This window comes from Paraburkholderia sp. BR10954, assembly GCF_040965775.1.
GTDB lineage: Bacteria > Pseudomonadota > Gammaproteobacteria > Burkholderiales > Burkholderiaceae > Paraburkholderia > Paraburkholderia youngii.
The window spans coordinates 1-111,575 of the sequence record NZ_JBFRCK010000004.1 but is presented as its reverse complement, the minus strand read 5'-3'; the positions used below and the strand labels follow the sequence as shown (position 1 = coordinate 111,575).

Below are 111,575 nucleotides of genomic sequence, written 5' to 3'. Positions count from 1 at the left end.
GGTGATCTTCAGCGCGCATGGCGTGTCGAAGGCCGTGCGTTCGGAGGCAGAGTCACGCGGGCTGCGGGTATACGACGCGACCTGTCCGCTCGTGACCAAGGTACATATCGAAGTTGCCAAGATGCGCCAGGACGGTTTCGACATCGTGATGATCGGCCACAAGGGCCACCCGGAAGTGGAAGGCACGATGGGTCAAGCGGCCGAGGGCATGCATCTGGTCGAGGACATCGAAGACGTGCAGGCGCTGCAGCTCGCCGATCCCGAGCGGATCGCGTTCGTCACCCAAACCACGCTGTCGGTCGACGACGCCGCCGAAATCATCGGCGCGCTGAAGGCCAAGTATCCGTCCATCCGTGAGCCGAAGAAGCAGGACATCTGCTACGCCACGCAGAATCGCCAGGACGCCGTGAAGTTCATGGCGCCGAAGTGCGACGTCGTGATCGTCGTCGGCAGTCCGAATAGCTCGAATTCGAACCGCTTGCGCGAGCTCGCCGAGAAGCTCGGCGTACCGGCCTACATGGTCGATTCGCCCGATCAGATCGATCCGGTCTGGGTGGAGGGCAAGCGCCGCATCGGTGTGACCGCCGGTGCGTCGGCGCCCGAGGTGCTCGCCCAGGCAGTGATCGCGCGTCTGCGTGAACTGGGTGTGCGCAACGTGCGTGCGCTAGAAGGCATCGAGGAAAACATCGCGTTTCCGCTGCCGCGCGGGCTCGGTCTGCCAGCCTGACAATCCGTTAGCATCGCTGAAAGGAAAGCGCGCCTTCGGGCGCGCTTTTTTTATGGCGCGAGTCTGTGGGGGCACTGAGATAATTAGGTGCCGGATCGAATGAATTCGCACGTTTCAGTGCTCTCGCGCACAAATTTATTTTGGAATTGTGATCGGGTGTTTTATTGATTTTCGAGCGATGCGCCCCCGTTTTAGCCTAGGCAAAGAGCTTAAGACGAATTAATCATGCACTGAATTGGTGCTCTTGCCGCGCGTGGGATAAAAGGACATATCCGACGCAAGCCCCGGCCTAGCCGGCATTCACGCCGAGGGACCGCAACACTTGATGCCATCGGGTTCGGCGACGGTGCAACTGATGCACGCAAACGGATCGCAACCGGGTTGCTCTTTTCCGCGGATTTTGCTTTCAATATCAGGTTGCAATGCAGGAAAACCCCACCGGTTCAACAATATTGCCACCCGCATAATTGGAGTTACAATGCGCGCGTTCTCAAGGCCTTGAGGTCCTGGACAGTGGATTTTGCAAGGCGCAGGAGACCTTACTTGATGCGAGTCAAATTTGCTTACGCCGTGTCCATCGCGGCCGCGGTTGCGATGCTGACCGCGTGCGGCAAGAAACAGGATGGCGAAGCGGGAGCGGGCGCATCGGCGGCTTCGTCCGCTGCGCTCGCCGCCGCGAGCGAAGCGACTATCGTAAAGATTGGTCACGCGGCCCCGTTGACGGGCGGCATCGCGCACCTGGGCAAGGACAACGAAAATGGGGCGCGCCTCGCGGTCGAGGAAATCAATGCGCAGGGTCTGACGATCGACGGTCGCAAGATCCAGCTGCAACTCGACGCGCAGGACGATGCGGCGGACCCGAAAGCGGGCACCGCCGTCGCGCAGAAGCTGGTGGACGATCACGTGGTCGCGGTGATCGGGCACCTGAACTCCGGGGTCTCGATTCCGGCGTCGAAGATCTATAGCGACGCGAGCATCGTGCAAATCTCGCCGTCGTCGACCAATCCGGCCTACACGCAGCAGGGGTTCAAGACGACTTATCGAGTGGTCGCGACCGACGCGCAGCAGGGTCCGGCGCTCGCCAATTACGCGACGAAGGCGCTGGGCGCCAAACGCATCGCGATCGTGGACGATGCGACCGCCTACGGCAAAGGTCTCGCGGACGAATTCGCGAAGACGGCCGAGGCGAGCGGCGCGAAGATCGTCGCGCGGGAGGCGACGAACGACAAGGCCACGGATTTCCGGGCCATTCTCACGAAGATCAAGAGTGTTCAGCCGGACGCGATTATGTTCGGCGGCATGGACGCGACGGGCGGGCCGTTTACGAAGCAGGCGGCGGCGCTCGGTATCAGGGCAAAAATCCTTGGCGGCGACGGTGTGTGTACCGACAAGGTAGGTGAGCTGGCGGGTACCGCCGTGCAAAACCTGGTCTGTTCGGAAGCGGGACTCGCGCTTTCGAAAATGACCAATGGAGCGGACTTCGAAAAGAAGTACGAGGACCGCTTCCACACGCCGGTGCAGATTTACGCGCCGTTCACGTATGACGCTGTGTACGTGATCGTCGATGCAATGAAGCGCGCTAATTCGATCGAGGCGCCCAAGGTGCTGGCTGCGATGCCTTCGACCGATTACAACGGGGTAATCGGCCACATCGCGTTCGACGACAAGGGTGATTTGAAAGAGGGCGCCATTACACTTTACGACTTCAAGGACGGCAAGAAAGCAGTGCTCGACGTCGTAAAGATGTGATGACGGGAAGTTCGGCCTGACGGCACCGACACCATCCAACGGTGCCGTTTTTGCATCCGCCCAAGGGGAGCTCGCGACCGCATCACGGTCGTCAGGGCAAGCCGGCAGCGGATAACCCTTACCGGTCTTTTACATCAGTACCCGCAGTGCCGTTGAGATTCGTAGTGCATCACCGCCCACCGGCAGATGAAAAACGCGAATCCAGTCGCACGGGCTAAGGAGCAATAAATGGATATCTTCATCCAGCAGATCCTGAATGGACTGGTGCTTGGCAGTGTCTACGCCATCATCGCACTGGGCTATACGATGGTTTACGGCATTCTGGGCATCATCAACTTCGCTCACGGCGATGTGTTGATGGTGGGCGCGATGGTTGCGCTTTCCGCCATAGGTGTGCTGCAGAACCACTTCCCCGGCCTCGGCAACGTGCTGACGCTGGTGATCGCGCTGCTCATCGCGGCGGCGGTCTGCGCGGTGGTCGGCTACACGATCGAGCGCGTGGCCTACCGGCCGTTGCGCCGCGCACCGCGTCTCGCGCCGCTGATCACCGCGATCGGTGTGTCGATTCTGCTGCAGACGCTCGCGATGATGATCTGGTCGCGCAATCCGCTGCCGTTCCCGCAGCTGTTGCCCACTGACCCGATCAACGTGATCAAGGCCACCGACACGACGCCCGGCGCCGTGATCTCGATGACCGAGATCGTGATCATCGTGGTGGCGTTCATCGTGATGGGCGGCCTGCTGCTGCTCGTGCATAAGACCAGGCTCGGCCGCGCGATGCGCGCGATCGCCGAGAATCCGAACGTCGCGAGCCTGATGGGTGTGAGCCCGAACTTCGTGATTTCGGCGACCTTCATGATCGGCTCGGCGCTCGCGGCGCTCGCCGGCGTGATGATCGCGTCCGAATACGGCAACGCGCACTTCTACATGGGCTTCATCCCTGGCCTGAAGGCCTTTACCGCGGCGGTGCTCGGCGGTATCGGCAATCTCGGCGGCGCGATGGTCGGCGGCGTGCTGCTCGGCCTGATCGAGCAGTTGGGCGCCGGCTATATCGGCAACCTCACGGGCGGCGTGTTCGGTAGTAACTACCAGGACGTGTTCGCGTTCATCGTGCTGATCGTCGTGCTCGTGTTCCGTCCGTCGGGTCTGCTCGGCGAACGTGTCGCGGATCGCGCCTGATCCCGGGCCACAAGGAGTCAACAATCATGACCTCAATTCAACCGATCGAGCCGTCCACAACGCTCATCCCCGAAAAGAACCGCACGAAGACGCTGACCATCGGCATCCTTACGACGATCTTCGTGATCGCCGCGCCGATGATCATCGGCGCGGCGGGCGGCAACTACTGGGTCCGCGTGCTCGACTTCGCGATGCTGTACGTGATGCTCGCGCTGGGCCTGAACGTGGTGGTGGGCTTTGCCGGCCTGCTGGACTTGGGCTACATCGCGTTCTACGCGATCGGTGCCTACACGGCCGCGCTGCTGAGCTCGCCGCACCTGTCGACGCAATTCGAGTGGATCGCGGCGCTCGCGCCGCACGGTTTGAACGTGCCGATCTGGATCATCGTGCCGATCGCGATGGCGCTGGCCGCGATGTTCGGGATTCTGCTCGGCGCGCCGACGCTGCGTCTGCGCGGCGACTACCTGGCGATCGTGACCCTCGGCTTCGGGGAAATCGTGCGGATCTTCATGAACAACCTTGACCGTCCGGTGAACATCACCAATGGTCCGAAGGGGATCACCGGGATCGCTCCGGTGCAGATCGGCGGCTTCAGCTTCGCGCAGTCGCACTCGCTGTTCGGCATGCAGTTCCCGGCGGTGTACCTGTACTACTACCTGTTCGTGCTGTGCGCGCTGTTCGTGATCTGGACGTGTACGCGTCTGCAGCATTCGCGTATCGGCCGCGCGTGGGCCGCGATCCGCGAAGATGAAATTGCCGCCAAGGCGATGGGCATCAACACCCGCAACGTGAAGCTGCTCGCGTTCGCGATGGGCGCGTCGTTCGGCGGCTTGTCGGGCGCGATGTTCGGTGCGTTCCAGGGCTTCGTGTCGCCGGAATCGTTCACGTTCTGGGAATCGGTCGTGGTGCTCGCCTGTGTGGTGCTCGGCGGCATGGGCCACATTCCCGGCGTGATTCTCGGCGCGGTGCTGCTCGCTGTGTTCCCCGAGTTCCTGCGCTCCACGATGGGTCCGCTGCAGAACATGATCTTCGGCCATGAAGTCGTCGATACCGAAGTGATCCGTCAGCTGCTGTACGGTCTGGCGATGGTCGTGATCATGCTGTATCGCTCGGAAGGCCTGTGGCCCGCGCCGAAGCACGAAGACAAGATTGCGAAGCTGGCGAAGCGTAGCGGCAAGAAGCCGGTGCGCGCATAAGGTCCGGTGGAGAAAAAGACATGAGCGATAACGTAAGCAACAACGCGGCGATCCGTCTGTCGGTGAAGGGCGTCAACAAGCGCTTCGGCGGTTTGCAGGCGCTTTCCGAGGTCGGCCTGCAGATCCGCGCGGGCGAAATCTACGGTCTGATCGGCCCGAACGGCGCCGGCAAGACGACCTTCTTCAACGTGATCACGGGTCTGTACACGCCGGATTCGGGCGAGTTCAAGCTCGACGGCGAGAACTACACGCCGACCGCGGTCTATCAGGTCGCGAAGGCGGGCATTGCGCGCACGTTCCAGAACATTCGCCTGTTCGGCGGCATGACCGCGCTCGAAAACGTGATGGTCGGCCGTCATGTGCGCACCAAACACGGTCTGCTCGGCGCGGTATTCCAGACCCCGGCCGAACGGCAGGAAGAGCGCGAGATCAAGGAGCGCGCGCTCGAACTGCTCGACTACGTCGGCATCACGCAGTACGCGGACTACACGTCGCGCAACCTGTCGTATGGCCACCAGCGTCGTCTGGAGATCGCGCGTGCGCTGGCGACCGATCCGAAGCTGCTCGCGCTCGACGAACCGGCGGCCGGCATGAACGCCACCGAGAAAGTCGAGCTGACCAAGCTGCTCGACAAGATCCGCGCGGACGGCAAGACGATTCTGCTGATCGAACACGACGTGAAGCTCGTGATGGGCCTGTGCAACCAGATGACGGTGCTCGACTACGGCAAGGTGATTGCGCAGGGCCTGCCGCAGGACGTGCAGAAGGATGCGAAGGTGATCGAAGCTTATCTGGGTGCGGGGGTCCACTGATGTCCACGACGCAAGCAATGTTGAAAATCAAGGGCCTGCAAGTCAACTACGGCGGCATCCAGGCGGTCAAGGGTGTCGACCTCGAAGTCGGGCAGGGCGAACTCGTCACGCTGATCGGCGCGAACGGCGCGGGCAAGACCACGACGATGAAGGCGATCACCGGCCTGAAGGCGTACGCGGCCGGCGACATCGAGTACATGGGCCAGTCGATCAAAGGCCTGCCCGCGCACGAGCTGCTCAAGCGCGGTCTCGCGATGGTGCCGGAGGGGCGCGGCATTTTCGCGCGCATGTCGATCGTCGAGAACATGCAGATGGGCGCGTATCTGCGCAACGATACCGACGCCATCAAGTCGGACGTCGAGCGCATGTTCGGCTTCTTCCCGCGTCTGAAGGAGCGCGCCTCGCAATACGCGGGCACGCTGTCGGGCGGCGAGCAGCAGATGCTCGCGATGGCGCGCGCGATCATCTCGCGCCCGAAACTGCTGCTGCTCGACGAACCGTCGATGGGTCTGTCGCCGATCATGGTCGAGAAGATCTTCGAAGTGGTGCGCTCGATTTCCGCCGAAGGCATGACGGTGCTGCTCGTCGAGCAGAACGCGCGGCTCGCGCTGCAGGCGGCCAATCGCGGCTACGTGATGGACTCCGGTCTTATCACGATGTCGGGCGACGCGAAGCAGATGCTCGACGATCCGAAGGTGCGGGCCGCTTACCTGGGTGAATAAGTAGCTGAAGAGTTGGACGTGTGCCGTTTTTCGCACACCTCCTTCTTGCAACGCGCCGCACGATGCAACATCGTGCGGCGCGTTTTTTCTTGCTGACCCGTGCGTGAATTATGGGAGTTTCCCGATAACCGCACTGATTTCGTCTTTGGTAAACGCACGCAGTGTTTGCGAGCGGACATTGCCGGCCGAGCCGAGCGCGAAGCCGAAGGCGAGGAAGCTCTGCTCGTCTGCCGCTTCGACCACCGAGACAATGTCGTATTCCCCCAAGGTCCAGTAGATCTGCTTCATCTCGCAGCCAAAAGTTTTCGCCATCTCCGCCGTCTGCCCGGCTCGCTGCGCTGTGTTCTTGATCGCGCGGATCCCCTGATCCGTGAATTGCAGGAGCACCACATAAGTCGCCATGAAGATTCCCCTTAGGATTCAAACGCGTTGGGACTCGGATGCATGAGCCGCCGCGGGGAGCGTCGCGAACCGCCGCGAACGTCTCATCCAGCCCGGCGTCGTCTCTTGCGTAAACGATTCTAGGCAATCCGTCTGCCCGCCATCTGCTATTTGTCCGAATTCGCCGATATGTGCGCCGCACGTGAGAGAACCATGAAAAAGGCCGCATGCGCCAACCAGCGCATGCGGCCTTCTTTAATCAGGTGTACGACGCGAATCAACCCGCCGGGGCTGCGTCCGCGTATTGGCCGAGCCGCTTGCCGAGGCTGATCACCGCATCGGCGCGATAGCCGAGCGCATCGTAGAACGCGCGCACTTCAGCCGACGCCGACGTCAATACCTGCAAGTTCAGCTTCGGACAACCAAGCTTCGTCAGCTCGCTCTCGACGTGCGCGACGAGCCGCGTGCCGATGCCATGACGTCGCAGCGATGCGTCGACCGCAAGCGAATACAGCCAGCCGCGGTGTCCGTCATAGCCGCCCATCACGGTGCCGACGATGCGGCCGTCGAGCACCGCGACGAAGAACAGCTCCGGTTGCGTCGCGAGCTTGTTCGCGATCGACAGACGCGGATTGCGCTGCGGTCGCGTCACATCGCGATATTCGGGAAACACCTGCTGCCATAGCGCGATCACCGCTTCGGTATCGCTCGCGTCGAAGCGGCGGATCGACAGCGTCGTGTTCGTCGTCATCGGTGCGCTCCGGGGCTGATTACAGCGAGTCGAGAACTGAGCGCAGCATCGCCAGCATCTGGTCGATCTCTTCGGTCGTCACGTTCAGCGCCGGCATGAAACGCAGCAGGTTCGGACGCGCGGCGTTCAGCAGCACGCCGTCGGGCTGCATTTCGCGCGCCTTTTCGACGATCTGGTTGCCGATGTCCTTGCCGAGCAGCAGCGCGCGCAGCAGACCCTCGCCGCGCTCGCCCTTGAAGCCGCGTTGCTCGGACAGCTCGAGCAGCTTCGTGCGCAGATATTCGCCGCGCGAGCGCACGCCTTCGAGGAAGCCCGGCGCCGTCAGCTGCGAGATCACCGAGTAGCCGACCGCCGTCATCAGCGGATTGCCGTTGTAGGTGCCGCCCTGGTCGCCCGCTTCGAACACGGCGATTTCCGCCTTCGACAGCAGCGCCGCGAGCGGCACGCCGCCGCCGATGCCCTTGCCGAGCGTCATGATGTCCGGCTCGATGCCCGACAGCTGATACGCGAACAGCGTGCCAGCGCGACCGCAGCCGCTTTGCACTTCATCGACGATCAGCAGAATGTTGTGCTTTTTCGTCAGCTCGCGCAGTTGCTGCATGAATTCGCGGGTTGCGGGAATCACGCCGCCTTCGCCCTGGATCGGCTCGAGCATCACCGCGACGGTCTTCGCGTTGATCAGCTTTTCCACCGACGCGATGTCGTTCAGGTCCGCCTTCGGGAACCCCGGCACCTGCGGTGCGTAGATCGTGTCCCAGCCCGGCTTGCCGCTGGCCGACATCGTCGCGAGCGTGCGGCCGTGGAAGCTGTGGTCGAACGTGATGATCTCGAACGCGCCGTCCTTGAACTTCTTGCCCCACTTGCGCGCGAGCTTGATCGCGCCTTCGTTCGCCTCGGCGCCGCTGTTCGCGAAGAACACCTTGTCGAAGCAGCTGTGCTGCGTGAGCAGACCCGCGAGCTTCGCCATCGGCTCGTTGTAGAACGCCGGCGACGGGTTGATCAGCAGCTTGGCCTGGCTGTTCAGCGCTTCGATCATGCCGTCGTTGCAGTGGCCGAGGCTGTTGACCGCCCAGCCCTGAATGAAATCCAGGTAGCGCTTGCCGTTGTTGTCGTAAATCCACGAGCCTTTACCGTGCGTAAAAACGATTTCGGGCCGGTTCGTGATGTACATCAGCGAATCGATTGGATACTCATTGAAATTCATGACGGCAGGCTCCAGGCAAAAGGGTAAGAGCAGGGTGAAGAAACGGTGACGGTTTGGCCAATAAAAACGGCGGCCGGAAAAACAGAAAAGCCACGGCATGCCGTGGCTTTCATGATTCGAACAGCTTGCGCCCAGGTTGGTGTGTGGCGCGAGTCCGTGACGAAGCCAGCGGCGTCCCTAGGGGAGCGGCCAGCGGCGACGTCGGAGTTCGGACTGGAGGCGGTTCATGCGCGAAAGAATACGATAAGAAAAGCACCGGTGTAAACCATGAATTTGCACTGGTGCTGCATCGTGGCGAAATTGCCGGCGTGCAATCAGACCGCGTTCGCAAGATCGGCCGCGCTCGTGAACGAGTCCGCGTAGAACTCGTCTTCCGGCAGCTGGTGATGCTGCGTGAAGTCGCGCAGCGCCGATTCGACCATCACCGGCGCGCCGCATGCGTACACCTGGTAGGCCGACAGATCGGGCAGATCCTCGATCACCGCGCGATGCACGAAGCCCGTGCGGCCCGTCCATGCGTCGCCCGCATCGGGCTCGGAGAGCACCGGCACGAACTTGAAATTCGGAATCTCGCGCGCCCATTGTTCGGCGAGTTCGAGCAGATAGAGGTCTTTCTTGCGGCGCGCGCCCCAGTAGAGCGTCATGGGGCGCGTGATGTTCTTGAACACCGCATGCTCGACGATCGCCTTCAGAGGCGCGAAGCCGGTGCCCGATGCGAGCAGCACGATCGGCTTGTCCGAATCTTCGCGCAGGAAGAACGTGCCGAGCGGCGCTTCGAAGCGCAGGATGTCGCGCTCCTTCATCGTGCTGAACACGTGATCGGTGAACGCACCGCCGGGCATATGGCGGATGTGCAGCTCGATCGGGCCTTCGACGTGCGGCGCATTCGCCATCGAATAGCTGCGGCGCTTGCCGTCCTTCAGGATGAATTCGAGGTACTGGCCGGCCAGATATTGCAGGCGCTCGTTCGCGGGCAGTTGCAGCTTCACGACGATCACGTCGTCGGCCTTGCGCTCGATCGCGTTCACGCGACACGGCAGCTTCTTGACCTGCACGTCGCCGACGCCGGCCACTTCGCGGATGTCGACTTCGAGATCGGAGCACGCGGTCGCGCAGCACAGGAGCGCCATGCCGCGGGTCTTTTCGTCGTTCGACAGCGCCGACGACGAGTGCGCGCGCTGTTCGACCTCGCCGCTCACGACCGTGCCCTTGCACGAACCGCACGCGCCGTTCTTGCAGCCGTACGGCAGGCCGATGCCTTGCCGCAGGGCTGCGGAGAGCACCGGTTCGTCCTGTTCTACCTGAAACTGCCGGCCGGTTTGCCGGAGCGTGACGTTAAATGCCATAAAGTGTTCGGAATCGAAAAAACGGAATCGAAATCGGACCCGCCGGATCAACCGCGCGGTACCTGTTGCGTGTGACCGCTACAATGCGCCCACCATGAAAGCGACACGAAATTTCCGCCGGCCGCGCGTGCTGATCGTAGGATGCGGCGACGTCGGCATGCGCTGCGTGCCTCTGTTGCGGCCGCGCGCGCATGTCTTCGCATTGACCAGCCACGCCGCGCGCTGCGACGAGTTGCGCGCCGCGGGCGTGACGCCGCTCGTCGGCGATCTCGACGCGCGCCGCAGCCTCAAACGGCTCGCGCGCCTCGCGCCGACGGTGCTGCATCTCGCGCCACCGCAGAAGTCCGGCGACGACGACCGGCGCACTCGCGCGCTGCTTGCGACGCTAGGTGCAGCGGGCCGCATGAACGCTAGCGCGGCGAGGCCGTCGGTCGCGCCGATCGCGCGGCTGCGCCGCGCGCGCGCTTCAGGTCTGGACGCTGAAACACCCGCTATTGTACCCGACGGGGTGTGCCAGACCGGCGCTTCGCGGGCACCGGTGCGGGTCGTTTACGCAAGCACGACGGGCGTCTACGGAGATTGCGGCGGCGCGTGGATCGACGAAACACGCGCGACGCGGCCCGCGAATGCGCGCGCCAAACGTCGCGTGTCGGCCGAGCGGCAGTTGCGGCGCGCGACCGCGCACGGCAGCGTCGCCGCGAGCATCGCGCGGATTCCGGGCATCTATGCGGCCAACCGCCTGCCGCTCGCGCGGCTCGAAAGAGGCACGCCGGCGCTCGTCGATGCCGACGACGTCTACACGAATCACATCCACGCCGACGACCTCGCCGCGATCCTCGTGCGTCTCGCCACGCATGGCCGTCCCGCGCGTGCGCTGCACGCGTCCGACGATTCGTCGCTGAAGATGGGAGAGTATTTCGACGCGGTCGCCGATGCGTTCGGGCTCGCGCGAGCGCCGCGCATCACGCGCGAGCAGGCGGAGCGGCAGATCGATCCGATGCTGCTGTCGTTCATGCGCGAGTCGCGCCGCCTTGTGAATCGGCGTCTGAAGGAGGAATTGGGAGTACGTCTGCGCTATCCGAGCGTCGACGATTTCTTGCGCGAAGCGAAGGGGAAGGGCGGCTAGATAAAGAACAGGAAACAAAATGCCGCCTCGCGAGGCCACTTGGCCCCGCAGAAATAGCACCTGCGCCGCACTGCATCAATGCACCGCGCAAAACAAGCCGCGGTCCAACCGGCATCAGGTCAGCGTCGGCAGCACTTCCAGCAACAGGAAGCACAGCATGCCGCCGATCAACGCGCCGATCAGGTTCGGATGGTACTGGTGCCGCCGCCGCATGATGACCAGCAATCCGCCGACCAGCAGCAGCGCGAAGCAGATAAACGCGATCATCGCGCGCGAAAACGCCATCGTGCCGTCGATATGCATGGCGCCCCTCCTTGAAACCTTTGTAGTCGTTTGTTTAGACGAGTATAGGGCGACATGTAAGCAACGGCATGCTGCAACGCAGCGGCCTATGTGCGGTGCACCGCAATGCGCGAGGGCTTTCTTCGGCGCATCAAGGGCTTAGGTGGCGCACGCCGCGCGCTAGTCGTTTACCCGGCCCGCAGCGCGGCGAGGCCCGCTTCGTCGAGCCATTGCCATGCGCCTGGCGCGAGCGTCGCGGGCAGCGCGAGGCCGCCGATCCGCTCGCGATGCAGCGCCTCGCAGCGGTTGCCCGAGGCCGCGATCATCCGCTTGACCTGGTGGTATTTGCCTTCGAGCACGGTGAGCGCGAGCGTGTGGGTGTCGCGCGCCTGTGCGGCGAGCGCGGCGCTCGGTTTGGTCTCGCCGTGCAGCAGTACGCCGTCGCGCAGCGCGGCGAGCTGCGCGTCATCGAGCGGATGGCGCGTGGTCGCGACGTAGAGCTTCGGCACCTTGCGTTTCGGCGACGTGAACTGATGCACGAACTTGCCGTCGTCGGAGAGCAGCAGCAGGCCCGTGGTGTCCTGATCGAGGCGGCCGACGCACTGCACGCCGCGCTCCGCGAACTGCGGCGGCAGCAGGCTGAACACGCTCAGATGATGCTGCGGATCGCGCGAGCATTCGTAGCCGACCGGCTTGTTCAGCAGCAGATACGCGTGCTCGCGATACGGCCACTCGACGCCGTCGACGCTAAAGCGCAACGCGACGCTATCAACGGCGAAATCGGCGTCGGCATCGGTGCAGATTGCGCCGTCGATGCCGACGCGGCCGTCGCCGATCAGCGCGCGGCACTGGCGGCGCGAACCGAAACCTTGAGTAAAGAGGATGCTTTCGAGATTCATGGCGAGCGAAGAATAACACCGCAAGAACCGGAGCGCCCCGCAGGCCCCAAGCGCCGACGATGAATGCCTCACGTCACATCTCGGGAGTGCATCGATGTCCACCACCACGTCTTCGTCGTCTTCGCCGTCCAACGCGCAACGGCTGCCCCGCGCCTTCCAGCGCCTCGCCTGGTCGAACCTGTGCGCGCAATCGGCCGAACAGATCAGCCTCGCCGCCGCGCCGCTCGTCGCGGTGTTCGCGCTCGGCGCGAACGCGCGCGATACCGGTCTGCTGCAAACCGCGCAGACGCTGCCGTTCCTGTTGCTGTCGATGCCGCTCGGCGTCTGGGCCGACCGCCGCTCGCGCCGCGTGCTGATGACGCTCGCCGAGAGCGTGCGGGTCTGCGCGATGCTGTGCGTGCTGCTGCTGGTGCTCACGCATGCGCTGAACCTGCCGCTGCTCGCCGCGCTCGGCTTCGTCGCGGCGACGGGCACGGTTGCCTACAACGTCGCGGCGCCTTCGCTGGTGCCGTCGATCGTGCCGCGCGAAGCCTATGCGAGCGCGAACGGCCGGCTCGAACTCGCGCGCAGCGTCGCGTATTCGGCGGGGCCGGCACTCGGCGGCGTGCTGGTCGGCTGGATCGGCGCGGGCTGGGCGTATGGCGCCGCGGCGGGATTGTCGGCGCTCGCGGTCGCGTTGCTTGCGGGATTGTGCGAGCCGCCGCGCGCGGCCGCGCCGCGGCGGCGCTTCATGCTGGAGCTGCGCGACGGCACCCGCTTCGTGCTGCGTGATCCGCTGCTGCTGCCGATCCTGCTGACCGCCGTGTTCTTCAACCTCGGCTTCTTCATCCTGCAGGCGGTCTATGTGCCGTACGCGGTGCATCGGCTCGGGCTCGACGCGTCGGCGGTCGGCGTGACGCTCGGCGCGTACGGCGTCGGCATGGTGTGCGGTGCGCTCGCGGCGCCCGCGGTCGCGCGGCGTGTGGCGTTCGGGCGTCTGCTGATCATCGGGCCGTCGTGCGGGCTGCTCGCGTCGCTCGCGATGGTCGCGACGCTCGTCGCGCCATCCTTCTGGCTCGCTCTCGCTAGTTTCTTCCTGCTCGGCGTGGGACCGATCCTGTGGGTCGTCGCCTCGACCACGCTGCGTCAGGCGATCACGCCCGAACGCATGATCGGCCGCGTGTCCGCGCTGATCAGCACGGCGACCTATGGCGCGCGGCCGGTGGGCGCGCTGCTGGGCGCTGCGCTCAGCGCGCGCTGGAGCATCGACGTGTGTCTGGTTGCGGCGGCGTTTGCGTTTCTCGTGCAGGCGTTGATCATCGTGATGTCGCCGGTGGCGCGGCTTACGGACATTCCCGAGCAGAGCGCGGCGCCAAGCGCGCGCTGAAGCCTTCCAGGCGCCCCGATGAAAATTCATTTTCATCGGGGCGCAGCATGTCGCGGATGCCGAATACCTTTATCCGACGGGCTTTGGTCGGTGAAAACCCTCAAAGTATGAAAATGAATTTTTTTCGGCGCGGGTTTCATGTAAATATGTTTTCATCAAGTCCAGCTAGCCCAACCGCGCCTGTCCGCACGCATGATCCATCACCCGTCCGCTGTGTCGAACCCCGCCGAGCAAGCCATTGCCGCGCGCATCAGCGCCGCGATCCCGACGCTCACGCCGATCCACCAGCGCATGGGCGAGTACGTGCTCGCCAATCTGTTCCGCGCGGCGACGATGCGTATCGACGAACTCGCGAGCGTGGTCGGCGCGTCGGTGGCGAGCGCGAATCGTTTTGCGCGCGCGCTCGGCTTCGACGGTTATCCGCAGTTTCGCGAGGCGCTCGTGCGTGGCTTCGAGGCGACGCTCGCGCCGGTCGAGCGGTTGCGCAGCGCGCAGGAAACGCTCGCGGCCGGTGACGACCTGATCGACGCGTCGCTCGAGCAGGCCGCCGACAATCTGCACGCAACGCGTACCTCGATCGATCGCGCGACCGCCGATGCCGCCGTCGATGCGATCATCGCCGCGCGCCGCGTATTCGTGATCGGCTTTGGCGCCAGCGCGTTTCTCGCGAGCCTGATGGAGCACGGCCTGCTGCCGTATCACGAGAACGTGCATTCGCTTGCGCTGAGCGGCGGGCCGTCGCATGCGGCGCGGCACCTCGTGCGTTCGGGCGCGGGCGATCTCGTGATCGGCATCGCGTTTCCGCGCTATGTCGAAGACACGATCGAGCTTGCGCGCCGGGCGTCCGAGCGCGGTGCGCGCGTGCTTGCGCTCACCGACGGTCCGCGCTCGCCGCTCGTGCGGTTCGCGGACCTGGCACTGTATGTCCGCACCGACCGGCGTCTCGCGTCGAATGCCGATTCGGCCGTGCTCGCGGTCATCGAGGCGTTGTGCGACGCGGTCGCGTATCGCGCGCAACGCTCGGTCAAGGCGGCCGCCGAGGTCAGCGAGTTCGTGCTGCCGTGGCTGTTGGATCCGCAGTCCGGCGCGGCCGGCGCCGTGCAGGAACCGGCGCGCGCCGCGAGCAAAGCCGCTCGCGCAAAGGCCGACGGCGGCTACGCCAAAGGCATCAAAGCAATGGATACCGAAGCAAAAGCCATCCCGGCAGTCCGCACTCCCCGAACCAACCGCATTCCACGATCCAAACGATGAACTCCAACGCAGTCATTGCCATTCACGGCGGGGCAGGGACGATCCTGCGCACGTCGATGTCGGCCAGCGCCGAAACCGAATATCACGCGGCGCTCAACGCGGTGCTGAGCGCTGGGCAGCGCGTGCTCGCCGACGGCGGAAGCGCGCTCGACGCGGTCAGTGAAGCGGTGCGGCTGCTCGAAGATTGCGCGCTCTTCAACGCGGGTCACGGGGCGGTCTATACGGCGGCCGGCACGCACGAGCTCGACGCCGCGATCATGGACGGCCGCACGCTCGACGCGGGCGCGATCTGCTGCGTGAAGCGCGTGCGCAATCCGGTTCTCGCCGCGCGCCGCGTGCTCGAGCGCAGCGACCACGTGCTGTTCACCGGCGAAGGCGCGGAAGCGTTCGCCGCCGCGCACGGGCTCGAGTTCGTCGATAACAGCTACTTCAATACCGACGCGCGCTATCGGCAATGGCAACTCGCACGCGAGCAGCAGCGTCCGATGCTCGATCACGACGCCGCGACGCTCGCGTCCGCGGCTTCAGGCAACGGCGACCCGATGCCGCACGAGCCGATCGATCCGAACCGCAAGTTCGGCACCGTCGGCGCGGTCGCGCTCGACCGTCACGGGCATCTCGCCGCCGCGACCTCGACGGGCGGCGTGACCAACAAGCAGGTGGGCCGTGTCGGCGACACGCCGCTGATCGGCGCCGGCTGCTACGCCGACGACGCGACCTGCGCGGTATCGACCACCGGCTCCGGCGAAATGTTCATGCGCATGGTCGCCGCCTACGACGTCGCCGCGCAGATGGCCTATCGCCAGGTGTCGCTCGAACAGGCCGCGCACGACGTCGTGATGAACCGCTTGCCGAAGATCGACGGACGCGGCGGACTCGTCGCCGTCGACGTGCATGGCAACGTCACGCTGCCGTTCAACACCGAAGGCATGTACCGCGGTTTCGCACGGTTGGGCGAAGCGCCGGTGACGGCGATCTATCGCTAACCGCGTTCGAATTCAAAGCAAAGGAATCACCGTGCCGACTTCCTCGCACACCGCCAGCCCGCTCATCGAAACCCTGCCGCCGCAGCGCGTGCTCGCGGTCGAGGGTCTGACGGTCGCGTTCCGCCGCGGCGACTCGACCTTCAACGCGGTGTGCAATCTGTCCTTTACGGTCGAGCGCGGCGAGACGCTCGCGATCGTCGGCGAATCGGGCTCGGGTAAGTCGGTCACGTCGCTGGCGCTGATGCGGCTGATCGAGCATGGCGGCGGGCGACTTGCCGGCGGCAGCATCGCGTTCCGGCGGCGCGACGGCAGTGTGCTCGATCTCGCGAAGACGTCTTCCGGCACGATGCGCACGGTGCGCGGCGCCGACATCGCGATGATCTTCCAGGAGCCGATGACCTCGCTCAATCCGGTCTTCACGGTCGGCGACCAGATCAGCGAGGCGATCGCGCTGCACCAGGGCAAGAGCCGCGAGGCCGCGCGCGCCGAAACCTTGCGTCTGCTCGAAATCGTGCGGATTCCGGAGGCGAGGCGCGTCGCCGCGCGCTACCCGCATCAGCTGTCGGGCGGCATGCGCCAGCGCGTGATGATCGCGATGGCATTGTCGTGCAAGCCCGCGCTCTTGATCGCCGACGAGCCGACCACCGCGCTCGACGTGACGATCCAGGCGCAGATCCTGCAACTGATCCGCGGCTTGCAGGATGAGATGAACATGGGTGTGATCTTCATCACGCACGACATGGGCGTGGTCGCCGAAGTGGCCGACCGGGTCCTCGTGATGTATCGCGGCGAGAAGGTGGAGGAAGGCGCATCGGACGCGCTGTTCGCCGCGCCGTCGCATCCGTACACGAAGGCGCTGCTCGCGGCGGTGCCTCGGCTCGGCTCGATGCACGGCACCGATCAGCCCGCGCGCTTCCCGATCCTGACCGTCGAGCAGGCCGGCGCGAACGGCGCCGATGCCGCGGTGCAGCCAGCCTCCGCCGTCGCCGAAGAAGCGCAGCCGCCGGTGCGCGACGACACGCCGCCGATTCTGCGCGTGCGCGATCTGGTCACGCGCTTTCCGGTTCGCAGCGGCCTGTTCGGCCGCATGACAGGCCGCGTGCATGCGGTCGAAAAAGTCAGCTTCGATTTGCGGCCCGGCGAGACGCTCGCGCTGGTCGGCGAGTCGGGCTGCGGCAAGTCGACCACGGGCCGCTCGCTGCTGCGGCTCGTCGAAAGTCAGAGCGGCTCGATCGAATTCGCTGGCAACGAAATCAGCTCGCTGAGCGGGCCCGCGTTGCAGGCGCTGCGCCGCGATATCCAGTTTATTTTCCAGGACCCGTTCGCGTCGTTGAATCCGCGCTTGACCGTCGGCTTCTCGATCATGGAGCCGCTGCTCGTGCACGGCGTCGCGCAGGGTGCCGAAGCGCAGGCGCGCGTCGCGTGGCTGCTCGAGAAAGTCGGCTTGCCGGCCGAGGCCGCGCGTCGCTATCCGCATGAGTTTTCGGGCGGGCAGCGTCAACGTATCGCGATTGCCCGCGCGCTCGCGTTGAATCCGAAAGTCGTGATCGCCGACGAATCGGTGTCCGCGCTCGACGTCTCGGTGCAGGCGCAGATCGTCAATCTGATGCTCGATCTGCAGCGCGAACTCGGCGTCGCATATCTGTTCATTTCGCACGACATGGCCGTGGTCGAGCGCGTCAGTCATCGCGTCGCGGTGATGTATCTCGGCCAGATCGTCGAGATCGGTCCGCGTCGCGCGGTGTTCGAGGCGCCGCAGCATCCGTACACGAAGAAGCTGATGAGCGCGGTGCCGGTCGCCGATCCCGCGCGCCGTCACGCGAAACGCCTGCTCGCCGCCGACGATATTCCGAGCCCGATCCGCGCGCTGCACGACGAGCCGGTGGTCGCGCCGCTCGTCGCGGTGGGACCGGATCACTTCGTCGCACAGCATCGCGTCGGCGGCGCGTATTGAGCGAAGCGCCGCATCGCGTTGAAGCGGAAAGACCTGAAGCAAAACTGCAGCACCAGCAACCGCAGCACAAACCAACTGAAGCAAAAGCCAACCACAAAGACCCTGTCACACCGTTAACTCGCAGCCTGGAGCAATCTCATGAACCTGCTGTTCCCGTCCTCTCCGTTTCGTTTGCGCGCGCTCGTCAGCGGCGGCGCGGTGGTGTTCGCGATGCTTGCGGGCAATCTGGCGCACGCCGAAACCACGGCCGTGATGGCCGTCGCGTCGACCTTCACGACGCTCGATCCGTACGACGCGAACGACACGCTGTCGCAGGCGGTCGCGAAGTCGTTCTACCAGGGGCTGTTCGGCTTCGACAAGGACATGAAGCTCGTCAACGTGCTGGCCGACAGCTATGAGGCGAGTCCCGACGCGCGCGTCTATACGATCAAGCTGCGCCATGGCGTGAAGTTCCAGGACGGCACCGACTTCAATGCGGCCGCCGTGAAAGCGAACTTCGATCGCGTGACCGATCCGGCCAACAAACTGAAGCGCTACAACATGTTCAGCCGCATCGAGAAGACGGAAGTGGTCGATCCGTCCACGGTGCGCGTCACGCTGAAGGCGCCGTTCTCGGCGTTCATCAACGTGCTCGCGCATCCGTCGGCGGTGATGATCTCGCCGGATGCACTCAAGAAGTACGGCAAGGACATCGCGTTTCATCCTGTGGGCACGGGTCCGTTCGAACTCGTGAAGTGGGACCCGGCCGGCGACCTGACCGTGAAGAAGTTCGGCGGCTACTGGAAGAAGGGCTATCCGAAGATCGATGCGATCGACTGGAAGCCGGTCGTCGACAACAACACGCGCGCCGCGCTGATGCGCACCGGCGAGGCGGACTTCGCGTTCCAGGTGCCGTTCGAGCAGGCCGCGCAACTGCAGTCGAGCCCGAAGGTCGATCTGATTGCGGCGCCGTCGATCATCGAGCGCTACATCAGCATGAACATGAACCAGAAGCCGTTCGACAACCCGAAGGTGCGTGAAGCGCTGAACTACGCGGTCAACAAGGAAGCGCTGACGAAGGTCGCGTTCGCCGGTTACGCGACGCCGGCCGACGGCGTGGTGCCAGAGGGCGTCGACTATGCGGTCAAGCTCGGACCCTGGCCGTACGATCCGGCGAAGGCGCGCGCACTGCTGAAGGAAGCGGGCTATCCGAACGGTTTCGAAACCACGCTGTGGTCCGCGTATAACTACTCGACCGCGCAGAAGGTGATCCAGTTCGTGCAGCAGCAACTCGCGCAGGTCGGCATCAAGGCGAGCGTCGAGGCGCTCGAAGCGGGGCAGCGCGTCGCCAAGGTCGAAAGCGCGCAGGACCCGGCGACCGCGCCGGTGCGCATGTACTACGCGGGCTGGTCGTCGTCGACTGGCGAGGCGGACTGGGCGATCAGCCCACTGCTCGCGGGCTACTCGATGCCGCCGAAGATGGTCAACACGTCATACTACAAGAGCGACGCGGTGGACAACGATCTGAAGCAGGCACTCGAAACCACCGACCGCGCGCAGAAGGCCGCGCTGTACGCCGACGCGCAGAAGCGCATCTGGGCCGACGCGCCGTGGATCTTCCTAGTCAAGGAGAAGGTCGTGTATGCGCGCAGCAAGCGTCTGTCGGGCGCTTACGTCGCGCCGGACGGCTCGTTCAACTTCGACGAGATCGCGATCAAGTGATGAGCGGACGAGGCGGCACACGTTTCGTCGTGGCCCGCCTCGTTTGCCGCTCATTCGCCGCTCATTTGCCGGACTGGTTTCATGCTGAACTTCCTCGTCAAACGTCTGCTAGGCCTGCTGCCGACGCTCTTCATCGTCGCCGTGCTGGTGTTCCTGTTCGTGCATCTGCTGCCGGGCGATCCGGCGCGGCTCGCCGCCGGTCCCGAAGCGGACGAAGCGACCGTCGCGCTGGTGCGCGCCGACCTCGGCCTCGACAAGCCGATGCCGCAGCAGTTCGTCCGCTTCTTCTGGCGGATGGCGCACGGCGACTTCGGTACCTCGACGCGCAGCAAGCGGCCGGTGAGCCAGGAGATCGCGGAACGCTTCTTCCCGACGCTGTGGCTGACGATCGCGAGCATGGTGTGGGCGGTCGTGATCGGCATGGCGATCGGCATCGCCTCGGCGGTGTGGCGCAACCGCTGGCCGGATCGGCTGGGCATGACGCTCGCGGTATCGGGCATTTCGTTTCCGGCGTTCGCGCTCGGCATGCTGCTGATGGAGATTTTCTCGGTGCAGCTCGGCTGGCTGCCGATCGTCGGCGACGGTTCGTGGCGCAGCTACGTGCTGCCGTCGCTGACGCTCGGCGCGGCGGTCGCGGCCGTGATGGCGCGCTTCACGCGGGCCTCGTTCGTCGAGGTGCTGCACGAGGACTTCGTGCGCACCGCGCGCGCGAAGGGCGTACCCGAGCGGCTCGTGATCATCAAGCACTGCCTGCGCAACGCGCTGATTCCCGTCGTCACGATGATGGGCCTGCAGTTCGGCTTTCTGCTGGGCGGCTCGATCGTCGTCGAAGTGGTGTTCAATTGGCCGGGCCTCGGGCGCCTGCTGATCGATGCGGTGTCGATGCGCGACTATCCGATCATCCAGGCCGAGGTGCTGTTGTTCTCGCTCGAATTCATCATCATCAACCTGATCGTCGACGTGATGTACGCGGTGATCAACCCGACCATCCGTTTCGAGTGAGGCCCGCATGAGCACCACTGCCACCGGGCCGAACGCGGCCAATCCCGCGCTCGCCGAACGCGCGATCCGCACGCCGTGGAGCGAGTTCTGGCGCAAGTTCCGCAAGCAGCATGTCGCGCTGGCCGCCGGCGTGTTCGTGCTGCTCTTGATCGTGATCGCGATCATCGCGCCGCATATCGTGCCGTACGACCCCGAGAATTTCTTCGACTACGACGCGCTGAACGCGGGGCCGTCGGCCGCGCACTGGTTCGGCGTCGATTCGCTGGGCCGCGATATTTTCAGCCGCATCCTCGTCGGTTCGCGCATTTCGCTCGAAGCGGGCTTTCTGTCCGTTGCGATCGGCGCGGTGATCGGCACGTTCTTCGGTCTGCTTGCCGGGTACTACGAGGGCTGGTGGGACCGCATCACGATGCGGGTGGCCGATGTGCTGTTCGCGTTTCCCGGCATTCTGCTCGCGATCGGCGTGGTCGCGATTCTCGGCAACGGCATGATCAATGTGATTAGCGCGGTGGCGATCTTCAGCATCCCGGCGTTCGCGCGGCTCGTGCGCGGCAATACGCTGATGCTCAAACAGCTCACCTATATCGAAGCGGCGCGCAGCATCGGCGCGTCGGACTTGACCATCATCGTGCGGCATATTCTGCCGGGCACGATTTCATCGGTCGTCGTGTATCTGACGATGCGCATCGGCACGTCGATCATCACGGCGGCGAGCCTGTCGTTCCTCGGCCTGGGCGCGCAGCCGCCGACGCCCGAGTGGGGCGCGATGCTCAACGAAGCGCGAGCCGATATGGTGACCGCGCCGCATATCGCGCTGTTTCCGAGCCTCGCTATTTTTCTGACCGTGCTCGCGTTCAACCTGCTCGGCGACGGTCTGCGCGATGCGCTCGATCCGAAGCTGGATCGGCCATGAGCACGAGTAACCATCACTCGGCTGAGCGTGCGCCGCATATCGGCACGTTGCAGGCCGGAGCGCTCGGCACGATCGCCGACGTGGACGGCGTCAGCGTCGGTCATTGCACGCTTGCCGAAGGCGCGTTTCAAACCGGCGTCACCGTGATCCGACCGCACTGTGGCGATCCGTTCGTCGACAAGGTGCCGGCCGCCGCGTCGGTGATCAATGGCTTCGGCAAGAGCGTCGGGCTCGTGCAGCTCGACGAGCTCGGCACGCTGGAGACGCCGATCGCGCTGACCAACACGTTCGGCGTCGGCACGGTCGCGCAGGCGCAGATCCGCGCGGCGATTCGCGCGAATCCGCGCATCGGCCGCGAATGGTCGACCGTCAATCCGCTCGTGTTCGAATGCAACGACGGCTACCTGAACGATATTCAGGCGCTCGCCGTGACCGAACAGCATTTCAACGAAGCGTTCGATGCCGCGAGTACCGATGTCGCGAGCGGTGCGGTCGGCGCGGGGCGCGGCATGTCGTGCTTCGATCTGAAGGGCGGCATCGGCACTGCGTCAAGGGTGGTCAGTGCGGCGGGCCGTGACTACACCGTCGGTACGCTCGTGCTGGCCAACTTCGGCCGTCTGCCGATGCTGACGATCGACGGCACGCCGCTCGGCCGCGTGCTGGCCGAACGCGCGGCTGCGGCTGAGGCGGCAAATGCTGCCAATGCTGCTGCCAGCGCAACCTCCGACAAACCCGAGCAAGGCTCGATCATCATGATCGTCGCGACCGATGCACCGCTCGACACGCGCCAATTGAAACGCCTGTCGTTGCGCGCGGGGGCCGGTCTCGCGCGCACCGGCTCGGTGTACGGTCACGGCAGCGGCGATATCGCGCTGGCGTTTTCGACCGCATATACGGTGCCGCACGGCGCGGACTTCGTCGCGCTGCCGCCGCTCGTCGCCGATCATTGTATGGACCCGCTGTTTCGCGCGTGCGCCGACAGCGTCGAACAGGCGATCGTCGATGCGTTGTGGAGCGCCGAATCCGTCATCGGTCGCAACGGCCATCGGCGGCTGTCGCTGCGCGACAGCGTGCCCGATCTTGCCCAAATGCTGAGGAATTCCGCGCGATGAAAGTCCTGATCTCCACCGACATCGAAGGCATCGCCGGCGTGTTTCATGCCGAGCAGACGCGCGCGGGCAACGGCGAATACGAAGCCGCGCGACGCTGGATGACGCTCGAAGCCAATGCCGCCATCGAAGGCGCGTTCGCGGGCGGCGCGACCGACGTGTGGGTCAACGATTCGCACGGCGGCTTTCGCAACCTGCTGCCCGATCTGCTCGATCCGCGCGCGCAGGTCGTGCTAGGCAAGCCGCGCACGCTCGGCATGATGGCCGGGCTCGAATACGGCGCGGCACTCGTCTTCATGATCGGCTATCACGCGAAGGCGCAAACCCTCGGCATCCTCGCGCACACGATCAACAGCTTCGCGTTCGCGCGCGTCGCGTTCAATGGCGTGGAGCTAGGCGAAGCGGGGCTGTACGGCGCGCTCGCTGAAGAATATGGCGCACATGTCGCGCTTTTATCGGGTGACGACGTGTTCGCCGAGGAAACCGCGCCGCGTTTTCCCAGCGCGCGTTTCGTCGTCACGAAGACCGCGACCGGTCAGGCAAGCGGCGTCACGCAGTCGCCCGCGAGCGTGCGCGAGGCGCTGCGGGCTGCCGCGCGCGACGTGGTCCGTCAGCATATCGAAGCGGGCCGCGCGCCTGCCGCGACGCGTGGGGAGCCGCGAGCAGTCGACTGCGAACTGCGCGTGCAAACGAGCGGGCTTGCCGATCTGTTCTGCCAATGGCCGACGCTCACGCGTGTCGATGGCGTGACGTTGCGTTTCAGCGCGGCGTCGGCCGAGCATGCGGTGCGGATGCTGAACTGTCTGTCGGCGATGTCGTTCATGTTGCGCTGAGCCGCGGCACGCTGAGCCGCTGACACCTTATTGCGGTGGCCTACTGTTGCTGCTGCCGGCTCAACTCGCGCGCCGCGTGATCGATTGCCTCGGCCACCGCCCCGGCGTGCGACACCGGCGCGAGGTGGCTCGACGCGACCGGCACCACCTTCGCGCCGATGCGCCCGGCGATCATTTTCTGCAGATCCGGCGACACCGCGCGGTCTTTCGTCGTCAGCACGTACCACGATGGTTTGTCTTTCCAGCCGACCTGATCGACCGGTTCGTCGAATGCGCTCGCGGCGATCGGTACCTGCGCGGCGGCGAGCACGCGGGTGACGGTCTCGGGCACGTCGGCGGCGAGGTCGGCGTGATAGCGCGCGCGGTCGAGCCACAAAAAACCGTTCGCGTCCTTGCTGATGCTCTGGCCGGCCGGCATCGGCCCGCCGGCCTTCATCACGTCCATCGCCGATTCGTGCAGTTGCGGCGCAAGCGCGGCGACATACACGAGCCCGGCGACGTTCGGCGCATTCGCGGCGACCTCGGTGATCACGACGCCGCCCCACGAATGCCCGACCAGCAGCACCGGGCCGTTCTCGCGATCGAGCACACGGCGGGTCGCGGCAACGTCGTCGGCGAGCGACGTCAGCGGGTTCTGCACCGAGCTCACGTGATAGCCCTTTTGCTGCAACTTCGCGACCACGCCGTTCCAGCTCGATCCGTCGACGAACGCGCCATGCACGAGCACGATGTTGCGCACCGGGCCGCCGAGCGCGGCGGCAGGCGGCGCGCTGGCGGTAGCGGGGGCGGCCGCCGTTTGCGCAAGCGCGGGCGTACCGACGCCCGCGAAACAGAAGCACAACACAGCGGCGCAAAGCAGACGTTTGGGCAACATGTTGAAGCTCCCCAGCTTGAAAAGTGGACTCCGGCAACATACTCGCGTGCCATCCGCGTGACAATCACAATCCGCGCGCTTAAGTGCGGCGCACAACGAACGCGGGCGGCTACGGACGCCAGAGGAATATCGGTCGGGTAAAATTATCGGTTTTGCCGGACCGGGCGCGTGCTGAGCCGCCGTGCAATCGGGCACAGCGCTGCCTTCGACAGCGTTCTACACGCAGCGGCCACACGCAGCGATCTCCACACAGCAGGGCGTAATGAATAGTGCAACGCAGCAAGAGGGCCTGAAGCGCGGGCTCAAGAATCGTCACATCCAGTTGATCGCGCTGGGTGGCGCGATCGGCACCGGACTCTTTCTCGGCTCCGCCAGCGTGCTGCAGGCCGCGGGTCCGTCGATGATCCTCGGCTACGCGATCGGCGGCGTCATCGCGTTCATGATCATGCGCCAGCTCGGCGAGATGGTCGCCCAGGAGCCGGTCGCCGGCTCGTTCAGCCACTTCGCATACAAGTACTGGGGCGATTTCCCGGGCTTCCTGTCGGGCTGGAACTACTGGGTGCTCTATGTTCTCGTCAGCATGGCCGAGCTGACCGCGGTCGGCACCTACGTGCATTTCTGGTGGCCGGGCGTGCCGACATGGCTGTCGGCGCTGGTGTGCTTCGCGATTATCAACGCGATCAATCTCGCCAACGTGAAGGCCTACGGCGAAACCGAGTTCTGGTTCGCGATCGTCAAGGTCGCGGCGGTGATCGGCATGATCGTGTTCGGCGGCTATCTGCTGATCAGCGGTCACGGCGGCCCGCAGGCGACGGTCGCGAACCTGTGGAGTCACGGCGGCTTTTTCCCGCACGGCTTTCACGGCCTGTTCATGATGCTCGCGGTGATCATGTTCTCGTTCGGCGGCTTGGAACTGATCGGCATTACGGCGGCCGAGGCGGCGGAGCCGCAGAAGAGCATTCCGAAGGCCGTGAATCAGGTGATCCTGCGGATCCTGATTTTCTATATCTGCTCGCTCGCGGTGCTGCTGTCGCTGTATCCGTGGAACGAGGTGGCGGCGGGCGGCAGCCCGTTCGTGATGATCTTTTCGCAGATGGGCTCGTCACTGACCGCCAACGTGCTGAACGTGGTCGTGCTGACCGCGGCGCTGTCGGTGTACAACAGCGGCGTCTACGCGAATAGCCGCATGCTGTACGGTCTCGCCGAACAGGGCAACGCGCCGCGCGCGCTGCTGAAGGTCGACCGGCGCGGCGTGCCGTATCTGGCGATCGGTCTGTCCGCGCTCGCGACGTTCGCATGCGTGATCATCAACTACGTGATCCCGGCCGAAGCGCTCGGTCTGCTGATGTCGCTGGTGGTCGCGGCGCTGGTGCTGAACTGGGCGCTGATCAGCCTCACGCATCTGAAGTCGCGCAAGGCGATGGTGGCCGCGGGCGAGACGCTGGTGTTCCGCTCGTTCTGGTTTCCGCTCAGCAACTGGATCTGCCTCGCGTTCATGGCGCTGATCCTCGTGATTCTGGCGCTGACGCCGGGCTTGTCGGTCTCGGTCTGGCTGGTGCCGGCATGGCTCGTGCTGATGTGGGGCGGCTACGTGATCAAGCGGCGCCGCGAGGCGACTCGCGCTAGCGTGGGGATTGCGAGCTGATCTTCACGCGGCGAAGTTCCCCACATAGGTCGCTCCCGTGTGGGCGAGCGCACAGATCGATTTTTGCGAACCGGTAATCTCTGTCCGGTCGTCCGGCACGAAGCCGGCGCGGAGAGACACCATGTTCAACGCAGGCGCGGTACGGACCAGGTCGAACTTCGGCGCGGGTGCCGCGCTCCTTCTGCTGATTGCGGTAGCCTGCCTCGCGCTGCGCATCCTGCACGTCGTCGCGAAGTTTCGTGGCAACGTGCCGGACGCATTCGGCGATTTCAATTTCTACCTGTACGCGTTCAACGTCGTGCTGCACGACCCGGCGCGCCTGTACGATCACGACGCGCTGATTGCGTTCTTGCAGGGCATCGGCGCGCGCTCGACGGGCGACGACATCTTCTACGCCTACCCGCCGCAGTTCGCGCTGGTGTTTGCGCCGCTCGCGCTGCTGACGCCGCTCGTCGCGAAAATCGTCTGGGTGAGTGCGTCGATCGTGTTGTTCGCGCTGGCTTTGTATCTCGTCGTCACGATGGCGTACCGCGGCACCGAGCGCAGCGTTAGCCTGCTGCTGGTGGCGGTCGCGCTGCTGAGCTTTCCGCTCGTCGAAGATACCTACGACGGCCAGTCCAACGAACTGCTGTTCTTCCTGCTGGTTGCGACCTTCGCGCTGATCGAGCGTCGCAAAGGCTACGCCGCTGGACTTTTTCTCGGCTTCGCGATCGCGATCAAGCTCACGCCTCTCGCCGTCGCCGGTCTGCTGATGCTGCGCCGCGAATGGCGGACGTTCGTGATGGCGAGCGTCGTTGCGATTGCCTTGACGCTGATTACCGGAGCGCGGCTCGGCTTCGACGTTCTGTGGCACTACTTCGTGTCGGACATGCCGCGACTGAACGGCATGGCACTGGCGATGAGCGGTGGCGGCGCGCCGATGAACAACACCGTGCGGGGCGCGTTGCAGACGCTATCGGCGACGCTCGGCATGCCGATGTCCGGTACGTTGCTGTCGATTGTCTCGCATGCGTTGGTGCTGACTGCTTGCCTGCTGTCCGCGTATCTGGTGTTTCGCCGCCATCGGGACAGCCGCATCGACTACGCGCTCGCCTCGATGACGATGCTCGTGGCTTATCCGATCCTCGAGCCGATCCACATGGTGCTCGCGTTGATCCCGTTGCTGATTCTGCTGGGCACCGCATTTGAAGCGCGCGACGTGCAGTTGTCGGCGCTCGGTCCGAGACTGGAGATGCTGCTGGTCGCGGTCGTCGTGGTCTTGCTGTTCTTCGCGGCGCGGTTTGTGTCGTACACGGTCGCGGCGCTGATCATTTACCTGCTCTGTGTTGCAAGGTACTTTCCACCGCCAGAAGTGGGATGGCGAGAGCGGGCTTACCAGCCTGGATGAACGATCCTGGTGTGGCGCGGCTCCTCATAAGAGCTTTGCATGAAGGTGCAATGGGAATGAGAGAACTGCTCGCGGAGCAGGATGCAAAGTTCGTGAGCCTGCGGGCGCGGAGAGCCTCCATGTTCTTGCGGGGGCTTTTCTGTTTCTTCGGAAGGCGGAGATTTTGGGCGGTCGCCCATGTACGGACTGCCTGTCGCACGGTAATTATCTGACTGCTGTCAACTCCGGCAGCGATTTCAGATAGACCAACGACACACCTATGTCCCTGTCCGTATTTGAGATGCACTCCGTGGAGCTGTTCTGCCAGCGGCCATCGGGTGCCTGTTATGTCATCTGTGACGAGTGGCGCTATAAGGCGTGCCTCGGCAAGGCCGCAGACCTTCCGAAGGCCAAGGCGGAGACCCGGGAGTTTCTTGCTATTGCCGAATTGAATTACAGGGCGTGGGAGGAGGACCGGAAGCTGGTCAGGCGCATCCAGAAGAGTGGCCGGCTGTTTTTCCATAGGGCGCGGCACCGTAACCCCGACACCGATGGATGGTGGGTTATCGTTGCTCTTCTCGAAGAGGTTCGCCGGGGCAAACTGCTTGCCATTAGAGGTCCGCGTAATGGCCTGTTTCCGTCACCCTACAGCAGCACGCCGTTAAGGAATCCCGTAGCGAGGACCGGCAGTCATCCGGACGGCGAACCCATTCGGTCCGTCGAGTATGATCCGGCCACCTGGCAAGCCCAGTTAGCCGCTGCGCGCGCAGCCAGGGCGACATCGCCACACATCGAGATACCACAGGCACTGACCAAGGCGCAGCGGTGGCAGACGCGCAAGGCGCTGATTGCGACGGGCAATGCGGCCATGTCCGGGCGCGTGCGGGCGGCGGCTGAACGGCTCGCACGCAACAATGTCGCGGTGGAGAAGGCCAGACTCTCCGATCATGTCTACGAGCCGTCCGGGCCGGTGCCCGAAGGGTGGGCGAACCGCAGCGGGGATACGGGATTTCTACGGCAGTACGGTTTGAAGCCAATAGACCTGGAAATCGAAGGCGCGAACTTCAGGGCGCAGCTATACGAACCGGATGCGGCGGTCTTCGGTGCCGATATGAATCCGACACTCGCCTTCAAGGGAACCGAAATGACGAGCCTGAGCGACTGGTCGAACAACTTAAACCAGAGCGCGGATATGACATCGCCTTACTACAGGCGAGCCGTAGATATTGGATGGAAGATGCGCCGCACACAGGCACCAATTGATATTGCCGGACACTCGCTAGGCGGCGGTCTGTGTTCTGCCGCTTCTTTGGCCAGCGGCAAGGACTGCTGGAGCTTCAACGCCGCCGGCCTGCACCCGAAGACGGTCGAACACTACGGCGGCCAGGTCACGCCATCGAACATCAATGCCTACCATGTGAATGGCGACATTCTGACCGTGGTACAGACGTGGACTCCCCTGCCCGGTGCAGTCGGAACTCCCTATCTCCTTCCCGGCAGCGGCTCGCCCGTGTCGCGGCACTTCATCACGCAGGCAATAGACGGCATCGAGCAGCAGAAGGCGGAAGACATCTCCGTACTTGAAACACTGTCATAACGAGGCTGAAAGCGATGAAAACACTCAGCCGAATCCTTATCGTGCCGGTGCTGTTACTGGCGCTATCTCCTGTGGTTCATGCAATGAAAAAATTTCCCGCCACTGATTTCTTTAGCGGCCCGCAACTCGAACTGGCGCAGGCCATCGAGCGCGGTGACATGGAGCAGGTCACGCGACTGGCACCGAAGACGGACCTGAACACGCCTGGGCGCAAGAACATGACGATGCTGTTTTTTGCGTTTCAGGAGGCGTTGCAGCGCGACCCGCATCGGCTTGCGGTTGCGTCGGAGGTGCTGAGGGCCGGGGCCGATCCCTTGCAGGCCGTACCGGATTTTGGCAGCCCCCTCGGGGTCCTGCTCAACAGCTCCCACCCGGAATTCCTGCGCGCGATGCTGGACGCGGGCGTTGATCCTAATCTGGTCTACAAGGGAGATCCATTAATTTTCTTTGTTGCAGGAGAGTCGACATCCGCCTCACTGAAGCTGCTGGTGGAGCGCGGCGCGGATTTAAACCGACGCGATTCGTTGCGCAATTCTGTGCTGTATGAAGCGCTGGCAAATCGCGCACTAGATCAGATTGACTACCTGCTGGACCATGGGGCAAACCCCAGCACCTACAACATTAACGGCGAGTCATTCCCACTAGGGATATGGGACGACATTAATACCTTCGCGCCTGATTCAGCGGCCTACAGGAAGCTGGTCAAAATCCGGGATCGCATCATCAGCATGGGCGTGAAATGGCCTCCCGAGACTCCGGAACAGATAAGAGCACGTTGGGGAGCCAATCCTCCGCGCCGGCTCGATGACAGCAAGCTTCCGCTGCCGTGAGGCAGAAACGGAAAGGGCTCTTCCAGTTCTTCATGCAGGATCGTGCGCGCCATCGCCCGGAAGCGGTGGCCGGTTATCTCCGTGCGCGCATCGGAGCCAAGCCGTCGAAGCGTGGCATTGATAGCCGCTTCACTCATCGGGCGCTTGATATCGCGTGCGCTTGGGAACCCGTAGCTTTCCGGCAAAACGGTCCTTGAAAATGCATCGCTTGTTGCTCGTTGGCGTGACGAGCAGCAGGCCGCCGCCGTACAGCTTCCGAAGTTTTTCACCCGGCTTCGTGTACGGATCGTGGCAACACGCCAAACGACCCCCTGATGGCGGCTGTAATCGCTGGTGAAACGTTGGAGACCACAGCAAACAAAAACCCCGCTCAGCGCTGGCTGTCGGGGCTTTGTGGGGAACCGTTGAAACCGGTTGAAGAGTGTTTGTTTGGTGCCCAGGGCCGGAATCGAACCGGCACGCCTTGCGGCGGGGGATTTTGAGTCCCCTGCGTCTACCAATTTCACCACCTGGGCAGATACTGCAGCGCGCATCAGAAGTTCAGCGCGCGAGGAAGACGCAGATTATGGCCGAAAATCGCTCGACGGGCAAGCCGATTGCCTTCACCCGCCACAGCGCGTTCGCAACGAGCGGTCCTCAGACCGTGCGCGAGAACCGGGGGAGTGTCTGCTCGCCGAGATAGCGGTCGAATACCATCGTGAGATTGCGTACGAGCATGCGACCGGCCATCCGCACTTCGAGCTTGCGCGTGCCGAGCGAGACCAGCCCGTCGTCCTCGAATGACCGCAGACGCGCGAGCTCCGGCGCGAACGTGTCGGCGAAGTGGATGCCGTACGCCGCTTCGAATTCGTCGAAACGCAGTTCGAGGTTGCACATCAGTTGCGTGATCACGTCGCGCCGCAGACGGTCGTCGGCGGACAGGCGGATGCCGCGCGCGATCGCGAGCCGGCTTGCGTCGATCGCGTCGGTGTAGGCGGGCAGCTCTCGCGCGTTTTGCGCGTACACGTCGCCGACCTTGCCGATCGACGAGGCGCCGAAGCCGATCAGATCGCACTCGGCCCGTGTGCTATAGCCCTGGAAATTGCGATGCAGCGTGCGCTGCGCCTGCGCGCGCGCGAGCTCGTCGGTGGGCAGCGCGAAGTGATCCATGCCGATATACACATAACCCGCCTGCGTCAGCCGTTCGACCACCCGTTGCAGCAGCGCGAGCCGCACCTCGCTCGACGGCAGCGTCGCGGCATTCATCTGCCGCTGCATCTTGAAGAGCTGCGGCATGTGCGCGTACGCGAACACCGACAGCCGGTCCGGCGCGAGTTCGAGCATCGTGTCGAGCGTGCGGCTGAAGCGCGCGACCGTTTGATGCGGCAGGCCGTAAATCAGATCGACGCCGATCGAATGAAAACCGTGCGCGCGCGCCGCCTGCATCACCGACGCGGTCATCTCGAACGGCTGGATGCGATTGATCGCCTGCTGCACGCGCGGATCGAAGTCCTGCACGCCGAGGCTCAGCCGGTTGAAGCCGAGATGGCGCAGCAGTGCGATCGTGCCGGGCGACGCCTCGCGCGGATCGACCTCGATCGAACATTCGGCTTGATCGTCGGGCAGCAGATTGAAGTGCTCGCGCGTTGCGGCCATCAATTCCGTCATCTCGTCATGCGACAAAAACGTCGGCGTGCCGCCGCCCCAATGCAGTTGCGACACGGGCCGCTGTGTATCGAAACACGCAGCCTGCAAGCCGATTTCGCGTTTGAGCCGCTCGAGGTACGGCCGCGCGTGCGCGCGGTTTTTCGTCACGACCTTGTTGCAGCCGCAGTAGAAGCACACGGTGTCGCAAAACGGAATATGGAAGTACAGCGACAGATCGGTCGACGCGGCACCCGGATCGGCGGCGGCGCGGCGATAGTCGGCCGTGTCGAACGATTCGCGGAACTGCGGCGCGGTCGGATAGGACGTATACCGGGGACCATTCGCGCTGTAGCGCGCGAGCAGGTCGGGGCGGAACAGGGTGTCGGCTACGGACATGAGCGGTATCGGACGGTGGGCGGCTCTCGCGGCGTATCGCGTGTGCATGGCCATTCGGGATTTTTCAGTTTAAATGCGCGCCTGCGGGCTCCGTTTGTGTAAAAAGGTCGCACAGACAGGCAGTGGCACAATGCGGGTCTGGCAACGCGTTGCCAAGGTTTGAGTTCAGGAAAGATGACGTGGATCAAAGGTTGAAGAGCGCACGAGTGGACGATCACGCGTGCCGTCCAGATTGCGGCGCGTGCTGTATCGCGCCGTCGATTTCGAGTCCGATTCCGGGCATGCCCAACGGCAAGCCGGCGGGCGTTCGCTGCGTGCAACTCGGCGACGATCTGCGCTGCGCGATCTTCGGGCGGCCGGAGCGGCCCGCATGCTGCTCGGGTCTGCAGCCGCAACAGGAGATGTGCGGCGCGAATCGCAGTGAAGCGCTCGCGTGGCTCAAGCAACTCGAGGTGCAAACAGATCCGGCATCGCTTCCATGATGCGCGGCACGCGATAAGCGCCATCACCCACCTCAAAGCCAACGCAAGCCGATGTCCGCAAGGGCTTCCACAGGAGATTTCGCATGACTCGACCCGCAGCGCCGGCCCGGCGCCGCTTTCTGCGCGCCGCGCTGACCGGCTGCAGCGTGCTTGGCATCACCGTGTCGCTCGCGGCTTGCGCGAGCCCGACGTTTCCGTTCATGCCGTCGCAATACACGTTCTCGCAGAAGCAGGTGCAGGAGGCCGTGCAGCGCAAATTCCCGTATCAGCGCACGGTGTCGCAGGTGTTCGACGTCGCGCTGAGCAATCCGGTGGTGGGCATGCTGCCCGATGCGAACCGCGTGCAGGTGAAGCTCGACGCCCGTTTCGCCAGCCCGTTCCTGCAAGCGCCGGTCGATGGCGTGTTCACGCTGTCGAGTGAACTTGCCTACGACGCGGCGAGCCGTTCGGTGATCCTCAAGTCGCCGAGTGTCGATAACGTCAGCGTGAACGGCCAGGCGCAGATGTACACGCAGCAGATCAACGCGGCCGCGGCGCTGCTCGCGACCCAATTGCTGACCAACTATCCGATCTACACGTTCAAGCCCGAGCAACTGCAATTTGCCGGCGTCCATTACGAACCCGGTACAATCACCATCCTTACAAACGGCATACGCGTGCAGATCGTCGAAAGATGACTCGCACGCGCGGCCACGAGGGCCGCGCGTGCGAGTCATGACCGTGCCGGCCCATTTCGTTGCGACAACCAACTGCGATAAGGGGCACGGATGGACTGGCTACTGGCTTGCAAAGCGCTGATTCTCGGCGTGATCGAGGGTTTGACGGAGTTCCTGCCGGTGTCGAGCACCGGGCATCTGATCGTCGTCGGCAGTCTCATCGATTTCTCCGACGAGCACGCGAAGACCTTCGATGTCGTGATCCAGCTCGGCGCGATTCTCGCGGTGTGCTGGGAGTTTCGCCGTCGCATTGGCAACGTGATCGTGGGTCTGCCGAACCGGCCCGAAGCGCGCCGCTTCGCGCTGAACGTCATCATCGCGACGATTCCGGCGGTCGTGCTGGGCCTGCTGTTCGAAAAGTCGATCAAGGAGGCGCTGTTCGCGCCGGTGCCGGTGGCGTTCGCGCTGGTTGCGGGCGGCGTTGTGATCCTGTGGGCGGAGGCGCGTCAACGTGCGCGCGGCGACGCGGCGGTGCGAGTGCGCAGCATCGACGATCTGAGCCCGCTCGATGCACTGAAAGTCGGCCTCGCGCAGTGCTTCGCGCTGATTCCGGGGACCTCACGCTCGGGCTCGACGATCATCGGCGGCATGCTGTTCGGCATCGAGCGCCGCGCCGCGACCGAGTTTTCCTTCTTTCTCGCGATCCCGATCATCTTCGGCGCGACCGCCTACGAGCTGTACAAGGACTGGAATCTGCTTACCACCGACGCGCTCGGCAGCTTCGCGCTCGGCTTCGCCGCTGCGTTCGTCAGTGCGTTTATTTGCATTCGCTGGCTACTGCGCTACGTCGCGTCGCACGACTTCACGGTGTTCGCGTGGTATCGGATCGGCTTCGGTTTGCTGATCCTGCTGATCGGTTATAGCGGTGGGTTGAGCTGGGCCGATTGAGGCTGGCCGTGCAACGAAAAAAGGTCCGCGAATGCGGACCTTTTTTCGTTGGCTTGCCGTTTCGTCGCGTTATGCGGCGGCGCGCTTGCGGAATACCAGGTCCCACACGCCGTGGCCGAGCCGCAGGCCGCGCCGCTCGAACTTCGTCACCGGACGATAGTCGGGCCGCGGTGCGTAGGTGTTGGCGGTGTTTTCGAGCAGCGGATCGGCGCCGAGCACTTCGAGCATCTGTTCGGCGTAGTTCTGCCAGTCGGTCGCGCAATGCAGATACGCACCCGGCTTCAGACGCGACACGAGCAGCGCGACGAACTTCGGCTGGATCAGCCGGCGTTTGTGGTGGCGCGCCTTGTGCCACGGATCGGGGAAGAAGATGTGCACGCCGTCCAGGCTGTCGGGCGCGATCATGTGCTCGAGCACTTCGACCGCGTCGTGCTGGATGATGCGGATGTTCGTCAGCGACTGCTCGCCGATCAGCTTCAGCAGCGCGCCGACGCCGGGCTCGTGGACTTCGACGCCGAGGAAGTCGTCGCCGGGACGCTGCGCGGCGATCTCCGCGGTGGTGGCGCCCATGCCGAAGCCGATCTCCAGCACGCGCGGCGCTTCGCGGCCGAACACGCCGGTCCAGTCGGGCTGCTGCGGCGTGTAGGGCACGACGAAGCGCGGGCCGAACTCATCGAGCGCGCGGCGCTGGCCGGTCGACACGCGACCCGCGCGCGTGACGAAGCTGCGGATGCGGCGGTGATGAAGCGTGTCTGCCGGCGTCGCACTGGGCGTGCCGTCGAAGTCGTTCGTCTCGTCGCGGGTGGACTGGTCTGCTGCGCTCGTGGGAGTCGGGGAGTCGTCCGGGAGACCGGAGTCGTTTGGATCGTGGATCATCGTCGATGCTGCTGCAAGGGTGAGGGCTGCGCGGCTTGCGCGCTGTGCCGGGCCGTTGCCACTACAAAAAAGCCGCCTTCAGGGAGGCGGCTCTTGCTTGCTTCCGCTGAATGCTCAGCAGGAAAGTGGAGCGGGCGATGGGAATCGAACCCACGGCTCTAGCTTGGGAAGCTAGGGTATTACCATTATACGACGCCCGCGGAGCTCGCAATTTTACAGGCTTTTGGGCGGTTTGGGCAGGGGTATGGTTCGCGCGAACAGCCCGCCCGCCTGTTCGCGTTGACGGCCAGAACAGCGCGCGTCTTCAGATGGCGTCTGCGCCTGCCGTTAACCCGAGTGCTGCCCAACACCGTGCGCTTGCACACCCGCAAGCCGGCACGCCCCCGGCGCTCCCCATCCTGTTCAAGAGACTTTCCCAAGATGCAGTGGTTTTCCAATCTGAAACTGAGCCACAGGCTTGTCGGCTCGTTGATGCTGTGCGCGTTCGTGACGGCCATCGTCGGCACGGTCGGTGTGCTGAAGGTGCGCGAAGTCGCGACAATGCAAACCGAAATGTACGACCGCGAATTCGTGCCGGTGCGCGACGACGGCACCGCCGCATGGCAGGCGGCCTCGCACTTCCGCCGCCTCTATTCGTACATCCTGAATCCGGAGCCGGCGGGTCGCGCCGATACGGTGCGCCTGAATCACGGCGGTGAAGCGGCGATCCTGGCGGCGTTCGACTACGAGCGCAAGCACGCGACCACCGACGCGCAAAAGCAATTGCTGAGCGACTTCGACGCCGCCTATCCGGCCTATATGAGCTCGGTCGCGAAGGTGATGGCGCTGGCCGACCAGGGCGATCAGACCGGCGCGCTCGCCGAGCTCAAATCGACCACCGACCCGCTGCACGTCAAGCTGCGCACATTGATGATCAAGCTGTCGGACGTGCGGGATGAGTTGGCCAGACAGCGCGTCGCGAACGGCGTCGGCATGGTTCGCTCGGTGACTTGGTGGATCGCGAGCTGCGCGCTCGTCGGCGTCGCGATTGCGATCGGCTTGGGGCTGCTGGTGACGCGGGCGGTCGTGCGGCAGATCGGCGGCGAACCGGCCGAAGTCGCCAAGGTCGTGGAGCAGATCGCGGGCGGCGACTTGAGCCAGCGCCTGCACACCGGCGCGGCCGACGAGCGCAGCATCCTGTGCGCGGTCGCGCACATGCAGGAGCGTCTCGCGTCGACGATCGGCTCGATCCGCGAAAGCGCCGAGTCGGTCAGCATCGCTTCGCAGCAGATCGCGAGCGGCAACATCGATCTGTCCGCTCGCACCGAAGAGCAGGCCGCTTCGCTCGAACAGACCGCGGCGAGCATGTCGGAGTTGACGCAGACCGTCGGCCGCAACAGCGACAACGCACGAAACGCGAGCGCGCTCGCGACTCAGGCCGCACAGGTCGTCAACACCGGCAACACGGCGGTCGAGGGCATGGTGCGCACGATCGGCGAGATCAGCGGCAGCTCGACGAAGATCTCGGAGATTACCGGCGTGATCGAAGGCATCGCGTTCCAGACCAATATTCTTGCGTTGAACGCGGCGGTCGAGGCGGCGCGCGCGGGCGAGCAGGGGCGCGGTTTCGCGGTGGTCGCGAGCGAGGTGCGTAACCTCGCGCAGCGCTCGGCCAGCGCGGCGAAGGAGATCAAGGAGATGATCACGACGTCGGTCGCGATCATCGAGGGCGGCACGCAGCAGGCGGCCGAAGTCAGCACGACGATGGCCGATATCAAGGACGCGATTCATCGCGTGTCGAATATCGTCGACGAGATCGCGACGGCCTCCGAAGAGCAGAACCGCAGCATTCACCAGGTCGGCCAGGCCGTCACGCAGATGGACGAGACCACGCAGCAGAACGCGGCCCTCGTCGAACAGGCCGCGGCGGCTGCGCAATCGCTCGAAGCGCAGGCGCGCAAGATGAAGCAGACGGTGTCGGTGTTCCGGACGGCGGAGAGCCGTGCCTTTGCGGCGGCCTTGCCGGCGCCCACTCGAGCGTCGGCGCGCGTGCGTGTCGACCAGCCGGCGTTGCCTCAGGCCGCGGCGGCTGTGCCTGCGCGCGAGCGCGTGGCGGCGGCCGAGGCAGCACAGAGTGACTGGAGCACGTTCTGATCCACGGCTCGCGACCGAGCCTGGCGATCCGGAAATGACCGCCTGAGGGCGGTCGAAGCCGCCACTACGATCAGCAGACAAGAAAACGCCGCCTCATGCAGTCGCAAGCGGCGGCGTCTCGAGCGCGATCAGCTCAGATCACAAAATAAGTCAGCTGAACCGCCGCGCGCGTGACGACCATCTGCAGCACCTGCACGATCACGAACAGCAGGATCGGCGACAGATCGATACCGCCGAATTTCGGCAGCACGCGGCGCAGCGGATTCAGAAACGGCGCCGTCAGCTGATAGAGAATCGGCATCGCCGGCGAGCGCGGATTGAGCCACGACAGCAGCGCCATCAGGATCGTCATCCAGATGACCAGATTGAGCGCCCACTTGATCGCGGTCAGCACCGCGACGATCAGCAGCGTCGGCACGAGCGTCAGCGGATCGGCGCCGGTCATCACGATCATCAGGACGACGTAGATAATCGCGGCGATCAGCGTCGCGGCCACGCTCGCCCAGTCGATCCTGCGCGTGCTCGGCAGAATGTGCCGCAGCGGCAGCACGATCCAGTTGGTCGCCTGCAGCACGGCGTTCGAGACCGGGTTGTACGGCGGCAGGCGCACGACCTGCAGCCACGCGCGTAACAGCAGCGCGGCGCCGAACAGCGTGAAAATGGTATTGAGCAGAAAACGGGCGATATCGCCAAACATCTCGGGTCCTTATGCTTCTGATAACGGCCACCGGCGGGCCGCGGGCTGCCGGCGTCGCAAGATCGGTGCGCGCCGGCGGTTTTCTGGATTTACCTGGTTAGCCAACCGGAGGTTCGACGCCATTGCGCACCGCCTGCCGGTGGTTGTCTGTCCGGCATCACACCGAAGTCCGGACCTCGCTGATCAGGATCGTGCCATTGCCGCCGTCCGTGTAGTTCGGGATATCCGCCAATAGTTGCTCGGACGCGGCATTGAACACTTCATAAAAATCGTCCGCGCTGTCGAACAGGAAGTGGCCCGCGGCCACGTAAGGAGGCGGCGTGCCGGGCGGCCCGGCGTTCAGGCCCGCGTCGACCGACCAGCCTTTCAGCGCCGGCCCGAACAGCTTCGCCGCGAGCGGCATATGGGTCGCGCAGTAGTAGTCCATGTCGAAGCGGCCATTTTCCCGGTACGGGTAGAGGATGCTGACCTTGATCATTGTGCGTTCTCGTCTGTTGATCCCGCGGCGCGGCGCGGGTCGTCGCGTGGTTCGCATCTGCTTCGCCCGGCGCGCCGGACGTCACATTATCACGGCTTACTTGACGCTTGCACCTGCTGTCGCCTGATTCAGCGAGCGGCCCAGCGATTCTTCCACAGCTTCGGAGATCGCTTCAATCGTCGCGGGCGGCGCGGTACGCCGTCGCGCGAGGTTGACCGCGCGGCGCGTCAGCAGACCGTAGAGCGCGGCATGGTCGCCGTCGAAGCTTTCGAGCAGCGCCAGCTGCTTCTCGACGACACCCGTGTCGCCACGCGATACCGGCCCCGCGAGCGCGTTCGGCAGGCCCTTGTCGCGCGCCGTTTCGATCGTGCCGGCGAGCATCGGCAGAAGCGCGCGCAGCGCATCGTCCTCGGCGAAGCCGAGCGTGCGCCACAACGCGACACATTCGGCGAGGCTGCAAAGCGCAAAGCTCGCCGCGTAGTGCGCGGCGGCGTGATACAGCATGCGGCCGCCCGGCGGAATCGACAGCGGATGGCAGCGCAGCGCGAGCGCGAGCGCGGTCAGTGTCTCCTTCAGTTCGCCGTCGGCTTCGATCGTCACCGAACAGCCGGCGATCCGCTCGAGATCGGCGAGCTCGCCGCTAAATAGATACAGCGGATGAAAGCCGCCGATCGCCGCGCCCTGATCGCGCGCCGGCGCCAGCAATTCGACCGGCGACGCGCCGCTGCAGTGCACGAGCGCCTTGCCGGGGTGGCTTGCCGCATCGCCGCCAAAGCGGAGTGTGTGCGCTGTCGTACCGATGCTGTCGTCGGGAACGGCTAAAAAAACGATATCGGCGGCGTCGACGACTTGTTGCGGGTCGTCAGAGGCCGTGCAGTGTGCGAACTGGGCTGCGAGCCGGCGCGCGGAATCGGCCGAGCGGCTCGCCACCGCGATGACCGGGTAGCCGGCGCGCGCGAACGCGAGCGCGAGACAGCGCGCAAGCCGCCCCGCGCCGATGAAGCCGACGCGCGGCAAGGAAGACTGGGACATGGTCACCTGCTCCAGACGGATCGTGTGAACGGGAAAGCAGCAGTATCTCGCATCCGCAAAGCGCGGGCGCGATCCTGCCCCTTGCGCGGCTCGACAGCTGTCGTCGGATGAGTTTGCGGGCGATATGGCGCCACCGGTCGGTCATCGGGCGGCGCGACGCCCACGGGTGTGAAAACTGCTCACAATCGTAGTGACAGGAACAGTGGTCGATGAGCCGGTTTTGACGGTCGTATTTTCGTACTTCGTTCGTAGTCAGAAAATCGGGAGGGTAGCGATGAGTATTTTTTCTTACCGAAAACACTTGCGGTTCCTGACGCACGCCCAGCGCCGGCGCTGGTGGGATCAGAAAAAGCGCCTGACGCCGCGCGTGCGGATCAGCGGCGCATACGTGCCGCCCAATGTGTCCCGCGAATTCGTGTACGTGAAGGTCGGCTAGTCGCGCGGTCTTCGCAGGTGAGAAAGTGCCCGGCTCGAGCCATTGAGCCGGGCATTTTTTATTGGGAAATTCCTCCTGTCTGTCAGGATTGAAGCGAATTTGTAATTAAAGTTTACCGATGCGCGAACTCTAGCCCCTCGCGTTCGATCAGACCTATGAGCCGCGGCCCGTCGCTCGCGGGCAACGCCTTGATTCACGGCTCCTTTGGCTGTCGCCGCGGCGGCGCGTGGGCGCGCACGTGCGGCGCCCGGCAAAACGCTTCGACTTGCCCTTGCAATTTGCAACAAATGCGAACAGTTCGGCCGGGGCTTTTTAGATACATTGTTTCCACAGCATGCGAGGCATGCGCAGTCGGCGACCTTGGCAGGCCGCGCTAGGAGAATAGAAGTGAAAAAGATCGTTCCATTCGTCGTTGCAGCCGCACTCGGCTTGGGACTTGCCGGCGCTGCTGAGGCAGGTGTTTCCGTTGGTATCGGCCTTGGGGTGCCGATCGCGCCGGCCTATCCGGTGTACGCGGCGCCGCCGCCCGTCTATTACGCGCCGCCGCCTCCGCCGGTGTATGCGCCGCCGGTTGTCGTCGCCCCGGCTCCAGTGGTGGTCGGAGGCTATTACGGCTATGGCCATCCTTATTATCGTGGCTACTACCACGGCTACCGTGGCTACTATCGCGGCTGGTACGGGCACCCGTACTATCGTCATTAAGAAGCGCGGGCGCGCGTGACGCGCGCGGGAACCTCGACGGCGTAACACCGGCTTGTGCCGGGTTACGCCGCTTCTATTTGTATCGCTGGTTTTGCTTTCCGCCGTGTTTCCTCGCAGGTGTCGCGCGCTCGCGCGAGCACCGTTCCAAAGCATGGATGAAGCTGGGAGAATGGCTGCTTCGCCACCGCTCCAGGAGAGTTTCGCCGATGCAAGCGCTTCCCGCTCCCACCTTCGATGACGTCCTCGACGCCGCCACGCGTCTCGAAGGCGTCGCGCACCGCACCCCCGTTCTGACGTCGAGCACGTTCGACGAGCGCACCGGCGCGTCGGTGTTCTTCAAGTGCGAAAACTTCCAGCGCATGGGCGCGTTCAAGTTCCGCGGCGCGTACAACGCGATTTCGCATTTCGACGCGGAGCAGCGCAAGGCCGGAGTGCTGACCTATTCGTCGGGCAATCACGCGCAGGCCATCGCGCTGTCGGCGCGACTCGCCGGCATTCACGCGACGATCGTGATGCCGCACGACGCGCCCGAGGCCAAGGTCGCCGCGACCAAAGGCTACGGCGGCGAAGTGATCACGTACGATCGCTACAAGGAAAATCGCGAGGAAATCGGCCGGCGCCTGGCCGAGGAGCGCGGCATGACGTTGATTCCGCCGTACGATCATCCGCACGTGATTGCCGGGCAGGGCACCACGGTCAAGGAGCTGATCGACGAAACCGGCCCGCTCGACATGTTATTCGTGTGCCTTGGCGGCGGCGGATTGATCAGCGGCAGCGCGTTGTCGGCTGCTGCGCTGAGTCCGGCTTGCACGGTGATCGGCATCGAGCCCGAAGCGGGCAACGACGCCCAGCAGTCGCTCGCGCGCGGCGAGATCGTGCATATCGATACCCCGCGCACGATCGCCGATGGCGCGGCCTCGACGCATCTGGGCCACTACACGTTCGCGGTCATCCGTCGGCTGGTCGCGCGAATTGAAACGGTCAGCGATGCGCAACTGATCGAGACGATGCGCTTTTTCGCGCAGCGCATGAAGATCGTCGTGGAACCGACCGGTTGCCTCGCGGCGGCGGCGGTGCTGAATGGCATCGTGCCGGTGAAGGGCAAGCGCGTCGGCGTGGTGGTGAGCGGCGGCAACGTCGATTTGCCGAAGCTCGCGCAGTACCTCGCATGAGCGACTCACGTCGAGTCGCATGAAGAAAATACGGCTCGCCGATGCGAGCCGTATTTTTGTTCGTGAAGCCGCTTCAGCTTGCCACTTGTGCAGTGCTCTGTACGATCAGGTCGTGATACCCGTTGACGATCACGCTGTACGAGAAATATGCGAACAGCAGCGCTGACAGAACGTGACACGCCCGCAGCAGACCGGCGCCCGCGCGCTTGCGTCCGTGGCTGCCGAGCCCGCAGATAAACAGCGTCCAGCACAGGCCGCCGAGAAAGAAGCCGCCGAGGAAGATCAGCGCGGTGGTCGGGCTCGTTGCGCCGGCTTTCGCGATCAGCGCGCCCCCGACCGCCGCGAACCACAGGATCGCCGAAGGCGACGACACCGCCAGCAGCACGCCGCGCAGGAAGCCGCGCCATGGCGACTGATGCGCAGTAGCGTCGCCTTCGCCGGCAACAGCGGGTGCCGTGGCCGGGAACATCGCTTCACGCGCCATCTTCCAGGTGAGAAACAGCAGGATCGCCGCGCCGCCGATCCACACGACCCAGCGGACCGATTCGAACTGCAGCAGCGCAGCCATGCCCGCGAGCGCGAGCGCCGCGTAAATGAGATCGCCGACGCACGAGCCGAGGCCGAGCCAGAAGCCCGGCCGGAAGCCGTGCGACAGCGTCAGCGAAATGATCGCGACGTTGACGAGACCGATATCGAGGCATAGCGACAAGGACAGAAAAAAGCCGTCCGACATCATTGAAAAAGCGTGCATCCGCGCGAGCGCTCCATCCGTTATTAGTTGTGTTGTCTGGCGCGCGTTTACAGACCGAGGCCCAACTCGTTCCACAAGCTGTCGATACGCTGCTTGACCGCCTCGTCCATCACGATCGGGCGGCCCCATTCGCGGTCGGTTTCGCCCGGCCACTTGTTGGTCGCGTCGAGCCCCATCTTCGAGCCGAGGCCGGCTACCGGCGACGCGAAATCGAGATAGTCGATCGGCGTGCGGTCGACGAGCACCGTGTCGCGCGTCGGGTCCACTCGCGTGGTGATCGCCCAGATCACTTCGTTCCAGTCGCGGATATTGACGTCCCCATCGACGACGACGATGAACTTCGTATACATGAACTGCCGCAGGAAGCTCCACACCCCGAACATCACCCGCTTCGCATGGCCGGGGTAGCTCTTCTTCATCTGCACGATCGCCATGCGGTAGCTGCAGCCTTCGGGCGGCAAATAAAAGTCGGTGATCTCGGTGAACTGCTTCTGCAGCAGCGGCACGAACACTTCGTTCAGCGCGACGCCGAGGACCGCGGGCTCGTCGGGCGGTTTGCCGGTGTAGGTGGAGTGATAGATCGCGTCGCGGCGCATCGTGATCCGCTCGACGGTGAAGACCGGGAACCACTCCTGTTCGTTGTAGTAGCCGGTGTGATCGCCATACGGGCCTTCGAGCGCGTGTTCGTACATGGCCGACGCACCCTTCGACGGACGCGGCGGCGCGCCGGCCGGAGCGGACGAGGGCGCGCCTTCCTGCGGATAGATGAAGCCTTCGAGCACGATCTCGGCGCGCGCGGGCACTTGCAGACCGTCGACGCCCGGCGTGATGCATTTCGCGAGCTCGGTGCGCCCGCCGCGCAGCAGGCCGGCGAACTGGTATTCGGACAGCGTGTCGGGCACCGGCGTGACCGCGCCGAGGGTCGTCGCCGGGTCCGCGCCGAGCACGACGGCCACCGGATACGGCTTGCCTGGATTTTTCAGCGCGAACTCGCGGAAATCGAGCGCGCCGCCGCGATGCGCGAGCCAGCGCATGATCAGTTTGTTACGCCCGATCAGTTGCTGGCGATAGATACCCAGGTTTTGTCGGCTCTTGTTCGGCCCTTTCGTGACGGTCAGACCCCAGGTGATCAGCGGCCCGGCGTCACCGGGCCAGCACGTCTGGATGGGCAATTTGCCGAGGTCGACGTCGTTGCCTTCCCAAACGATTTCCTGGCAGGGCGGCGCGCTGACCGTCTTCGGCGCCATGTCCCACACGGCCTTAGCTAGCGACAGCAGCTTGCCGGCGTCCTTCAGACCTTTGGGCGCTTCCGGTTCCTTCAGCGCGGAGAGTAGCCGGCCGACGTCGCGCAGCGATTCGAGCGCCGCCTGGTCGCCCGCGCCCGCTTCGGCATCGATGCCCATGCCGAGCGCGACGCGGCGCGGCGTGCCGAACAGATTGCCGAGCACCGGGAACGCGTGCCGCTCGGTGTTCTCGAACAGCAGAGCCGGACCGCCCGCGCGCAGTACACGGTCGCACAGTTCGGTCATTTCGAGATTCGGCGACACCTTTTGCGAAATTCGGCGCAATTCACCGATCGCCTCGAGGCGGCCGATGAAATCGCGCAAGTCTTTGTATTTCATCTGTGACGGGTTCAGGGCCGCATGCACGGCGCATAGGACTGAGGGCGCAGCAGGACCGACGGTGGTATCTGCGTGGCGCAAAAAAACGATTGTCGATTTTACCTGCGTTAGGCAGCGCACGTAATCAACCAAATGGTCAATCCCGAAAAGCCAGGGCCGGATCGCCTAAAACGCACATAGAACAGGGCTTCCGGCGGACTGAACACTGTTTATAATTACAAATAGTTATAGATATTGCATTCTATAGTGTTGACGATCTATAAAACCGTGCATAGAATCCGTCCACATTGGTTGCAGGGCGTTAACCTTTTTACCGTCGCCCCCGGTCCTCAGACGCAACGCGTCACCGTTTTACTTCCCTGCAGGGTAGAACGGCATTATTGAAGTCCCTCACCAGCGTCCACCAACGCTGGTTTTTCGCGTGGGAGCCAGGCCCGTACACATTGAGTATGTGTGGGCTGTTTTTGAGATGGCTCCCCGAAACGGTATTTGTTGCCGTTTTCCCGACGTCGCTGCTGCCCAACCAGAGAGCACGCGACGTCTTGACTCTGCGAGCGCGCTGTACCGCCTGATTTGACCCGGCGGGTTCGCGGATCATGCAAGATGGGAGATCTGAATGAACGCCTGGTTATCGTGGCGTCCTGATGAGCGTATTGCGCAGGTTGTGCGCGGTGCGCTGCGCCGCGGGACGCGACTGAGTCATCACCTGTTCAGCATTGTCGGCGGGATCGCCGTGGTGCTGGCTCTTGCACTGTGGCTGATGCCGACCTGGCGCGGCGTGTTGGCTGCGCGTCTGATGCCGGTCATTTCCGCCGCCGTGCAAGCGGGTCCCGCCCGCCTGCTGCAAGGCAACCCGCTGCCGGCCATCGGACCGCTCAGAAACGCCGGTGCATCCTCCGACGAATCGCTGTCGGCAAATTCTCCGACAGCGCCGAACACGCCGAGCCCCGCCGATGGGTCGAGCGACGGCAGCATGACCCTGACCTCGGCGACCACCAGCTTCGACGGCGCGTTCGACAACGCTGCCACGCAGGGCACCAGCACCGTCGCGCTCAATGGCCTCGATCCGCGCACGATGCAGGGCGTCAGCGCGCTCGCGCGTCTAATTCCGCAGCAACGCGTGTCCGCCGATGCGCGCGACGACCGTGTGCTCGTGTCGAGCCACGAGCAGGACCTGGTCGCGTCGTACCTTGCGCGGCGCTATCGCGTCGCGCAGGAACCCGTCAGCGAGCTCGTGAGGGCCGCGTTCGACACCGGCCGCGAAGTCGGCCTCGATCCGCTGCTGCTGCTCTCAGTGATGGCGATCGAATCGGGCTTCAATCCCTACGCCGAGAGCGGCGTCGGCGCACAGGGCCTGATGCAGGTTATGTCGAAGGTGCATTCGGACAAATTCCTGTATTTCGGCGGCCAGAGCGCTGCACTCGAACCGCTCGCGAACATCAAGGTCGGTGCGCTCGTGCTGAAGGATTGCATCGCGCGCGGCGGCTCGCTGCCGGGCGGCCTGCGTCTGTACGTCGGCTCGAGCACGTCGGACGACGGTGGCTACGGCGCGAAGGTGATGGCCGAGCGCGGTCGTCTGCGCGATGTCGCACGCGGCCGCAAGGTGCCGGTAAATGCGCCGCAAGCTCCGGTGCTGAGCGCGTCGACGACGCCGGCGCCAGCCGCCTCGACGAGCGGCGGCAACGGCAAGCGCGTCCAGGTGACATTGCAGGGCGGCCACGCGCTGAGCTCGGAGACTCCGGCGGCGCACTCGCAGCCGGCCGATCAGCAGGACGACGCCAGCGCCAATTCGGCAACGCGCCATGTGGCGTCGGCGTCGGAGCTGGGGGCTTGAGTTAGACGTTTGCCAGCCGCATGAATAGAAAAGGACACCCCGTCGGTGTCCTTTTTTTTCGTCTGGCAGGCCGATCGCCGCCGGCTCGGTGCCTCAGATCAATGCCGCCCGAACAGCTTCGCCAGCCGCTCGACAGCCTCTTCGAGCTTCGGATACGCGGTCGCATACGAAAGCCGGATGTAATCCCTCGGCGCGTGCGTGCCGAAGTCCATGCCCGGCACCAGCACGACGCCGGCATCGTGCAGCATCGCCTTCGTGAGCGCCGCGCTGTCGCCGGCCGCGGGATGCGCGACATCGCGGCAGTCGGCGTACACGTAGAACGCGCCGTCGGGCATTACGGGCACCGAGAAGCCGAGCGATTCAAGCGCCGGCGCGATGAAGTCGCGGCGTCGCTTGAATTCGAGGCGCCGCGCTTCGTAGATCGCGATCGTCTCCGGCTCGAAGCAGGCGAGCGCCGCGTGCTGCGCGAGCGCCGACGCGCAGATGAACAGGTTTTGCGCGAGCTTTTCGAACGCGCTGACCATCGCGGGCGGCACGACGAGCCAGCCGAGTCGCCAGCCGGTCATGTTGAAGTACTTCGAGAAGCTGTTGACAGTGACCACGTCGTCGCCGAACGACAGCGCCGACACGGGCTTCGCGTCGTAGCTGAGGCCCTGGTAAATCTCGTCGACGATCGTGAAGCCGCCGCGCGCGCGCACGGCCTTGACGATCCGCTCGAGTTCGGCCGGCTCGATCGACGTGCCGGTCGGATTCGACGGCGACGCGAGCAGCACGCCGCGGGTGCGCTCGCCCCACAGGCGTTCGACGTCGGCGGCGGTCAGCTGGAAGCGCTCTGCCGGCCCGCTCGGCACCATTACAGGCCTGCCTTCGGCGGCGATCACGAAATGGCGGTTGCACGGATAGCACGGGTCGGGCATCAGCACTTCGTCGTCGCGATCGACGAGCGCCGCGCACGCGAGCAGCAGCGCTGCCGACGCGCCCGCCGTGACCACGATCCGCGCCGGATCGACGTCGATGCCGTAGAACTCGGCGTAATGCGCGGAAATCGCGTCGCGCAGCTCGTGCACGCCGAGCGCGTTCGTGTATTGCGTGACGCCGCGGCGCAGCGCGCTCGCGGCCGCCTCGATGACCGGTTCGGGCGCGGTGAAATCCGGCTCGCCGATGCCCATGTGAATGATGTCGCGCCCGGCTCGTTCGAGCATCGCGGCCTCTTTGGCCAGTTCCATCACGTAGAAAGGCTGGATGGCATCGACGCGCGCGGCAAGCCGCACGAGAGGTTCGGTCACGGAGTTCATACGGTCAGATCCAATTCAGAAGCAGGGAACGGCGCCCACTCATCGAATGATGCGCTCATCGATGCGCACGGCGGCGTCCTTGCGGGCGCTCGCGGTGCTTCGCCCTGTGCAATGCGGCGTGGCGGGAGCCGATGCACGGCATGGCCCCGCCCGCGCAGCGCTCAGCTCTTACGAGCCGCCTGCGTTTCGGCGGCGCGCAGTTGCGCCGAGAGCTTGTCGAGCACGCCGTTCACGTACTTGTAGCCATCCGAGCCGCCGAACGTCTTGGTCAGCTCGACCGCTTCGTTGATGACCACGCGATACGGAATGTCGACGTGATTCTTCAGTTCGAACGCGGCGACCAGCAGCACCGCGCGTTCGACCGGCGACAGCTGATCGATCGGACGATCGAGGCATGGCGCGATCGCGGCGGACAATTCCTCGGAATCGCGCATCACGCCATGCAGGATTGCGTCCAGATGCTCATGGTCGGCCTTGTCGTAACCTTGCGCGCCGCGCAGTTGCGCGTCGATCTCACCGCCGGGCGAGCCCGACAGCAGCCACTGGTAAAGCCCCTGCGTGGCCAGTTCGCGGGAGCGTCGGCGTGCGCTCTTCATGCCTCTTCCTCATCGTCTTCGTCTTCATCTTCGTCGTCATCGCCGCCGAGCTGTTCGAGCGCAACCGCGAGGTTCGCCATCTCCACAGCCACGCGCGCGGCGTCGCGACCCTTCTCGGTCATGCGCGCGACGGCCTGCTCGTCGTTCTCGGTGGTCAGCACCGCGTTCGCGACCGGAATGCCGAAGTCGAGGCCGATGCGCGTGATGCCCGCGCCGCTTTCGTTCGACACGAGTTCGAAGTGGTACGTCTCGCCGCGGATCACCGCGCCGAGCGCGATCAGCGCGTCGAATTGCGCGCTTTCAGCGAGCTTTTGCAGCGCAAGCGGGATTTCCAGCGCGCCCGGCACCGTGACGAGCAGCACGTCTTCGCCGGTCACGCCGAGGCGTTCGAGTTCTTCGATGCAGGAGTCGGCGAGGCCGTTGCAGACGGGTTCGTTAAAGCGCGCCTGGACGATGCCGATGCGCAGTCCGTCGCCGTCGAGATTCGGTTGATATTGTCCGATTTCCATGTGAATTCCGTAGTGTTTGAGTGGGCGCGAGGCGCGTGAGTGGCCGGATCAGACTTGCGGGGCTTGCGTTTTGCTGCCGGGCATCGGAATGAAGCCCGTGACTTCGAGACCATAACCCGACATGCTGCCGAGCTTACGAGGGTTCGACAGCACCTGCATCTTGCCGACGCCGAGTTCGCGCAGAATCTGCGCGCCGACGCCGTAGGTCTTGAAGTCGACCGGGCGGCGCTTCAGCGCGTCCGCTTTTTCCTTCGAGTCGAACGCCTTGAAGACGTCGATCAGATGGTCTTTCGAGTCGCCGCAGTTCAGCAGCACGACCACGCCGAGATCGCGTTCCGCGATTTCTTTCATCGCCGCATCGAGCGTCCACGAGTGCGTGGATTCGCCGACTTCGAGCAGATCCAGCACCGACAGCGGCTCGTGCACGCGCACCGGCGTGTCGCGATCGGGTGACGGCGTGCCGCGCACCAGCGCGATATGCGGCTGGCCGCTCGGCTGGTCGAGATACATGACCGCGCGGAACGAACCATGCGCCGTTTGCATCGTGCGTTCGCAAATACGCTCGACGATCGATTCCGTGCGGCTGCGATAGTGGATCAGATCGGCGATCGTGCCGATCTTCAGGCCGTGCTCCTTGCCGAACTCGAGCAGGTCCGGCAGACGCGCCATCGTGCCGTCGTCCTTGATCACTTCGCAGATCACCGCGGCCGGTGTGAGGCCCGCGAGCCTCGTAAAGTCGCAGCCGGCCTCGGTATGGCCGGCGCGCACCAGCACGCCGCCCGGCTGGGCCATGATCGGGAAGATATGCCCCGGCTGCACGATGTGTTCGGCCTTTGCGTCCGGCGCGACCGCGGCGGCGATCGTGCGGGCGCGGTCGGCTGCCGAGATGCCGGTCGTCACGCCTTCGGCCGCTTCGATGCTGACGGTGAACGCGGTGCCGTACTGCGTGCCGTTGCGGTAGGTCATCAGCGGCAGGTTCAGCTGTTTGCAGCGGTCCTGGGTCAGCGTCAGGCAGATCAGGCCGCGGCCGTAGCGAGCCATGAAATTGATCGCTTCCGGAGTGACAAACTCGGCGGCGATCACGAGGTCGCCCTCGTTTTCGCGGTCTTCTTCGTCGACGAGGATCACCATCCGGCCGGCTTTCAGTTCGGCGATGATCTCTTGGGTGGAGGCGAGCGTCATGTTGGCGAGTTTTTCGGGAAAGCGCGTATTTTACGCCACGCGCGGGCCCAAGTCGCCTCCGCCAGACGACATAGGCGGTTTGGCCGATTGACGAAGAGCGGGGCGTGGTTGCCATCGCGGCCCGCTTTACGGACTGCAATAGTGCGGAACGGTACTTGCGGCGCGGCAGGCAGCTTCGTCTCACTTCCACCCGGAGACTGCAATGTCGGGGACCGTCGGCTATTGCATCACTGCAAGGCGTCACGCGCACGTCCAAAGAGCGCGGCCATGAGGCGCGGCGTCACGAGCGGGGGCTCGTCGCAGGCGCCCGTCACCACGCTGCGCGCAAGCGCGTACCGGATTCCGACCGACGCGCCGGAAGCCGACGGCACGTTCGCGTGGGACGCGACCACGCTGGTCGTGGTCGAGGTCGACGCGGGCGGCGACACCGGCATCGGCTACACATACAGCGACGCCTGCATCGTCGCACTGATTCAGGGCGCGCTCGCCGCTTGCGTCCTGAATCACGACGGCCTGGACGTCGGCGCGCATTGGCAACGGCTACAACGTCAGGTGCGCAATCTCGGCCGCGCGGGACTGGCCGCCACCGCCATTTCCGCGATCGACTGCGCGCTGTGGGACCTGAAGGCGAAGCTGCTAGGCGCGCCGCTCGTCTGCGTGCTCGGCGCGCTGCGCCCGACCGTGCCGGTCTACGGCAGCGGCGGCTTCACCACGTACACGAACCAGCGCTTGCAGCAGCAGTTCGCTGGCTGGGTCGCGCAGGACGGCTGCCGGTGGGTCAAGATGAAAATCGGCAGCGAGCCCGACAAGGACCCGGTGCGCGTCGCGGCGGCGCGCGAGGCGATCGGCGGCGCGGGCCTGTTCGTCGACGCGAACGGCGCGTTCACGCCGCAGCGGGCGCTGTACTACGCGCAACGCTTCGCCGAGCACCAGGTGAGCTGGTTCGAGGAGCCCGTGTCGTCGGACGACGAAGCGGGCCTGCGCACCGTGCGCGAGCACGTGCCGGCCGGCATGGAGATCGCCGCTGGCGAATACGGCTACACGCTCGACGATTTCCGCCACCTGCTCGCAACCGGTGCCGTCGACGTGCTGCAGGCCGACGCGAGCCGTTGCGGCGGCATCACCGGCTTTCTGCAGGCCGCCGCGCTGTGCGACGCATATCACGTGCCGCTGTCCGCCCACTGCGCGCCGGCGCTGCATCTGCACGTCGCGTGCGCGGCGCCGCGCTTGCGACATCAGGAGTGGTTCCACGACCACGCCCGGATCGAAGCGATGCTGTTCGACGGCGCGCCGCGTTTGCGCGATGGCCAGATGGAGCCGGATCTGTCGCGGCCCGGTTGCGGGCTCGAGTTCAAGCATGGCGACGCCGCGCGCTACCTCATCAAATAAAGCAGGCCAGAACAAGGAAGCGATATCGATGAGCTCTTCAGGCGTACCCGGAGTGCTGTACACGGCGGCGGCGATTGCTGCCGTCGCGACGTGGGCCGCGCGCGGCGCGCGAGGACCCGAGCCGCATCCCGAACCTCGCGGGAGCGGCCTGCGACACCGCGAGCGTCGAGCCTCCGTGACGTTCCCGGCGCGTGTGCACACGAGAAAACCCACTGACGAGGTCCAGGCACACGTCGAAGCGGCCCGCACCTTCAACCATAGCTCCGCGCTGCTCGCGCTGTCGGTGCTCGCCGACAGCGCGATGGAGCACTACCGCGGCTCGTTCGAGAATCCCGCGATGTTCGCGCCGCTCGTCAGTGCGAGCCTATCGCTCGCCGCGGGGCTGCATGGCGGCGCGGATCGTCGCGGCCAAACGCATCGCGCACGCCATGGGATCTATCTGAGCGCTGCGGCGACCGGCATCGCCGGCACGGGGTTCCATGTCTACAACGTGATGAAGCGCCCGGGCGGCTGGAGCTGGAACAACCTGTTTCACGCGGCGCCGCTCGGCGCGCCGATCGCGTTGCTGCTGTCGGGCGCGTTCGGTGCCGTCGCCGAACGGCTGCGCGACCAGCCCGCCGCCGACCCGCGACTGCTCGGCATGCCGGCCGGCCAGGCGCTCGGTCTGCTGGTCGCGGCCGGTCTCGTCGGCACCGTGGGGGAGGCCGCACTGCTGCATTTTCGCGGCGCGTTCCAGCATCGCGCGATGTACGCGCCGGTCAGCATTCCGCCCGTCACCGCGGCGCTGCTCGCGCATGCCGCGCTGGCCGCTCCGCGCGAGCGCTGGTACACGCGGCTGTGGTTGCGCATCACGGCCGCGCTCGGCTTTATCGGTGCGGGTTTTCACGCGCGCGGGATCGCGCGTCGCCAGGGCGGCTGGCGCAACTGGAGCCAGAACCTGTTCGACGGGCCGCCGCTGCCCGCGCCGCCGAGCTTTTCCGCGCTGGCGCTCGCCGGGCTCGCCGCGCTGCGTCTGCGGGAGACTGAAAAATGACCCACCAACCACGCTCGACCCGAGCCACCCGCTATCCCGGCTACGACGTGCTCGACAAACGCGCGACGCCGTCGTGGGACGCTCACACCCGCGCGGTGATCGCGGAACGCCTCTCGACACCGCTCGAGCCGCGCTTTTTCAGCGCCGTCGAATGGCTCGCGGTCACGTCGCTGTGCGCGCGCATCGTGCCGCAAGCGAACGCGCAACCGGTGGTGCCGCTCGCCGCGCTGCTCGACGCGCGCCTCGCCGGCAACAGCAATGACGGCTACCGCGACGCCCGTTTGCCGCCGATGCGCGACGCCTGGCGCATCGGCCTCGCCGCGCTCGATGCCGAATCCCGCGAGCGCGGCGGCCTGCCGTTCGCGAGCCTCGCGCAGGACGCGCAGATCGCGCTGCTCGGCGACATGCAGCGCGGCGAACTGACCAACCCCGCGTGGCGCGGCATGCCGTCGAAGCTGTTTTTCAGCGAGCGGGTGCTGCACGACATCTGCGGGCTCTACTACTCGCACCCGCATGCGTGGAGCGAGATCGGTTTCGGCGGCCCGGCGAATCCGCGCGGCTACGTGCGCATGTACCTGAACCGGCGCGATCCGTGGGAGGCGGTCGAAGCGACGCCCGACACGCACGAGCAGGCCACGAGGGAGAACCGCCGTGTCCGATGACGCGCAGCAACGGCCGCGCGGCAAGGACGGCCGCGCCCCCGACGTGTTCCAGCGCGGCGGCTGGGTGCCGATGCGCACGTACTCCGACGGCGAAGAGGTCGATTTCGCGATCGTCGGCACCGGCGCCGGCGGTGGCACGCTCGCGTGCCGGCTCGCGGAGAAAGGCTTCGGGGTCGTCGCGTTCGATGCCGGCGCGTGGTGGCGTCCGCTCGAAGAGTTCGCTTCGGACGAGGCGCATCAGGAAAAGCTGTTCTGGACCGACGAGCGCATCTGCGACGGCGACAATCCGCTGAAGCTCGGCCACAACAACAGCGGCAAGGCGGTCGGCGGCAGCACGGTCCATTTCGCGATGGTGTCGCTGCGTTTTCGGCCCGAGTGGTTCAAATCGCGCAGCGTGCTCGGCTATGGCGCCGACTGGCCGCTCGACTGGCGCGAGATGTGGCGCTACTACGGCGAGGTCGAGGACGCGCTGAAAATCTCCGGACCGGTCAACTATCCGTGGGGTCCTAAGCGGCCGCGCTATCCGTATCGCGCGCATGAGCTGAACGCGGCGGCGCTGGTGCTCGCGCGCGGCGCCGAGGCGCTCGGCATCGGCTGGTGCCCGACGCCGCTCGCCACCATCTCCGCGCCGCGCGGCCGCGCGCATCCGTGCGTGTACCGCGGCTTTTGCGTGTCCGGCTGCGCGACCAACGCGAAGCAAAGCGCGCTCGTTACGTGGATTCCGCGTGCGCTGCGTGCCGGCGCCGAAGTGCGCGATCTGGCGATGGTCGGCCGCGTCGTCACCAACGACGCGGGGCTCGCCACCGGCGTCGAATATCTGCGCGAAGGGCATTGGCGATTCCAGCGCGCGAAGCACGTGGTGGTGGCCGGCTACGCGATCGAAACGCCGCGCCTGTTGCTGATGTCGGCCAACAGCCGCTTTCCGGATGGACTCGCGAACAGCTCGGGACTCGTCGGCAAAAACCTGATGGCGCAGTCGAATCAGGCTGTCTACGGCACCTTCGACGAAGACATCCGCTGGTACAAGGGCCCGCCGTCGCTCGCGCTCACCGAGCACTGGAACTACGAAGACAAGGGCAAGGATTTTTTCGGCGGCTACTGCTACATGAGCCAGGGGCCGCTGCCGAACGGCTGGGTCGCGGTGCAGAACGGCCGTGGCTTGTGGGGTGACGCGCTCGGCGCGGAGATGCTCAAGTACAACCACCAGGCGGGGCTGAAGATCGTCGGCGAGATGCTGCCGCAGCAGCGCAACCGCGTGACGCTTGCAGACGAAAAGGACCAGTACGGGCTGCCGATCGCGCGCGTCACCTATTCATGGTGCGACAACGACAAGCGGCTCATCGCGCATTCGCTAGACTTCATGGAGCAGGCGCTCGCAGCCGCGGGGGGCAACGAGATCTGGCGCGAGACCGACGACACCTGCCATCTGAACGGCACCGCCCGCATGGGCGACGATCCGGCGACGAGCGTCGTCGATGCGGACTGCCGCAGCTGGGACATCCGCAACCTGTGGGTGTGCGACGGCTCGGTGTTTCCGACCGTCGGCGGCGTGAATCCGTCGTTGACGATCCAGGCGATCGCGTGCCGCACGGCCGACCGTATCACCGCGCTGGCCGCGCGCGGTGAGCTATAGGTTTCGCATCGTTCGCCGGATGGAGGCTTGTATGAAGCGCACCTGGACGATCATCGGGGTCGATGACGTGGCTCGCAGCTTCGGCTGGTATCAGCAACTGTTCGGTCAGCCGCCGACGTCGCCCGCTCACGACGACTTCGGACAGATCCGCGACACGGACGGCACCGTGTTGCTGTGTCTGCATCAGTGGGGCGCGCATGAACACCCAACGTTGACGAGCCGCGACAATGGTCTACCCGGCAACGGCCTGCTGCTGTTTTTCCGGGTCGATGATTTCGATTCGTGCGTCGCGCGGGCCCGATCGCTGGTCGATCGTCTCGAACAGGAGCCGCGCATCAATTCGCATACAGGCACGCTGGAATTCGCGCGGCGCGATCCGGACGGGTACTACGTGATGGTCAGCGCGCTGTCCGAGGCGTGAGGCTTTGTCGCCAGTCACACCTGCCGCGCACAACATGCTCTGCGAGCATCGAAGCTTGGCGCAGATCATGTTCGCGGCGAGAAAACGGCCTCTTTTTCAATGCGCAACATGCATGTTGCGACGCAAAATCCATAGAAGTGCCGGGGCTGCGGGTTTCACCATACCTTGAAGGTATGAAAGAGGACGGGAAAAGTATTGGACGGGCCAAATGGGCGAGGGGTATAAAAACATCCAATGAACTCACCTCTCGCCGCAGCCGCCATGACCCAAGCGACCATCGAACGTATCGAAACCCGCCTCGTCGATCTGCCGACGATCCGCCCTCACAAGCTGTCGGTCGCCACGATGTACGGGCAGACGCTGATGCTGGTCAAGGTGTACTGCAGCGACGGCATCGTCGGGCTCGGCGAAGGCACCACGATCGCCGGCATGGCCTATGGCCCGGAAAGCCCCGAGGCGATGAAGCTCGCGATCGACGCCTACTTCGCCCCGGCGATGATCGGCAAGGACGCGACGCAGATCCAAGCGCTGATGGCGCACCTCGGCAAGCTGGTCAAGGTCAATCACTTCTCGAAGAGCGCGCTCGAAACCGCGCTGCTCGACGCGCAAGGCAAGCGCCTCGGCGTGCCGGTGAGCGAGCTGCTCGGCGGCCGTCGCCGTGAGCGCCTGCCGGTTGCGTGGACGCTCGCGTCGGGAGATACCGCGAAGGACATCGCCGAAGCCGAGCACATGCTCGACGTGCGTCGCCACAAGGTCTTCAAGCTGAAGATCGGCGCGAAGGAACTGAAGACCGACATCAAACACGTCGCCGACATCAAGAAAGCGGTCGGCGAGCGCGCCGCGGTGCGTGTCGACGTGAACATGGCGTGGAGCGAGACCCAGGCCGCCTGGGCGATTCCGGCGCTGGCCGAAGCGGGCTGCGAGCTGGTCGAGCAGCCGGTTGCATCCGCCGCGGCGCTCGCGCGCCTGATGCGGCGCTTCCCGGTCGCGCTGATGGCCGACGAAGTCCTGCAAGGTCCGGACAGCGCGTTCGAGATCGCGAAGAACGGCGGCGCCGATGTGTTCGCGATCAAGATCGAACAGAGCGGCGGCCTGTTCGCCGCGCAGCGCGTGGCCACGATCGCCGATGCCGCCGGCATCGAGCTGTACGGCGGCACGATGCTCGAAGGCGCGTTCAGCACGGTCGCGTCGGCGCATCTGTTCGCGAGCTTCGCGAACCTGCAATGGGGCACCGAACTGTTCGGGCCGTTGCTGATCACCGAAGAAATTCTGACCACGCCGCTTGATTACAGCGACTTCGAACTGACCGTGCCGAATGGCCCGGGTCTCGGCATCGAACTCGACGAGGCGAAGGTCAAGCGATTCACTCGAGACGGGCTGATGAAGGTCACCCGCTAAACGGATTCGGATCAAGAGGAGTCAACGATGCTTTTCCATGTGCGAATGGACGTGAACCTGCCGGTCGACATGCCGGCCGAAGTGGCGAACGAAATCAAGACCCGCGAGAAGGCTTACTCGCAGGAACTCCAGCGTAGCGGCAAGTGGCGTCATATCTGGCGCCTCGTTGGCGAGTACGCGAATTACAGCATCTTCAATGTAGAGAGCAATGCCGAACTTCACGACATTCTGTCCGGTTTGCCTCTGTTCCCGTACATGAAGATTTCGGTGACGCCTCTGTGTCGTCACCCGTCGTCGATTCGGGACGACGACATCTGAGCCCAGGGGCCAGGCGCTGTTTGAAGGCGAGCGCATCCAAAGCCATCTTTTCCCCCTATACCAACTGGAGACAGTCATCGTGAGCGTCAAAGTATTTGAAACCAAAGAAGTGCAGGATCTGCTGAAGGCCGCTTCCAACGTCGATGCCGGTAACGGCAACGCACGTTTCCAGCAGATCGTTTTCCGTCTGCTGGGTGACCTGTTCAAGGCAATCGATGACCTCGACATCACGCCCGACGAAGTCTGGGCCGGCGTCAACTATCTGAACAAGCTCGGCCAGGACGGCGAAGCGGCGCTGCTCGCAGCTGGCCTCGGTCTCGAGAAGTACCTCGACATCCGCATGGACGCCGAGGACAAGAAGATCGGTCTCGAAGGCGGCACGCCGCGCACGATCGAAGGCCCGCTGTATGTGGCCGGCGCGCCGGTGCGCGACGGCGTGTCGAAGATCGACATCAACGCCGACGAAGACGCGGGCCCGCTCGTGATCCGCGGCACGGTCAAGGATCTGGACGGCAAGCCGGTCGCCGGCGCGCTCGTCGAGTGCTGGCACGCGAACTCGAAGGGCTTCTATTCGCACTTCGATCCGACCGGCGCACAGACCGAGTTCAACCTGCGCGGCGCGGTGAAGACCGGTGCCGACGGCAAGTACGAATTCCGCACGCTGATGCCGGTGGGCTATGGCTGCCCGCCGCACGGCGCGACGCAGCAACTGCTGAACGTGCTGGGCCGTCACGGCAACCGTCCGGCGCACGTGCACTTCTTCGTCAGCAGCGACGGTCATCGCAAGCTGACTACGCAGTTCAACATCGAAGGCGATCCGCTGATTTGGGACGACTTCGCGTATGCAACGCGCGAAGAGCTGATCCCGCCGGTCGTCGAGAAAACCGGTGGCTCGGCGCTGGGCCTGAAGGCCGATGCGTACAAGGACATCGAGTTCAACTTCACGATCACGCCGCTGGTTCAAGGTAAGGACAACCAGCTCGTCTATCGTCTGCGCGCTTCGGCCGAAGCGTGATCGCACGAGGCGGCGCCGTGGCGACACGGCCGCCGCCTTTCGTTGCCAACGGCCGGCGGTCCTGTCGGTCGAATCAATCCCCTGAAGCGTCGAGGAGTCGACGGTGTCGAGCAAACTTCGTGAGCAGGCAGCGCACGATGTCGCGTCCGTGCTGCCCGAGCGGGCCCACGATCTGGCGCGCCTGCTGATTCTGATCGACGACAGTGAACCGGTCGTCACCGTCGTCGGCAAATACAACCACGGCAAGAGCAGCCTGCTCAACGAGCTGTTGGGCCGCGATGCGTTCGCGGTGTCCGACCGGCGCGAAACGGTGCGCCTGTCCGACAGCGTGCATCAGGGCGTGCGCTGGCTCGACGCGCCGGGACTCGACGCCGACGTCGGCAGCGAAGACGACCGCGAAGCGTTGCGCGCCGCGTGGCTGAAGTCCGACATTCGCCTGTTCGTGCACGCCGCGAAAGAGGGCGAGCTCGATGCGAAGGAACTGACGCTGCTGACCGAGCTCGACGCCGATCGCGTCAGGACCGGGCGGCAGACGCTGTTCCTGCTGTCACAAGTCGACCAGCTCCCCGACGACGCCGCGTTGCGGAACATCGGCGCAGCGATCGACCGGCAGATGCCCGGCATCGCGCTGAACGCGGTGTCGTCGATGCGGCATCGCAAGGGGCTCGACGGCGGCAAGAAACTGCTGCTTGAAAAGAGCGGCATCCCCGCGCTGCATACCGCGTTGCGCGCGGAACTCGCGCGTGTGCCGGATGCGCGCGCTCACGAAACCACGCTGCTGATCGGCGAAATCCGCGACGAACTGCAACGGCTGCGCGCGGCACGGCTGACGTCGCTGGAGATTCTGCGCACCACGCAGCAGCAACAAAAGCAGGCCTTCGATCGGAGCCTCGCGGCCGTCATCGACAAAGTCAGCGGGGACATCGGCGCGATGTTGAATGCGCTCGGCACCGATCACGCGATCGTGCCCGATACCGCGAAGGACGCCTACGCGATCACCGCGGGCAAACTGGAGCGCGCGCGCATCCAGATCGCGTACTCGCGCGCGTGCATCGAGATCGATGCGATGCTGGCCGGGCACGGTGTCATCGGTCTGCCGGCGGAGCAGCACACCGCGGCGAAAAGCCTGAACTCGGTGATGATCGCGGTGATGGGCGTGTCGGTGAAGTTTCGCAAGGATCTGCGCCGCATGTTCTGCGAAGCGACGGGACGCGAACGCATGCAGCGCGAGTTCACGCACTACTACGAGTTGTCCGCCGACCGCAAGGCGCTGGCCGCGCAGATCGCCGATACGCAAGCAGCGCTCGTCGCATCGGACGGCGCGACGGCCGCGATGCGGATACTGGAGGCGCGCGCATGAAAGCCGACGCGAGCCACGAGCAACGATTCATCGCCGAGGTCGATGCATTCGACTTCATCGCCGAGGATACCGACGCGCTGCTGCATGCGCTGAACGACTGGCTCGCGAAGCTGAACGCCGATCTGCAAAACGACTGCTTGAAGTGCGACGGCTTGCACGCAAACAGCGCACTGGCCCTTCAGGCCGACACGATCAGCACGCTGCTGCGTGACAGCGTGCAAGCATCGATGCAACAGTGGTCGAGCCTCGAAGCAGTCCGAAACCTCGCCGATCATTTCGACGATCAGGCACTGCTGCTCGTGTTCGGCAAGTTCAACGCGGGCAAGAGCTCGTTCTGCAATTTCCTCGCCGAGCGCTTCGCCGCGCACGAGCGCAGCGTGCAGTATTTCCATTTGGATGGGGGCCGCGTCGTCGAGACATCGGAGCCCTTTACCGAAGGCGCGACCGAAACGACTTCGCGGCTGCAGGGCGTGCGTCTCGGCGCAAAGCTGGTGCTGCTCGACACGCCGGGATTGCATTCGGTGACGCCGGAAAACGCTGCGCTAACGCAGCGCTTCACCGATAGCGCCGACGGTGTGTTGTGGCTGACCAGCTCCACCTCGCCCGGCCAGGTGCAGGATCTCGACGAGCTCGGCCGCGAATTGCATCGGAACAAGCCGCTGCTGCCGGTCGTGACTCGTAGCGACGAGTACGAGGAAGACGAAGTCGACGGCGAACTCGTCAAGTGTCTGCGCAACAAGAGCGCGTCGCGTCGCGCGCTGCAGGAGCACGACGTCAGCGTGCGGGCGGAACACAAGCTCGTCGCGATGGGCGTCGACAAGGCGCTGCTGAAACCGCCGGTGTCGGTCTCAGCGTATGTGGCGCGCGAGGCGGGACAGACCGCGGCGGCCATGAGTGATGCGGGCTTCGAGCGGCTGTACGCCGCGTTGCTCGACATCGCCGGACCGGCGCTCGCGTATAAACGGCGCAAGCGGGTCGAGGTGCTGCTGCATCATCTGGAAGAGAATGTGCTCGGCAACCTGCGAAGCGATGTGCTGCCGTTGCTTGCCGAACTTGGCGAGTCGTCGCAGGCGGCGCTCGAGCGGCTCGAGCAACAGCAGGAGCAGCTGGCCAACGCGGTGTGGCGCGGCATCGTGCCGACGCTGCCCGCGTTGCTCGATGCGCATGCGGCGACGCGTGACGTGATCGGGCTGTGCAATGCGCTGTCGCAATCGATATTCGAGCTGTATCGGCGCGAGGCAGACAGGCTGCTGGGCGATTATCTGATCGAGCCCGACGCTTCGCTCGCACGCATCGAGCTGGCTGACGATGCCGGTTTCGACGATATCGCCGTCGAGCGTACGGGTGCAGATGGACTGGTTCGCGAAGTTGCGGGCGTCGACTATGGCCGCCTTCACGCGGCGCTCAGCCGCGCGATTCGCGAGTGCGTGCTGAATCTGTCCAACCATGCCGCGCAACGGTGCCGCGCGTCGATAGCTCGATTGACGAAGCTCGCGCGGCGTCTTGAAGCGTCGTTAGCGACGCATGAGGAAGGTTTGCTCGATCTAAAGTCGCAGGTGCGATCGGAATCTGTCTGACGCGCCGTGCAAATGCCCGGCGTCGGCGTGATCGTGAACGACCGCGGTGTCTCACCGTTCTCATCGCGCGGCATCCGATCGGGGCGCTTGACCGCCTCGACGGCGCGTGACTACTTCAACGATTGATCGCCATCGTGTGGCGCATTGAGCATTCGCTCGACATAGCGCGCAATCAGATCGATTTCCAGATTCACTTTCACGCCATCGCGCAGATGCTTGAGCGCCGTCACCTGCACGGTATGCGGAATCAGATTGATCGAAAACTCGCAGCCGTCGTCGCGATCAGCGACGGAGTTCACGGTCAGGCTCACGCCGTTGACCGTAATCGAACCCTTGTACGCGAGATAGCGGCCGATGTCGCGCGGCGCGAGAATGCGCAGCTCGTGCGATTCGCCGACCGGCGCGAAACGCGTGACGGTACCGAGCCCGTCGACGTGTCCGGACACGATATGTCCGCCGAGCCGGTCATGCGCGCGCAGCGCTTTCTCGAGATTGACCTCGCCGGTTTCGCCGAGACCGGCCGTGCGGTTCAGGCTTTCGCGCGATACGTCGACTTCGAACGAATGAGCGGTCTTCGCGACCACCGTCATGCAGGCGCCCTGGATCGTGATGCTGTCGCCGAGCTGCACGTCGGCGAGGTCGAGGCCGCCGGCTTCGACGTTCAGGCGTACGCCCGCGTCGCCGCCCGCGCCGAGCGGCTTGACTGATTCGATGCGGCCCACTGCCGCGACGATTCCTGTAAACATCGTGCTAATCCTTGATCATTTCGAAACGGTGGGGGACACGGCGTCGGTCCCGGGTACGTTTGGCTGTGCGAAGCGCGCGAGGATGCGCAGGTCGTCGCCGATCCGCTCGACCGTGTGGAAATTGAGCTTCACACGGTCTTCGAGCAGGTCGGGCGCGTCCAGATTGAACATGCTCATCGAGTCCACGCCGAGCAGGCTCGGCGCCAGATAGACGAGCAGTTCATCGACGCAGCCTTCGCGCAGCAGCGAGCCGTTCAGCTTGTAGCCGGCTTCGACGTGCAATTCGTTCACGTTGCGCTCGCCGAGCACGCTCAGCATGCGCGGCAGATCCACTTTGCCGAACGCGTTCGGCAGCGGTACGATCTCGGCGCCGCGCTCGCGCAGCGCAACCGCGCGTTCTTCGAGACGCGCATCGAGCTCGCCGCAGAAGATCAGCGTCGGCGCGCCAGCCAGGATCTGCGCGTCGAGCGGCACGTCGAGCTGGCTGTCGATCAGCACGCGGCGCGGCTGGCGCGGCGTATCGACCGCCCGCACGGTCATGCGCGGATTGTCTTCGCGCACGGTGCCGATGCCCGTCAGGATCGCCGACGCGCGCGCACGCCACGCATGACCGTCGGCGCGCGCGGCCGCGCTCGTGATCCACTGGCTCTCACCCGAAGGCAAGCCGGTGCGGCCATCGAGCGATGCCGCCACCTTCATGCGCACCCACGGACGGCCGCGCGTCATGCGCGACACGAAGCCGATGTTCAGCTCGCGCGCTTCGTTTGCGAGCAGCCCGCAGCGCACTTCGATACCGGCTTCGCGCAGCATCGCGAGACCGCGGCCGGACACCTGTGGATTGGGATCTTCCATCGCCGCGATCACGCGGCCGATCTGTGCTTCGATCAGCGCGCTGGCGCACGGCGGCGTGCGGCCGAAATGGCTGCACGGTTCGAGCGTCACGTAGGCGGTCGCGCCGCGCAGGTCGTGGCCGCGCGAGCGCGCGTCCTTCAGCGCGCGAATCTCGGCGTGATCCTGGCCGGCCGGCTGCGTGTAGCCTTCGCCGATCACCTCGCCGTTTCTGACGAGCACGCAACCGACGCGCGGATTCGGGTCGGTCGTGTACATGCCGCGCTTCGCGAGCGAGAGAGCGCGTTCCATATGGACGAAATCGGTTTGCGAGAACATCGGTGTCCGTTGTGGTGCGGTGTCTAGGTCGTGCGGGTTGCGGCTTTTGCTTGAAGTCCGGGTTCAGCCCTTCAACGCTGCGAACGCGCCGCGCGCGGCGTCGATCGTCGCGTCGATCACTGCGTCGTCGTGCGCGCTCGACACGAAGCCCGCCTCATACGCGGACGGCGCGAAGTACACGCCCGCGTCGAGCATCTTGTGGAAGAACGCATTGAAGCGCGGCACGTCGCTCTTCGTGACGTCGGCGAAGCTCGTCGGGATCGATTCGCGGAAGTAGATGCCGAACATGCCGCCGAGCGCATCGGCGGCGAACGGCACGTTTGCTTCGCGGGCGACCTGCGCGAGCCCTTGCGCGAGACGCGTGGTGCGTGCGGCGAGCGTGTCGTAGAAGCCGGGCGCCTGGATCAGCTGCAGCGTCTTCAGGCCGGCCGCAACCGCGATCGGATTGCCCGACAGCGTGCCCGCCTGATAGACGCCGCCGAGCGGCGCGAGGTGAGCCATGATCTCGCGCCGTCCGCCGAACGCCGCTGCCGGCATGCCGCCGCCGATCACCTTGCCGAGGCACGTAAGATCCGGCGTGATGCCGTAGAGCTGCTGCGCGCCGCCGAGCGCAACGCGGAAGCCGCACATCACTTCGTCGAAGATCAGCACCGAGCCGTACTCGGTGCACAGGCGCCGCAGCGCCTGCAGGAATTCGGGGGTCGCGCGCACGAGGTTCATATTGCCCGCAACCGGCTCGACGATCACCGAGGCGATCTCGTTGCCGAACGCCTTGAACGCTTCTTCGAGCTCGGCGACGTTGTTGTATTCGAGCACGGTGGTGTGCTTCGCGATATCGACCGGCACGCCCGCCGAGGTCGGATTGCCGAAGGTCAGGAGGCCCGAGCCAGCCTTTACGAGCAGGCTGTCCGCATGGCCGTGATAGCAGCCTTCGAACTTGACGATGCGGCTGCGGTTCGTGAAGCCGCGCGCGAGACGCAGCGCGCTCATCGTCGCCTCGGTGCCGCTCGACACCATGCGTACCTGTTCGATCGACGGCACCAGCTTGCAGATTTCCTCGGCGATCTGGACTTCCGACTCGGTCGGTGCGCCGAACGAGAAGCCATTCACGAGCACGCGCTGCACGGCTTCGAGCACTTCGGGATGAACGTGGCCGAGGATCATGGGACCCCACGAGCCGATGTAGTCGGTATAGCGCTGGCCGTCCGCGTCCCAGAAGTACGGGCCTTGCGCGCGCTCGATGAAGCGCGGCGTGCCGCCGACGGAACGGAAAGCCCGCACCGGCGAATTCACGCCGCCGGGGATCGTGCGTTGCGCGCGTTCGAAGAGGGTTTCGTTTCTGGACATGGCGATGGCTGGTATAGGGAGCAAGGGTTGCGCAGCGGCGCAAAGGGCCTCGGACGATTCCCGCGGACACTTCGCGCGATGCTGGGATGGATCGAGAAATTGTACCGGACTCGGGGCCGGCGGGCTGTGCGCGCGGGCGGCCGCGGCGGCGGGAATTTCAGGCCTGGCTGCCCGGAGCGGGCAGCGCCGGCGGCTTGCGCTTGCCGGTCAATTCGGCCCAGCGCTTCTCCAGCGCGCCTTCGGCGATCGGCTTGATGATCGTGCCCGAGCTTTGCGCATCCCACGTGCGCACCGAAAACGGATGCACACGCAGCTGATCGCGCGGGATGACCGGCGCGCGATGCGCATCGACGAGCCAGTCGTAGACGAAGTCGATGCACAGCCGGTAGCCGCGTTTGGTCGACGCGTCGGGGACTTCGTACGGCGCGCGCGTCACGTAGCCCGAACCGAAGATGCCCTTTGGCTCCTGCGCGACGCGATGCAGGAACACGCGATCGCCGGGCAGGATGCCGCGCGCGAAGCCGCAGCCCCATGCGTCGGTCACCGCTTCGCCGGCCGCCACCCGTTTGGCGATGTCGGGCAGCTCGGGCCACGGCCATTTTTTGGGGCTCCAGATCAGCAGAAAGGCGGTCATCGCGGGTTTGAACGGGATCGGGGGAAGGGGATGGACATGCAGGCGGCAGCTTAACCGATCGACGTTGTTTGCGCCGCGCGGCGCTGCCGCGCGCACAGTCAGCCGGTTAACCGTCGCGTACAATCTAGCCGGTCGGTTGATGGCCGTTCCCGCTTCACCCGTTCCGCTGCCGATTCCGGCGCGGCGTTCCATCCGGATTTCCCATGTCTCACGTCGTCAAACGCCGGCCCGATGGCCGGCTAATCTTGTTGCTCGGCGCGCTGGCCGCGTGCGGGCCGATTTCCATCGACATGTATCTGCCGAGCCTGCCGAGCATCGCGCAGGCCTTCGCGGTCGGCACGGGCGCCGCGCAATCGACGCTGACGAGCTTCATGTTCGGCTTTTCGATCGGCATGCTGCTGTACGGTCCGCTGTCCGATACGTATGGCCGTCGGCCGATCCTGCTCGGCGGCATCATCATGTATGCGCTCGCGAGCATCGCCTGCGCGCTATCGATCTCGATCGGCTCGCTGGTCGGCTTTCGCTTCGTGCAGGCGTTGGGCGCGGGGGCGGCGTCGGTGCTGGCTCGCGCGATCGCGCGCGACGCGCACGAGCCCGGCGATGCGGCGCGTGTACTGTCGATGATCGCGATCGTCACGGCGATCGGTCCGCTGCTCGCGCCGCTGATCGGCGGACAGTTGCTGCTGCTGGGCGGCTGGCGCGCCGTATTCGTCGCGCTGACGCTGTTCGGGGCCGTGTGCGCGGTGACCGCATTCCTGAAGGTGCCGGAGACGTGGCCGCGCGAGATGCGCGCGCAGTCGGCGCTGCTGAAGTCGTTCGGCGCGTATGGCACGCTGCTGCGCGATCCGGTCGCGTGGGGACATATGTTGTGTGGCGGCATGGCGTTCGCGTCGATGTTCGCGTACATCACGGCGACGCCGTTCGTGTACATCGAGTATTTCCACGTGTCCGCGCAGCACTATGGCTTCCTGTTCGCGCTGAATATCGTCGGCATCATGTTCGGCAATTACCTGAATACGCGGCTGGTCGGCCGGCTCGGGCCGGTGCCGATCATCTCGTTTGCGGCGAGCGTGAGCTTCGTCGCGTCGCTGTTCGTGTCCGTCGTGTCGCTGACGGGGTGGGGCGGCTTGTGGTCGATCGTGTTTGGCCTCTTCTTCGTCGTCAGCGTGGTGGGCGTGTTGTCCGCCAACTGCACGACCGATCTGATGCATCGCTATCCGGTCAACGCAGGTGCCGCGGCGGCCGTGTTCGGCGCGGTGCAGCTCGCGCTCGGCGCGTTGTCGAGCCTCGCGGTCGGACTGTGGCAGGACGGCACGCCGAAGGGCATGGGCATCGTGGTCGGCGTGGCGGGCTGCCTGTGCTTTGTCGGACGCAGGCTCGTGATGCGCTGGAACGGGACGAAGTCGCCGGTTGCGGCTGTGTAGCGTGTGCTGTTTGGGTATTGAGGTCGAGCACTGCGCGGGCGCTGTGAAAACGGCGTGAAAGCCATATGACGCTCGAGCTACACGGGCCGTCGGTATCGACCGACGCGTGAGTTCACCGGGCGCGTCTCCGGAAAACACCTGATGTTGCGCGCGCACCACCGTGCGTCGCGGTTTGCATTGCTATGATGAAGTCACTGTTCCTCGGAGCGGCAATCATGGCGATCAAAGACCTGATGAACGGCGAACGGCAATTTGCCGCATTCGCCGAAGCGCAACGGCTGGCCGACAGCGGCGCTTACTACGATTACACCGACATCGAATATGTGTTGCGCTTTGATCACGGGTTGACGGATGTATCGGCTCTGCTCGATAGCCAGCTGATGCATCGCGATCTGAATCGCCGTTGTGCGGATGCGCGCGAGAAGCTCGAGATCGCGGATGCGTGATGCGCGGGTTCGGGCCGAATGAAGCACGGCGATGAACCGCTCCGGCAATTTCACTTCCGGAGTGGTTGATGACCGATAGCACGCACGCCCCACGTTTGCCTCACACCTACAATCCCGCCGCGCTGGCGAAACCCGGCGGTCACTACAGTCATGTGGCGGTCGCGAATGGCTTCGTCTTCGTGTCCGGGCAATTGCCGATCAATGCGCAAGGCGACAAGCTCGCCGATGCGTCCTTCGACGCGCAAGCCGAACAGGTTCTGGCCAATGTGAAGGCGGCGCTCGAAAGCGTCGGCAGCAGCGTCGCGCAATTGGTGCAGGTGCGCGTGTATGTCGTCGATGTCGAACATTGGGCGAGCTTCAATCAGATCTACGCGCGCTGGGCCGGTGAGGCGAAACCGGCGCGCGCGGTCGTGCCGGTGCCGCAGTTGCATTATGGGTTCAAGATCGAGGTTGAGGCGGTGGGGGTGGTTTAGTTCGGGGTGGTGCAAGCGAGTACCTGAAGCGTCGCAGGCTTTTCTCGTTTTCACGATCAGATCCTGCCGAAGCGCGCGGCAAAGGTCGAGCATCAACCGGCGATGCCTTGGCGCAACCGTTGCCGAACGGGCGCTTGCGCATACTGCGTCGAGCAAGGGATCGGCTTGTGCATTCGAGCGAGGCTCTATCGATATTCGTCAATCTCAACCGTGCCGCCCATGGCTTCCATCATGGTGCGGATATCGTCGGGCACATCAGGCACGCGGTCGCCGCTCTCGTTGTCCCAATAACAGAAGAAACGCATCTGTGCGCCAGTGCGCTTGAGCAATTCGGGCAGGTCTAATCGGGGCAATGCCAAGCGTTCGACAAGATAGCGAAGGTGAGGCGCGAGAAGATCACTCTGAACATGCCCCTTGCTACCCACACTCCATACACAATTCGAGCGGGGTACTTGCTAGTGCACCCAGACGGTGTAGTGCGGAATTGCCCCCGAACGCTCTGCATGTCCGGTTCAACGCCAAAATAGTTTGTCCAGAATTCGGGCCGCTCCACGTCCTGATAGATAGTGAAAGAAGCATGTGCAAGTTGATGGGTCGTTACCATAACATTCCTTTAGGGTGCCCAACTGTGCATGTTGTCGATAATCACGCTGGTAAATTCCACGTCTCCATCGTCATGCCAGATCACGTTGTTGTCGCCGCGCAATTTGTTGTACTGCTTCATAGCGTGAAGAATGTCGCTGAACGTACATAGGTGTGTCGATGGTGAAGCCGCTGCCGGTGTTGACAGCAGTCAGATAAGTACCGTGCGACAGGCAGTCCGTACATGGGCGACCGCCCAAAATCTCCACGGGTTTTGACGAAACAGATAAAAGCGGCCCGCAAGAACATTGCGATTTTTCGCGCCCGTAGTGCGGTTGCTCGCGGGGACCGACCGTACCTCTCGTCTATGATCTTTCCAGTCGCTGACGGCACTCGCGCAGCGGATCATCGGGATAAGAAAAACAAAAAACCCCGTAAGTCGCTGAACTTACGGGGTTTTTCTTGAAAGACTGGCGGAGGCGGTGAGATTCGAACTCACGGAAGGATTGCTCCTTCGCCGGTTTTCAAGACCGGTGCCTTAAACCACTCGGCCACACCTCCAAACCGCGAATTGTAACCTGGAAAGACCTCGCTGCCGAGTCCAGACGACCCGGCATCACTGCGGATCTTTCAGGAACAGCGCCTGCAGATCGTTCAGGAACGCCTGCCCAAGCGGCGTCGGCGCGATCCGTTCGTGGTCGCGCGTAATCAGCTTGCGCCGTTCCGCTTCCTGCAACGCCGGTTCGATCGTCGTGATCGACAGACCCGTGCGCTCGATGAACCGATGCACCGGAAACCCTTCCACCAGGCGCAGCGCGTTCAGCATGAACTCGAACGGCAGATCGCGTGGCCCGACCTCGTGCTCTTCCTGCACGCTTGCCCCGGCCTTGGCCTGCTCGATGAACGTGGTCGGATGTTTGTAGCGCGCCTGACGCACGATGCGATTCGGAAACGACAGCTTCGTATGTGCGCCCGCGCCGATGCCGAGATAGTCGCCGAAACGCCAGTAGTTCAGATTGTGTTTGCTCTGCCGATGCGGCCGCGCATACGCGGACACCTCGTAGCGCTCATAGCCGGCTTGGGCGGAGCGTTGATGAATCCAGTCCTGCATGTCCGCGGACGCGTCGTCGTCGGGCAGCGCGGGCGGGAACTTGGCGAACAGCGTGTTCGGTTCGAGCGTCAGGTGATACAGCGACAGATGCGGCGGTGCAAACGACAACGCCGTTTCCACGTCGACCTGGCATTCGGCGAGCGTTTGCCTGGGCAGCGCGAACATCAGGTCGAGGTTGAAGTTGTCGAACGTGGTCGCGGCGACTTCGACCGCGTGGCGCGCCTGCGCCGCGTCGTGAATGCGGCCGAGCGCCTTCAGATGCGTTTCGTTGAAACTCTGGATGCCCACCGACAGCCGGTTTACGCCGCTCGCGCGAAACTGCGCGAACTTGTCGGCTTCGAACGTGCCGGGGTTCGCTTCTAGCGTGATTTCCGCGTCGGCGTCGAGCGGCAGCAGCGCGCGGATGTCCGACAGCATGCGATCGAGCCCCGCCGCCGACAGCAAACTCGGCGTGCCCCCGCCGATGAACACCGTGTGCACCTGGCGGCCCCAGATCAGTGGCAAGGCCATTTCCAGATCGGCGCGCAGCGCGTCGAGGTAGTCGTTCTCCGGGAACGTCTCACCCTTCCACTCGTGCGAATTGAAATCGCAATATGGGCACTTGCGCACGCACCACGGAAAATGCACGTACAGCGCAAGCGGCGGCAGGGACGTCAAACGGATGCCGCCTAGCGACGTGAATGCCTTGACGACACCGTTGCCGATGTCCGCCGGTGTCGATCGGATCGGAATCACGCTTCCTCCGACAAACGGGCGAGCAGTTGCCGCAGCGCGATCGCGCGATGACTGCTGGCGTTCTTGACCGCCGGCTCGAGCTCGGCGGCGCTCGCGTTAAGCGAGGGCAGATAGAAGTACGGGTCGTAACCGAAGCCATGTTCGCCGCGCGGCGCGTCGAGGATTTTGCCATGCCAGCGGCCTTCGGCGATCAGCGGTTCGGGATCGTCCGCGTGACGCACGAGGGCGAGCACGCAGTAGTAATAGCCGCGCCGATCGCTCGCGCTCCGCAGTTCTTCGACGAGTCGCGCGTTGTTCGCCGCGTCGCTTTTCTCGCCGCCGGCGAGTTGCGCGAAGCGGGCCGAGTAGACGCCCGGCGCGCCGCGCAGTGCACGCACGCAAAGGCCCGAGTCGTCGGCGAGCGCGGGCAGGCCGGTCAGCTTCGCCGCGTGACGAGCCTTGGCGAGCGCGTTTTCGACGAACGTGGGGTGCGGCTCTTCCGCTTCCGGTACATTGAGCGCGCCTTGCGGGATCAACTCGATGCCGGCCGCGCCGAGCAGCGCCGCGAATTCGCGCAGCTTGCCCGCGTTGTTCGACGCGAGCACGACTTTTTTCAACGGCATGCCCGACGTTATGCCGAGAGCATCGTTCCCGCCGCCGTCCTGACGAACCTCATTCACTGCTGCACTCCCAGCGCTTCTTTCTGCTTCGCGATCAGCCTGCTGATGCCGTCGCTCGCGAGATCGAGCAGCGCATTCATTTCTTCGCGCGAGAACGCCACGCCTTCCGCGGTGCCCTGAATTTCGACGAAGCCGCCCGCGCCCGTCATCACGACGTTCATGTCGGTGTCGCACTGCGAGTCTTCGTCGTAGTCGAGGTCGAGCACCGGCACGCCGTCGTACACGCCGACCGAAATCGCGGCGACGTAATCCGTGATCGGCGAGCTTTCGATGCGGCCTGTGGCGAGTAATCTGGCGACCGCATCATGCGCGGCGACGAACGCGCCGGTGATGCTCGCGGTGCGCGTGCCGCCGTCGGCCTGGATCACGTCGCAGTCGAGATTGATCGTGCGCGCGCCGAGCTTCTCGAGATCGAACACCGAGCGCAGCGCGCGGCCGATCAGCCGCTGAATTTCCTGCGTGCGGCCGGTCTGTTTGCCGCGCGCGGCTTCGCGGTCACTGCGCGTATGCGTGGCGCGCGGCAGCATGCCGTATTCGGCGGTGAGCCAGCCCTGGCCGCGATCGCGCAGGAACGGCGGCACGCTCTCGCTGACGCTCGCGGTGCAGATCACCTTGGTGTCGCCGAACTCGACCAGCACCGAGCCCTCCGCATGCTTCGTGTAGTGACGCGTGATGCGCACGTCGCGCAACTGGTTGGGCTGGCGGCCGCTGGGGCGTGGGGTGTCGTTGCTCATGTCGGAATGGGTCGCGTTGTGTGCGGAAAGGCCGGAAGAGGGGCGGAGGAAAAACCCTAATTTTACCGCCGATCGAATAGGGCGGTTGCCGATGCGCATGGCACACAAGGTTGCGGGTGATGAGTGCCGCTTGAGCACGCGAGGGTCATCGTAACGACGAGCGGCAAATCCGTACCGTGAAAGCAGCCGCGTGCCGAGCCGCGTCCGTGCTCGCTCACGAGCGGATGGCACCGCCAAAAATGGGATAATGCCGGTTCCCCGCCCCGCGTCTCGTACACGCCGGGCGATCCGCTTCTCAGGCCATCGTCGAACGCATGGCCACAATCGCGAGATATACGATGATCTACAGCATGACTGGCTATGCGAGCGCCACGCGCGAACTCGTGGCGGCTTCGGGCACTGGTGGCGTCAGCGTGTCGGTCGAATTGCGCACGGTGAACTCGCGCTTTCTCGACCTGAACTTCCGCATGCCGGAAGACGTGCGCGTCGTCGAACCGACGCTGCGCGAAATGCTGATGAACAAGCTGTCGCGCGGCAAGGTCGACATTCGCGTGAATCTGCAGCGCAGCGAGCAGTCGGCGAACGCGGGCGCGATCAACCGCGACGCGCTCGCGGAACTCGCGCAGCTGGAACGCACGGTGCTCGACACGTTTCCGGAAGCCGGCCGTCTGCGGACTGGCGAAATTCTGCGCTGGCCGGGCGTGCTCGCCGAAAGCGGCATCGCGCCCGAGACGTTGCGCGACACGGTGCTCGCGTGCGGCAAGCAGGCGATCGCGGACCTGATCGATGTGCGCGCTCGCGAAGGCGCGCAACTCGCGACGATGCTGCTCGGCAACGTCACCGAAATGGAAGCGATCGTCACGAAGATCACGCCGCTCGTGCCCGAGCTGATCGCGCGGCATCAGCAGAAGATCGTCGAGCGTCTGCAGGAAGCGCTCGGCATCGCCGCGCCGGATGCGGCCGTGACGATCGTGTCGCGCGAAGAGATCAACGAGCGGATTCGCCAGGAAGTGACGATGTACGGCATTCGCATCGACATTGCCGAAGAACTGTCGCGCCTCACCGCGCACCTGAACGAAACGCGTCACGTGATCGAGAAGGGCGGCAAGGTCGGCAAGCGGCTCGACTTCATGATGCAGGAGCTGAACCGCGAAGCGAACACGCTGGGTTCGAAGGCGGCGGCGAAGGAACTCGCGGATTCGTCGATGACGCTGAAACTACTGATCGAACAGATGCGCGAGCAGGTACAGAATCTCGAATAAGGCTGGAGCACTACACATCATGACCGACCATCATCCACGCGAAGCCGGCGCGCCGCGCCATCCGTACGCCGGCGCCTATCCCGGCAATCTGTTCATGGTCGTCGCGCCGTCGGGCGCGGGCAAGTCGACGCTCGTGAACGCGCTGCTCGCGGGCGACGACGCGATCCGTCTGTCGATCTCGTACACGACGCGCCCCCCGCGTCCGAAGGAGCAGGACGGCGAGCACTATCACTTCACGACCGTCGAAGACTTCATGCGGCGTCACGATGCGGGCGAGTTCCTCGAAAGCGCGGAAGTGCACGGCAACTACTACGGCACGTCGCGCGTGTGGATCGAGGAGCAGATGAAAAACGGCCATGACGTGCTGCTCGAAATCGACTGGCAAGGCGCGCAGCAGGTGAAGAAGCAATTCCACAACGCGGTGGAGATTTTCATTCTGCCGCCGTCGCTCGAAGCGCTCGAAGAGCGTCTGAAAAAGCGCGGCCAGGACGAACCGAACGTGATCACGCGACGCCTGCTCGCGGCGGGCGGCGAGATCGCGCACGCGGCGGAAGCGGAGTACGTGGTGATCAACGAAAACTTCGATCGTGCGCTGGCTGAATTGCAGTGCCTCGTCGGCGCGACGCGCTCGCGCTTCGCGTCGCAGTACGCGCGTCACACGCAGCTTTTCATGCAGCTCGGCATCCACCTGCCGCACGCGTGAGCGCGGCGTGCCGTCAGGCACATAAGGTAGAATAAGCAACATACTGAGAAGGAACCCAACATGGCCCGCATTACCGTCGAAGACTGCCTCAAACAGATCCCGAACCGTTTCGAACTCGCGCTTGCCGCGACCTATCGCGCGCGTCAGCTCGCTCAAGGCCACACGCCGAAGATCGAAAGCCGCGACAAGCCCACCGTCCTCGCGCTGCGTGAAATCGCATCGGGTCAGGTCGGCGTCGAAATGCTGAAGAAGGTGCCGGTCTAAGGCGCACGGATTTTCGTTTTCGACTTTGTCCGGTATTCGCCACACCGGATTGCTCAACGTGCAGAACTGTGTCCAACCCTGACCGCTACCGGAGGCGACCATGAGTGCTACCCCGCCCACCGCCACGGAAGCGGAACACGACACCGACGCGCCGTCGTCTGCACGCAAGTACATCGACGCGGTCCTCGAGCAATCGTTTCGTCATCTGTTCGGGCCGACCGCCACGCCGGAGCAGCCGCGCCGGCATGACGTCGTCTCCATCGCCAATCTGACGTCCGCGTTGTCCGGCTATCTGCCGCCGGAAGAAATCAAGGACATCAAGGCGGCGTTCCACTTCAGCGACGAAGCCCACCTCGGCCAGTATCGCCAGAGCGGCGAACCCTACATCACCCATCCGGTCGCCGTCGCGGAAATCTGCGCGGGCTGGAATCTCGACGCCCAGGCGATCATGGCCGCGCTGTTGCACGACGTGATGGAAGACCAGGGCGTGACCAAAGCGGAGCTCGCCGAGCGCTTCGGCGCGAAGGTCGCGGAACTGGTCGACGGGTTGTCCAAGCTGGACAAGATGGAGTTTCGCAATCGCGAGGAAGCGCAGGCGGAGAACTTCCGCAAGATGCTGCTCGCGATGGCGCGCGACGTGCGCGTGATCCTCGTGAAGCTCGCGGACCGGCTGCACAACATGCGCACGCTCGGCGCGGTGCCGCCGGAGAAACGTCGCCGCGTGGCGCGCGAAACGCTCGACATCTACGCGCCGATCGCTCACCGGCTCGGCCTGAACAATACCTATCGCGAGCTGCAGGACCTGAGCTTCGCGAATTTCAACCCGCATCGTTACGCGACGCTCGAAAAAGCCGTGAAGGCGGCGCGCGGTAATCGTCGCGAGGTGGTCGGCAAGATTCTCGAATCGGTGCAGCGTGCGATTGCCGACGCAAAGCTCGACGCCGAAGTCACCGGTCGCGAGAAAACCATCTTCAGCATTTACAAGAAGATGCGCGACAAGCAGCTGTCGTTCTCGCAGGTGCTCGACGTGTATGGTTTTCGCGTGGTCGTCGACAGCGCGCTCGAGTGCTATACCTGCATCGGCGCGCTGCATGCGCTGTTCAAGCCTGTGCCGGGCAAGTTCAAGGATTACATCGCGATCCCCAAGGTGAACGGCTATCAGTCGCTGCATACCACGCTCGTCGGCCCGTTCGGCGCGCCGATCGAGTTTCAGGTGCGCACGCGCAAGATGCACGAGATCGCCGAGGCGGGCGTTGCCGCGCATTGGCTTTACAAGAACGGCAGCGCGGACCTTAACGACGTGCAAAAGCGCGCGCACCAGTGGCTGAAGTCGCTGCTCGACATTCAGAGCGAAGCGGGCGATTCGAGCGAATTCCTCGAGCACGTGAAGATCGACCTGTTCCCGGACGCGGTCTACGTGTTCACGCCGAAGTCGAAGATCATGGCGCTGCCGCGCGGCGCCACCGCGCTCGACTTCGCGTATTCGATCCACAGCGATCTCGGCAACCAGTGCGTCGCGGTGAAGATCAACAACGAGCTGCTGCCGTTGCGAACCGAACTGAAGAGCGGCGACATCGTCGAGGTCATCACGGCGCCGTATTCGAAACCGAACCCCGCATGGCTCGGCTTTGTGCGCAGCGGCAAGGCGCGCTCGGCGATCCGTCATTATCTGAAGACGATGCGCCTGAACGAGTCGGTGCAGCTCGGCGAGCGTCTCGTCGATCAGGCGTTGAAGGCGTACGGCCTCGCGCTATCGGACGTGACGCCGGAAGCGTGGGAAAAGCTCGTGCAATGGACGGGCAACAAGAACCGTCAGGAAATTTTCGCGGACATCGGTCTTGGCCGACGGGTCGCCGCGGTGATGGCCAAGCGCATCGAAGTGCTGATGAGCGGGCGCGACGCCGACGACGACGGCTCGCGCTCCGAGTCCGGCTCGACGCCGCATGCGCCACCGGTCGTCATCACTGGTACCGAGGGCATGTCGGTGCAGCTGTCCGCGTGTTGCCGTCCGATTCCGGGCGACGACATCATGGGCTATATCGGCATCGGCCTCGGCATGGCGATCCACACCACCGACTGCCGCGTCGCGCAGCGTATCCACCGGCGCGATCCGGGGCGCTGGATCGACGTTGCGTGGGCGCCGCAGCCGGGGCGTCTGTTCGATGTCGCGGTGAAGGTGCTGGTCAAGAATACCAAGGGCGTATTCGCCCGCGTAGCGGCCGACATCACGTCGGCGGACGCGAACATCGTCCATATCGCGATGGACGAAGATCTGTCGCAGGAATCCACGATTCTGCGCTTCGTGATTCAGGTCAGCGATCGTGTGCATCTGGCCAATGTGATGCGGCGCGTGCGCACGAATCCGGACGTGATGCGCATCACGCGTGAGCGGCCGAGCGAAGAAGGGCATCACCGCCACGACGGCGGCATGCGTATCGACCGCGAGCGCGCGGATTACTGAGCGGCTTCCGGCTGGGCGTCGGCGCGGCCTGGACTGGCGGTTCACGCCAGTCTGGCATCTTTCGTGCGGCTCAGGATACAACTGAAGGCAAGTCTCACCTGAACCCGGGGGAGAACGCAGATGAACGTATCCGACCTCGCTGGCGTGGCGCTCGATTACTGGGTGGCGCGCAGCCTGCACGACTTCGTGCGCGAAATCTACTTTACCGATAGTGGCGAGACTGTTGCGATCCGCGGCAACGATCGTGGTCGTCCGTGGGACGGGCGCTTCACGCCTTGCGCGTCATGGGAAACGGCCGCCGTTGTGCTCGAGCGCGCGATCCGGCTCGATGTGCGCGAGCAGAGCGAAAAAGGCGCGTTGTGCGTCGCGGAGTTCAAGGGCGGACAGCGGGCCTCGAAGGGGAGTGGCGACTCGCTGCGCATTGCTTTGCTGCGGGCGTTCGTCGCGAGCCATTTCGGCGATACCGTCGACGACGTGCTGCGCGAGCGCCAGGCACTGACGGGCATGCGGGCGGAGACGATCAGCGAGCAGACGGTGGACGGGGTCGTCGAGGACTTGCCGCACCCGGACGGGCAGATCGGGGATATCCAGTCGCCGCCGCGTTGAGTTGGCGCACGGTGCACGGTGCACGGTGTGCCAGAAAAACAAAGGGCCTTCCGATTGGAAGGCCCTTCATAGGTGGCGCGGCTGGCAGGATTCGAACCCACGACCCCTTGGTTCGTAGCCAAGTACTCTATCCAACTGAGCTACAGCCGCACGCAAAACAGTGATGCTTGCTGCAAAAACCGGTCAAACCTGAGAGCTCCCGGCAAGGAAGCTCTCGAAAAAGGTGGCGCGGCTGGCAGGATTCGAACCCACGACCCCTTGGTTCGTAGCCAAGTACTCTATCCAACTGAGCTACAGCCGCACACAGAAACGAGATTATAGCCAACCGAATTGAAAAATGGAAGCCCATCACGGCGATTTGTGTCGCCGGCCCGATCGTGTAACCTTTTATCAGGTTGTTGCTAGCTGCTGTTAATGGACGATTATGAACAAGGCCTTTGTCAAAGAGTCGAGCGAGGACAACGACGACGATCTCGACGTCACCCAGCCCGACGTGCCCGCAGGCACCAAAAATTACATGACTCCCGCCGGTCATCGGCGTATGCGCGATGAGTTGCTGCATCTGATCGATCTCGAGCGGCCCGAGGTCGTCAAGCTCGTGTCGTGGGCGGCGTCGAACGGCGACCGCTCGGAGAATGGCGACTACATCTACGGCAAACGACGTTTGCGCGAAATTGACCGGCGCATCCGTTTCCTGACCAAGCGGCTCGATCTGGCCCAGGTCGTCGATAGCAGCCAGCAGGAAAACCTCGACCAGGTGTTCTTCGGCGCGACGGTCGACTATGCGACCGAGGACGGCGAAGAGCATAAGGTGACGATCGTCGGTGTCGACGAGGTCGACCTCGACATTGGGCACGTGAGCTGGATTTCGCCCATTGCGCGTGCGCTGCTGAAGGCCAAGGTCGGCGATACGGTCACGCTGTTCACGCCGGCCGGCCCTCAGCCGATCGACATTCTCGACGTCAAATACCCGCCACCTGATGCCGACCGCTAGGGCGCTGGTGGAGGAGCACGCAAAGTCTGGCGAAAGACCCCTTCGGCGCGAACATAAAAAAAGGCGCCGCGAACGGCGCCTTCTCTACTGCCAGTCCTTGCGCGGTGCTTAGAAGCGGTGACGCAGGCCGGCCGTCACAGCGACTTGCTTGTTGTTGCCCGAAGCGTTACCCACGCCATTGATGAAGGCGGGGACGATCGAGCCTTCGTTTGCTGCCTGATACACGCCTTGCAGGTACACGTCGGTACGCTTGGACAACGCGTATGCGGTCTGCAGGTCGACCTGGTTCCAGTGCACATGTGTGCTGGACAGGTTAGCGCGGGTGTACGTGTACGCAGCGGCAACGCTGATCGCCGGTGTCAGAGCGTAACGAGCGTTACCCTCGAAATTCTGGAACTGGGCGCTGTTGGACGGGAAGCCGATACCGCCCGAGACACCCGATGAGCCCTGGCTGATGCCGACGAGGCCATGCAGGTTCGTCTGCGAGTACACGATACCAACGGTTGCCGGGCCGAACGCGTAGTTGGCGCCTGCGCCCCATGTTTGCTGACGTTGCGCGAAGAACGTGTTGTCGCCCGATACTGCGCCACCCGAATTGAACGCTGCGGCCGCGCCGGTTGCGCCGTTGGCGTTCAGTTGCAAGTAAGCGGCTGCGACGTTCAGGCCACCCCAGTTGTACGATGCGCCCGCGCTGTATGCGCGGTTGTTCGCGAAGCCGCTAGCCTGGTTCGAAAAGCCGTACAACGCGCCGAACTTGAAGCCGCCGTAGTTCGCGCTCGTGTACTTGGCCGAGTTGTTGATACGGAACGAGTTGTTCAGGTTGTCGTTGTCGAACGGGTGGGCGAACTGGGTGCCGCCGTATTGCGTGCCGGTCAGCGCCAGCGGGCCGACGAAGTCGACCATGCTGTCATATTGACGGCCGAGCGTGACAGCGCCGAACTGGTCGCTCGACAGACCGACGAAGGCCTGCCGGCCGAACATACGGCCCTGCTGCTTGAGCGTGCCGTCGTTGATGCCGAAGCCGTTTTCCAACGTGAAGATGGCCTTCAGACCACCGCCGAGATCTTCAGCGCCACGCAGGCCCCAGCGGCTACCGTTCACCGAACCGCTCGTCATCGCAACGTTGGCGCCGTGCTGGGTAGCACTGACGCGCTGGTTATTCGTATAAGTAATCCCGGCGTCGATCAGGCCATACAGGGTGACGCTACTTTGCGCGTGCGCTGCCGTGACGAAAACGCCCGACAGGGCAGCGACCATGAGTGTCTTCTTCATTGATATAACTCCAAGAGCGAGAGAGGTATAGAACCCTAGCTTAGGAGACCTTCACGCGAGCGCTGCGAGAAGCGGAATCCGCGTGAGAAGCGCGCTGACCAGATCCGCGCCGGTTTCCGATTACGCAGAGTGTAGAGAGACACTTCCAGGAGTTGATGTTCCGATTTGCGCAATAAAGTATTACGCATCAAGAAACGATCGTGATTCGCCATTCGGGCCTTATGGATAAAGGCTTTGCGACGACTCGGCGGAATTCAGCGTCTGATTTTTCCTAAACCGCGTTGCTGATTCGCGACATCAAACGATGCGGAAAAACAACGGGAAGAAATGCGGAAAACGATTGTTGTTATTGCGGCAATACACGATTGTCAATCGTGTGAATAATCGAAATCGCATACGACCGCTATACTTTAGTTTCTGCTTTCCGAAGCAGACTTTTTCGTTGACGAAAAAGATCTCCAAACCTTTGTCAGCGCGACCTTCCAGTCGCGCTTTTTTTATGGCAGACGACCTTCGCGAACTGCTCTAGTGAGCGGGGGCGGTGCCTTCCGCGTCGCCCCAATCGCCCTGCGCGGCCACGCTCCAGTCTTCCATCACATAACGGCGCGCATCCATCGGCGAGGAGAGCAGGTTCTGCCAGTGGTCTCCATGCCACATCGGATCGAAGTCGAATGCCGTGGATGATTCCGCGGTTGGTTGATCTGGTATGACCTTTGCGTGCGAATGAGTTAGCCAGGCGAACAGACGGCGAATTTCCTGGAACATGACAACCTCCTAAGCACATCGCTACAACTCATCTGAATGATGCGAGTCGGACTGCGCAGCAACAAGTCGGACAAACACTTACGCAAAGATGGATTTTGTTACATTCGCATTGCATATTCTGGCAAATTTTTCCGTTTCCACTCTGGGCTAAAATCATTCCAAGTAAGTTTGACGAGTTAACCTATATCCATGCGATTTTAAGCATTATCTTTTTATACGCTAAACGCATATGAAAAGTTTACTTGACGGCGATTCTCGGTTCCCCGTATAACGGCAAAGCCGAATTTGATTGGCTGTTTCAAATATGGGCAACTGAATCGGGGTTGGATCGATTCAAGGGCAATGCCCGCTTTGGATAAATCACCGAGGGAAAACAGGAAATGGAAACTGGTGTCGTCAAATGGTTCAACGATGCTAAGGGTTTTGGCTTCATTACGTCGGACGCGGGTGGCGAGGATCTTTTCGCCCATTTTTCGGAGATCCGTAGCGAGGGTTTCAAGTCGTTGAAGGAAAACCAGCGGGTGTCTTTTGAAGTCAAGACCAGCCCGAAGGGCAAGCAGGCGGCCAACATTCAGCCGCTGTAAGTGCGCTGCGCCGGGCGCGCCGCCCATGCAGTCGGGAGCGAAAAACCCTCGTCGTCGCGCGAGGGTTTTTTATTTCTCTCATCGAGATCTTCGGTAACTGCACGGTTCAGCAATACGCATTATCGTCGGAAGATAAGTCAGTGAAGCGAATTGGCTACATCCGGATTAATGATTCAAGCGTCTGCGGGAACATCTGGGCAAAATTGAGGGGCCGCCGACCAGTTTCTGCCTGCGGACGGCGCTCAGTGTGGATGCGCACCGTCCAGCTGGTGCATACTTGCCGCAAATTCACGCTCCGAATCTCTTGCCCCATGTCTGAACTGCTTTCGCCGGAACCGGCGCTCGATGCACCCATCGTTTTCGTCGACCTCGAAACGACCGGCGGCTCGACGAGCGAGCACCGCATTACTGAGGTCGGCGTCGTCGAAGTGGGGCCGGCCGGCGTATCGCGCTGGAGCAGCCTCATCGATCCGCGGCAGCCCATTCCGTCGTTCATTCAGCAACTGACCGGCATCACGAACGATATGGTGCGCGGCGCACCGACGTTTGAGTCGATCGCGCCCGCGCTGTTCGAGCGCCTGAACGGCAAGCTGTTCGTCGCGCACAACGCGAGTTTCGATCGCGGATTTTTACGCAGCGAATTTCGTCGCGCGGGAATTGCGTTCGATCCGGACGTGCTTTGCACGGTGCGGCTGTCGCGCGCGCTGTTTCCCGGCGAAAAGCGCCATGGTCTCGATGCGCTCGTCGAACGTCATGCGCTGGTGCCGTCCGACCGTCACCGCGCGCTCGCCGACGCCGATCTCATCTGGCAGTTCTGGCAGCGTCTGCCGACGCTCGTACCGCTCGAAGCGCTGCGCGCGCAGATCGAGCGCACGACGCGTCGCTACCGGCTCGCCGGCGACATCACCGAAGACCTGCTCGACACCGCGCCGGCAGGCTGTGGCGTGTATGCGTTCTATGGCGAAGGAGATGCACCGCTGTATGTCGGCCGCAGCGTGCGCGTGCGTCAGCGGCTGCGCTCACATCTGACCGGCGAGCGGCGTTCGTCGAAGGATATGCGGCTTGCGCAGCTGGTGCGGCGCGTCGAATGGCGCGCGACTGGCGGCGAACTCGGCGCGATGCTCGCGGAGGCGCAGTGGATCGCGACGCTGCGGCCGGGCCACAACCGTTTGCCGCGCGTGACGAAGAGCGATCCCGCGAACGCGCCGTGGCCGTTTGAGGGGCCGATCGTTTTCGAGGAGCGTGAGGACGCGCAGCGCATCTTCCACGTGGTCGATCGCTGGCGATACCTCGGGCACGCGCCGTCGCTCGTGCAGGCGGCGCAACTGCATGCTTCCACACTGGCGGGGTCGTTCGAACTCTCGACGTACCGTATCCTGCAGAGCCATCTGGCTCGTGGTCTGCGCGTGATGCCGTTAAGCGTATCGCGTGACACGCCGGAGTCGAGCATCGTCGTGTGACGCCTATGCAGCGTGCGCTCGTGGTAGCGTTGGCGGAATCAGCCGGTCGCGCCAACTCCACCGGTCTCGCACACGTGACCTAGCGCGCGCGTCATCGCGCTCGAATGCGTGGAGTCATAGCGCGTCAGCGTTTTCCAGTTAGCCAGCGATTGCGCGACGCGCGACGGGCAATCGTCCGCTGCGCGCAGCGGCTGCACGCGCGCCAGACTCGCCATCAACGATTGCGTCAGCTTGTCGAGCTGTGGTCGCGTGCTGGTTGCGAGATCGGGTGCGGGACCTTGCGGTGGCTGCGTGCTGCGCCATTTCGCGAACAGCGCGTTCTGCACGTCTTTGCTCGCATCGATCTGGTCCTGGAAGAACGCGCGCGCGAACGCCGGGTCGACGTTTGCCGCCGCAGCGCGCTTTTCCACATCGGCGAGCAGCGCGTTTTCACGCGGCGTATCGGTGATCGGCTGGCGGTTCGCCCATTTCCAGCGCGCGACCGGCTCGGCGAGCGCAAGGCGCTGCGAAACCAGTGCGATCAGGTTCGTGAGCGCGGTGTCGTCACCATCGGCAAGGGCGGGCGCGGGCGAGAAAGCGACGGTGGCGGCGATGGCGAGCGCGCATGACGCGCCGAAGCGATGCAAACGATTCATGAAGTGGACTTGGCCGGGCGGCCGTTGACGGAAAAACCAGAAGAATAAATGATGCCCGGCAAACCTCGCGCGCCGGGCCACTTTACACAGGTTGTCGGAGAGGAAATTGGTGCGTGAAGGACGCGCGTATTCGTAGGCTCGAGCCGTGTGGCCCAGTGTAGCTGCTGTGATCAGGCGAACTGATCCAGCGTCCTGACGGAGGTGTCGGACGCGTAATGAGGGCGCGAGTACTCACCGCGCATGATATCAATGAGCGCGAATGCTGCGCCGCGCCAGTGGTCCGTTACTTCGGATCGCACGACTTGCGTTGTTCGTCGAAGAAAGCGCGAACATGCTCGGGCAGCTCGGCTCCCAAAAACTCGACGGCCACAGGTTCCGGATCCGGGTAAAAAACCTTGTCCGGGGTCGGAATCTTCGGTGGTTTGGCATCCATGATCTTTCTCCTTTGCGAACCGATTATCGGCCTCGTTCCCCGCAGGGCACCAGTGTCCGATGCGAGTCATACATACTCTGTTGCTTTAACGGCACAAGCCGACACATCAGCAGAGGGATTGAATAAAATTTATCGTCTAACTATCGCTTGGGTTTCGCGATCTCCCCGATCCGCTTAATTCCCAGCGTGAAATCATCTCGATCCGGCTCCCTCCGCCATTCGCTCTCGCGCCTTGCCCCACCTGGGTTTGAGCACGTCCGATCGATATTTCGCTGCCCTGCATCTGACGTTCTCGTGTGAAAAACACCTGAGAAATTTGTGCATTGCCGCATCGGCAGTATTTTCGCGTTTTCTGAATTGAACGTTCCTAATTTGCCGATTGCATAACTGCGTGCCTAATACTTGGTAAACGGCACATTCCGCGCCGCGTTGACCGGACCAACCGTTGTTTAAAGATCTTTGTCGTTAATCGATTGCTGACAATTGGTTGGCATACTCATTCCCGTATTGCTGTGACAAAGGGAGCTCATTTGGCGACCTGTCGAACATATGCGATCGCGCCTTCCTATGATTGAAGCGACTACCGATGTTTCGATGTGCGTTGACAGACGGACCCGCGACGCGCGGAGCGGATCATGACATTCTTCATGTTGGGGGAGAGGTCGCCGATGGAAAACGCTGTCTACTGGAGCGGACGTCAGGTCGGCATCGAGTGCGCCGGCAGGATCTTGTGGTTCGCGTCGGCACCCGCGCAAGCGATAGCCGCATACGGCGCGTCCGAGCAGCCGACCCCACAGGCCGAGATTGTCGTTGCGCGGAACCTCGCGATGCCACGGTCATACGACCCGCTCCACGTTCCCGACTAGGCTGGCCCGCGCGCACCGCGCTAGAGAACGTGCTGCTCGTCCACGCACGGGAACAGGCTCAGCAGGAGCTTCGTGTCGTGGTCGATCAGCGCCGAATGCCATTGCCGGCTACTGGCTGTTTCAGCTCGTCAAGGGAGTGGGAGGTCGGCAACGTCTCGCGCGACGGCAAAACAAAAAGCCCAGTCACGAGGACTGGGCTTTTTGCTTGAAACTTGATGGTGCCGGAAAGAGGAATCGAACCCCCGACCTTCGCATTACGAATGCGCTGCTCTACCGTCTGAGCTATTCCGGCATCAGGAGAAACGAGATTATAGGGACTACTTCAGTGACTTGGCAAGCCCCTTGATGCATTTTTTCTTTCGCGATCACTTCTTCGCTTCGAGGTGATAGCGAGTCACGCGATCGACCTCGTTCTTCGAGCCGAGGAACACCGCGACGCGCTCGTGCAGGCTCTTTGGCTGGACGTCGAGAATACGCTTCTCGCCGTTGGTTGCGGCGCCGCCCGCCTGCTCGACGATGAAGGCCATCGGATTGGCTTCGTACATCAGACGCAGCTTGCCGGGCTTGTCCGGTGTGCGCTTGTCGGCCGGGTACATGAAGATGCCGCCGCGATTCAGGATGCGATGTACGTCGGCGACCATCGATGCGATCCAGCGCATGTTGAAGTCGGCCTGGCGCGAACCTTCCTTGCCCGCTTTCAGTTCGCCGATGTATTGCTGAACCGGCGGATACCAGTGGCGTTCGTTCGAAGCGTTGATCGCGTACTCGCGAGTTTCGACGGGAATACGCATGTCGCTTTGCGTGAGCACCCACGAGCCGAGTTCGCGATCGAGCGTGAAGCAGTTCACGCCGTTGCCGGTGGTCAGCACGAGCACTGTTTGCGGGCCGTACACCGCATAGCCCGCGGCGACCTGCTCCGTGCCCGGCTGCAGGAACGATTGCTCGGTGGCCTGGTGGCCGTCCGGGCAGCGCAGCACCGAAAAGATCGTGCCGATCGACACATTGACGTCGATGTTCGACGAGCCGTCGAGCGGATCGAACACGAGCAGATATTCGCCCTTCGGATAGTTGGCCGGAATCGGGAAGAATTGTTCCATTTCCTCGGAGGCCATGCCTGCGAGGTTTCCGCCCCATTCGTTCGCCTCGAGCAGAATTTCGTTCGACAGGATGTCGAGCTTTTTCTGCACCTCGCCCTGGACGTTTTCGCTGCCCGCCGAGCCGAGCGCATCGCCGAGTGCGCCCTTGCTGACGTGGTAGCTGATCGCCTTGCACGCGCGCGCGACGACTTCGATCAACAGGCGCAGATCGGCGGGCAGGTTGTTGGTTTCACGCTGCTGCTCGATCAGGTACTTCGTGAGAGTGGTACGACGTTGCAAAGACATTGCTGTACTCCGGGAAGGCTAGAAGAATGATGGGATTTTAACCGCTCGTGTGTGTCGGCTCCGTGCTTTTGGCCGCACGGCCGCCTTCAGGTCTTGCGGCGCGTCCTGGCCGAGACGGTGCCGCGGACGCTGGCCGCGAGCGCCGCGGCCCGGGCGTGCCCGGCGGGCACGCTGGGCAGTTTCGGGCGCTCGGCGCGCGGCATCGGTTCGATTTCCCGTTCGATCTGCTCGCCGGCGGCGGCGGTGGCGACGCGCAGGTCGTAGGCGATTTGCAGATTGAGCCAGAACTGCGCGCTAGCGCCGAAGTAGCGCTCGAGCCGCAGCGCGGTATCGGCGGAGATCGCGCGGCGGCCGCGCACGACGTCGTTGATGCGCGGCGCCGGCACCCGCAATGCAAGGGCGAGCGCATTGACGGACATGCCGAGCGGCTCGAGGAACTCGCTGCGCAGAATTTCGCCAGGATGGATCTCGTCAATGGCCGCGCCCGTATCGATGTCGGAGAAATCGATGCTTTTCAGCGCGGAGCGTTTGATGACCATGTCGGTCTCCCAGTAGTCAGTGATAGTCGACGATCTCGACATTCAGCGCGTCCTCGCCGACGAAATGAAAACAGATGCGCCACTGCGCATTGATGCGGATGCTCCATTGCCCGCTGCGCTCGCCTTGCAAGGCTTCGAGCCGGTTTCCGGGCGGCGCGTGCAAATTCGCGATGGAGCTCGCGGCGTCGATCATCAGCAGCTTGCGATGTGCTAGCGCCTGGATCGAGTGCGGCAACGTATGCACGAACCTGCCCTGGAAAATTCTTGCGGTGGCCTTGTCTGCGAATGTCGTGATCATCGAATCGTATAACGCATTGCGTTAAATGTAAACCATTAAACGTGTGCGTATACTTTCTCCCCGCCGAGGTCCGATGAACAGTCGGCCAAATGGCTAACGCCGTGCCACGACCGGGGGAGCGCAGCCCATCAACGAAAAAGCGGCGCAAAAAAAAGCCGGCAACGCGTGCCGGCTTTCCGATGCGACTCGAGAACTCAGCGAGGCATCACGCCAACGCCTTCTCGACGATCTCGCGCACGTCGCGCGACTTGACCTGCGCGGCCACTTTCTCGAGCGCCGCGCGCATGCTGTCGCGCAGCGCCGGCGTGAAGCGTCGCCACAGCTCGAGCGAACGCGCGAGGCGCGCGGCCACCTGCGGATTGAGCGCGTCGAGCGCGATCACCTGCTCGGCCCAGAATGCGTAGCCGGAGCCATCTGCCGCGTGGAACTGCGCGGGGTTCGCCGCGCAGAAGCTGAAAATCAGCGAACGTGCCCGGTTCGGGTTCTTCAGGTTGAAGGCCGGATGCGTCATCAGCTTGCGCACCGTATCGATCACCGGATGCTGTGCGCCGCCGCGCTGCGTAGCCTGCAACGCGAACCATTTGTCGATGACGAGCGGCTCCTTCTCGAAGCGTCGATAGAAGTCGTCGAGCGCGTGCTGCGCCTCGGGGCTGCCGCCTTGCGGCGCGGCCGCGTTGAGCAGCGCCGACAGCGCGGCCGCGCGGTCGGTCATGTTGTTTGCGGCTTCATATTGCGCGGAGGCAAGACGTACGGCGTCCGCGGAATCGTCGAGCTCGGTCAGATACGACAGCGCGAGATGCTTCAACGCGCGATGACCGGCCGCCTCCGGCGTCGCCTCGTAGGCGCCCGGCGTGCGATGCTGCTCGTAGACCTTCAGCCAGTCGTCACGCAGCGCATTGGCGAGCCGCTTGCGCACGAACTGCCGTGCCGCGTGCACCGCGGCCGGATTCGACTCGGCCATCTGCTCGGCCAGATACGCTTCTGACGGAAGCATCAGCGCGAGTTCACGGAATGCCGGCGACAGCGTCTCGTCGGTCAAAACGCGCGCGAACGCGGCGACCACCGAGTCGTCGAGCTGCAGCGCCGCGCCCGTGGCCGCACGCCCGGCGAGCGCGAGCAGCTCGCGGGTGGCGAGCCGCTGGCCGGCCTCCCAACGGTTGAACGGATCGCTGTCGTGCGCAAGCAGGAACGCGAGCTGTTCGACCGTGTAGTCGTATTCGACGATCACCGGTGCCGAGAAATTGCGCAGCAGCGACGGCAGCGGTTCCTGCCCGACGTTGACGAACGTGAAGGTCTGCTCGGTCTGCGCGAATTCGAGCACGCGCGTGGTCGACTCCGACGCCTTCGCCTCGCCGTCGAGCTGCAGTGGCAGATCGCGGCCGTCCTTGCCGATCAGACCGATCGCGAACGGAATCAGCAGCGGACCCTTCTGCGTTTCGCGCGCGGCTGGCACGGCATCGCCGTAGCCCTGGCGCAGCGTCACGCTGTAGCGCTGCTGCGCGGCGTCGTAGTGCGCGCGCACCGACACGCGCGGCGTGCCGGCCTGGCTATACCAGCGCTCGAACTGCGCGAGGTCGCGGCCGTTCGCGTCGGCGAGCGCGTGACGGAAGTCGTCGCAGGTCACGGCCTGGCCGTCGTGACGCTTGAAGTACAGGTCCATGCCCTTGCGAAAGCCGTCGCGGCCGAACAGCGTCTGATACATCCGCACGACTTCCGAGCCTTTCTCGTAGACGGTCATCGTGTAGAAGTTGTTGATCTCGACGTAGCTCTCCGGGCGCACCGGATGCGCCATCGGACCCGCGTCCTCGGCGAACTGCATCTGGCGCAGCACGCGCACGTCCTCGATGCGCTTGGTCGCGCGCGCGGCTTCGTCGCTGGCGCCGCCCGCCATGTCGGCCGAGAACTCCTGGTCGCGAAACACGGTCAAGCCTTCCTTCAGGCTCAGCTGGAACCAGTCGCGGCAGGTCACGCGGTTGCCGGTCCAGTTGTGGAAATACTCGTGGCCGACCACCGCCTCGATGTTCGCGAAGTCGGTGTCGGTGGCCGTTTCGGGATTCGCGAGCACGTACTTCGTGTTGAAGATGTTGAGCCCCTTGTTCTCCATCGCGCCCATGTTGAAGTCGCTGACCGCGACGATCATGAAGCGGTCCAGATCGAGCTCGAGCCCGAAGCGCTCTTCGTCCCAGCGGATCGAGTGGATCAGCGAATCCATCGCGTGACGGGTCTTGTCGAGATCATGCGGCTCGACCCACACCTGCAGCAGCTTTTCCTTGCCCGAGCCGGTCTTCACGCGTTCTTCGAGCGCGACGAGCTTGCCCGCGACCAGCGCGAACAGATAGCTCGGCTTCTTGAACGGATCTTCCCAGCGCGCGAAATGACGGCCGTCGGGCAGATCGCCTTCTTCGAGCAGATTGCCGTTCGACAGCAGCACCGGATAGTCGGTCTTGCTCGCGCGCAGCGTGACCGTGAAGCTCGCCATCACATCGGGGCGGTCGAGGAAGTAGGTGATGCGGCGAAAGCCCTCGGCTTCGCACTGCGTGAAGAAGTTGCCGCTCGACACGTACAGCCCCGACAGCGTGGTGTTTTCCGCGGGATTGCAGATGCTCGTGAGGGTCAGCTCGAAGCTGTCCGGCACGTTGTCGAGCAGCAGGCCGTGCTCGTGCGGATGCGCGTTCGCAAACGGCTTGCCGTCGATTTCGGCGCTGACGAACTCCAGTTGCTCGCCCATCAGTTCGAGATGCGCGGCGCGCGAAGCATCCGGGTTGCGGCGCACGCGCATCGTATTCCTGACAACCGTGCGTTCGGGGACCAGATCGAACTCCAGCGCGACGGTGTCGATCAGGAAGGCGGGCGGCGCGTAATCGGCGCGGCGGATCACATTGGGCGTTGCGGTATCGGCCATGGTGTTCTTTGGTGGTGTACTCGAGCGGTCGGGCGCGCAAACGGCGCGCGAGCCGGGCTTGGTCGACTCATTGTACAAAGCCTCGGGCGATCGTGCGGAGGGGAAGGGGGGCCGAGTTTCGGCGCAGGGCAGCGCGTCCGGTTTCGACGGGCAGGGCAAGAACCTTTTGCTCGCTGCCGGGGTCAGCGTATTATCGGGCGCCGTGCGTGGCGGGGACCCGGCAGCGGCAGCCGGCGAGCGCATCGCACGATGGAATAATCGCGGCCGAAGCAGAGTTTTAACCGAAGCTGAATAGATGCAACCAGAGGCATCACGAGGCAGACCATGAACTTCGATCGATGGACCCGCCGCGTCGCGTTGCTGTTCGTCGCGCTGAGCGTGCTGCTGTCCGGCTGCACGACCTACGTGACGACACAGGTCACGGCGTTCTCCGACTGGACCGGCAGCGACGCAACCCGCACCTATGCGTTCACGCGCCACGAGGATCAGAAGAACAATCTCGAACTGAGCGCCTACGAGCGGATCGTCGCAAACGAGCTCGCCGTGCACGCGTTCCGCGAAGTCCCTCACGACGAAGCGCGCTATCTGGTGGAACTCGCCTATGGCATCCGCTCGGATGTCGTGACCGTCGCGCAGCCGGTCTACTACAACCCGTGGCCCGGCCCTTACTGGGGCCGGCCGTTCGATCCGTGGGGTCCGTGGGGGCCGTTCCCGGCGACATACGTGAACCAGAGCTATCCGGTATTCACGCATCTGCTCGGCATCCGGATTACCGAGCGTGCGAGCGGCCGGGAGGTCTACAACGTGACGGCGCGCAATTTCGGCGAGGAGTCGTCGCTGGTGCGGGCGATGCCTTATCTGGCGCGTAGCGCGCTGGCGGACTTCCCGCTGGCCAACGGCGCCGTGCACACCGTGAAGATCCCGCTCGGCGGCGGCGCGGCTGCGAACGAAGTGTCTCTGCCAGCGGCGACGCCGCCCGCGGGTTCGGCGTCGGCGCCGAAGGCCGCGCAGTAGCTTAGACCCCGACCCCGAACAAGGCCATCGCGCCCAGCACGACGAACATCACCGCGGCGATGCCGTGCACGAGCTTCGTCGGCAGACGATGCGCGAAGCGGTCGCCGAGCAGGATCGCCGGGACGTTCGCGATCATCATGCCGAGCGTCGTGCCGGCCACCACGCCGAAGAAATCGTGAAAGCGCGCGGCGAGGGCGACCGTCGCGATCTGCGTCTTGTCGCCCATCTCGGCGAGGAAGAACGTGACGACCGTGGTGCCGAACACGCCGAAGTGCGTGCGGTTCGTGTTGGCTTCCTCGTCTTCGAGCTTGTCGGGCACCAGAATCCACAGCCCCATGCCGACGAACGACGCCGCCAGCGCCCAGCGCATGACGGTCGGCGTCAGCATCGAACCGAGCCACGCGCCGAGCGCGCCGGCGCCCGCGTGATTGATCAGAGTTGCCGCGAACACGCCGAGAATGATCGGCATGGGCTTGCGATAGCGCGCGGCCAGCACGAGCGACAGCAATTGCGTCTTGTCGCCGATTTCGGCGAGCGCGACCGCGCCGGTCGAAATGAGAAAAGCTTGAGTCACGTTGAATGGATTCCTCGGGCCGAAGATGAACGAGCGACGACCCACGACACGCCGGGCCCTGTTGCGGCGCGTGTGGATCATCGGTCTCGCCAGGCCAAAGGCTGCGACTGCCATGGCCGTGCTGGCCAAGTGTGTTGACAGGCGCCCCCGCGAGCCACACGTGCGACGCACCGGCGAAGCGGTGCGGACGTGCCGCGGGGCGGCTACTCCCCAATGAGGGGCGGAGTATAACAGGCGCCGCAGCATCGCTGTGACGAATGTTGTTCGCGTGCGGACGACGACCCTGCGGAGGTGTTTTCGCTCTACGACGTATTCCGCGAAAGATCAATGAAAGATTTTTTGGTGGATTCTGTCGGCGTTGGCACGCCAGCTTCGACGCGCGAAACGGCCTTGCGGTGCGTCGCCGCGGCCGGCTTTGTCAAATCGTCTAACAATGTGTTGCGCCTTAGGCGCGGATACAGATGGATACGTCTTTCCTCGACGATTTGCTTCAGAATATCCGGTACTATTCGGCCACAAAAGGAGCCCGAGCCGCCATCCACCACACCGATTGTCAGGGGCGCCTGACAAGTCAGGCCGATCGCCGGTGCTGCATTCCCATGCCAGCAGACCGGTCGATCCCGGCTGGAACCTCCCGATCCGCGCGGCGCCGCTCGCTGTGACGGCTGTGTATTCCGTCAGGCGCTTGAGCCCCTTTCCCGTTTCTACGCGCGAACACCATATGCCCGATCTGCACTGGACCATTCCGGTCGGTCGCTGGTCTAGCTGGCCGGCTACCTCGTCTGCTGCACCCGATGTCGGCTTTATCGAGCCGATCGTGCGGCGGCGTCTCAGCACGCTGTCCAAGGTCGCGCTCAAGGTCGCGCACGACTGCGTCGCGCAGGAACCCGCGCGCGTGGTGTTCGCGTCGCGGCACGGGGAATTGCGGCGTACCACCGACATCCTGCGCAGCATCAGCGCGGGCGAACCGGTGTCGCCGACCGCCTTCAGCCTGTCAGTGCTGAACGCGATGACCGGCGTGTTCGGGATCGCGCGCGGCGACCGCTCGGCCGCGAGCGCGGTATCGGCTGGTGCGCAAACGCTCGGCTATGCGCTGCTCGAAGCGTACGCGCAATTCGCGACACAACCGGACGTGCCGGTGCTGCTCGTCTATGCCGACGAACCGGCCGATCTCGCGTACGGCACGATCGAAGACGAAGTGCACGGCGGCGCGATCGCGGTGCTGCTCGACAAGGATGCGTCGGCAGGGCGCGTTGTTTGCTCCCTGACCCGCGCCGACGAGGAGGTGGCCGGGCAACCCGGCGAGCCGCGAACCGCAATGAGCGGCGCCGCGAGCTTTCCGACCCAGAGCCAGGCGCTGCTGCACTGCCTCGAAACCGGCCAGCCCGCGCGCTGGCAGCGCGCCGGCGCGCTGTGGCACTGGAGGTGGGATGAGCGCGCGGCTTGATTACGCGTGGCGTTTTTGCGCGACCGGCCTCGCCTTCGTCGCGTTCGGCGTGTGCGGCGTGCTGTTTTCGGTGCTCGTGTTTCCGCTCGCGTGGCTGTGGCCGCATCGCGCGTCGCGGCAGCGTGCGGTGAGCGTCGTGATCCATCGGTTCTTTCGCGCGCTCGTCGCGGTGCTGCGCGGCCTCGGCGTGATGGAACTCGAAGCATCCGGCGCCGAGGCGTTGCGCGCGGGCGGACCGGCGATCGTCGTCGCGAATCACCCGACTTACCTCGACGTGATGGTCCTGCTGTCGCTGACGCCGCGCGCATGCTGTGTCGTCAAGCACGCGCACTGGCACAACCCGTGTTTCTGGGGCATCGTGCGCGCGGCCGAATACGTGAGCAACGCGGACGCGATCGCGCTCGTCGAGGCGGGAGCCAGGCAGCTCGCGGCCGGCTACACGATGATCATTTTTCCGGAGGGCACGCGCAGCCCCGCGCCCAACCGGCTGCACGCTTTTTCGCGCGGTTTCGCGCACATGGCGCTGAAGGCCGGCGCGCCGATCGTGCCGGTGTTGATGGATTGCGATCCGCCCGCGTTCACGCGGCAGATGCGCTGGTACCACGTGCCGGCACGCGCTTTCCGGATGCGCGTGAACGTGCTCGCGCCGCTTGGCGTCGCCGAGCTAGCCGCGCACGACACCACTGCCGCCATCGCGGCGCGCAGCGTGACGAATGCCGTAGAAGCCCACATTACCCAGCACCTGTTCGATTATGGATTCTTTAAAACTGGAAATTAAAAAGCTTCTGATCGAAGCCCTCGATCTCGAAGATCTGAGCCCCGCCGATATCGACGACGACGCCCCGTTGTTCGGTTCCGACGGCATCGGTCTCGATTCGATCGACGCGCTCGAAATCGGCATCGTGCTGCGCAAACAATACCAACTGACCATCGCGGCAAACGACGAACGTACCCGCGAGCACTTCCGCTCGATCAACACGCTCACCGCGTTGGTCGCGAGTCAGCGCGAAGCGGCGCACGCTGCGAACGAAACGGCAAGAAAGGGGATTGAATCGTGACCGAGACTGAGATTCTCGAGCGCATCCGCGTGATCTTTCAGGAAAACTTCGCGATCGAGCCGCAGCGCGTGACGCCCGACGCTCATCTGTTCGAAGACCTCGATCTCGACAGCATCGACGCGGTCGATCTCGCGATCAAGCTGCAGGAGATGACCGGCCGCCGCATCAAGCCGGAGAACTTCAAATCCGTGCGCACGGTCGGCGACGTGATCGGCGCGGTCGAATCGCTGCTCGCGGCGCAAGGCTGATGCGGGCCGCGCACCCGCGCATGCAGATGTCGGAGCCACCTCACGCCGCAAGCGGGTCCGGCGCGCGGCCTCGCTGGAGCAGGACCGTCGTGCTGGTGCTGCTGAAACTCGCTTACCCCGTGCTGATCCTGTGTGCCTGGCGCTGGGATGCGCCGCGCCTCGTCGGCGGCATGCTGCTCGTGACCTTGTGGCTGCAGCGCTGGGCCGGCGGCGGTCCGGTCGCGATACCGCTGCGGCAGCTTTCCAGACTCGACTGGAGCGTGGTGGCGATGCTGAGCTGCGCGTCGGCGACGATCGTCGTCACCGATAGCGAACTGCTGCTGCGCTTCTATCCATTGCTCGTCAATCTCGGTTTGCTGATCGCGTTCGGCGCGACGCTCGTGCGCGGGCCGTCGATGATCGAAAAATTCGCGCGCCTCGGCAGTCCCGATCTGCCGCCGGGCGCGGTGCACTATACGCGGCGCGTGACCCAGGTGTGGTGCGCGTTCTTCGTGCTGAACGGCGCGTTTTCCGCCTATACCGCGCTCAATTGGAGCCGCGCGGCCTGGTCGCTGTACAACGGCGCGATCGCCTATGGATTGATCGGCCTGCTGCTGGCGGCCGAATACGTGTGGCGACGCCTGTTCGTGCTGCCGCGCGCCGCGCGCGCGGATTCGGAGTCGGCCCGATGATCGCGTTGCATGACCTGTTGTCGGCCGATGCCGCGCTCGCGACGCCCGCCGCACCGGTGTGCCGCGACGGCGCCGTGCTGCTCGATCGCGCGGCGTTCCGCGCGCGCGTCGCGGGCTTGATCGAACTCGTGCAAACGCACGATGCGCGGCGCTGCGCGCTTTGTATCGACGATCCGTTCGAGTTCGCCTGCGCGTTGTTCGCGCTGTTCGCGTGCGGCAAGGAGCCGGTGATTCCTGCCAATGCAACGCCGGGCTATCTCGCCGATCTCGCTAACGCGTACGACTTCCTGCTGACGGACGCGGATCTGCCGCCGTTCGTCCCAGCGACGCATGTCGTCACGGCCAACACCGCGCAGCCGATCGACCCCCGCGCACCGCTGACGCTCTACACATCCGGCAGCAGCGGCGCACCGAAGCCGATCCGCAAGACGCTCGCGCAATTCAACGCCGAAGTCCACACACTCGAACAGCAGTGGGGCGCATTGCTCGACGACGCGACGATGCTCGCGAGCGTGCCGCATCACCACATCTACGGTCTGCTGTTTCTTGTGTTGTGGCCGCTCGCGGCGGGCCGCGCGTTCGATCGCGCAATCGGCATGGAGCCGCTGCGACTGCAGGCGCGTATCGCGCAATGCGGCGCGACGGCGGTCGTGTCGACGCCCGCGCAGCTTTCGCGCTGGCCCGCGTTGCCGGGCTTCGGCGCGCTCGCGCCCGCGCCGCGCGCGTTCTTTTCGTCGGGTGGCCCGCTCGCGGCCGACGCCGCGCAGGCCTATGCGGCGAGCTATGGCGCGGCGCCGCTCGAAATCTACGGCAGTACGGAAACCGGCGGGATCGCGTGGCGGCGTCAGGATCGGGGCGACGCGTGGCAGCCGGTCGCCGGCGCCGAAGTGCGCCGCGACGAGGACGGAGCGCTATGCGTGCGCTCGCCGCATCTCGATCACGACGGCTGGCATCGCACGGGCGATCGGATCGCGTTCGATGCCGACGGGCGCTTCCATTTGCAAGGCCGCCTCGACCGCGTGCTGAAGCTCGGCGGCAAGCGCGTGTCGCTGCCGGAGCTCGAGGCGCGTCTCGCGCTGCATCCGTATGTCGCGCAGGCGGCGCTGGTGCCGCTCGAAGGCGCGACGCGAGAGCGGGTCGGCGCAGTGGTCGCGCTGACCGAAGCGGGCGGCGCGACATTGCGCGATGAAGGCCGCGCCGCGCTCGCGAAAACGCTGCGCCGGCATCTGGCCGATTACTTCGATGCGGTCGTGCTGCCGCGTCACTGGCGTTTTCGCGTGAGTTTGCCCTTCGACGCGCGCGGCAAGCTGCCCGCGAACGCGGTCGCGGCCGCGTTCGCGCCGCTCGCCGAGGGCATGGAAGTGCTGGCCGAAACGCGCGTCGGCAACACGCTGCACTTTGTGCTGCGCGTGCCGCCGTCGCTCCAGCATTTCGCCGGCCACTTTCCGGGCCTGCCGATTCTGCCGGGCGTCGTGCAGGTCGACTGGGCGGCGCGGCTCGCGGCCGGGCATTGGCCGCGGGTGCGCGCGGTGGCGTCGGTCGATCGCCTGAAGTTCATGGCGCCGGTGACGCCCGGTGCGGTGCTCGAGCTCACGCTCGCCTACGATGCCGCGCGCCGGCGCGTGCAGTTCGCGTACCGGCTCGATGGACGCGAATGCGCGTCGGGCGTGCTCGTGCATCGGGAGGACGCGTGATGAAGTTCGCGCCCTGCATCGTCATTCCGATCTACAACCACAAGGACGCGATCGGCGCGACCGTCGCCAATCTCGCGGTGCACGGCTTGCCGATCTTCGTCGTCGATGACGGCAGCGACGAGCCGACCCAGCAGGTACTCGCCGCGCTCGCGCTGCAATACGCGCAGCAGTTGACGCTGCTGCGTCTGCCCGAAAACGGCGGCAAGGGCGTGGCGGTGATGGCGGGCCTGCGCGCGGCGCGCGCCGCGGGCTACACGCATGCGCTGCAGATCGACGCCGACGGCCAGCACGACGCGACTGACGTGCCGCGCTTCATCGATGCCGCGCGCGCCGAACCCGGCGCGGTGATTCTCGGCCGTCCGGTGTACGACGACAGCGTGCCGAAGGCACGTCTGTACGGCCGCTATCTGACCCACGTGTGGGTGTGGATCGAGACGCTGTCGCTGACGATCCGCGATTCGATGTGCGGCTTTCGTCTGTATCCGCTCGCGCTCGCGTGCGAGCTGATCGACAGCGTGCGGCTGCCGACGCGCATGGACTTCGACATCGAGATCCTCGTGCGTCTCTACTGGCGGCGCGCCGCGTTCCGCTCGATCCCGACGCGCGTGACCTACGCGGCCGACGGCGTGTCGCATTTCGACGTGCTGTGGGACAACGTGCGCATCAGCCGCAGCCATACGCGGCTCGTGTTCGGCATGCTGATGCGTCTGCCGATGCTGCTCGCGCACAAGCTGATGCCACGCCGTGGCGCGCTCGCCGACACAGCGGACGACTGTGCCGACGATCCCCGGCCCGAAGCCTGGTGGCGTATCGCCGAACGCGGCAGCCGGCTCGGCATGAGCCTGCTCGCGCTGAGCTGCAAGCTGTTCGGCCGCCGCTTTACCGCGCTGTGGCTGCATCCGGTCGTCGCGTACTTTCTGGTGACGGGCCGCGCCGCGCGCGCCGCGTCGGGCAACTACTTCGCGCATCTGAACGCGGTCGCGCCGTCGGCGGAGATGCCGCGCCCGGGGTGGCTGTCCGCGTATCGCCATATGCTCGCGTTCGCGCAATCGGGCTTCGACAAGCTCGCCGCATGGACCGGCCGCGTCGATGACACAGACGTGACGTTCGACGATCCCGCGGCATTCGAAGCCTTGATCGCGAGCGGCAAGGGCGCGCTCGTGATCGGCGCGCATCTCGGCAATCTGGAGATGATGCGCGCGCTCGCGATCCGCGGCGATCACGCGAAGGTCACGGCGGTCGTCTACACCGAGCACGCGCGCCGCTTCAACGAGGTGCTGGCGGCGTCGAATCGCGAGTTCGCGCGGCATCTGCTCGAAGTCGGCGACTTCGGTCCCGAGACCGCGGTGCTGATGCAGCAGCGCATCGATGCGGGCGAACTGCTGGTGATCGTCGGCGACCGGGTGCCGGCGCGTGAGGAGGGGCGCACCACCGACGCGCAATTTCTCGGCGCGAGCGCGCCGTTCGCGCAAGGGCCCTACGTGCTCGCGCATGCGCTCGGCTGTCCGGTCTACCTGTTCTTCTGCCTGAAGGAACGCGACGGCTATCGCATGTACTTCGAGCCGTTCGCCGAGCGAATCGAGCTGCCGCGCCGCGATCGCGCGCAGCATCTGGCCGCGTGGGCGCAACGCTACGCGCTGCGCCTCGAACACTATTGCCGCAAGGCCCCTTATCAATGGTTCAACTTCTTCGATTTCTGGGCCAGCTCCGAGCGAGGCGCGAATGGCCGATCATGATCTGAACGATGTGCGACGTGCACGCGTTGTTGCGAATGCCGCTTGCGCTGCCGACTGCGCGCCGGTCGTCGTCGGTGCGCGCCGACTGACGATCGAAGAGGTCGTCGCGATTGCGCGGCAGCGCGCGTGCGTCGCACTGAGCGACGATGCCGCATGGCGTGCGCGCATCGAGCGCGGCGCGGCGTTCCTGCGCCGCCAGTTGGCCGCCGGCGCGACCGTGTACGGCGTCAACACCGGTTATGGCGACGCCTGCGTGGTCGACGTGCCGATGGCGCTCGTCGAGGCGTTGCCGCTGCAACTGACGCGTTATCACGGCTGCGGCATGGGCGCGTATCTCGACGATGCGCAAACCCGCGCCGTGATCGCCGCGCGTCTGACTTCGCTCGCGTGTGGTTTTTCGGGCGTGCGCACGGTGCTGCTCGAACGCCTCGCGGCGTTGATCAATCACCGCGTGTTGCCGCGCATTCCGTCCGAGGGCTCGGTCGGCGCGAGCGGCGATCTGACGCCGCTGTCGTACGTGGCGGCGGCGCTCGCGGGCGAGCGCGACGTGCAGTACGCCGGCGCGTTGCGCGCGGCGCGCGACGTGTGGATCGAGCTTGGTGTCGAGCCGCTGACGCTCGCGCCGAAGGAGGGCCTCGCGCTGATGAACGGCACCGCCGTGATGACGGGTCTCGCGTGTCTCGCAGTGGCGCGCGCGGAGCACTTGACGCGGCTGGCCGCGCGTTTGACCGCGCTGGCGACCGTCGCGCTCGACGGCCGCGCCGCGCACTTCGACGCGACGCTGTTCGACGTGAAGCCGCACGCGGGCCAGGCCGAAGCGGCCGCGTGGATTCGCGCCGATCTGGCCGGCCGCGCCGACACGCCCGGGCATCGTCTGCAGGACCGCTATTCGATTCGCTGCGCGCCGCATGTGATCGGCGTCGCGCGCGATGCGCTCGGCTGGGTGCGCCGCGACGTCGAAAACGAGTTGAACAGCGCGAACGACAATCCGCTCGTCGATCCCGACAACGAACGCATCTTGCACGGCGGCAACTTCTATGGCGGCCATATCGCGTTCGCGATGGATGCGCTGAAGGTCGCCGTCGCCAATCTGGCCGATTTGATGGACCGGCAGCTCGCGCTGCTGGTCGATGTCAACTTCAACAATGGCTTGCCGCGCAATCTGTCGGGCGCGGCGCCCGAACGCGCGGCGATCAATCACGGTTTCAAGGCCGTGCAGATTTCGTCGTCCGCCTGGACCGCCGAGGCGCTGAAGAACACGATGCCCGCGAGCGTGTTTTCGCGCTCGACCGAAGCGCACAACCAGGACAAGGTCAGCATGGGCACGATCGCCGCGCGCGACTGCCTGCGCGTGCTCGAATTGACCGAGCAGGTCGCCGCCGCGCACACGCTCGCGACGGTGCAAGCCGTGCATTTGCGCTTGCGCATCGATAGCGCGACGCCGGTGCCCGCGCCGCTGCGCGCATTCATCGACGGCGTGGGCGCGCATTCGCCCTTCGTCGACGAGGACCGCGCGCTCGAAGGCGAGCTGCGCGCGCTGACAGCGCGCATTGCCGCGTGCGAACTGCTGGACATGATCGACGATCAGGAAGGAGTCAAGCTATGAGCGAGCCCGCGAAAACGCAGCACGTGCTCGCAGCGAGCGCGACCGTCGAAGTGCCGTTTCACGACGTCGACGCGATGAACGTGTGCTGGCACGGCAATTATCTGAAGTACTTCGAGTTGGGCCGCGCGGCGCTGTTGCGCGCGTTCGACTACGACTATCGCCAGATGCGGGCGTCCGGCTATCTGTGGCCGATCGTCGAGGCGCATCTGAAGTACGTGCGGGCCGCCGTGTACGGACAGAAGCTCGAAGTGCGCGCGCAACTGCTCGAATACGAAAACCGCCTGAAAATAGGCTATGAAATCGTCGATTGCGCATCGGGCGCGCGGCTCACGAAGGGCTATACGATCCAGGTCGCCGTCGATGCCGCCACCGAGGAATTGCAGTTCGTGTCGCCGCAGGTCGTATTCGACAAGCTGGAGCGCGTATGGGGACGATGAACCGACGTGCGTCCGTGTCGCGGATCGCGGGCGTGATCGGCATGATCGGCGCCATGTGCGTGCCCGGATGGGTGGCACCAGCGCATGCGGCAACGGTTAATACTGCGCCCGCCAACGCCGCGCTCGTCTCGCAGATCGCCGCGCATCTCGCGCAGCCCAAGGGCGTGCGCTCGCAATTCACGCAGACACAAACGCTCGCCGCGATGAAGCAGCCGCTCGTCAGCAACGGCACGTTGCTGTTCTTCCGCGAGCGCGGCGTGATCTGGCAAATCGACACGCCGTACAAGGCCACCTACGTGATTACCGATGCTGGCGTCGCGCAGGTCGACGCCAGCGGCCGACGCGTGAGCACACATGGCGCACAGGGCACGCGCGGCGTCGCGCAGGTGTCGAAGATGATGCGCGCGATGCTCGGCGGCGATCTGTCGGCGCTGTACTCGCAGTTCGACGTGAGCGCCGAAGGCAGCGCCGCGCAATGGCGCATGCGCCTCACGCCGAATCAACCGCAGCTCGCGCAATCGATCAAGGGCCTCGACATGAGCGGCGGCGCTTATCTGGAAAGTCTGCGCATCACGCTCGCGAACGGCGACGTGACGAAGCTCGAGTTCGCGAACAGCACGGCCGTCGCCGAGCCGACGCCGGACGAGCGCAGCCTGTTCGGAGCGCCGTGATGGAGATACCGCAGCAGCGAGCCGCGAAACGGGCGTGGGGCGTGCGCGCCGGATGGCTCGCGCTCGCGCTGCTGGCGGCGCTGTATTGCGGCTGGCGCTTCGCCGGGCCGTCACCGCTCGAAACCAATCTGCTCGCGCTCTTGCCCGCGACCGAAGCGGACCCGGTCGCCGAAAAAGCGGTCGACACGCTCGCGAGCGCGCTCGGCGATCGCACCGTGCTGCTCGTCACGAGCCGCGACGATGCGCACGCGAAAGCGGCCGCGAAGCAACTGGGTGCGTCGTTGCGAAAGAGCGGCGCATTCGCGTCGGTGACGGCCGAACTGCCGCCGTTCGACCTGTCGCAGATCGCGGCGCTGTATCTGCCGTACCGCTTCGGCCTGCTCGCGCCGGCCGATCGCAGCGCGCTCGCGAGCGCCAGCGCCACGACGTTGCACGACATGCTCGCGCAGCGCATCTACAGCCCGCTGCAAGGCGGCCTCAGCACGCAACTCGCCGACGATCCGTTCGGCTGGCTCGAACGCTGGCTCGGCGATTTGCCGCTCGCGACGTCGAATCTCGAAGTCGAGGACAACCTGCTGGTGTCGCATCGTCACGACGCGCAGGGCGATACGACCAGCGTGCTGATCGTCGCGACGCTGCCTGGCTCCGCTTATGAAACGAAGACGCAGCGCGCGGTACACGCGGCGCTCGCCGACGCCGAAAACACGTTGCGTCAGGCGTTCCCCAATGTATCGGTCGCGCGCACCGGCGCCGTGTTCTACGCCGAGGCCGCGCGCAGCGCTGCCGAACGCGAGGTGCACGTGATCGGCATCGCATCGCTATGTGGCATCGCTCTACTGATGATGTGGGTGTTCCGCTCGCCGCGTCTGTTGCTGCTCGGCTTCGTCTCGACCGCGCTCGGCATCGTGTGCGCGCTGGCGGCGACGCTGCTGATCTTCGGCAAGCTGCATTTGTTGACGCTTGTGTTCGGCGCGAGCCTGATCGGCGAGGCCGTCGATTATTCGATCCAGTATTTCGTCGTCTATCTCGGCGCGGGCCGGGAATGGGACGCGCGGCACGGCGCGCGCAGCGTGCGGCCCGCGCTCGGCGTGGCGCTGGCGACGAGCCTGCTCGGCTACGCGATCCTGATGTGGGTGCCGTTCCCCGCGTTGAAGCAGATCGCGTGCTTCGCGATGGCGGGCATCACGACCGCGTTCGCGTCGGTGCTGTGGCTGCTGCCGGCGCTGCTCACGCGCGCGCCGAAGCACTGCCCGCGACGCCTGTTCGTGAGCGCGGCGCGGCTGCTCGCGCGCTGGCGGCATGCGCTCGGCGGCAAGCGCGTGTGGCTGGTCGCCGCGCTGCTGCTGATCGCGTCGGTGCCCGGCTGGCTGCGTCTGAGCAGCGACGACGACATCCATCTGCTGATCCAGCGCGATGCGTCGCTGGCCGCGCAGGAAGACACGGTGCGCGCAGCGGTCGGCGTCGATAACAGCGCGCAGTTTTTCGTCGTGCGCGGCGCGAGCGAGGAAGCGGTGCTGCAACGTGCCGAAGCGCTCGGCGCGAAGCTCGATGCGCTGAACGGCACCGCGGATAGCGTCGGCGGCTTTCAGTCGGTCGCGCAGTTCGTGCCGTCCGCGCAACGTCAGAGCGAAGACCGCACGCTGCTTGCACGGCATGTGTTCGGCGACTCCGCCGCGTTGCGCGCGACGCTGCTGCAAGCGGGCTTCAAGGACGAAGTCGCCGAGGCGTGGCTCGCCGGCTTCGCCCGGCCGTCCGCGCCGCTGACCGTCGAGCGCTGGCTCGTGGCGCCTTGGTCGCAGCCGTATCGGCATTTGTGGCTCGGCGCGGTGGGATCGAACGACGCGAATCGGGCGCATGAAACAAGCTATGCGGCCGTCGTGATTCCGCAAGCGGTGACGCCGCGCAACGAACCCGCGCTGATCGCGCTCGCGCGCGGCCTGCCCGGCGTCGTGTTCGTCGACAAGGCCGCGAGCGTGTCGAAGCTGTTCGGTGCGTATCGCGTGGATAGCGGCTGGTGGCTGGGCGGCGCGCTCGTGCTCGTGTGCGTGCTGCTGATGGTGCGTTATGGGGCGCGCGGCGGTATCGCCACGACCTTGCCCGTGCTGTTCGCGGTCGGCGTCGCACTGGCGGTGTTCGGCTACGCGGGCGTGCCGCTCAATCTGTTCAACTGGCTCGCGCTGATGCTGGTGCTCGGCGTCGGCGCGAACTATGCGGTGTTCCTGCGCGAAGGCTGCGCCCGCGCGGACGCGGATCTCGGCGCGGTGTGGACCGGCGTGCTGCTGTCGGCGGCGACCACGTTGTTGTCGTTCGGCATGCTCGGCCTCAGTGCGATGCCCGCGCTCAAGAGTTTCGGCACCACGCTCGCGCTCGGCATCGCGGTTGGCGTGTTGCTCGCGCCTATCGGCATGCCATCGGCGAAGTCATCGGCTAAGTCATCGGCGCAGTCATCGGCGCAGTCATCGGATAAATCATCGGATTCACGGAGAGCGGCATGAAAGCGCCAACAGTTTATTTGCACGCGCTCGGCATGATCAACGCGCTCGGTGGCGACGTCGGCCAGATCGTGCCGGCGCTCGCCGCCGCGAATTCGCCCGGCATGGGCAACGTGCATACCGGCATCGGCGACGCGTTCGTCGGCAGCGTGCTCGCGCCGCTCGATCTCGCGCCGCGCGCCGATCTCGCGCGCTACGACTGCCGCAACAACCGGCTGCTACTCGCGGCATTGGCGCAGATCGCGCCCGCGATCGAAGCCGCGCGCGAGCGCTATGGCCCGGAGCGGATCGGCGTCGTGCTCGGCACCAGCACGTCGGGCATCGAAGCGGCCGAAACCGCATTCGTCTATCACGCCCGAGCCGGCGAGCTGCCGGAGAGCTTCAACTACCGGCAGATGGAAATCGGCACCGCCGCGCCATTCGCGGCCGCCGCGCTCGGTGTGCACGGGCCGGCGTTTACGATTTCGACCGCGTGCACGTCGAGCGCGAAGGCGTTCGCGTCGGCGCGCCGGCTGCTGCAATTGCGGCTGTGCGATGCGGTCGTCGTCGGTGGTGTCGATTCGCTCTGCGAATTGACGGTGCAGGGCTTTGCGTCGCTCGAATCGACCAGCGGCACGCGCACCAATCCGATGAGCCGCAATCGCCGCGGCATCAACGTCGGCGAGGGCGCGGCCGTGTTCCTGATGAGCCGCGACGAAGCGGCGGTGCGGCTCGCGGGCGTCGGCGAATCGAGCGACGCGCATCATATTTCGGCGCCGGACCCGCAGGGCGTCGGCGGCGAACTCGCGCTTCGCGACGCGCTCGCGGACGCGGGCATCGCGGCGTCGGCGGTCGGCTATGTGAATCTGCACGCGACCGCCACGCAGAAGAACGACGAAATGGAAGCGCATCTGATGGCGCGCGTGTTCCCCGCTGGCGTCGCCGCGAGCGGCACCAAACCGCTGACCGGTCATCAGCTCGGCGCGGCCGGCGCGACCGAACTCGGCTTCGCGTGGCTCACGCTCGCGCACGAGAACGCGACGCTGCCGCCGCATCTGTGGGACGGCGAAGCCGATCCCGCGCTGCCCGCGCTCGATCTTGTCGCCGGCGCGCGCCATTTGCCGCGCGGCACGGGCACGCAGTACGCGATGAGCAATTCGTTCGCGTTCGGCGGCAGCAATGTCAGCCTGATCCTCGCCCGGTAAAGCGCATGACGACTCCGCCACTCACCGTCGAGCAACTCGTGCGTCAGCCGATCGAAGCGATCATCCCGCATCGCGGCAGCATGCTGCTGCTCGATGCGATCGATACGTTCGCCGACTCCACGCTCAGCGCGTTCGCCCGCGTCGATCCGCACGCATGGTATGCCGACGCCGCCGGCGCAATGCCCGCGTGGATCGGCATCGAGGTGATGGCGCAGGCGATCGCCGCGCACATCGCGCTCGTCGCGATGCGCGGCGGCGGTCATGCGCGTCACGGCGTGCTGCTAGGTTCGCGCAGCTATCAGGCGTTGCAGCCGGTGTTCCAAAGCGGCGCGCGCTTGCGCGTTCACGTGAGCGAACTGCTGCGCAGCGACGCAGGTCACAGCGCCTACGAATGCACGATCGACGACGGCGAGACGCGCTGCGCCGAAGCCGTGATCAAGGTGTTTCAACCGCCCGATTTCCAGTCATTCATCGAAGGGAGTATCAGTACATGAGCCGGCGAGTTCTCGTTACCGGCGCAAGCCGCGGCATCGGCCGGGCGATTGCGTACAAGTTGGCCGCCGACGGTTTCGCCGTGACCGTGCATTGCCGCACCGGACGCAGCGAAGCCGACGCGGTCGCGACCGGCATCGCCGCGCAGGGCGGCACGGCGCGCGTGCTGCAGTTCGACGTGCGCGAGCGCGCCGCGTGCCGCGAGGCGCTCGAAGCCGACGTCGCCGCGCACGGTCCGTACTACGGCATCGTGTGCAGCGCGGGCGTCACGCGCGACGCGGCGTTTCCGGCGCTCACCGAAGAAGACTGGGACGTCGTGATCGAAACCGGCCTCGATGCGTTCTACAACGTCGTGCATCCGCTGACGATGCCGATGGTGCGCGCGCGTCAGGGCGGCCGCATCGTCACGATCGCTTCGGTGTCCGGCGTGATGGGCAATCGCGGCCAGGTCAACTACAGCGCGGCGAAGGCGGGGCTGATCGGCGCGACCAAGGCGCTCGCGGTCGAACTCGCGTCGCGCAATATCACCGTCAATTGCGTCGCGCCCGGGCTGATCCAAACCGGCATGCTCGAACAGGTCACGGTCGACCACGCGTTGAAGACCGTGCCGATGAACCGCGTCGGCCAGCCGGCGGAGGTCGCGTCGGTGGTGAGCTTTCTGATGTCGGATGGCGCGTCGTACGTGACGCGCCAGGTGATCGGCGTGAACGGCGGGATGGTCTGATGAAGCGTGTCGTCATCACCGGCATGGGCGGCGTGACCGCGTTCGGCGATAACTGGGACGCGGTTCAAGCGCGCCTGAAGCGCGGCGAGAACGCGGTGCGCCGCATGCCCGAGTGGGACTACTTCGAGTCGCTGCATACGCGGCTCGCGTGTCCGCTGCCCGAGTTCGCAACCCCCGCGCATTACCCGCGCAAGAAGGTCCGCTCGATGGGTCCGGTGTCGCTGTACTCGGTGCGCGCGAGCGAACTTGCGCTCGCCGATGCGGGGCTCGCCGAAGACACGGCCATTGCCGACGGCCGCATGGGCGTCGCGTACGGTTCGTCGTCGGGCTCGGTGCAGCCGATCCGCGCGTTCGGCACGATGCTCGAAACCGGCTCGATGAGCAACGTCACGTCGAACAGCTACGTGCAGATGATGCCGCACACGGCCGCCGTCAACGTGAGCCTGTTCTGGGACCTCAAAGGCCGCATCATCCCGACCTCGTGCGCGTGCGCGTCGGGCAGCCAGGCGATCGGCTATGCGTACGAGGCGATCCAGTCCGGCAAACAGACGCTGATGCTGGCGGGCGGTGCCGAAGAGTTGTCGGGTCCGGCAGTCGCCGTGTTCGATACGCTGTACGCGACCAGCACGCGCAACGACGAGCCGCATCTGACGCCGCGTCCGTTCGATGCCGCGCGCGACGGCCTCGTGGTCGGCGAGGGCGCGGCGACGCTGGTGCTGGAAGAGTACGAGCACGCAGTGGCGCGCGGCGCGCGGATTCATGCCGAGGTGGTCGGCTTCGGCTGCAACTCGGACGGCGCGCACATGACGCAACCGACCGCCGACACGATGGCGCTCGCGATGCAGCTCGCGCTGCGCGACGCGCAATTGGCGCCCGAAGCGATTGCCTATGTGAACGCGCACGGTACGTCGACCGATCGCGGCGATATCGCCGAAAGCCATGCGACCGCGCAGACCTTCGGCGCGCGCATGCCGATCAGCTCGCTGAAAAGCTATGTCGGCCACACGCTCGGCGCGTGCGGCGCGATCGAAGCGTGGTGGACGATCGAGATGATGAAGCGCAACTGGTACGCGCCGACGCTGAATCTCGATCACGTCGATCCGGCTTGCGCGCCGCTCGATTACATCGTCGGCCGCGCGCGCGAGATCGACGCCGAGTACGTGATGAGCAACAACTTCGCGTTCGGCGGCATCAACACGTCGCTGATTTTCCGGCGCGTTCGATGAGCGGCGGCCTGCAACGCGTGGTCGTGACCGGCATGGGCATCGTGTCGTGTCTCGGCAATACGCTCGACGGAGTTTCCACTGCATTGCGTGCGGGGCGCTCGCGCATCGAGCGTATCGACGCGTGGCGCGAGCGCGGGTTTGCATCGCAGGTTGCCGGCGTCGCGTCGGTCGCGCACGAGGCGCCGTTCGAGCGCAAGCTCGAGCGCTTCATGGGCGACACCGCGCGCTTCGCGTGCCACGCGGCGCAACGCGCGATCGCCGATGCGGGGCTCGACCTCGCTTCGTTGCAGTCGCCGCGCGGGGGCGTCGTGATCGGTTCGGGCGTCGGCACGTTAGCGAGCTACGACGCGGCGCTCGCAATTGCGCAAACGCGCGGCGTCGACAAGGTACCGCCGTACACGGTGCCGCAGGCGATGAGCAGCACCGCGTCGGCGAACGTCGCGCAGATGTTGGGGTTCGAAGGCGTCAGCTATTCACCGTCGTCGGCATGCACGACATCGGCGCTCGCGATCGGGCAGGCGATGCAGCTGATCCAGACCGGCCGCCAGCAGATCGTGCTCGCGGGCGGCAGCGAAGCGCTGCACGACAACACGACGCTGATGTTCGACGCGATGGGCGCGTTATCGCGCCGTTTCAACCACACGCCGGCGAGCGCATCGCGTCCGTACGACACGCAGCGCGACGGCTTCGTGATCGCGTCGGGCGGCGGCGTGCTGGTGCTCGAAGCGCTCGATCATGCGCTCGCGCGCGGCGCGCGCATTTACGCGGAGCTGAGCGGCTTCGACGATTGCACCGATCCCGCGGGCATGGTCGCGCCGCGTGCGGCTGGCATCGCGCGCGCGATGCGCGGCGCGCTCGCGCAGGCGGGCCGCCGTCCCGACTACGTGAACACGCATGCGCCGTCTACGCCGCTCGGCGATCTCGAAGAACTGCATGCGTTGCGCGACGTGTTCGGAGCATCGGCGCAAGGGGTGCCCGCGTTTTCGTCGACCAAGGGCATGACGGGGCATTCGCTCGGCGCGTGCGGCGCGCACGAGGCGATCTATACGCTGCTGATGATGCGCGACGGCTTTATCGCGGGCACGGCGCTGGTCGATACGCCGGAGCCGCAAGTGCGTGATATGCCGCTCGTGCGCGTCACGCGCGACGCGCGCATCGACACGGCGATGTCGGTTTCATTCGGGTTCGGCGGTAGTTGCGCGAGCCTGATGTTCGAAGCGTGGCGCGGCCCGCATACGGCGCGGCCGCACATGCAAACCGTTGGAGGAGTGATTTGAACAGCGATTCTTCAAAGCGGACCGTGGTCGACGTTGCGATCATCGGCGCGGGTCCGGCCGGCGCGGTAGCTGCCGCGCTATTGCGCAAGGCCGGCCGCTCGGTGCTGGTGCTGGAGCGTCAGCATTTTCCGCGCTTCTCGATCGGCGAGAGCCTGTTGCCGCAAAGCATGGCGTACCTCGAAGAGGCCGGCATGCTGCAGGCCGTCGTCGAGGCGGGTTTCCAGTACAAGAACGGCGCGCACTTTGTATATCGCGACCAGACCTCGTCGTTCGACTTCCGCGACAAACATTCGCCGGGCTGGGGCACCACCTACCAGGTCGAACGCGCGCTGTTCGACGACGTGCTGATTCGCTGCGCGGCCGCGCAGGGCGCCGACGTGCGCTTCGGGCACACGGTGAGCGCGGTGCGGACGGGCGCGGCGCCGGTGCTCGACGTCGCCGATGAAGCGGGGCACGCGTATCCGGTCGAGGCGCGTTTCGTGCTCGATGCGAGCGGCTTCGGGCGCGTGCTGCCGCGCCTGCTGAAGCTGGAGACCCCGACGCGCATGCCGACGCGCGCCGCATTGTTCACGCACGTGCGCGACGGCCTCGCGCTCGATGTCATCGATCGCAACAAGATCTGCATCGCGACGCATCCCGAGCGTCGCGACGTGTGGTTCTGGATGATTCCGCTCGCGGGCGGCCGCTCGTCGGTGGGATGTGTCGCCGAGGCGAGCTTTCTCGACGTGCCGGAAGGCGAGCGCGAGGCGACGCTACGTGCGCTGATCCAGCAGGAGCCGACGCTGAACCGGCTGATCGGGCAGGCGCCGTTCCTGATGCCGGTGCGGAGAATCGGCGGCTATGCGGCGAACGTCGCGAGTCTGCACGGGCCGGGCTATGCGCTGCTCGGCAATGCGGGCGAGTTTCTCGATCCGGTGTTTTCGTCGGGGGTGACGATCGCGCTGCGCTCCGCGCATCTGGCGGCGCGCGCGCTCAACCGGCAGCTCGACGGCGAGAAGGTGGACTGGTCAGCCGCTTACGACGTGCCGTTGCGCAAGGGCATCGACACGTTCCGCGCGTTCGTCGAGCGCTGGTACACGGGCGAGCTGCAGGACATCATCTACTACCCCGAGCAGGTGACGCCGATCCGTCGGATGATCTGCGCGGTGCTCGCCGGTTATGCGTGGGACGAGTCGAATCCCTATGTCGCGGACCCGGCGCGGCGGCTCAACGCTTTGCACGCGGTGTGCAAGGCGGGCTGAGGTCCCCGTCAACCGAGCCAGTCTCAAGCCGCGATCTTCGCGCGCCCCGGCACGTGCCGGCGCGCGTCGTCGCGGCGATGCACGCGCTTGCCGGCCGCATACGTTTCATACACCGCACGATCGTCGCCGAGCAGCGCGAACGCGAACAGCAGCTCTTCGAGCGATTCGCGCCGCGCGGTGCGGCGCGCGAGCAGCGGCGTCGCCTGCGGATCGAGCACGACGAAGTCCGCTTCCGAGCCGTTCCTCAGCGTGCCGACCTTGTCGCCGAGATCGAGCGCTTCGGCCGCGCCGGCGGTCGCCAGATAGAACATCCGCGTCGCCGTCAGATGATGGCCGCCGAGGCGCGCAACCTTGTGCGCTTCGTTCATCGTCTGCAGCATCGAGAACGACGTGCCGCCGCCGACATCGGTCGCGAGCGCGATCGGCATGCCGGCCGAGTCGGCCTTCTCGAAGTCGAACAGCCCGCTGCCGAGGAACAGGTTCGACGTCGGGCAGTGCGACGCGAGCGCGCCGGTTTGCGCCATGCGCTTGCGGTCTTCGTCGTCGAGGTAGATGCAATGGCCGTACACCGCGCGACGGCGCAAGAGGCCGTAGTGATCGTAGATGTCGAGATAGCTGCGGTGGCCGGGGAACAGCTCGGCGACCCATTTCACTTCGTCGGTGTTCTCGGCGACGTGGCTCTGGATGAACACGCCCGGATGCAGTCGCGCGAGCGCGCCGCATGCTTCGAGTTGCGCCTCGGTCGAGGTCGGCGCGAAGCGCGGCGTCAGCGCGTACATCTGGCGGCCGCGATTGTGCCAGCGGCCGATCAGCTCGGCGCTGTCGTCGTAGCCCGATTGCGCGGTGTCGCGCAGGAATTCGGGGCAGTGGCGGTCCATCAGCACCTTGCCCGCGACCATGCGCAGATTGCGCGCTTCGCTCTCGGTGAACAGGGCGTCGGCGGATTCCTTGTGCACCGTGCAGTACACGAGTGCGGTCGTCGTGCCGCAGGCGAGCAGTTCATCGACGAAAAAGCTCGCGGTGTCGCGCGCGTGGTCGATGTCGGCAAAGCGGCGCTCGGTCGGGAACGTGTACGTATCGAGCCACGGCAGCAGACCCGGCGCCGGAGACGCGATCATGTCCGTCTGCGGATAGTGGATGTGCGTATCGATGAAGCCCGGCACGATCAGCTTGTCGCGTCGCTCCACGATCTGGGTGCCGGGCGCGAGCCGCGATGCGAGCGCCGCATACGCGTCGGCCGCGACGACGCGGCCGTCTTCGACGATCAACAGACCGTCCTCGTGAAACACAGCGGCGTTCGGCGCGTGCGCCGGATCGCCGTTGAAGGTCAGCAGCGGCGCACGGAATGCAGTTTGTGCCGCTTGCGCGGTATGAGCCGATTCAGTCATGGAAAAGCTGTCTCCGAATGTTGAAAGCTGGGCGGCGCAGGCAACGGTTTCCGGGTTCGGGGTCTTACCGATCCCCGAACGAAGCAAAACCGCTGGCCGCCGACGTCAGTCGAGGCCGGTCAGTTGAAATCCATTAACGCGTGGCTTACGGCCGCCAGTGCGCGTCAAGCTTAGCGATCAGCATCGCGCGTTCCTCGGGCGTCACGAACGACGCCTCGAAGCCGTTGCGGATGATCGTGTAGACCTCGGCGTCGTCGAGCTTCAGCGCGTCGATCGTCGCCAGATAGTTCGCGTTCACGTAGCCGCCGAAATAGGCCGGATCGTCGGAATTGACGGTCACCGCGACGCCGCGATCGAGCAGGTCCTTCAGCGTGTGTTTGGTCAGGTCGTCGAACACGCACAGCTTCAGGTTAGACAGCGGGCACACGGTGAGCGCGACGCGCGTGTCGGCGAGGCGCGTGACGAGCGCCGGGTCCTCGATGCTGCGTACGCCGTGATCGACGCGGTCGACCTTCAGCACATCGAGCGCTTCGTAGATGTAGGACGGCGGGCCTTCCTCGCCCGCATGCGCGACGAGCTTCAGACCGAGCGCGCGGGCCTTCGCGAATACGCGCTCGAACTTCGACGGCGGATGACCGCGCTCCGACGAATCGAGCCCGACGCCGATCAGCCGATGCTTGTACTGCTCGAAGAGGGGCAGCGCTTCGTCGAAGGTGGCGAGCGCATCGTCCTCGGACAGATGGCGCAGGAAGCACAGGATCAGCTTGCTCGTGATGCCGCGCTTTTCCGCGTCGGCCAGCGCGCGTTCGATGCCGGCCACCACGGTTGCGATCCGCACGCCGCGCTCGGTGTGCGTCTGCGGGTCGAAGAAGATTTCGCTATGCACGACGTTGTCGGCGACACAGCGCTCGACGTAGGCCATCGTCATGTCGTAGAAGTCCTGCTCGTGCAGCAGCACGCTCGCGCCCGCGTAGTAGATGTCGAGGAACGATTGCAGATCGGTGAACGCATAAGCCGCGCGCAAGGCTTCCACCGAGTCGTAGGCGAGCTTCACGCCGTTGCGCTGCGCGAGCGCGAAAATCAGCTCGGGTTCGAGCGAGCCTTCGATGTGGATATGCAACTCGGCCTTCGGTGCGCGCGCGGTTTTCTCGGCGAGCGTAACGGCGGAAACGGGGGTAGCGGTTGTCGTATTCATGGTGATTTGGAATTGTGTATGGGGTAGTGAGCGTTGCGGCTCGCGGATCAGACCGACTGCGTCGCGTGGCGCGCGCCCGCGTTCGCCTCGACCGCCTGCAATACCTGCGCGGCCGCCGAGATCGCGATGACCTCGGGCGACTTGTCGACGATGCCCTCGACGCCGAGCGGACACTTCATCCGCGCGATCCGCGCCGGATCGATGCCGTGCGCCGCGAGCCGGTGCTCGAACTGCTTGCGCTTGGTGTGCGAGCCGATCATGCCGAAGAACGCGAAATCGCCGCGCCGCAGGATGCGCTCGGCCAGGTCGAGATCGCGCGCGTGGTTGTGCGTCATCACGATGAAGTACGTGTTCGGCGCGGCCTGATCGATCGCTTCATCGGGTGCGTCGTTCGCGTCGATCGTCACGTTCGGCGCATGCAGCGTATCGAGCGGCGGAAACTGCGCGTCGCGTTCGTCGACCCAGCGCACCGTGCAGGGCAGCGTCGCGAGCACGCGCACGAGCGCCGCGCCTACGTGACCGGCGCCGAACAGCACGACGGCGAATTCGCCCGGCGCGATGGTTTCGGTCAGCAACGCGCTGCTGTCGTCGAAGCCGGCGCCGTCCCACAGCAGACAGTCGGCTCCGTCGATGCCGGGCTCGGGCTCGGACAGCATCACCGCATCCGGCGCGGGGCCGAATGATACGCTACGCACCGTCGATTGCCCCGCCGCGAGGCGCTTGGCGAGCGAGGCGAGCCAGCCGAGATCGCCGACGTCGAGCCGCTCGAAGGCGAGGACCACGGCGCCGCCGCAGCACTGCCCGAGGCTCGGCCCCAGCGCGAAGCGTTCGAGCCGCCGCATGTGCGGCGCGCGCATGCCGTCGCGCAGCACCTGGCGCGCGGTCTCGATCGCCTTCCATTCGAGGTGGCCGCCGCCGATCGTATGCCTGGCCGCCTCGCGCGTGACGATCATCTTGGTGCCGGCTTCGCGCGGCGCCGAACCTTCGACGCGCGCGACCGTCACCAGCACGGCGGCGTCGCCATGTGCGAGCAGATGTTGCAGGTCAGTGAGCCAGGCTTGCATCCGGCGATTCTCCTTGCGGGGCCGCGTCGGGTGTCGGCGCGGCGGATGGCGTGGGGGTGTCGGCGCTGTCGGGGTGCGTGGCGGCTTCGGTCGGATTTGCGTGCTGCGACGCGTCCGACGCGCTCAACGCGTCCAGCGCGTCGAGTATCGCCTCGGGCGTGGCCGGCGCGCGCAACAGCGGAGCATGTTGTGCGCCCGGCACCGCGGCTGCGATCGCGTCGCGAATCGCGAGAAACACCGAGAACGGCAGCAGCAGCGGCGGCTCGCCGACGGCCTTCGAGCGGAACACGGTCGGCTCCGCATTGCTGTTGTCGTAGAGCCGCACGTGGAACGCGGCGGGCGTGTCGCTGACCGCGGGAATCTTGTATGTCGACGGCGCGTGCGTCATCAGGCGGCCGTCGCGGTTCCACCATAGCTCTTCGGTGGTGAGCCAGCCCATGCCCTGAATGAAGCCGCCTTCGATCTGGCCGAGATCGATCGCCGGATTGATCGATTGGCCCGCGTCGTGCAACAGGTCCGCGCGCACGAGCTTCCACTCGCCGGTCAGCGTATCGACGACGACCTCCGACACCGCCGCGCCATACGCGAAGTAATAGAACGGATGACCGGTCAGCGTCTTCGC

The 111,575-nt window shown here is 64.9% G+C and carries 107 protein-coding genes, 6 tRNA genes, 1 pseudogene and 1 riboswitch (1 of these 115 running past the window's edge); of the genes and pseudogenes, 68 read left to right on the top strand and 46 right to left on the bottom strand.

Features of this window, described 5'->3' with window-relative positions; all coding sequences use genetic code 11:
• From ispH to AB4Y34_RS07895, 6 genes are all read left to right on the top strand, one after another.
• Positions 1-727, top strand: the 3' portion of a protein-coding gene (gene ispH, locus AB4Y34_RS07920; protein WP_176385394.1) for a 4-hydroxy-3-methylbut-2-enyl diphosphate reductase. Its footprint begins 233 nt before the window's first position; only the last 727 of its 960 coding nucleotides appear in the window; the start codon falls outside the window, past its left edge; the stop codon is at positions 725-727.
• Between the two features lie 546 nt (positions 728-1,273).
• Complete coding sequence (locus tag AB4Y34_RS07915; protein WP_368715718.1) at positions 1,274-2,476, top strand: branched-chain amino acid ABC transporter substrate-binding protein; 1,203 nt, start codon at positions 1,274-1,276, stop codon at positions 2,474-2,476.
• Positions 2,477-2,704: 228 nt separating this feature from the next.
• Entirely contained in the window at positions 2,705-3,655 is a 951-nt protein-coding gene (locus AB4Y34_RS07910) for a branched-chain amino acid ABC transporter permease (RefSeq protein ID WP_176105253.1), read from the top strand.
• A gap of 26 nt (positions 3,656-3,681) precedes the next feature.
• On the top strand, positions 3,682-4,851 hold the full coding sequence (locus tag AB4Y34_RS07905) for an ABC transporter ATP-binding protein (protein WP_368592345.1): 1,170 nt from the start codon (positions 3,682-3,684) through the stop codon (positions 4,849-4,851).
• A 20-nt stretch (positions 4,852-4,871) separates the two neighbouring features.
• Positions 4,872-5,663 carry an ABC transporter ATP-binding protein gene (locus tag AB4Y34_RS07900; protein ID WP_027198609.1) on the top strand — a complete coding sequence of 264 codons (792 nt, stop codon included), beginning with the start codon at positions 4,872-4,874 and terminating at the stop codon, positions 5,661-5,663.
• Entirely contained in the window at positions 5,663-6,385 is a 723-nt protein-coding gene (locus AB4Y34_RS07895; RefSeq protein WP_168991531.1) for an ABC transporter ATP-binding protein, read from the top strand. The genes AB4Y34_RS07900 and AB4Y34_RS07895 overlap by 1 nt, the downstream gene beginning before the upstream one ends.
• Positions 6,386-6,493: 108 nt before the next feature.
• Here the strand turns inward: AB4Y34_RS07895 and AB4Y34_RS07890 are convergent, their stop codons facing one another.
• The 4 genes from AB4Y34_RS07890 to AB4Y34_RS07875 form a co-directional block, all read right to left on the bottom strand.
• On the bottom strand, positions 6,494-6,787 hold the full coding sequence (locus AB4Y34_RS07890; RefSeq protein WP_176105256.1) for a GYD domain-containing protein: 294 nt from the start codon (positions 6,785-6,787) through the stop codon (positions 6,494-6,496).
• Between the two features lie 256 nt (positions 6,788-7,043).
• Positions 7,044-7,517 (bottom strand): GNAT family acetyltransferase, encoded by a 474-nt coding sequence (locus tag AB4Y34_RS07885; protein ID WP_176381176.1) that lies wholly within the window; start codon positions 7,515-7,517, stop codon positions 7,044-7,046.
• Positions 7,518-7,536: 19 nt separating this feature from the next.
• Positions 7,537-8,721, bottom strand: a complete 1,185-nt coding sequence (locus tag AB4Y34_RS07880) for an acetylornithine transaminase (protein ID WP_368715717.1) — start codon at positions 8,719-8,721, stop codon at positions 7,537-7,539.
• A gap of 314 nt (positions 8,722-9,035) precedes the next feature.
• Positions 9,036-10,067, bottom strand: coding sequence for a CDP-6-deoxy-delta-3,4-glucoseen reductase (locus tag AB4Y34_RS07875; RefSeq protein WP_176124446.1), 1,032 nt, complete (start codon positions 10,065-10,067; stop codon positions 9,036-9,038).
• 94 nt (positions 10,068-10,161) lie between these two features.
• Here AB4Y34_RS07875 and AB4Y34_RS07870 point away from each other — a divergent pair, with 94 nt between their 5' ends.
• Positions 10,162-11,193, top strand: a complete 1,032-nt coding sequence (locus AB4Y34_RS07870; protein WP_176381178.1) for an NAD-dependent epimerase/dehydratase family protein — start codon at positions 10,162-10,164, stop codon at positions 11,191-11,193.
• A gap of 114 nt (positions 11,194-11,307) precedes the next feature.
• On the opposite strand, the gene AB4Y34_RS07865 is transcribed toward AB4Y34_RS07870, so the two are convergent.
• Positions 11,308-11,496, bottom strand: coding sequence for a hypothetical protein (locus tag AB4Y34_RS07865; protein ID WP_176381179.1), 189 nt, complete (start codon positions 11,494-11,496; stop codon positions 11,308-11,310).
• Between the two features lie 167 nt (positions 11,497-11,663).
• The gene (locus AB4Y34_RS07860; protein WP_368715716.1) at positions 11,664-12,374 is read right to left on the bottom strand and encodes a pseudouridine synthase; all 711 of its coding nucleotides are present in this window, start codon (positions 12,372-12,374) and stop codon (positions 11,664-11,666) included.
• A 94-nt stretch (positions 12,375-12,468) separates the two neighbouring features.
• Here AB4Y34_RS07860 and AB4Y34_RS07855 point away from each other — a divergent pair, with 94 nt between their 5' ends.
• The 9 genes from AB4Y34_RS07855 (at position 12,469) to AB4Y34_RS07815 (ending at position 23,489) form a co-directional block, all read left to right on the top strand.
• Positions 12,469-13,740: an MFS transporter gene (locus tag AB4Y34_RS07855; RefSeq protein ID WP_368715715.1), complete on the top strand. Its 1,272-nt coding sequence runs from the start codon at positions 12,469-12,471 to the stop codon at positions 13,738-13,740.
• Between the two features lie 192 nt (positions 13,741-13,932).
• Positions 13,933-14,991: a MurR/RpiR family transcriptional regulator gene (locus AB4Y34_RS07850; RefSeq protein ID WP_368715714.1), complete on the top strand. Its 1,059-nt coding sequence runs from the start codon at positions 13,933-13,935 to the stop codon at positions 14,989-14,991.
• Positions 14,988-15,977, top strand: coding sequence for an isoaspartyl peptidase/L-asparaginase family protein (locus AB4Y34_RS07845; RefSeq protein ID WP_176381183.1), 990 nt, complete (start codon positions 14,988-14,990; stop codon positions 15,975-15,977). Before AB4Y34_RS07850 ends, AB4Y34_RS07845 begins: the two co-directional genes overlap by 4 nt.
• Before the next feature lie 31 nt (positions 15,978-16,008).
• On the top strand, positions 16,009-17,931 hold the full coding sequence (locus AB4Y34_RS07840) for a dipeptide ABC transporter ATP-binding protein (protein WP_368715713.1): 1,923 nt from the start codon (positions 16,009-16,011) through the stop codon (positions 17,929-17,931).
• A 138-nt stretch (positions 17,932-18,069) separates the two neighbouring features.
• Entirely contained in the window at positions 18,070-19,632 is a 1,563-nt protein-coding gene (gene gsiB, locus AB4Y34_RS07835; protein ID WP_368715712.1) for a glutathione ABC transporter substrate-binding protein GsiB, read from the top strand.
• An 81-nt stretch (positions 19,633-19,713) separates the two neighbouring features.
• The gene (gene gsiC / locus AB4Y34_RS07830) at positions 19,714-20,634 is read left to right on the top strand and encodes a glutathione ABC transporter permease GsiC (RefSeq protein ID WP_368715711.1); all 921 of its coding nucleotides are present in this window, start codon (positions 19,714-19,716) and stop codon (positions 20,632-20,634) included.
• Between the two features lie 7 nt (positions 20,635-20,641).
• Entirely contained in the window at positions 20,642-21,547 is a 906-nt protein-coding gene (gene gsiD, locus AB4Y34_RS07825) for a glutathione ABC transporter permease GsiD (protein WP_368715710.1), read from the top strand.
• Positions 21,544-22,659, top strand: a complete 1,116-nt coding sequence (locus AB4Y34_RS07820; protein WP_368715709.1) for a P1 family peptidase — start codon at positions 21,544-21,546, stop codon at positions 22,657-22,659. The genes gsiD and AB4Y34_RS07820 overlap by 4 nt, the downstream gene beginning before the upstream one ends.
• Positions 22,656-23,489 (top strand): M55 family metallopeptidase, encoded by an 834-nt coding sequence (locus AB4Y34_RS07815; RefSeq protein WP_368715708.1) that lies wholly within the window; start codon positions 22,656-22,658, stop codon positions 23,487-23,489. The genes AB4Y34_RS07820 and AB4Y34_RS07815 overlap by 4 nt, the downstream gene beginning before the upstream one ends.
• 40 nt (positions 23,490-23,529) lie before the next feature.
• Here the strand turns inward: AB4Y34_RS07815 and AB4Y34_RS07810 are convergent, their stop codons facing one another.
• On the bottom strand, positions 23,530-24,363 hold the full coding sequence (locus tag AB4Y34_RS07810) for an alpha/beta fold hydrolase (RefSeq protein ID WP_368715707.1): 834 nt from the start codon (positions 24,361-24,363) through the stop codon (positions 23,530-23,532).
• Positions 24,364-24,625: 262 nt separating this feature from the next.
• On the opposite strand from AB4Y34_RS07810, the gene AB4Y34_RS07805 reads away from it, so the two are divergent.
• The 4 genes from AB4Y34_RS07805 (at position 24,626) to AB4Y34_RS07790 (ending at position 29,801) form a co-directional block, all read left to right on the top strand.
• The gene (locus AB4Y34_RS07805; RefSeq protein WP_176381191.1) at positions 24,626-26,008 is read left to right on the top strand and encodes an amino acid permease; all 1,383 of its coding nucleotides are present in this window, start codon (positions 24,626-24,628) and stop codon (positions 26,006-26,008) included.
• A gap of 121 nt (positions 26,009-26,129) precedes the next feature.
• Positions 26,130-27,395, top strand: a complete 1,266-nt coding sequence (locus tag AB4Y34_RS07800; protein ID WP_176381192.1) for a glycosyltransferase family 87 protein — start codon at positions 26,130-26,132, stop codon at positions 27,393-27,395.
• 259 nt (positions 27,396-27,654) lie between these two features.
• Positions 27,655-28,971: a hypothetical protein gene (locus AB4Y34_RS07795; RefSeq protein ID WP_368715706.1), complete on the top strand. Its 1,317-nt coding sequence runs from the start codon at positions 27,655-27,657 to the stop codon at positions 28,969-28,971.
• Between the two features lie 14 nt (positions 28,972-28,985).
• Complete coding sequence (locus tag AB4Y34_RS07790) at positions 28,986-29,801, top strand: ankyrin repeat domain-containing protein (RefSeq protein ID WP_368715705.1); 816 nt, start codon at positions 28,986-28,988, stop codon at positions 29,799-29,801.
• 17 nt (positions 29,802-29,818) lie between these two features.
• On the opposite strand, the pseudogene AB4Y34_RS07785 reads toward AB4Y34_RS07790, so the two are convergent.
• The 3 genes and pseudogenes from AB4Y34_RS07785 to hemN all read right to left on the bottom strand — a co-directional run.
• Positions 29,819-29,974 (bottom strand): annotated as a pseudogene (locus tag AB4Y34_RS07785) (integrase); the annotation flags it as partial.
• 257 nt (positions 29,975-30,231) lie between these two features.
• Positions 30,232-30,316 (bottom strand) — tRNA-Leu (locus AB4Y34_RS07780).
• A 121-nt stretch (positions 30,317-30,437) separates the two neighbouring features.
• Positions 30,438-31,823, bottom strand: a complete 1,386-nt coding sequence (hemN, locus tag AB4Y34_RS07775; protein ID WP_368715704.1) for an oxygen-independent coproporphyrinogen III oxidase — start codon at positions 31,821-31,823, stop codon at positions 30,438-30,440.
• 179 nt (positions 31,824-32,002) lie between these two features.
• Here hemN and AB4Y34_RS07770 point away from each other — a divergent pair, with 179 nt between their 5' ends.
• From AB4Y34_RS07770 to AB4Y34_RS07760, 3 genes are all read left to right on the top strand, one after another.
• On the top strand, positions 32,003-32,305 hold the full coding sequence (locus AB4Y34_RS07770; RefSeq protein ID WP_368715703.1) for a YkgJ family cysteine cluster protein: 303 nt from the start codon (positions 32,003-32,005) through the stop codon (positions 32,303-32,305).
• Between the two features lie 83 nt (positions 32,306-32,388).
• A complete protein-coding gene (locus AB4Y34_RS07765) occupies positions 32,389-32,982 on the top strand; it encodes a DUF1439 domain-containing protein (protein WP_176381197.1) in 594 nt (197 codons plus the stop codon).
• Positions 32,983-33,072: 90 nt separating this feature from the next.
• Positions 33,073-33,909, top strand: coding sequence for an undecaprenyl-diphosphate phosphatase (locus AB4Y34_RS07760; RefSeq protein WP_176381198.1), 837 nt, complete (start codon positions 33,073-33,075; stop codon positions 33,907-33,909).
• Between the two features lie 69 nt (positions 33,910-33,978).
• Here AB4Y34_RS07760 and trmB read toward each other — a convergent pair whose 3' ends face one another.
• Together trmB and AB4Y34_RS07750 are read right to left on the bottom strand one after the other, a co-directional pair.
• A complete protein-coding gene (trmB, locus tag AB4Y34_RS07755; RefSeq protein ID WP_368715702.1) occupies positions 33,979-34,785 on the bottom strand; it encodes a tRNA (guanosine(46)-N7)-methyltransferase TrmB in 807 nt (268 codons plus the stop codon).
• Positions 34,786-34,911: 126 nt separating this feature from the next.
• Positions 34,912-34,985 (bottom strand) — tRNA-Gly (locus AB4Y34_RS07750).
• Between the two features lie 220 nt (positions 34,986-35,205).
• Here AB4Y34_RS07750 and AB4Y34_RS07745 point away from each other — a divergent pair.
• Complete coding sequence (locus tag AB4Y34_RS07745) at positions 35,206-36,918, top strand: methyl-accepting chemotaxis protein (protein WP_368715701.1); 1,713 nt, start codon at positions 35,206-35,208, stop codon at positions 36,916-36,918.
• A gap of 133 nt (positions 36,919-37,051) precedes the next feature.
• Here the strand turns inward: AB4Y34_RS07745 and AB4Y34_RS07740 are convergent, their stop codons facing one another.
• The 3 genes from AB4Y34_RS07740 to AB4Y34_RS07730 form a co-directional block, all read right to left on the bottom strand.
• A complete protein-coding gene (locus AB4Y34_RS07740; protein ID WP_176105291.1) occupies positions 37,052-37,615 on the bottom strand; it encodes a YggT family protein in 564 nt (187 codons plus the stop codon).
• Positions 37,616-37,772: 157 nt separating this feature from the next.
• A complete protein-coding gene (locus AB4Y34_RS07735; RefSeq protein WP_176381201.1) occupies positions 37,773-38,093 on the bottom strand; it encodes an EthD family reductase in 321 nt (106 codons plus the stop codon).
• Positions 38,094-38,189: 96 nt separating this feature from the next.
• On the bottom strand, positions 38,190-39,125 hold the full coding sequence (locus AB4Y34_RS07730) for a Rossmann-like and DUF2520 domain-containing protein (RefSeq protein WP_368715700.1): 936 nt from the start codon (positions 39,123-39,125) through the stop codon (positions 38,190-38,192).
• A 274-nt stretch (positions 39,126-39,399) separates the two neighbouring features.
• On the opposite strand from AB4Y34_RS07730, the gene AB4Y34_RS07725 reads away from it, so the two are divergent.
• From AB4Y34_RS07725 to AB4Y34_RS07715, 3 genes are all read left to right on the top strand, one after another.
• On the top strand, positions 39,400-39,561 hold the full coding sequence (locus tag AB4Y34_RS07725) for a hypothetical protein (protein ID WP_013090236.1): 162 nt from the start codon (positions 39,400-39,402) through the stop codon (positions 39,559-39,561).
• A gap of 387 nt (positions 39,562-39,948) precedes the next feature.
• Positions 39,949-40,263 carry a hypothetical protein gene (locus AB4Y34_RS07720; protein ID WP_176105294.1) on the top strand — a complete coding sequence of 105 codons (315 nt, stop codon included), beginning with the start codon at positions 39,949-39,951 and terminating at the stop codon, positions 40,261-40,263.
• Between the two features lie 206 nt (positions 40,264-40,469).
• Complete coding sequence (locus tag AB4Y34_RS07715; protein WP_368715699.1) at positions 40,470-41,435, top strand: threo-3-hydroxy-L-aspartate ammonia-lyase; 966 nt, start codon at positions 40,470-40,472, stop codon at positions 41,433-41,435.
• A gap of 73 nt (positions 41,436-41,508) precedes the next feature.
• Here AB4Y34_RS07715 and AB4Y34_RS07710 read toward each other — a convergent pair whose 3' ends face one another.
• Complete coding sequence (locus tag AB4Y34_RS07710) at positions 41,509-42,186, bottom strand: LysE family translocator (protein WP_176381204.1); 678 nt, start codon at positions 42,184-42,186, stop codon at positions 41,509-41,511.
• A gap of 47 nt (positions 42,187-42,233) precedes the next feature.
• A complete protein-coding gene (locus AB4Y34_RS07705) occupies positions 42,234-43,808 on the bottom strand; it encodes a UbiD family decarboxylase (RefSeq protein ID WP_368715698.1) in 1,575 nt (524 codons plus the stop codon).
• A gap of 616 nt (positions 43,809-44,424) precedes the next feature.
• On the opposite strand from AB4Y34_RS07705, the gene AB4Y34_RS07700 reads away from it, so the two are divergent.
• The gene (locus AB4Y34_RS07700) at positions 44,425-45,642 is read left to right on the top strand and encodes a transglycosylase SLT domain-containing protein (RefSeq protein WP_368715697.1); all 1,218 of its coding nucleotides are present in this window, start codon (positions 44,425-44,427) and stop codon (positions 45,640-45,642) included.
• Positions 45,643-45,740: 98 nt separating this feature from the next.
• On the opposite strand, the gene AB4Y34_RS07695 is transcribed toward AB4Y34_RS07700, so the two are convergent.
• The 4 genes from AB4Y34_RS07695 to ribBA form a co-directional block, all read right to left on the bottom strand.
• The gene (locus tag AB4Y34_RS07695; RefSeq protein WP_368715696.1) at positions 45,741-46,937 is read right to left on the bottom strand and encodes a pyridoxal phosphate-dependent aminotransferase; all 1,197 of its coding nucleotides are present in this window, start codon (positions 46,935-46,937) and stop codon (positions 45,741-45,743) included.
• Between the two features lie 161 nt (positions 46,938-47,098).
• Positions 47,099-47,533, bottom strand: coding sequence for a transcription antitermination factor NusB (gene nusB, locus AB4Y34_RS07690; RefSeq protein ID WP_176105300.1), 435 nt, complete (start codon positions 47,531-47,533; stop codon positions 47,099-47,101).
• Positions 47,530-48,042 (bottom strand): 6,7-dimethyl-8-ribityllumazine synthase, encoded by a 513-nt coding sequence (gene ribH / locus AB4Y34_RS07685; RefSeq protein ID WP_013090228.1) that lies wholly within the window; start codon positions 48,040-48,042, stop codon positions 47,530-47,532. Before ribH ends, nusB begins: the two co-directional genes overlap by 4 nt.
• Before the next feature lie 48 nt (positions 48,043-48,090).
• Entirely contained in the window at positions 48,091-49,224 is a 1,134-nt protein-coding gene (gene ribBA, locus AB4Y34_RS07680; protein ID WP_176124418.1) for a bifunctional 3,4-dihydroxy-2-butanone-4-phosphate synthase/GTP cyclohydrolase II, read from the bottom strand.
• A 267-nt stretch (positions 49,225-49,491) separates the two neighbouring features.
• Here ribBA and AB4Y34_RS07675 point away from each other — a divergent pair, with 267 nt between their 5' ends.
• The 10 genes from AB4Y34_RS07675 (at position 49,492) to AB4Y34_RS07630 (ending at position 60,030) form a co-directional block, all read left to right on the top strand.
• The gene (locus AB4Y34_RS07675) at positions 49,492-50,613 is read left to right on the top strand and encodes an enolase C-terminal domain-like protein (protein ID WP_368715695.1); all 1,122 of its coding nucleotides are present in this window, start codon (positions 49,492-49,494) and stop codon (positions 50,611-50,613) included.
• Between the two features lie 28 nt (positions 50,614-50,641).
• The gene (locus AB4Y34_RS07670; RefSeq protein ID WP_368715694.1) at positions 50,642-51,646 is read left to right on the top strand and encodes a hypothetical protein; all 1,005 of its coding nucleotides are present in this window, start codon (positions 50,642-50,644) and stop codon (positions 51,644-51,646) included.
• The gene (locus AB4Y34_RS07665; RefSeq protein ID WP_368715693.1) at positions 51,643-52,308 is read left to right on the top strand and encodes a gluconate 2-dehydrogenase subunit 3 family protein; all 666 of its coding nucleotides are present in this window, start codon (positions 51,643-51,645) and stop codon (positions 52,306-52,308) included. The genes AB4Y34_RS07670 and AB4Y34_RS07665 overlap by 4 nt, the downstream gene beginning before the upstream one ends.
• Positions 52,298-53,941 carry a GMC family oxidoreductase gene (locus AB4Y34_RS07660; RefSeq protein WP_368715692.1) on the top strand — a complete coding sequence of 548 codons (1,644 nt, stop codon included), beginning with the start codon at positions 52,298-52,300 and terminating at the stop codon, positions 53,939-53,941. The genes AB4Y34_RS07665 and AB4Y34_RS07660 overlap by 11 nt, the downstream gene beginning before the upstream one ends.
• Positions 53,942-53,972: 31 nt before the next feature.
• A complete protein-coding gene (locus tag AB4Y34_RS07655; protein WP_368715691.1) occupies positions 53,973-54,362 on the top strand; it encodes a VOC family protein in 390 nt (129 codons plus the stop codon).
• A 261-nt stretch (positions 54,363-54,623) separates the two neighbouring features.
• Complete coding sequence (locus AB4Y34_RS07650) at positions 54,624-55,760, top strand: muconate/chloromuconate family cycloisomerase (RefSeq protein ID WP_368715690.1); 1,137 nt, start codon at positions 54,624-54,626, stop codon at positions 55,758-55,760.
• 27 nt (positions 55,761-55,787) lie between these two features.
• A complete protein-coding gene (gene catC, locus AB4Y34_RS07645; protein ID WP_368715689.1) occupies positions 55,788-56,078 on the top strand; it encodes a muconolactone Delta-isomerase in 291 nt (96 codons plus the stop codon).
• Between the two features lie 79 nt (positions 56,079-56,157).
• The gene (catA, locus tag AB4Y34_RS07640; protein WP_368715688.1) at positions 56,158-57,093 is read left to right on the top strand and encodes a catechol 1,2-dioxygenase; all 936 of its coding nucleotides are present in this window, start codon (positions 56,158-56,160) and stop codon (positions 57,091-57,093) included.
• A gap of 103 nt (positions 57,094-57,196) precedes the next feature.
• Positions 57,197-58,453, top strand: a complete 1,257-nt coding sequence (locus AB4Y34_RS07635; protein ID WP_368715687.1) for a GTPase — start codon at positions 57,197-57,199, stop codon at positions 58,451-58,453.
• Positions 58,450-60,030, top strand: coding sequence for a GTPase (locus AB4Y34_RS07630; protein WP_368715686.1), 1,581 nt, complete (start codon positions 58,450-58,452; stop codon positions 60,028-60,030). The genes AB4Y34_RS07635 and AB4Y34_RS07630 overlap by 4 nt, the downstream gene beginning before the upstream one ends.
• Positions 60,031-60,140: 110 nt before the next feature.
• Here the strand turns inward: AB4Y34_RS07630 and AB4Y34_RS07625 are convergent, their stop codons facing one another.
• The 4 genes from AB4Y34_RS07625 to AB4Y34_RS07610 form a co-directional block, all read right to left on the bottom strand.
• Positions 60,141-60,776, bottom strand: coding sequence for a riboflavin synthase (locus tag AB4Y34_RS07625; RefSeq protein ID WP_176381216.1), 636 nt, complete (start codon positions 60,774-60,776; stop codon positions 60,141-60,143).
• Positions 60,777-60,791: 15 nt separating this feature from the next.
• Complete coding sequence (ribD, locus tag AB4Y34_RS07620; protein ID WP_368715685.1) at positions 60,792-61,943, bottom strand: bifunctional diaminohydroxyphosphoribosylaminopyrimidine deaminase/5-amino-6-(5-phosphoribosylamino)uracil reductase RibD; 1,152 nt, start codon at positions 61,941-61,943, stop codon at positions 60,792-60,794.
• Between the two features lie 63 nt (positions 61,944-62,006).
• Entirely contained in the window at positions 62,007-63,290 is a 1,284-nt protein-coding gene (gene hemL / locus AB4Y34_RS07615) for a glutamate-1-semialdehyde 2,1-aminomutase (protein WP_176381218.1), read from the bottom strand.
• 157 nt (positions 63,291-63,447) lie between these two features.
• Positions 63,448-63,924 (bottom strand): hypothetical protein, encoded by a 477-nt coding sequence (locus AB4Y34_RS07610; protein ID WP_368715839.1) that lies wholly within the window; start codon positions 63,922-63,924, stop codon positions 63,448-63,450.
• Positions 63,925-64,127: 203 nt separating this feature from the next.
• Between AB4Y34_RS07610 and AB4Y34_RS07605 the strand changes: the two genes are divergently transcribed.
• From AB4Y34_RS07605 to AB4Y34_RS07595, 3 genes are all read left to right on the top strand, one after another.
• Positions 64,128-65,348, top strand: a complete 1,221-nt coding sequence (locus tag AB4Y34_RS07605) for a Bcr/CflA family multidrug efflux MFS transporter (protein ID WP_176381220.1) — start codon at positions 64,128-64,130, stop codon at positions 65,346-65,348.
• A gap of 215 nt (positions 65,349-65,563) precedes the next feature.
• On the top strand, positions 65,564-65,794 hold the full coding sequence (locus AB4Y34_RS07600; RefSeq protein ID WP_176381221.1) for a hypothetical protein: 231 nt from the start codon (positions 65,564-65,566) through the stop codon (positions 65,792-65,794).
• A gap of 68 nt (positions 65,795-65,862) precedes the next feature.
• Positions 65,863-66,267, top strand: coding sequence for a RidA family protein (locus AB4Y34_RS07595; RefSeq protein WP_176381222.1), 405 nt, complete (start codon positions 65,863-65,865; stop codon positions 66,265-66,267).
• Positions 66,268-66,452: 185 nt separating this feature from the next.
• On the opposite strand, the gene AB4Y34_RS07590 is transcribed toward AB4Y34_RS07595, so the two are convergent.
• The 5 genes from AB4Y34_RS07590 to rph form a co-directional block, all read right to left on the bottom strand.
• Entirely contained in the window at positions 66,453-66,692 is a 240-nt protein-coding gene (locus AB4Y34_RS07590; RefSeq protein WP_368715684.1) for a hypothetical protein, read from the bottom strand.
• A 628-nt stretch (positions 66,693-67,320) separates the two neighbouring features.
• Positions 67,321-67,410 (bottom strand) — tRNA-Ser (locus AB4Y34_RS07585).
• 55 nt (positions 67,411-67,465) lie between these two features.
• Entirely contained in the window at positions 67,466-68,695 is a 1,230-nt protein-coding gene (gene hemW / locus AB4Y34_RS07580) for a radical SAM family heme chaperone HemW (protein ID WP_368715683.1), read from the bottom strand.
• On the bottom strand, positions 68,692-69,297 hold the full coding sequence (rdgB, locus tag AB4Y34_RS07575; protein WP_368715838.1) for an RdgB/HAM1 family non-canonical purine NTP pyrophosphatase: 606 nt from the start codon (positions 69,295-69,297) through the stop codon (positions 68,692-68,694). Before rdgB ends, hemW begins: the two co-directional genes overlap by 4 nt.
• A 53-nt stretch (positions 69,298-69,350) precedes the next feature.
• Positions 69,351-70,088, bottom strand: coding sequence for a ribonuclease PH (gene rph, locus AB4Y34_RS07570; protein ID WP_176381224.1), 738 nt, complete (start codon positions 70,086-70,088; stop codon positions 69,351-69,353).
• Positions 70,089-70,426: 338 nt separating this feature from the next.
• Between rph and AB4Y34_RS07565 the strand changes: the two genes are divergently transcribed.
• From AB4Y34_RS07565 to AB4Y34_RS07545, 5 genes are all read left to right on the top strand, one after another.
• Positions 70,427-71,350 carry a YicC/YloC family endoribonuclease gene (locus AB4Y34_RS07565; protein WP_176381225.1) on the top strand — a complete coding sequence of 308 codons (924 nt, stop codon included), beginning with the start codon at positions 70,427-70,429 and terminating at the stop codon, positions 71,348-71,350.
• Between the two features lie 19 nt (positions 71,351-71,369).
• A complete protein-coding gene (gene gmk / locus AB4Y34_RS07560) occupies positions 71,370-72,053 on the top strand; it encodes a guanylate kinase (protein WP_176105322.1) in 684 nt (227 codons plus the stop codon).
• A gap of 60 nt (positions 72,054-72,113) precedes the next feature.
• Positions 72,114-72,317 carry a DNA-directed RNA polymerase subunit omega gene (gene rpoZ / locus AB4Y34_RS07555; protein ID WP_008921215.1) on the top strand — a complete coding sequence of 68 codons (204 nt, stop codon included), beginning with the start codon at positions 72,114-72,116 and terminating at the stop codon, positions 72,315-72,317.
• 100 nt (positions 72,318-72,417) lie between these two features.
• Positions 72,418-74,778: a bifunctional (p)ppGpp synthetase/guanosine-3',5'-bis(diphosphate) 3'-pyrophosphohydrolase gene (locus tag AB4Y34_RS07550; protein ID WP_176381226.1), complete on the top strand. Its 2,361-nt coding sequence runs from the start codon at positions 72,418-72,420 to the stop codon at positions 74,776-74,778.
• Positions 74,779-74,898: 120 nt separating this feature from the next.
• Complete coding sequence (locus AB4Y34_RS07545; protein WP_176381227.1) at positions 74,899-75,384, top strand: phage protein NinX family protein; 486 nt, start codon at positions 74,899-74,901, stop codon at positions 75,382-75,384.
• Between the two features lie 73 nt (positions 75,385-75,457).
• Here AB4Y34_RS07545 and AB4Y34_RS07540 read toward each other — a convergent pair.
• Positions 75,458-75,534 (bottom strand) — tRNA-Arg (locus AB4Y34_RS07540).
• Between the two features lie 74 nt (positions 75,535-75,608).
• Positions 75,609-75,685 (bottom strand) — tRNA-Arg (locus AB4Y34_RS07535).
• A 123-nt stretch (positions 75,686-75,808) separates the two neighbouring features.
• Here AB4Y34_RS07535 and greB point away from each other — a divergent pair.
• Positions 75,809-76,378: a transcription elongation factor GreB gene (greB, locus tag AB4Y34_RS07530; protein WP_368715682.1), complete on the top strand. Its 570-nt coding sequence runs from the start codon at positions 75,809-75,811 to the stop codon at positions 76,376-76,378.
• Between the two features lie 108 nt (positions 76,379-76,486).
• Here the strand turns inward: greB and AB4Y34_RS07525 are convergent, their stop codons facing one another.
• Positions 76,487-77,650, bottom strand: coding sequence for a porin (locus AB4Y34_RS07525; protein ID WP_176381229.1), 1,164 nt, complete (start codon positions 77,648-77,650; stop codon positions 76,487-76,489).
• 525 nt (positions 77,651-78,175) lie between these two features.
• Complete coding sequence (locus tag AB4Y34_RS07520) at positions 78,176-78,415, bottom strand: hypothetical protein (RefSeq protein WP_368715681.1); 240 nt, start codon at positions 78,413-78,415, stop codon at positions 78,176-78,178.
• Positions 78,416-78,795: 380 nt separating this feature from the next.
• Between AB4Y34_RS07520 and AB4Y34_RS07515 the strand changes: the two genes are divergently transcribed.
• Both AB4Y34_RS07515 and AB4Y34_RS07510 read left to right on the top strand, forming a co-directional pair.
• On the top strand, positions 78,796-78,999 hold the full coding sequence (locus AB4Y34_RS07515; protein WP_013090197.1) for a cold-shock protein: 204 nt from the start codon (positions 78,796-78,798) through the stop codon (positions 78,997-78,999).
• Between the two features lie 311 nt (positions 79,000-79,310).
• A complete protein-coding gene (locus AB4Y34_RS07510) occupies positions 79,311-80,459 on the top strand; it encodes an exonuclease domain-containing protein (protein WP_368715680.1) in 1,149 nt (382 codons plus the stop codon).
• Positions 80,460-80,497: 38 nt separating this feature from the next.
• Here the strand turns inward: AB4Y34_RS07510 and AB4Y34_RS07505 are convergent, their stop codons facing one another.
• Both AB4Y34_RS07505 and AB4Y34_RS07500 read right to left on the bottom strand, forming a co-directional pair.
• A complete protein-coding gene (locus tag AB4Y34_RS07505; protein WP_368715679.1) occupies positions 80,498-81,094 on the bottom strand; it encodes a chorismate mutase in 597 nt (198 codons plus the stop codon).
• 283 nt (positions 81,095-81,377) lie between these two features.
• Entirely contained in the window at positions 81,378-81,527 is a 150-nt protein-coding gene (locus tag AB4Y34_RS07500) for a hypothetical protein (RefSeq protein ID WP_008921206.1), read from the bottom strand.
• A 668-nt stretch (positions 81,528-82,195) separates the two neighbouring features.
• Between AB4Y34_RS07500 and AB4Y34_RS07495 the strand changes: the two genes are divergently transcribed.
• Positions 82,196-82,393, top strand: a complete 198-nt coding sequence (locus AB4Y34_RS07495; RefSeq protein WP_255208906.1) for a hypothetical protein — start codon at positions 82,196-82,198, stop codon at positions 82,391-82,393.
• Between the two features lie 216 nt (positions 82,394-82,609).
• Here AB4Y34_RS07495 and AB4Y34_RS07490 read toward each other — a convergent pair.
• The 5 genes from AB4Y34_RS07490 to pepN all read right to left on the bottom strand — a co-directional run bounded on the left by AB4Y34_RS07490 (position 82,610) and on the right by pepN (position 87,514).
• Positions 82,610-82,685 (bottom strand) — tRNA-Thr (locus AB4Y34_RS07490).
• 73 nt (positions 82,686-82,758) lie between these two features.
• The gene (locus AB4Y34_RS07485; RefSeq protein ID WP_176381236.1) at positions 82,759-83,775 is read right to left on the bottom strand and encodes a class 1 fructose-bisphosphatase; all 1,017 of its coding nucleotides are present in this window, start codon (positions 83,773-83,775) and stop codon (positions 82,759-82,761) included.
• Positions 83,776-83,861: 86 nt separating this feature from the next.
• Positions 83,862-84,314 (bottom strand): HigA family addiction module antitoxin, encoded by a 453-nt coding sequence (locus tag AB4Y34_RS07480; RefSeq protein ID WP_176105332.1) that lies wholly within the window; start codon positions 84,312-84,314, stop codon positions 83,862-83,864.
• Positions 84,315-84,330: 16 nt separating this feature from the next.
• Entirely contained in the window at positions 84,331-84,612 is a 282-nt protein-coding gene (locus AB4Y34_RS07475) for a type II toxin-antitoxin system RelE/ParE family toxin (protein ID WP_176381241.1), read from the bottom strand.
• Between the two features lie 205 nt (positions 84,613-84,817).
• Positions 84,818-87,514 carry an aminopeptidase N gene (pepN, locus tag AB4Y34_RS07470; RefSeq protein WP_368715678.1) on the bottom strand — a complete coding sequence of 899 codons (2,697 nt, stop codon included), beginning with the start codon at positions 87,512-87,514 and terminating at the stop codon, positions 84,818-84,820.
• 324 nt (positions 87,515-87,838) lie between these two features.
• On the opposite strand from pepN, the gene AB4Y34_RS07465 reads away from it, so the two are divergent.
• Positions 87,839-88,528: a DUF4136 domain-containing protein gene (locus tag AB4Y34_RS07465; protein ID WP_176381245.1), complete on the top strand. Its 690-nt coding sequence runs from the start codon at positions 87,839-87,841 to the stop codon at positions 88,526-88,528.
• 1 nt (position 88,529) lies between these two features.
• Here the strand turns inward: AB4Y34_RS07465 and AB4Y34_RS07460 are convergent, their stop codons facing one another.
• Positions 88,530-89,102 carry a TMEM165/GDT1 family protein gene (locus AB4Y34_RS07460; protein ID WP_176124388.1) on the bottom strand — a complete coding sequence of 191 codons (573 nt, stop codon included), beginning with the start codon at positions 89,100-89,102 and terminating at the stop codon, positions 88,530-88,532.
• A gap of 11 nt (positions 89,103-89,113) precedes the next feature.
• Positions 89,114-89,326: riboswitch (yybP-ykoY riboswitch) on the bottom strand.
• Positions 89,327-89,823: 497 nt separating this feature from the next.
• Here AB4Y34_RS07460 and AB4Y34_RS07455 point away from each other — a divergent pair.
• Genes AB4Y34_RS07455 through AB4Y34_RS07375 form a run of 17 tightly spaced genes read left to right on the top strand, consistent with a single transcriptional unit; the run spans position 89,824 to position 107,306 of the window.
• On the top strand, positions 89,824-90,549 hold the full coding sequence (locus AB4Y34_RS07455; protein WP_176381247.1) for a beta-ketoacyl synthase chain length factor: 726 nt from the start codon (positions 89,824-89,826) through the stop codon (positions 90,547-90,549).
• The gene (locus tag AB4Y34_RS07450) at positions 90,533-91,327 is read left to right on the top strand and encodes a 1-acyl-sn-glycerol-3-phosphate acyltransferase (protein WP_176381249.1); all 795 of its coding nucleotides are present in this window, start codon (positions 90,533-90,535) and stop codon (positions 91,325-91,327) included. Before AB4Y34_RS07455 ends, AB4Y34_RS07450 begins: the two co-directional genes overlap by 17 nt.
• The gene (locus AB4Y34_RS07445) at positions 91,302-91,607 is read left to right on the top strand and encodes a phosphopantetheine-binding protein (RefSeq protein ID WP_176381251.1); all 306 of its coding nucleotides are present in this window, start codon (positions 91,302-91,304) and stop codon (positions 91,605-91,607) included. The genes AB4Y34_RS07450 and AB4Y34_RS07445 overlap by 26 nt, the downstream gene beginning before the upstream one ends.
• Positions 91,604-91,855: an acyl carrier protein gene (locus AB4Y34_RS07440; protein WP_176381253.1), complete on the top strand. Its 252-nt coding sequence runs from the start codon at positions 91,604-91,606 to the stop codon at positions 91,853-91,855. The genes AB4Y34_RS07445 and AB4Y34_RS07440 overlap by 4 nt, the downstream gene beginning before the upstream one ends.
• Positions 91,856-91,881: 26 nt before the next feature.
• Positions 91,882-92,526, top strand: a complete 645-nt coding sequence (locus AB4Y34_RS07435; RefSeq protein WP_368715677.1) for a hypothetical protein — start codon at positions 91,882-91,884, stop codon at positions 92,524-92,526.
• Positions 92,523-94,220, top strand: coding sequence for an AMP-binding protein (locus AB4Y34_RS07430; protein WP_368715676.1), 1,698 nt, complete (start codon positions 92,523-92,525; stop codon positions 94,218-94,220). The genes AB4Y34_RS07435 and AB4Y34_RS07430 overlap by 4 nt, the downstream gene beginning before the upstream one ends.
• Entirely contained in the window at positions 94,220-95,956 is a 1,737-nt protein-coding gene (locus AB4Y34_RS07425; RefSeq protein ID WP_368715675.1) for a glycosyltransferase, read from the top strand. Before AB4Y34_RS07430 ends, AB4Y34_RS07425 begins: the two co-directional genes overlap by 1 nt.
• A complete protein-coding gene (gene hutH, locus AB4Y34_RS07420) occupies positions 95,943-97,562 on the top strand; it encodes a histidine ammonia-lyase (RefSeq protein ID WP_368715674.1) in 1,620 nt (539 codons plus the stop codon). The genes AB4Y34_RS07425 and hutH overlap by 14 nt, the downstream gene beginning before the upstream one ends.
• Positions 97,559-97,999: an acyl-CoA thioesterase gene (locus AB4Y34_RS07415; RefSeq protein WP_368715673.1), complete on the top strand. Its 441-nt coding sequence runs from the start codon at positions 97,559-97,561 to the stop codon at positions 97,997-97,999. The genes hutH and AB4Y34_RS07415 overlap by 4 nt, the downstream gene beginning before the upstream one ends.
• The gene (locus AB4Y34_RS07410) at positions 97,987-98,670 is read left to right on the top strand and encodes an outer membrane lipoprotein carrier protein LolA (RefSeq protein ID WP_368715672.1); all 684 of its coding nucleotides are present in this window, start codon (positions 97,987-97,989) and stop codon (positions 98,668-98,670) included. The genes AB4Y34_RS07415 and AB4Y34_RS07410 overlap by 13 nt, the downstream gene beginning before the upstream one ends.
• Positions 98,670-101,165: an MMPL family transporter gene (locus AB4Y34_RS07405; protein WP_368715671.1), complete on the top strand. Its 2,496-nt coding sequence runs from the start codon at positions 98,670-98,672 to the stop codon at positions 101,163-101,165. The genes AB4Y34_RS07410 and AB4Y34_RS07405 overlap by 1 nt, the downstream gene beginning before the upstream one ends.
• On the top strand, positions 101,162-102,346 hold the full coding sequence (locus AB4Y34_RS07400) for a beta-ketoacyl-[acyl-carrier-protein] synthase family protein (protein WP_368715670.1): 1,185 nt from the start codon (positions 101,162-101,164) through the stop codon (positions 102,344-102,346). The genes AB4Y34_RS07405 and AB4Y34_RS07400 overlap by 4 nt, the downstream gene beginning before the upstream one ends.
• Before the next feature lie 5 nt (positions 102,347-102,351).
• The gene (locus AB4Y34_RS07395; protein ID WP_368715669.1) at positions 102,352-102,840 is read left to right on the top strand and encodes a hotdog family protein; all 489 of its coding nucleotides are present in this window, start codon (positions 102,352-102,354) and stop codon (positions 102,838-102,840) included.
• Positions 102,837-103,562 carry a 3-ketoacyl-ACP reductase FabG2 gene (locus AB4Y34_RS07390; protein WP_368715668.1) on the top strand — a complete coding sequence of 242 codons (726 nt, stop codon included), beginning with the start codon at positions 102,837-102,839 and terminating at the stop codon, positions 103,560-103,562. The genes AB4Y34_RS07395 and AB4Y34_RS07390 overlap by 4 nt, the downstream gene beginning before the upstream one ends.
• The gene (locus tag AB4Y34_RS07385) at positions 103,562-104,788 is read left to right on the top strand and encodes a beta-ketoacyl-ACP synthase (protein WP_368715667.1); all 1,227 of its coding nucleotides are present in this window, start codon (positions 103,562-103,564) and stop codon (positions 104,786-104,788) included. The genes AB4Y34_RS07390 and AB4Y34_RS07385 overlap by 1 nt, the downstream gene beginning before the upstream one ends.
• Entirely contained in the window at positions 104,785-106,065 is a 1,281-nt protein-coding gene (locus tag AB4Y34_RS07380) for a beta-ketoacyl synthase N-terminal-like domain-containing protein (protein WP_368715666.1), read from the top strand. The genes AB4Y34_RS07385 and AB4Y34_RS07380 overlap by 4 nt, the downstream gene beginning before the upstream one ends.
• A complete protein-coding gene (locus AB4Y34_RS07375; RefSeq protein WP_368715665.1) occupies positions 106,062-107,306 on the top strand; it encodes an NAD(P)/FAD-dependent oxidoreductase in 1,245 nt (414 codons plus the stop codon). The genes AB4Y34_RS07380 and AB4Y34_RS07375 overlap by 4 nt, the downstream gene beginning before the upstream one ends.
• 23 nt (positions 107,307-107,329) lie before the next feature.
• Here AB4Y34_RS07375 and guaD read toward each other — a convergent pair whose 3' ends face one another.
• From guaD to AB4Y34_RS07355, 4 genes are all read right to left on the bottom strand, one after another.
• Positions 107,330-108,694: a guanine deaminase gene (gene guaD / locus AB4Y34_RS07370; protein ID WP_368715664.1), complete on the bottom strand. Its 1,365-nt coding sequence runs from the start codon at positions 108,692-108,694 to the stop codon at positions 107,330-107,332.
• 145 nt (positions 108,695-108,839) lie between these two features.
• On the bottom strand, positions 108,840-109,889 hold the full coding sequence (locus AB4Y34_RS07365) for an adenosine deaminase (RefSeq protein WP_176381278.1): 1,050 nt from the start codon (positions 109,887-109,889) through the stop codon (positions 108,840-108,842).
• Positions 109,890-109,936: 47 nt separating this feature from the next.
• Positions 109,937-110,953 carry a xanthine dehydrogenase accessory protein XdhC gene (xdhC, locus tag AB4Y34_RS07360; protein ID WP_176105356.1) on the bottom strand — a complete coding sequence of 339 codons (1,017 nt, stop codon included), beginning with the start codon at positions 110,951-110,953 and terminating at the stop codon, positions 109,937-109,939.
• Positions 110,934-111,575 (bottom strand): molybdopterin cofactor-binding domain-containing protein (locus AB4Y34_RS07355; protein ID WP_368715663.1); only part of this gene is annotated, 642 nt, incomplete at its 5' end. The genes AB4Y34_RS07355 and xdhC, both read right to left, overlap by 20 nt.

Coding starts and splice junctions, on each gene's coding strand:
- AB4Y34_RS07435 (WP_368715677.1), top strand. CDS start 91,882: ATGTCGGAGCCACCTCACGCCGCAAGCGGGTCCGGCGCGCGGCCTCGC.
- AB4Y34_RS07525 (WP_176381229.1), bottom strand. CDS start 77,650: ATGAAGAAGACACTCATGGTCGCTGCCCTGTCGGGCGTTTTCGTCACG.
- AB4Y34_RS07520 (WP_368715681.1), bottom strand. CDS start 78,415: ATGTTCCAGGAAATTCGCCGTCTGTTCGCCTGGCTAACTCATTCGCAC.
- ribH (WP_013090228.1), bottom strand. CDS start 48,042: ATGGAAATCGGACAATATCAACCGAATCTCGACGGCGACGGACTGCGC.
- AB4Y34_RS07715 (WP_368715699.1), top strand. CDS start 40,470: ATGCAAGCGCTTCCCGCTCCCACCTTCGATGACGTCCTCGACGCCGCC.
- AB4Y34_RS07895 (WP_168991531.1), top strand. CDS start 5,663: ATGTCCACGACGCAAGCAATGTTGAAAATCAAGGGCCTGCAAGTCAAC.
- AB4Y34_RS07430 (WP_368715676.1), top strand. CDS start 92,523: ATGATCGCGTTGCATGACCTGTTGTCGGCCGATGCCGCGCTCGCGACG.
- hemN (WP_368715704.1), bottom strand. CDS start 31,823: ATGTCCGTAGCCGACACCCTGTTCCGCCCCGACCTGCTCGCGCGCTAC.
- AB4Y34_RS07700 (WP_368715697.1), top strand. CDS start 44,425: ATGAACGCCTGGTTATCGTGGCGTCCTGATGAGCGTATTGCGCAGGTT.
- AB4Y34_RS07495 (WP_255208906.1), top strand. CDS start 82,196: ATGGAAAACGCTGTCTACTGGAGCGGACGTCAGGTCGGCATCGAGTGC.
- AB4Y34_RS07600 (WP_176381221.1), top strand. CDS start 65,564: ATGGCGATCAAAGACCTGATGAACGGCGAACGGCAATTTGCCGCATTC.
- AB4Y34_RS07545 (WP_176381227.1), top strand. CDS start 74,899: ATGAACGTATCCGACCTCGCTGGCGTGGCGCTCGATTACTGGGTGGCG.
- guaD (WP_368715664.1), bottom strand. CDS start 108,694: ATGACTGAATCGGCTCATACCGCGCAAGCGGCACAAACTGCATTCCGT.
- AB4Y34_RS07565 (WP_176381225.1), top strand. CDS start 70,427: ATGATCTACAGCATGACTGGCTATGCGAGCGCCACGCGCGAACTCGTG.
- AB4Y34_RS07815 (WP_368715708.1), top strand. CDS start 22,656: ATGAAAGTCCTGATCTCCACCGACATCGAAGGCATCGCCGGCGTGTTT.
- AB4Y34_RS07365 (WP_176381278.1), bottom strand. CDS start 109,889: ATGAATACGACAACCGCTACCCCCGTTTCCGCCGTTACGCTCGCCGAG.
- AB4Y34_RS07650 (WP_368715690.1), top strand. CDS start 54,624: ATGACCCAAGCGACCATCGAACGTATCGAAACCCGCCTCGTCGATCTG.
- AB4Y34_RS07810 (WP_368715707.1), bottom strand. CDS start 24,363: ATGTTGCCCAAACGTCTGCTTTGCGCCGCTGTGTTGTGCTTCTGTTTC.
- AB4Y34_RS07805 (WP_176381191.1), top strand. CDS start 24,626: ATGAATAGTGCAACGCAGCAAGAGGGCCTGAAGCGCGGGCTCAAGAAT.
- AB4Y34_RS07765 (WP_176381197.1), top strand. CDS start 32,389: ATGACTCGACCCGCAGCGCCGGCCCGGCGCCGCTTTCTGCGCGCCGCG.
- AB4Y34_RS07625 (WP_176381216.1), bottom strand. CDS start 60,776: ATGTTTACAGGAATCGTCGCGGCAGTGGGCCGCATCGAATCAGTCAAG.
- hutH (WP_368715674.1), top strand. CDS start 95,943: ATGGCCGATCATGATCTGAACGATGTGCGACGTGCACGCGTTGTTGCG.
- AB4Y34_RS07910 (WP_176105253.1), top strand. CDS start 2,705: ATGGATATCTTCATCCAGCAGATCCTGAATGGACTGGTGCTTGGCAGT.
- AB4Y34_RS07595 (WP_176381222.1), top strand. CDS start 65,863: ATGACCGATAGCACGCACGCCCCACGTTTGCCTCACACCTACAATCCC.
- AB4Y34_RS07870 (WP_176381178.1), top strand. CDS start 10,162: ATGAAAGCGACACGAAATTTCCGCCGGCCGCGCGTGCTGATCGTAGGA.
- hemL (WP_176381218.1), bottom strand. CDS start 63,290: ATGTCCAGAAACGAAACCCTCTTCGAACGCGCGCAACGCACGATCCCC.
- AB4Y34_RS07760 (WP_176381198.1), top strand. CDS start 33,073: ATGGACTGGCTACTGGCTTGCAAAGCGCTGATTCTCGGCGTGATCGAG.
- AB4Y34_RS07385 (WP_368715667.1), top strand. CDS start 103,562: ATGAAGCGTGTCGTCATCACCGGCATGGGCGGCGTGACCGCGTTCGGC.
- AB4Y34_RS07915 (WP_368715718.1), top strand. CDS start 1,274: ATGCGAGTCAAATTTGCTTACGCCGTGTCCATCGCGGCCGCGGTTGCG.
- AB4Y34_RS07405 (WP_368715671.1), top strand. CDS start 98,670: ATGGAGATACCGCAGCAGCGAGCCGCGAAACGGGCGTGGGGCGTGCGC.
- AB4Y34_RS07390 (WP_368715668.1), top strand. CDS start 102,837: ATGAGCCGGCGAGTTCTCGTTACCGGCGCAAGCCGCGGCATCGGCCGG.
- AB4Y34_RS07450 (WP_176381249.1), top strand. CDS start 90,533: ATGAGCGCGCGGCTTGATTACGCGTGGCGTTTTTGCGCGACCGGCCTC.
- rdgB (WP_368715838.1), bottom strand. CDS start 69,297: ATGCCGTTGAAAAAAGTCGTGCTCGCGTCGAACAACGCGGGCAAGCTG.
- AB4Y34_RS07610 (WP_368715839.1), bottom strand. CDS start 63,924: ATGACCGCCTTTCTGCTGATCTGGAGCCCCAAAAAATGGCCGTGGCCC.
- AB4Y34_RS07740 (WP_176105291.1), bottom strand. CDS start 37,615: ATGTTTGGCGATATCGCCCGTTTTCTGCTCAATACCATTTTCACGCTG.
- gsiB (WP_368715712.1), top strand. CDS start 18,070: ATGAACCTGCTGTTCCCGTCCTCTCCGTTTCGTTTGCGCGCGCTCGTC.
- AB4Y34_RS07875 (WP_176124446.1), bottom strand. CDS start 10,067: ATGGCATTTAACGTCACGCTCCGGCAAACCGGCCGGCAGTTTCAGGTA.
- catC (WP_368715689.1), top strand. CDS start 55,788: ATGCTTTTCCATGTGCGAATGGACGTGAACCTGCCGGTCGACATGCCG.
- AB4Y34_RS07730 (WP_368715700.1), bottom strand. CDS start 39,125: ATGTCCCAGTCTTCCTTGCCGCGCGTCGGCTTCATCGGCGCGGGGCGG.
- trmB (WP_368715702.1), bottom strand. CDS start 34,785: ATGATCCACGATCCAAACGACTCCGGTCTCCCGGACGACTCCCCGACT.
- xdhC (WP_176105356.1), bottom strand. CDS start 110,953: ATGCAAGCCTGGCTCACTGACCTGCAACATCTGCTCGCACATGGCGAC.
- AB4Y34_RS07400 (WP_368715670.1), top strand. CDS start 101,162: ATGAAAGCGCCAACAGTTTATTTGCACGCGCTCGGCATGATCAACGCG.
- ribD (WP_368715685.1), bottom strand. CDS start 61,943: ATGTTCTCGCAAACCGATTTCGTCCATATGGAACGCGCTCTCTCGCTC.
- AB4Y34_RS07500 (WP_008921206.1), bottom strand. CDS start 81,527: ATGGATGCCAAACCACCGAAGATTCCGACCCCGGACAAGGTTTTTTAC.
- AB4Y34_RS07745 (WP_368715701.1), top strand. CDS start 35,206: ATGCAGTGGTTTTCCAATCTGAAACTGAGCCACAGGCTTGTCGGCTCG.
- AB4Y34_RS07550 (WP_176381226.1), top strand. CDS start 72,418: ATGAGTGCTACCCCGCCCACCGCCACGGAAGCGGAACACGACACCGAC.
- AB4Y34_RS07725 (WP_013090236.1), top strand. CDS start 39,400: ATGAGTATTTTTTCTTACCGAAAACACTTGCGGTTCCTGACGCACGCC.
- AB4Y34_RS07675 (WP_368715695.1), top strand. CDS start 49,492: ATGAGGCGCGGCGTCACGAGCGGGGGCTCGTCGCAGGCGCCCGTCACC.
- AB4Y34_RS07380 (WP_368715666.1), top strand. CDS start 104,785: ATGAGCGGCGGCCTGCAACGCGTGGTCGTGACCGGCATGGGCATCGTG.
- pepN (WP_368715678.1), bottom strand. CDS start 87,514: ATGGCCGATACCGCAACGCCCAATGTGATCCGCCGCGCCGATTACGCG.
- AB4Y34_RS07665 (WP_368715693.1), top strand. CDS start 51,643: ATGACCCACCAACCACGCTCGACCCGAGCCACCCGCTATCCCGGCTAC.
- AB4Y34_RS07475 (WP_176381241.1), bottom strand. CDS start 84,612: ATGATCACGACATTCGCAGACAAGGCCACCGCAAGAATTTTCCAGGGC.
- AB4Y34_RS07790 (WP_368715705.1), top strand. CDS start 28,986: ATGAAAACACTCAGCCGAATCCTTATCGTGCCGGTGCTGTTACTGGCG.
- AB4Y34_RS07465 (WP_176381245.1), top strand. CDS start 87,839: ATGAACTTCGATCGATGGACCCGCCGCGTCGCGTTGCTGTTCGTCGCG.
- AB4Y34_RS07905 (WP_368592345.1), top strand. CDS start 3,682: ATGACCTCAATTCAACCGATCGAGCCGTCCACAACGCTCATCCCCGAA.
- AB4Y34_RS07885 (WP_176381176.1), bottom strand. CDS start 7,517: ATGACGACGAACACGACGCTGTCGATCCGCCGCTTCGACGCGAGCGAT.
- AB4Y34_RS07695 (WP_368715696.1), bottom strand. CDS start 46,937: ATGAACTCCGTGACCGAACCTCTCGTGCGGCTTGCCGCGCGCGTCGAT.
- AB4Y34_RS07705 (WP_368715698.1), bottom strand. CDS start 43,808: ATGAAATACAAAGACTTGCGCGATTTCATCGGCCGCCTCGAGGCGATC.
- gsiC (WP_368715711.1), top strand. CDS start 19,714: ATGCTGAACTTCCTCGTCAAACGTCTGCTAGGCCTGCTGCCGACGCTC.
- rph (WP_176381224.1), bottom strand. CDS start 70,088: ATGAGCAACGACACCCCACGCCCCAGCGGCCGCCAGCCCAACCAGTTG.
- AB4Y34_RS07415 (WP_368715673.1), top strand. CDS start 97,559: ATGAGCGAGCCCGCGAAAACGCAGCACGTGCTCGCAGCGAGCGCGACC.
- greB (WP_368715682.1), top strand. CDS start 75,809: ATGAACAAGGCCTTTGTCAAAGAGTCGAGCGAGGACAACGACGACGAT.
- AB4Y34_RS07485 (WP_176381236.1), bottom strand. CDS start 83,775: ATGTCTTTGCAACGTCGTACCACTCTCACGAAGTACCTGATCGAGCAG.
- AB4Y34_RS07795 (WP_368715706.1), top strand. CDS start 27,655: ATGTCCCTGTCCGTATTTGAGATGCACTCCGTGGAGCTGTTCTGCCAG.
- AB4Y34_RS07515 (WP_013090197.1), top strand. CDS start 78,796: ATGGAAACTGGTGTCGTCAAATGGTTCAACGATGCTAAGGGTTTTGGC.
- AB4Y34_RS07860 (WP_368715716.1), bottom strand. CDS start 12,374: ATGAATCTCGAAAGCATCCTCTTTACTCAAGGTTTCGGTTCGCGCCGC.
- ribBA (WP_176124418.1), bottom strand. CDS start 49,224: ATGACGCTCGCCTCCACCCAAGAGATCATCGCCGAACTGAAAGCCGGC.
- AB4Y34_RS07605 (WP_176381220.1), top strand. CDS start 64,128: ATGTCTCACGTCGTCAAACGCCGGCCCGATGGCCGGCTAATCTTGTTG.
- AB4Y34_RS07655 (WP_368715691.1), top strand. CDS start 53,973: ATGAAGCGCACCTGGACGATCATCGGGGTCGATGACGTGGCTCGCAGC.
- AB4Y34_RS07395 (WP_368715669.1), top strand. CDS start 102,352: ATGACGACTCCGCCACTCACCGTCGAGCAACTCGTGCGTCAGCCGATC.
- AB4Y34_RS07865 (WP_176381179.1), bottom strand. CDS start 11,496: ATGCATATCGACGGCACGATGGCGTTTTCGCGCGCGATGATCGCGTTT.
- gmk (WP_176105322.1), top strand. CDS start 71,370: ATGACCGACCATCATCCACGCGAAGCCGGCGCGCCGCGCCATCCGTAC.
- AB4Y34_RS07410 (WP_368715672.1), top strand. CDS start 97,987: ATGGGGACGATGAACCGACGTGCGTCCGTGTCGCGGATCGCGGGCGTG.
- AB4Y34_RS07880 (WP_368715717.1), bottom strand. CDS start 8,721: ATGAATTTCAATGAGTATCCAATCGATTCGCTGATGTACATCACGAAC.
- AB4Y34_RS07455 (WP_176381247.1), top strand. CDS start 89,824: ATGCCCGATCTGCACTGGACCATTCCGGTCGGTCGCTGGTCTAGCTGG.
- AB4Y34_RS07735 (WP_176381201.1), bottom strand. CDS start 38,093: ATGATCAAGGTCAGCATCCTCTACCCGTACCGGGAAAATGGCCGCTTC.
- rpoZ (WP_008921215.1), top strand. CDS start 72,114: ATGGCCCGCATTACCGTCGAAGACTGCCTCAAACAGATCCCGAACCGT.
- AB4Y34_RS07510 (WP_368715680.1), top strand. CDS start 79,311: ATGTCTGAACTGCTTTCGCCGGAACCGGCGCTCGATGCACCCATCGTT.
- AB4Y34_RS07670 (WP_368715694.1), top strand. CDS start 50,642: ATGAGCTCTTCAGGCGTACCCGGAGTGCTGTACACGGCGGCGGCGATT.
- AB4Y34_RS07850 (WP_368715714.1), top strand. CDS start 13,933: ATGATCCATCACCCGTCCGCTGTGTCGAACCCCGCCGAGCAAGCCATT.
- AB4Y34_RS07820 (WP_368715709.1), top strand. CDS start 21,544: ATGAGCACGAGTAACCATCACTCGGCTGAGCGTGCGCCGCATATCGGC.
- gsiD (WP_368715710.1), top strand. CDS start 20,642: ATGAGCACCACTGCCACCGGGCCGAACGCGGCCAATCCCGCGCTCGCC.
- AB4Y34_RS07845 (WP_176381183.1), top strand. CDS start 14,988: ATGAACTCCAACGCAGTCATTGCCATTCACGGCGGGGCAGGGACGATC.
- nusB (WP_176105300.1), bottom strand. CDS start 47,533: ATGAAGAGCGCACGCCGACGCTCCCGCGAACTGGCCACGCAGGGGCTT.
- AB4Y34_RS07425 (WP_368715675.1), top strand. CDS start 94,220: ATGAAGTTCGCGCCCTGCATCGTCATTCCGATCTACAACCACAAGGAC.
- AB4Y34_RS07445 (WP_176381251.1), top strand. CDS start 91,302: ATGGATTCTTTAAAACTGGAAATTAAAAAGCTTCTGATCGAAGCCCTC.
- AB4Y34_RS07800 (WP_176381192.1), top strand. CDS start 26,130: ATGTTCAACGCAGGCGCGGTACGGACCAGGTCGAACTTCGGCGCGGGT.
- AB4Y34_RS07900 (WP_027198609.1), top strand. CDS start 4,872: ATGAGCGATAACGTAAGCAACAACGCGGCGATCCGTCTGTCGGTGAAG.
- AB4Y34_RS07505 (WP_368715679.1), bottom strand. CDS start 81,094: ATGAATCGTTTGCATCGCTTCGGCGCGTCATGCGCGCTCGCCATCGCC.
- AB4Y34_RS07630 (WP_368715686.1), top strand. CDS start 58,450: ATGAAAGCCGACGCGAGCCACGAGCAACGATTCATCGCCGAGGTCGAT.
- AB4Y34_RS07855 (WP_368715715.1), top strand. CDS start 12,469: ATGTCCACCACCACGTCTTCGTCGTCTTCGCCGTCCAACGCGCAACGG.
- AB4Y34_RS07890 (WP_176105256.1), bottom strand. CDS start 6,787: ATGGCGACTTATGTGGTGCTCCTGCAATTCACGGATCAGGGGATCCGC.
- AB4Y34_RS07480 (WP_176105332.1), bottom strand. CDS start 84,314: ATGGTCATCAAACGCTCCGCGCTGAAAAGCATCGATTTCTCCGACATC.
- AB4Y34_RS07710 (WP_176381204.1), bottom strand. CDS start 42,186: ATGCACGCTTTTTCAATGATGTCGGACGGCTTTTTTCTGTCCTTGTCG.